Here is a 110012-nt window from a genome sequence, read left to right as displayed (position 1 = left end):
ACCGCGCTCATCCCTTCCGAGGCCAGCACGATGGTCGCGATAACGACACCGCCGAGGGCGCCGGGCAGGTTCATCGCGTTGATGCCGTGATCGACGAAGCCGGCCAGCTTCTTGGACAGCAGCACAATGGGCAACAGCGTCGCCAGCAGCAGAAAGGCATGCGCCCAGGTGGCATAATGCGCATGACTGGCCGGGCTGGGCAGGGGCGGCTCTTCGGCCTCGGTGAAAAAGCCGCGATGGCGAACGGTCTGGATCGACAGGAAAACACCGTAAAGCGCCAGCGTCACCACCGAGAAGAACAGCGCCTGCCCGGTGCTGAAACTGTCATCGGGGCTGGAGATCGTATAGGCGGGCAGCGTCAGTCCGAACACCGCCAGCGGCACCAGCACGGTCAGAAATGCCGATGCACCCGCGAAATTATAGCTTTGTTCGCCATGGCGCAGGGCGCCCAGCAGCAGCGCCAGCCCGACCAACCCGTTAAGCACGATCATCAGCACCGCGAACATCGTGTCGCGCGCCAGTGTCGGGCCTCCGTCACCGGACAGCATGACCGAACCGATAAGCGCGACCTCGATCACCACGACCGACAGGGTCAGGATCAGGGTGCCATAGGGCTCGCCCAAGCGATCGGCCAGCGCCTCGGCATGGTGCACCACGGCAGAGGCGCCCCATATCATCACCGCGAAAAGCCAGATGAAGGGCAGCAATGCCCAGACTGCCGTTGCCGGATGCAGGAATGCGCCCGGCGCGGTGTTGAAGATCGCCAGCGTGGCGATGACGGCCAGGATCGGCCGCTCATGTATCAGGTTATACAGAATGCGTTTCATGGCGGCAGGTTAGCTGCCCGCGTGTCCCGCCACAATCGCCCGTCATGCGCGAAGCGGTGATCGATCCGTGATAAGCGCATGAAAAAGGCCCGTCCGGGGACGGGCCTCATGTGCCTGCTTGCGTCTTGACGAATTCAGGCCGCGGCCTTCGCCTTTTCGACGATCGCGCCGAAGGCTTCGGGCTCGTTCACCGCCAGATCAGCCAGAACCTTGCGGTCAACCTCGACACCCGCCTTCGACAGCAGGTTGATGAAGCGCGAATAGTTCAGGTCGGCATCGACCAGGCGCACGGCGGCGTTGATGCGCTGGATCCACAGGGCGCGGAAATTGCGCTTGCGGTTCTTGCGGTCGCGGGTGGCGTATTGGTTCGCCTTGTCCACAGCCTGCGTCGCGGTGCGGAAATTGCGCGAACGGTTGCCGTAATAGCCTTTGGCCGCCTTCAGGACCTTCTTGTGGCGGGCGTGGGTAACCTTGCCGGATTTAACTCGTGCCATTTGTCAGTTCCTTCGATCAGCGTGCGTAGGGCATGTATTTCTTGACGATCTTGGCATCCGCGTCCGAAAGGACGGTGGTGCCGCGCGCATCACGGATGAATTTCGTGGTGCGCTTGATCATGCCGTGCCGCTTGCCGGCCTGAGCGGATTTCACCTTGCCCGAGGCCGTCATCGAGAACCGCTTCTTGGCGGCCGCTTTGGTCTTCATCTTCGGCATTTTCATCTCCTTCGTCAGAGTGAGCGCGCGACTCGGCAATGCCATTCAGGCCGGCCACGCGGATAGAAGCGCGCCGTATAGACGCGCCGGGCGATTTTGGCAAGAGGGAGGCGGGTTCCTCTCAGTTGGCGGGGGCTTCGCCTTCCGCCGCGGCTTCGCCTTCTTCGGCAGTGCCGCCACCCGCGGCCCCGTCCGCGGCTTCGCCCCCTGTCACGCGCGCCCATGCCGACAGGATGTCCTGCGGATGGAACGGCTTGGGCGCGGTATAGGCGCCGGCGAAGGTCAGCACGATCCCCAGCAGCAGCGTGATCACCGCACCGCGTGGCGGTTCGGTCTGCAGAAGCTGCACAATTGCGGCGATGACCGAGATCACGCAAAGCGCGATACCGGCCAGCAGCAGATAATCGGACAGGTTGGACATGGGACCCCCGCTTTCTTGATCTCCAGAGCCTTATTCCGGATCCGTGGCGTAAATCAACCGCTCGTCGCAGGGGGCGATGCGCAGGATATTGGTCGTGCCCGGCACGTTGAAGGGCACCCCGGCCATGACCACCACCTGCCGAGTCTCGTCGGCAAAGCCGTAATCGCGGGCGGCCCGCGTGGCGTTCACCACCGCCTCCTTGAAGCGGTTCAGGCGCGGGGTGATGACGCAATGGGTGCCCCATGTCAGGCACATGCGGCGGGTGACCGATTCGAGCGGGCTGAGCGCAAGGATCGGCACACGCGGACGTTCGCGGGCAACGAGGCTGACCGTCGTGCCGGACTGGCTGAAGGCACAGATCGCGGCGACCTCGGTTGTCTCGGCGATCTCGCGGGCGGCGGTCACGATGGCGTCGGCGACGCTGTGCAGCTTGGCGCTGCGGGATGCCTCGATGATATTGCGGTAATTCGGGTCCGCCTCGACCGAGCGGGCGACGCTGTCCATCGTCGTGACCGCCTCGATCGGGTAATCGCCTGCCGCGCTTTCCGCCGACAGCATGACCGCGTCGGTGCCCTCATAGATGGCGTTGGCGACATCGCTGACCTCGGCCCGCGTGGGGATCGGGCTTTCGATCATCGATTCCAGCATCTGGGTGGCGACGATCACCGGCTTGGCGGCGGCGCGGCAGCGGCGAACCAGCCGCTTCTGGATCGGCGGCACCGAATGGATCGGCAACTCGACCCCCAGGTCACCGCGTGCGACCATGATTCCGTCCGAGGCATTGAGGATCTCGTCAAAGGCCTTTATTGCGGCGGGTTTCTCGATCTTGGACATCACCGCCGCGCGGTCTTTTACCAGCGCCTTGGCCTCTTCGACATCGGCGGCGCGCTGCACGAAGGACAGGGCCAGCCAGTCCACGCCCAGTTCGCAGGCGAATTCCAGATCCTCCCGGTCCTTGTCGGACAGGGCGGCAAGGGGCAGGATCACGTCAGGCACGTTCACGCCCTTGCGGTCCGAGATCGTGCCGCCGACAGTGACCGTGCATTCGGCGAAATCCTTGTCGCAGCTATCGACCCGCAGCGCGACCTTGCCATCATTGACCAGCAGTTCGGCCCCCGGTTCAAGCGCGGCGAAAATCTCGGGATGCGGAAGTTGCACGCGTTTCGAGTCGCCCGGCGCATCGTCTAGGTCAAAGCGGAACCTGTCGCCTTCTTCCAGGTCATGCCCACCCGCGGCGAAGGGACCGACCCGCAGTTTCGGCCCCTGCAGATCGGCCAGGATCGCGATGGGCCGTCCGACCTCCGCCTCGACCTCGCGAATCGCCGCGTGACGCGCGCGGTGATCGTCGTGGCTGCCATGGCTCATGTTGAGGCGAAAAACATCCGCTCCGGCATCGAACAGCGCACGGATCATTTCCTTGCTGCTGGAGGCCGGCCCCAGTGTGGCCACGATTTTCACGTTGCGATGTCGTCTCATGCTGAATCCCTATCAGGTTTAGCGCTATCTATGGCGTAAATGCCGCTTCGCGGCAACTGGCGTCTGTATATGGACTGCCTTAAACAGTGCTTAGCATGAACGGTAACAACGGCATGACGGAACGCGCATACTGGATATCGGGCGAGGGCAGGCCCTCGCGCTGGCTGATTACCTGCGATCACGCGACCAACCGGGTGCCCGGCTGGCTGAATGGCGGGGATCTGGGCATCGCCGAGGCGGATATGGCGCGTCATATCGCCTATGACGTGGGGGCGGCGGGGCTGGCGGACAAGCTGGCCGCCAATCTGGACGCTCCGGCGATCTTTTCCGATTTCTCGCGCCTGGTGATCGATCCGAACCGGAGCGAGGACGACCCGACCCTGCTCATGCGCCTGTATGACGGCACGGTGATTCCCGCCAACAAGCTGGCCGACCGGGCCGAGCGGGAACGCCGCCTCGACCGCCTGCATCGCCCCTATCACGAAGCGCTGTCGCGGCTTGCCGGGCGGCACCCGTCCCGCTGTATATGCGCCGTCCACAGCTTTACCCCGCAACTGCGCGGGCGCCCCCCGCGCCCGTGGCAGGTGGGGATCCTTTACTCCCATCGGGACACCCGGCTTGGCCCCGCCATGGTCCAGGCCTGCCGGGACGAGGGTTGGGTGACCGGCGAGAACCAGCCTTACAACGGCCATCTCGAAGGCGATTCGATCGATCGTCACGCATTGCGCCATGGCCGCCCCAACATGCTTGTCGAGCTTCGCAACGACCTGATCGCGACAGAGGCGGGGCAGGATGAATGGGCCGCGCGCCTTGCCCGCGTGATCCCCCGGGTTCTGGCGGCGGCTGGAATGTGATGGCGATGGCCGGGGGGCTTCGCGCCCCCCGGAGCCCCCCGCGAGGTATTTGCACAAAGAAGAAGGGGAAAAGGGAATTCGGGCCCGATAAGGAGGTCCGGCCCTACCAATCCCCGCAGGCTTGCGCTAGGAACCGGGCAAATCATAGCGGGCGCGGGCCCGAACGGACGGTTGCGACATGAAATTCACCCTTTCCTGGCTTAAAGAGCATCTCGACACGACAGCCACTCTCGACCAGATTGCCGAGGCGCTGACCGATCTTGGCCTGGAGGTCGAGGAGGTCTCGGATCCCGCTGCGCGGTTGGGTGCCTTCACGCTGGCCCGCGTGATCCACGCCGAACAGCATCCCGATGCCGACCGGTTGAAGCTGTGCCGGGTGCTGACCGATGAAGGCGAGAAGCAGATCGTCTGCGGCGCCCCAAACGCGCGGGAAGGCATTACCGTCGTGCTTGCGAAACCCGGCGATTACGTTCCCGGCATCGATGTGACGCTTGGCGTCGGCAAGATTCGCGGGATCGAGAGCCACGGCATGATGGCCTCGGAGCGCGAACTGGAACTGTCGGACGAACATGACGGCATCATCGAGTTGCCCTCGGGGGAGGTCGGCCAGAAATTCGTGGACTGGCTGGCGGAGAATGCGCCGGAAAAGATCGACCCGATGATCGATATCGCGATCACCCCCAACCGCCCCGATGCGCTTGGCGTTCGCGGCATCGCCCGAGATCTGGCGGCGCGGGGGCTGGGCAGGCTGAAACCGTTGCGCGAGGCAAGCATCACGCCCGGTTTTCCCAGTCCGGTCGGGGTCACCATCGCCCCGGAGGTCGCCGCCAAGGCGCCGTTCTTCTCGGGGCGCGTGCTGCGCGGGGTCAGGAACGGCCCCAGCCCGGCTTGGCTGCAGAAGCGGCTGACAGCCATTGGTCTGCGCCCGATCAACCTGCTGGTCGATATCACCAATTTCTTCACCTATGACCTGAATCGTCCTCTGCATGTATTTGATACAAAAAAGATTTCTGGCGATCTGACGCTGCGCGCGGCGCGGGAGGGCGAGGAGATCCTTGCGCTGGACGACAAGACCTATCGGATGCCCGCAGGCGCCGTGGTCATCTGTGATGAGAACGGAGCCGAGAGCATTGCCGGGGTCATGGGCGGTGCGGCGACCGGTTCGCAGGAGGACACGACGGATGTCTTCATCGAAGCGGCTTATTTCGATCCGGTCAGCACTGCCGCGACAGGCCGCGCGCTCAAGATCAACTCGGATGCGCGTTACAGGTTCGAGCGGGGCATCGATCCGGAATTCACATTGCAGGGACTGGATCTGGCCACGCAGATGGTGATGGATCTGTGTGGCGGCGAGCCATCCGAGGTGGTGACCGCCGGTGCCATTCCCGATACCGCCCGCGCTTATCGTCTGGATCCGTCGCGCACCGCCAGCCTTGTCGGGCTCGATATCCCGGAGGCGACGCAACGCGCCACGCTCGAAGCGCTCGGTTTCCGGCTCGAGGGTGACATGGCGCATGTTCCCTCCTGGCGCCCCGATGTGCAGGGCGAGGCCGATCTGGTCGAGGAAATCGCCCGCATCGCCAGCCTCACCGGGCTGGAGGGCAAGCCGCTGCCGCGCCTGAAGCCCGGCGTGCCGAAGCCGGTGTTGACGCCTCTGCAACTGCGCGAAAGCGTGGCGCGGCGTCAGACCGCGGCACTGGGCTATAATGAATGCGTCACCTATAGTTTCATCGATCAGGCAGCGGCTGAGCTGTTCGGCGGTGGCGGTGATGCCGTGCGGGTCGAGAATCCGATCAGCAGCGAGATGACCCATCTGCGCCCGGATCTGTTGCCCGGCCTGCTGGCCGCCGCAGCCCGCAATCAGGCGCGCGGCTTCGCCGATCTGGCGCTGTTCGAGATGGGGCCGGTCTTTGCCGGCGGAGAACCCGGTGAGCAGGCGACGCAACTGACCGGCCTGCTGGTCGGCGCCACCGCTCCGCGCGATCCTTTCGGCACTCGCCGCAAAGTGGATATCTATGACGCCAAGGCTGATGCCGAGGCCGTGCTGGCCGCAATCGGCGCGCCCGCAAAGGCGCAGATCAACCGCAAGCTGGACGGCTGGTGGCATCCGGGCCGCGCGGGCAATATCGCCCTTGGCTCCAACGTGCTGGCGACATTCGGGGAAATCCATCCCCGGGTGCTGCGTGAACTGGATGTCAAGGGGACTGCCGTGGCCTTCACCATCCGCATCGCCAATATCCCCTTCCCCAAGGCGAAGGCCGCGACGCGTTCGGCGCTGGATATCTCGGAGTTGCAGGCAGTCGAACGTGACTTCGCCTTCGTCGTCGATCCGCAGGTCGAAGCCCTGTCGCTGGTGAATGCCGCGGCGGGCGCCGACAAGGCGCTGATCGAGCGCGTGACCGTGTTCGACCAGTTCACCGGGCTGGAGGGCGGCAGGAAATCCATCGCCATCACCGCCCGCCTGCAGCCGCGCGACAAGACCCTGACCGATGCCGAGATCGAGGCTGTCAGCCAGAAGATCATCGACAAGGTGCAGAAGGCGACAGGCGGCATATTGCGCGGCTAAAGCATTCCCGGCAAAGGCGGTCATTGGTTGGGCGCCCGATAAAATACAAGAACAAGACCCTGCAGTATTTTGGTATTTCAGCAAAAAACAAAAATATTGCGGGGCTGGCGGGATCCCTTGCTGTGATCCCGCGGCCGTTCATCTGAAATCCTGCCCGGCTGCCAAACCCCAGCATTGAGGGGAACGGTTATCCCCGCGCCCTGATCACCTGCAAAAGCGGCATCAGTTCCGACATGTCCGGTCCGTGCGCCTGGCCGGTCACCGCCTTGCGCAGCGGCATGAACAGCCCCTTGCCCTTGCGGCCAGTGGCCTCTTTCACACTCGCGGTCCATTCGCCCCAGGTCGAATCCGAATAGGGCGGCGGGGGCAGCAGCTTCATGGCCTCAGTGATGAAATCCGCGTCCTCGGCATCCACCAGCGGCTCGGCCCCTTCGCTGCAGATGCGCCACCAGCCCGCCAGATCCTCCAGCGTGGTGATGTTCTGCGAAGCGACGCGCCAGAAACGCTCGGCCTGATCCGCCGGCACGCCAAGCGCGGCGATGCGGTCCCTGACCGTTTCGAAGGGCAGCGACTGGTTGCGTTCGCGCGTCAACGGCCAGAGATCCTCGGCATCGAACTTGGTGGGCGAGGCGCCGAAACGCGACAGGTCGAATTCCTCGGCCAGCTCATCCAGGCTGGCCAGTCCGACCGGCTGGCCCGAACCGATCCGGGCCATCAGCGAAAGCAGCGCCTCGGGGGCGACCCCGGCCTCTCGCAGATCCTTAAGCGAGAGCGCGCCGATGCGCTTGGAAAGCTCCTCGCCCTTGGCGCCGGTCAGCAGGCTGTGATGGGCGAAGGCGGGAGGCGTGCCGCCTATTGCCCTGATGATCTGGATCTGGGTGGCCGTGTTGGTCACGTGGTCCGAGCCGCGGACGATATTCGTCACGCCCATATCGGTGTCGTCCACGCTGCTGGCGAAGGTATAAAGAACCTGCCCGTCGGCACGGATCAGCACCGGATCACTGACCGAGGCCGCGTCGATCGAGATATCGCCAAGGATGCCATCGGCCCATTCGATCCGCTCGTGATCCAGCTTGAAGCGCCAGTAGCCGTCGCGCCCCTCGGCCCGCAGCTTGTCCTTGCCGGCATCCGTCAGGTTCAGCCCGGTGCGGTCATAGACCGGCGGCTTGCCCATGTTCAGTTGCTTCTTGCGCTTCAGGTCCAGCTCGGTCGGGGTCTCGAACACCTCGTAAAGATGACCGGAGGCGCGCAGGTTATCCGCCACCTCGGCGTAACGGTCCAGTCGCAGCGACTGGCGTTCGACCCGGTCCCATTGCAGGCCTAGCCATTCCAAGTCGCGCTGGATGCCATCGACATATTCCTGTTTCGAGCGTTCCCTATCGGTGTCATCAAGGCGCAGGATGAATGTGCCGCCTGCCTTGCGGGCGATCAGGTAGTTGAACAGCGCGGTGCGCAGGTTGCCGACATGGATATGCCCGGTGGGCGAGGGGGCGAAGCGGGTGGTGGTCATGGAATATCTCCTGTTGCCCGTTGCTCTTTCACAGCCGGGCTTTTTTGTCCATATCGGGGTTGGCATGCAGGAGACGCGGATGAGTGACTGGGATGGAATGCGCGCGCCCGACGCGGCGGCGATCGAGGCACTGGCGCGGGAGGCGGTGGCGGGTTTGCCCGCACGCTTTGCCGGCCATGCGCAAGATGTGGCGATTCGGGTGGCGGAATTCGCTTCTGAAGAGATGCTGGACGAGTTGCAGATCGACGATGGCTTCGAACTGACCGGGCTTTACGACGGTATCCCGCTGACCGAGAAATCGGTTTCCGATCAACCCGGCGGGCCGGATATCGTCTGGCTGTTCCGCCGTCCGATCCTCGATGAATGGGCGGCGCGGGGGAATGTGACGCTTGGTGAACTGATCGCGCATGTCGTGACGCATGAGCTGGCGCATCATTTCGGCTGGTCCGACGAGGATATTGCCAGCATCGACAGGTGGTGGGAATGAACCAGTTGCCGATCCTGACGGTCACGCTGAATCCGGCGCTCGACCTGTCGACCGCTGCCGACGAGGTGCGCCCCGATCTCAAGCTGCGCTGCGACAAGCCGGTGGCCGATCCGGGCGGCGGCGGGATCAATGTCAGCCGGGCGATCAAGATCATGGGCGGGCAATCCACCGCGATGGTGGCATTGGGCGGCGCGACGGGGACACGTATAGCCGAGATGCTGAAAGCCGACGGGCTGTCCATCATCCGGCTGACCGCGCCGGGAGAGACGCGGCAGTCCCTTGCGGTGACCGACCGGGCTACGGGCAGTCAATACCGCTTCGTCATGCCCGGACCGGAATGGCACAAGGCGCATGTCTCGGACATGATGGCGGCGATTGCCGAGGCGGCGCGTGCAGGGGGCTGGGTGGTCGTTTCCGGCTCGAATCCGCCGGGGGTGGCGCCGGGATTCGAACAGATGCTGACCGTCGGGCTCAAGGATGGCCGCGCCAGGCTGCTGGTCGATACCTCAGGCGATGCGCTGCGGGCGCTGGCCGGGTCGTCGACGCCGGTGGATGTGCTGCGCATGGACAGCGTTGAGGCCGAGGGCCTGGCGGGCCGCCCCTTGCCGCTGCGCAGCGACAGCGCGGCTTTTGCCGCGGGGCTGGTGCGGGACGGGGCGGCGAAATCGGTGATCGTGGCGCGCGGCGCGGATGGCTCGGTTATCGCCGGAGAGGACGGGGCCTGGCATGCGGAGGCCGCGGATGTGCCGGTGGTCAGCGCCGTGGGCGCGGGCGACAGCTTTGTCGCGGGTTTCGTTCTGGCGGTCTCGCGCGGGCAGCCGGTCGAGGACGCGCTGGCGCTTGGGGCTGCGGCAGCCTCGGCGGCGGTGATGACGCCCGCGACCGATCTGTGCCATGGCCATGATGTCGAACGGCTTTATGCCGAGCGCGTGGTGACGCGCCTGTAAGACCTGTCCCGGTCCATCAGAAGTCCAGCTCTGCATAATGCGGGGCGGGATGTATTCCCGGAACCTGATCGGCCAGGACCGGACGGAAAGCCGGGCGCGACTTGATCGTCGCATACCAGTCCCGCACCATTTCGGACCGGTCCCAATCCACGTCGGAAATATAATCCAGGCAGGAAAAATGCGCCGCCGCGGTGAAATCAGCCAGTGACAGCGTATTTCCGGCCAACCAGCGGCGAGCCTCCAGCAGGCTGGCAAGGTAGTCGATATGTTCCTTGATCGCCCTGAGCCCGTCCTTGACCACGCGGCTGTCGGGATAGCCCGAGCGCATGACCTTTTTCCACACCCGCTCCTCCATGATCGGGCGCGTGACCTCGGCGTTGAACTTGTCATCGAACCAAGCGCATAGCCTGCGCACCTCGTGACGCTCCATCGGTGTCTGGGGCATCAGCGGAGGGTTCGGCACGGTTTCGTCCAGATATTCGATGATCGCCTGGCTCTCGGCCAGCATATTGCCGCGATAGCGCAGGACGGGCAGCTTGCCTGCCGGGTTGCGGCGCTTCAGGTCGGGAGGATTTTCCCAGTAGCGTTCCTCCACCAGTTCGACCTCGATCTTCTTCTCGGCCAGAACCAGCCGCACCTTGCGGCAAAAGGGTGAAAGCATCGAATGGTAAAGCCGCGTGGTCTGCGTATTGTTGTTCATTGACTGCTCTGGACCTCTTCGTTGCCGGGCGTTCGCATTGATAAGACCGCAGCCGCGCCGTTTCAACCTGAACGGGGCGCTACAGGCAGTCGGCCCGCCCATCCCGCGCAATCGTGGCCGCGCCATCGGCGATTGCCCGCGAACGGTGCGAAGCCTGATGCGGACTGCGCGATTTGGGCGCGGGCAGGACCGCGGCCAGTCTTGCAGCCTGCACAGGGGTCAGCCTGTCGGGAGTCGTGCCGTAATATTCGCGTGCCGCCGCCCCTATGCCGAAGATTCCGGGCCCGAACTCCGCGACGTTCAGGTAAACCTCGAGGATCCGCTGCTTGGACCAGAGCGCTTCGACAAGCGGTGTGAACACCGCCTCCAGCAATTTCCGCGTCCAGCTGCGGTTCTGCCACAGGAACACGTTCTTCGCGGTTTGCTGGCTGATGGTCGAGGCGCCGTGCGAACTGCCCGAGGCGACCACCTTCCGGATCTCGGTCATGTCGAAGCCCCAGTGCCGGCAGAAATTGGCATCCTCCGCCGCCACGACCGAACGGCGCATGACGGGGGCGATATCCCCGATATCCGCCCATTCGCGGGGCTTGATCGGATGGCTGCGCGACTCGGCCACGATGGTCCATGTGGTTGGCGGATTCACCAGGCCATAGATCGCCACCAGCACCGCCATCAGCAGGAAGACGCGCAGGAGAAACCAGCGCAGCCAGATGGCCAGGCGGCGCAATGGCCGCCAGCGTGCGGTCTTGGCGCCTTTCCGGGCGGGCTCTGGCGCAGGGGTTCTGAACAGCAGGCGCAGGATCATGAACCGGGCTTTGTCATGGTCCCTGCCGCGCAGTCAAGCAGATGGTTTCGGAATGACGGATGCGGCCCGGAAAAGGCCGCATCCGGAATTTTCGCGGTCGCCGGATTACTCCGCCGGAACCGCGCTTGCATCATCGACCGCCTCGATCGGACAGGGCAGATGCGGCAGCATCTCTTTCGGGCAGACCTGCAGGAAATTCGCCTTCTCGCGGTCCCAGTCCTGCAAGATGTCCTCGGCCCTGCGCGACATGGTTTCCTTGTGGTGACGCTCGATCAGGGTTTTCAGCTCGGCCTCCCAGTGATCCTGCGTGACCGGGCACATCACCAGCGTTTCCGGGTTGATATAGTCGCGCGCGACCCCTTCGGGATCATAGAGATAGGCCATGCCCCCGGTCATGCCGGCACCGAAATTCGCGCCGATCCGGCCAAGGATAACCGCGATGCCGCCGGTCATGTACTCGCAGCCATTCGAACCGCAGCCTTCGATCACCACTGTCGCACCGCTGTTGCGGACGGCGAAACGTTCCCCGGCGCGGCCGGCGGCGAACAGGTAGCCATCGGTGGCGCCGTAAAGGACCGTGTTGCCGATGATGGTATTGTCGGCGGCGGTCAGCGGCGAGATCATCGGCGGACGCACGGTGATGGTGCCGCCCGACAGCCCCTTGCCGACATAGTCATTGGCATCGCCCGAAACCTCCAGCTTCAATCCCGGAGCGGCGAATGCGCCAAGGGATTGCCCGGCGCTGCCGGTCAGCCGGACCGTGAGGTGATCGGGCTGCAGATTGTTCCGCATGCCGAATTTCTGCACGATCATGCTGGATGTCCGCGTGCCGATGGTCCGCAGCGTGTTGCGCACGGCATAGGAGAGCTGCATCTTCTCGCCATCCGAGAAGAACCGCTCGGCATCGCGGATGATCTCGGCATCCAGCGTGTCCATCACCGCGTTGCGGGGCTTGGAGCGGTCATAGACGATCTTGTCCCAGCCATCGACGGTGATCAGCAGCGGGTTGAGGTCCAGGTCGTCCAGATGCGCGGCGCCACGGCTGACCTGCGTCAGCAGATCGGCACGGCCGATCACCTCGTCAAGGCTGCGCGCCCCGATGGAGGCCAGGATCTCGCGGACTTCCTGCGCATAGAAGGTGATCAGGTTCACCACCTTGTCGGCGCTGCCGGTAAACATGGCGCGCAGTTTCTCGTCCTGCGTGCAGACACCGACGGGGCAGGTGTTGGACTGGCACTGGCGCACCATGATGCAGCCCATGGCAATCAGCGCGGCGGTGCCGATGCCGTATTCCTCGGCCCCCATCATCGCCGCCATGACGATATCGCGCCCGGTGCGCAGCCCGCCATCGGTGCGCAGCGTCACGCGTTCGCGCAGCCGGTTCATGGCAAGGACCTGATGCGCCTCGGTCAGCCCCATCTCCCATGGCAGGCCGGCGAACTTGATCGAAGTCGCGGGGCTGGCTCCGGTGCCGCCGTTATGGCCCGAGATCAGGATAACATCCGCCTTGGCCTTGGCCACGCCCGCCGCGATGGTGCCGACACCGCTGGAGGCGACCAGCTTGACGGTGATCTTGGCGCGCGGGTTGATCTGTTTCAGGTCATAGATAAGCTGCGCCAGATCCTCGATCGAATAGATGTCGTGATGCGGCGGCGGCGATATCAGCGTCACACCGGGCGTCGAATGCCGCAGCCGGGCGATCAGCTTGGTCACTTTCATACCCGGCAACTGCCCGCCCTCGCCGGGCTTGGCGCCTTGGGCGACCTTGATCTCCAGTTCTTCGCAGGCGTTCAGGTATTCGGCGGTGACACCGAAGCGGCCCGAGGCGACCTGCTTGATCTTGGCGCAGGGATTGTCGCCATTGGACAGCGGGTGGCTATGCGCCGGATCCTCGCCGCCCTCGCCGGAATCGGATTTCGCGCCGATCCGGTTCATGGCGATGTTCAGTGTCATATGCGCCTCGGGCGACAATGCGCCCAGGGACATGCCCGGCGTCACGAAGCGCTTGCGGATCGAGGTGATCGACTCGACCTCCTCGATGGGCACCGGCTTGCCGAGAGGCTTGATGTCCAGCAGGTCGCGGATATGGATCGGCGGATTGGCCCGCATCGCCGCGCTAAACTGTTTCCAGATGTCGTAGGAGGCCTTTTCGCAGGCCATCTGCAACATCTTCATCGTATTGGCTTCCCAGGCATGTTTCTCGCCCGAGCGGCGCAGCTTGTAGAATCCGCCCACCGGCAGCAATTCGACATTGTCGGCATGCCAGCCCTTGTGATGGATCTCCTCCAGCTTGGCCTGCAACCCGTGCAGCCCGATGCCGCTGATCCGGCTGTGCATGCCGGGGAAATACTCGGCCACCATGGCGCGGGACAGGCCCACGGCCTCGAAATTCAGCCCGCCGCGATATGACGACAGCACCGAGATCCCCATCTTTGCCATGATCTTGAGCAGTCCGGCATCGATGGCGTCGCGGTAACGGCGCATATTGTCGATCAGGCTGCCTTCGAGCAGGCCACGCTCGATCCGGTCATTGATCGAATCCTGCGCGAGATAGGGGTTCACCGTCGTCGCCCCGGCACTGATCAGCACCGCGAAATAATGCGGGTCGATGCATTCGGCGGAACGGACATTGATCGAGCAGAAGGTGCGCAGACCCTTGCGCGTCAGCCATGAATGCACCGCGCTGGTGGCAAGGATCATCGGCATGCCGATCCGGTCCGGCCCCTGATGCTCATCAGTCAGCACCAGATGGCCCGCGCCGGAACGCACGGCATCCTCGGCCTCGGCGCGGATCCGGGCCAGCCCCTCGCCAAGCGCGTCCTGTCCGGCACCATCGGCGAAGCTGCAGTCGATATAGGTGACGGCATCGCCGAACATCCGGGTCATCTCGGCATATTCGTTATTGGCGATGAACGGGCTTTCAAGGATCAGGATCTCGGTCTGCGACGAGCTTTCGTCCAGCACGTTCTTGAGATTGCCGAACCGGGTCTTGAGGCTCATCACCCGCGTTTCGCGCAAGGAGTCGATCGGCGGGTTCGTCACCTGGCTGAAATTCTGCCGGAAGAAATGGCTCATAGGCCGGTACTGGTTCGACAGAACGGCGGGCGGCGTGTCGTCGCCCATCGAGGCCAGCGCCTCCTTGCCGTCCTCGGCCATGGGCGAGAGCACATGTTCCAGATCTTCCATGGTGAAGCCGGCGGCGACCTGGCGGCGGCGCAGCTCGTCACCCGAATAGCGATGCATTTCAGGCAATTCGCGCATGATGTCGTTCAGGTCCACGACCTTCTCGATCCATTCGCCAAAGGGCTGGCTGGCGGCCAGCCGGTCCTTGATCTCGGTATCGTGGTAGAGCTTGCCGTCCCACATATCGACCGCGATCATCTGTCCCGGACCGAGCGCGCCCTTTTCGCGGACATTGGCCTCGTTGATCGGCACCATGCCGACCTCGGAACCCGCGATCAGCAGGTTGTCGCCGGTCACGACATAGCGCATCGGCCGCAGCCCGTTGCGGTCCAGCCCGCCGCAGACCCAACGGCCGTCGGTCATGGCCAGCGCGGCGGGACCGTCCCAGGGTTCCATCACGGCATTGCAATAGGCATACATGTCGGCCCATGGCTGCGGCATGTCGGTGGTCGCCTTCGACCAGCTTTCCGGCACCAGCATGGTCTTGGTCATCGGCGCGCTTCGGCCCGAACGGACCATGACCTCGAACACAGCGTCAAGCGCCGCCGAGTCCGACGATCCGGCGGCCACGATCGGCTTGATATCCTCGGCCATCTCGCCAAAGGCGTTCGAAGCCATGCGGATCTCGTGGCTGCGCAGCCAGTTGACATTGCCTTTCAGCGTGTTGATCTCGCCGTTATGGGCCAGCATGCGGAAGGGCTGGGCCAGCCACCATTGCGGGAAGGTGTTGGTCGAATAGCGCTGGTGATAGATCGCGAAGGAGGACTCGAAGCGCTCGTCCTTCAGATCGGGATAGAATTCGGCCACCTGCTCGGCCAGCATCATGCCCTTGTAGATGATCGACCGGCAGGAAAGCGAGCAGAAGTAAAGCTCGGGCACCTGCGCCGCCACCGCGGCCTTCTCGATCCGGCGGCGGATGATGTAAAGCTCGCGCTCGAACTGGACGTGATCGATATCCTTCTCGCAGCGGATCAGGATCTGCTCGATCTCGGGGCGGGTGGCATTGGCCTTGTCCCCCAGAACCGCGGTGTTCACGGGCACGTGCCGCCAGCCATAGATATAATGGCCCATCCGCAGAACCTCGGATTCCACGATGGTCCGGCAGGCTTCCTGGGCGGCGAAATTGGTGCGCGGCAGAAAGACCTGCCCGACGGCGATCAGCTTGTCCTTGTCAGGCTCGTGCCCGGTGCGGCGGATCTGGTCGTAAAAGAACGGGACCGGGATCTGCACATGGATGCCCGCTCCGTCGCCGGTCTTGCCATCGGCATCCACCGCGCCGCGATGCCAGACCGCCTTGAGCGCGTCGATGCCGTTCTGAACCACCTGGCGGCTGGCCTTGCCATCGATGCTGACCACCAGCCCGACCCCGCAAGAGGAATGCTCGTCCTCATGCCGGTAAAGGCTGTGCTCGGCCATCCAGTCGCGGCGGGCCTGTTCCTCTGCTTGCCAATCCTTGCTCATAGCTGGGCCCTCTCGTGATTTAGCTGCGCCACTATCTGGCCGCAGTCGAATTGCGGGGTGGTTTCGCCGAAGCCCTTCTCGCCCGGGAAACTGAACAGGACGGGGCTGTCATTCGTATCCTGCCGCTGCCCGGTCCAGTCGTTCATCTTCTCGATGCCGCCGAAAAAGCGCCCCATCGCCCGGTTGATGAATTGCTGGCCCGAGCGCTGGATCAGCACCTCGCCATTGACATCCGTGGTGGTCAGTTCGAACCGGGTCTTTTCCAGCTCGACCCCGTCTATTGTGACCTTCTCGCCGGTCAGTTCGTCATGACCGACATGATGCAGCCGCTCGCCGGTATTGGATTCGGTCCAGAAATCGAAATCGTCATACCCGGTCCGGAGCAGGGTGCCGAAACTGGCGTGGTCCCTGGCTTCTTCGACCAGCCGGTCCTGGATACCGGAATCGGGATCGCTGCTTTCGATCCAGCGTGTCTCTGCATCGATCCGCGAATGATGGGTCGGTCCGTCCTCGTTGAAGATGGTGCTGCGCTGATCCCCTTTCGGATCGGATTCGCAGCGATAGATCTGGCTGACGGTGCAGCCGCGATTCTGGACCGTCACCTCGAGCCTGCAGCCCTGCGGCGGAGTGAATGTGGTCGCATGGCCGGGCAGGGAGGGCAGCGTCATGATTGAGCCCAGCACCGCAAGGGCCAGGGGAGCCGACCTTCCCGGCACGGTCCGCAGGATCCACATTGCCGCTGACGGATGCTGGCGGCGGGCATCGCATTTGTAGTCTGCACAGGGTTCATGTCCCATTGTCACGGCCTCATTCAGCGGCGACACGGGCGTCGCCGGTCAGGAAGTTCGAGATCGATTCAGCGGCCTCGCGGCCATCACGGATGGCCCAGACCACCAGGCTGGCGCCGCGCACGATGTCACCGACGGCATAGACACCAGCGATCGAGGTGCGGTGCGTCTGGAAATCGGCCTTGATCGTGCCCCAACGGGTGACCTCCAGCCCGTCGACACCCCAAAGCCTGGGCAGGTCCTCGGGCTCGAAGCCAAGCGCCTTGATGACGAGTTCGGCGGGTTCGTCGTAATCGGCACCCTGGATCAGTTCGGGCGACTGGCGGCCACTGACATCGGGTGCGCCAAGCCGCATCTTCTGGACCCGGACGGCCCCGATCTGCGAGATGCCGTCAACGTCGCGTTCCTGCGCGGCCGCAGCCTCGCCGGTGACATGGCCGGTGAAGGCGCCGGGGGCAGAGAGCCATACGAATTCGACGCCTTCCTCCTCGGCGTTCTGAACCTCGCGCTGAGAGCCGGGCATATTGGCGCGGTCGCGGCGGTAAAGGCATTTGACCGACTGCGCGCCCTGGCGGATCGCCGTGCGCACACAGTCCATCGCGGTATCGCCGCCGCCGATGACGACCACGCGCTTGCCCCTGGCGTTCAACTCGCCATCGTCGAAATCGGGCACGTCATCGCCGAAATCGACCTTGTTCGAAGCGGTCAGGTAGTCGATGGCGCGCACCACCCCGCCTGCATCCGCGTTGTCGATGTCAAGGTCGCGTGTCTTGTAGACGCCGGTTGCAATCAGCACCGCGTCATGTTTGCCGCGGATGGCGTCAAAGCTGATATCCTCGCCGACATTGCAGTTTAGCACGAATTCGACACCGCTGTCTTCCAGCAGCTTGTTGCGGCGCATGACGATGTCTTTCTCCAGCTTGAAGCCGGGGATGCCATATGTCAGCAAACCGCCCGCGCGGTCATGGCGGTCGTAGATGGTGATCTGAAAGCCCATCCGGCGCAGCGCATCCGCCGCCGCAAGCCCGCCCGGGCCAGCGCCGATGATGCCGACGCTCTCCGCGCGTTCCTGCCGGGGCGAGAACGGCTGGATCCAGCCGTTCTCCCATGCGCTGTCGGTGATGTATTTCTCGACCGCGCCGATGGTGACGGTGCCGTGGCCGGATTGCTCGATCACGCAATTGCCTTCGCAAAGCCGGTCCTGCGGGCAGATCCGGCCGCAGATCTCGGGGAAGGTATTGGTGGACTGGCTGACCTGATACGCTTCTTTCAGGCGTCCCTCGGCGGTCAGGCGCAGCCAGTCGGGGATATTGTTGTGCAGCGGGCAATGCGTCTGGCAATAGGGCACGCCGCACTGGCTGCAGCGGCCCGCCTGTTCCGCCGCCTTTTGTGCGGCGAACTCCCGGTAGATTTCGTGAAAGTCCTCGCTGCGCTCCTCTGCGCTGCGCTTTTCCGGCATTTCGCGCGGGGTGGATACGAATTTGAGCATCTTTTGCGTGGCCATTGCTGCGCAACCTTCCGAATGTCGGGAACTTTCGCAGTCGGAATAAAGCATGGCACCGCGAATGAAAAGTCAGTCATACTGACCTAAATGCGGATTTTTTCAGGTTAAGAAAGGTTAAGGCGCAATAAAATCCAAAAAATAGGTCAGTAAAGTTTACATACCTGCGGTAAGGGCCAACAAAACAAGGCTTCCGACAATGATTCGCCACCAGCCGAACAGCGCATAGCCCTGTTTCGAAACATAACCCAGAAGCCAGCGCACCACGAATACAGCCGTGATCAGGGCGCAGACAAAGCCGATGGCGATATTGCCCAGTGCCGCCGCATCCAGAACATCGCGGTTCTTGTACAGGTCATAGACGAAGGCGCCGAGCATCGTCGGCATCGACAGGAAGAACGAGAATTCCGCCGCCGAACGCTTGTCCGCGCCCAGCAGCAGCGCCCCGACGATGGTTGCACCCGATCGCGACACGCCCGGTATCATCGCGAGGCACTGGATCAAACCGATCTTGAAGGCCATGGCCAGCGGGAAATCCTCGGCCCGGTGAAAGCTGGGATTCCTGGCCCACCGGTCGACGTAAAGGATGACGATGCCGCCAAGTATCAGCATGACGGCGATCAGCATCGGGGTTTCGAACAGCACCGTCTTGATGATGTCGTGGGCGAGTACCCCGATGACCACGGCGGGCAGGAAGGCCAGCAGCACCGCCAGAATGAAACGCCGCGATTGCGGATCATGGGGGGCGGTCGAAAAGATCTGCCACAGCCGCGAGGCATAGACACCCAGTATCGCCAGTACCGCGCCAAGCTGTATCACCACCTCGAAGGCGCGGCCGGGAGAGTTGAAGCCCAGGAAATGACCGGCCAGCAGGACATGGCCCGTGGAAGAGACCGGGATGAATTCGGTCAGGCCCTCAAGAATACCGAGGACGGCGGCGACAATCGTGTTGGATTCCATCAGAGCGTGCGCAGGTTCTTGGCCGAACGCTTGATGTCGTCATACTGGCCCGATGGCCGGAAGCGCCAGAGATAGTCCTCGATGACGGCCTCGGCAGCGGATGGCTGAATGCCCAGTTCGGCAAAGCCCATGGCATCATCGCCGGCCACATTGTCCTTTTTCAGCAACGCGAGCTGGTCGCGATTCATGATCGTATTGGTGAACAGCCCGCCGGTCAGCGTTTGGGCCATGTTCAGCAGACCCGCCCCGATACCGGCCAGCCAGAAGGGCATGTTCAGCACCAGTCGGCGGCGGTTCGTCGCCTTCAGGACCTGTCCCACGATCTCGCGGATGGTCAGCACATCGGGACCGCCCAACTCGTAGATTCCGGCCTCGGTATTGCCCTCTGCGGCCATGACGGCGGCCAGCGCCACGTCATCCACGTGAACGGGCTGAAGCCGGGTGCGTCCCCCGATGATCGGCATGACCGGGCCGAATCGCGCCAGGCTTGCAAAGCGGTTGTAAAAGACGTCGCCGGTCCCGAAGATCACCGACGGCCGCAGCACGACCGCATCCGGACGCGCTTCCAGCACCGCGGCCTCGCCCCGCGCCTTGGCGGCTATATACTTGCTGGACGAATCGGTATCCACGCCGATGCCCGAGATATGCACCATCCGGGCCACGCCCATTTCCCGCGACAGCCGCGCCACAATTCCGGCGCCGTCTTCGAGAACGGACTTGAAGGTGCTCTTGCCCTGCGGCGACAGGATATTCACGCAGTTGACGACGGCGTCGGAGTCGGACATCGCGGCCCGGACCGAAGCCTCGTCACGGATATTGCACAGCACCGGAACGACCTGGCCCACCGCTCCATATGTGCGGGTGAACAGCGCCTCGTTCGGGCGGCGCACAGCGATCCGCACCCGCCAGCCGCGCTTGGCCATCAGACGTGCCACCTGACGCCCGACAAACCCCGAGCCGCCAAAGATCGTGACCAGTTTCGCCATGGGCTTCTCGCCTCCTTCGTGCCGCGTCACAGCCTCAATACTCAAGGCGAGGTCGGGCGACAAGCCGCCCCGCCGGGATCATATGCCGCAGGCAGGTCATTTTCAGGTAAATTTTATGCATCTGAGGCTGCGTGACCGCCGCCGGCCGAAGGATCTTTTCGCGGGGGCATTTTTTTTGCGAACATCCCATTGACGACCCTGCCGACTGGTTATAGTTACCCCGCTCACACCACCTGCCCAGGTGGCGGAATTGGTAGACGCGCACGGTTCAGGTCCGTGTGCCGCAAGGCGTGGAGGTTCGAGTCCTCTCCTGGGCACCAAATAAAAAGCCGCGTTTTCAGACTGTTGTCTGGACGCGGTTTTTTTGTTGCGCTTTTTAATGAGGACGCCGCCGCAGCTATTGGCCGGCGGCGCCTATCCGGATCTCCTCTACAACTCGTCGCGCCAGCGATTGACCAGCGGATAGCGGCGGTCCAGCCAGAAGGCCTTGGTCGAGATGCGCGGGCCGGGCGCTGCCTGATAGCGTTTCCACTCGCTGATATAGAGCAGTTTCTCGACATGCCGCACGGTCTCGGCGTCGAAACCCTGTTCGACCAGGTCCTTGAGCGCCAGATCCTTCTCGACCAGCCCTTCGAGAATCGCGTCCAGAACCTCGTAGGGGGGTAACGAATCCTCGTCCTTCTGATCGGGGCGCAACTCGGCCGAGGGCGGTTTGGAGATGATCTGCGGCGGGATCACCTCGCCCTCGGGACCCTTCATCCACGGGCGGTGATTGGCGTTGCGCCAGCGGCAGGTCTCGAAGACGCGGGTCTTGTAGAGATCCTTGATCGGGTTATAGCCGCCCGCCATGTCGCCATAGATCGTCGCATAGCCCACGGCGACCTCGGATTTGTTGCCGGTGGTCAGCAGCATCTCGCCGAACTTGTTCGACAGCGCCATCAGAATCACCCCGCGCAGGCGGGACTGGATGTTTTCCTCGGTCGTGTCGGGGCTCGTGCCTTCCATCAGATGCGCCAGCGCGCCTTCGACTGCATCGCGGGCGCCGTCGATTCGGACCGTATCCAGCCGCGCGCCCAACCGGTTGGCGCAATCGGCGGCATCGTCGAGGCTCGCCTGCGAGGTATATTCCGACGGCAGCATGACGCAGCGGACATTCCCGGGGCCGATGGCATCAGCGGCGATCGTGGCGACCAGAGCCGAATCGACGCCGCCGGACAGGCCGAGAACCACCTTGGAAAAGCCTGATTTGCGCAGGTATTCGCGCAGGCCCAGCATCATCGCGTGATAATCCTGCTCCCACGCGTCGGGCTGCGGGGCCATTTCGCCGGGCTCGGCCTGCCAGCCGTCCTCGCCTCGGATGAAATCGACATGCGCAATGGCTTCCTCGAAGACCGGAAGCTGCACGACCTTCCTGCCACCCGGATTCAGCACGAAGCTTGCGCCGTCATAAAGCTGGTCGTCCTGACCGCCGACAAGGTTGACATAGACCAGCGGCAACCCGGTCTCGACCACCCGCCCGACCATATGGCCCATACGCAGGTCCAGCTTTTCGCGGTGATAGGGCGAGCCATTCGGCACGATCAGGATCTCGGCCCCGGTCTCGGCCAGCGTTTCGGCGACATCCGGATACCAGCTATCCTCGCAGATCGGAGAACCGATGCGCGCCGCGCCGACCGGGTAAGGGCCGCTGATCGGGCCGCTGTCGAACAGGCGCAGCTCGTCGAATAACTGCTTGTAGGGCAGGTGATGCTTGAGGACGCGGGCAATCAGCTTGCCGCCCCTGAAGATCCAATAGGCGTTATAAAGCCTGTCCCCGTCGCGCCATGGGCCGCCGATGCCGATGGCGGGGCCGTCCGAACAGGCCGCACCGACCTCCTGGATTGCCGCCACAGCCTGCTCGGTGAAGGCGGGTTTCAGCACCAGGTCCTGCGTCTGGTAGCCGGTGATGAACATCTCGGGCAGGGCCAGCATGTCGGCTCCGGCCTCTTTCGCCGTGGCCCATGCCTCGCGGGCCTTGGCGGCGTTGCCGGGCAGATCGCCCACGGTGGCGTTCAACTGGCCGATGGTCAGGCGGAAGCGGTCGGTCATGGTCATGCCCCTGTTATCTCGGTTCCGTGATAGGGGAAGGCGGCGGAAAGGAAAAGTCGGGCTTTGCGCGAGGCGGGCGCTTGCGGTAGACCATGGGGCAAAAGACAAGGGCAAGGGCGATGATGGCGGCAAGGAAAGCGGGCGTGTTCGCGCTGATTCTGGCGATCTCGACGGCGGTGGCCGCGGCGGATGCGCAGGTCATAACCAAGGAATATGACGATGGCGGCGTCTACGAAGGCACGTTCCGGAATGGCCGCCAGCATGGGCAGGGCACCTATACGCTGCCCAGTGGCTATAAATACGAAGGCGATTGGGTGGATGGCGAAATCATGGGGCAAGGCACGGCGACCTTCCCCAACGGCTCGGTCTATGTCGGGCATTTCGCCAAGGGCAAGCCGGACGGCAAGGGCAAGATCACCTATGCCGATGGCAGCACCTATGAGGGAGACTGGATCGCCGGAGAGATCACCGGCGGGGGAGAGGCGCGTTACGCCAATGGCAGCGTCTACAAAGGGCAGTTCGTCAAGGGATTGCATCAGGGCAAGGGCGTGCTGACCCAGCCCAACGGCTATCGCTACGAGGGCGAGTGGAACGCCAATGTCAAGGAAGGCACCGGCAAGATCACCTATCCCGACGGCGCGGTTTACCAGGGTGGAATGCTGGCCGGTCAGCCGGCGGGCAAGGGCAAGCTGACCATGCCTGACGGAATGACCTATGACGGTGTCTGGGCAGCGGGCCAGATGTCGGGCACCGGAGTGCTCACGCAGCCGTCGGGGGATCGTTACGAAGGCGAGATGCGGCAGGGCAAGCGCGAAGGGAAGGGCATTGCCACCTATGCCAATGGCGACGTGTATGACGGGCAGTTCGTGAATGATCGCCGGCATGGGCAGGGGACATTCACCGGCAAGGACGGCTATGTCTATACCGGGCAATGGGTCGAGGGCCGGATGGAGGGAAGAGGGCAGATCACCTATCCCGATGGCTCGGTCTATGCCGGCCAGATGAAGGACGATCGCCCGAACGGAACCGGCAAGATCACCTATCCGGATGGTGCGACCTATGAAGGGCAGTGGAAGGATGGCGTGATCGACGGCGATGGCAAGGCCACCTATGCCAATGGCATGGTCTACGAAGGCGGCTTCAGGAACGCCCGGAACCATGGGCAAGGCCGGATGTCCTATCCCGACGGCTATGTCTATACCGGCGCCTGGCAGGATGGGCAGCGCCATGGCGAAGGGCAGGCGACCTATCCCGACGGGACGGTCTATACCGGCGGCTTCGTCGACGGTCTGCGCGAAGGGCAGGGCAAGCTGACCACGCCGGATGGCTTTGTCTATGAAGGCGGCTGGAAGGAGGGCGAGATCGATGGCACCGGGGTCGCCACCTATGCAAATGGCGACCGTTACGAGGGGCATTTCGTGGCGGGCAAGCGTCAGGGGCAGGGTGTCATGCGTTATGCGACGGGGCAGGTTGCCTCGGGCGAATGGCAGGACAATCGCCTGATCGAGGCCGATGCAGGACCGGCAGAAGGTATCCCGCAGGATGACGAAGGCGCACAGGCGCCCGACCTGCCCGGCGAGGCCCCGGCGAATGGCGGCTGACCTGCTGCGGATCGGTTCCGCCTGACCGGCGGGCCGGCGTGGTAAGGCCGGGATTGAATATCCGGACCGGAATGCTGCCGGCGACGCCGACTTATTGCATCCGGCAGGTCATTCCCGTGACCGGGCCTCGACATCGTTCCAGTAGATGCGGGCCAGTTCGCGGGTCAACGGGCCGGGTTTGCCCTCGCCGATCTGGTGGCCGTCGATCGCCGAAACCGGAGTGACGCCGCCAAGGGTTCCGGTCAGGAAGGCCTCGTCCGCCGAATAGCATTGCGCCAGCGTGAAATCCTTTTCGGCCGCAGGTCCAAGATGCTCGCCGAACAGCCGGAACACATGTCCCCGCGTGATCCCGTTGAAACTGTAGAGCCCGCGCGAGGTCCATAGCTCTCCCTTGCGGATGATGAAGAAATTCGTCGAGTTGCAGCTTGCGACGAAGCCCATCGGGTCCAGCATCAGCGCCTCGTCCGCACCCGCCGCAATGGCCTGTGTCAACGCCCGGATGAGGTTCAGCCGCGAATGCGAGTTCAGGTGCAGGTCGAAGACATCCGGGGTCGAGCAGCGGAAAGTCGAGGTGAACAGCCGCAATCCGCTATCGGCGAATTCGGTGCGCGGGCGCTTGATCTCGGCGACGATGACCACCGTCGCGCCGCCAATGGTGAAGCGGGGATCCTGGTTGGGCGTGGATTTGCGTCCCCGGGTGATCATCAGCCGGATATGGGTATCGGTGGTAAAGCCGTTCTTGGCGCAGGTCTCCATGATCGCCCGTGTCACCTCGTCCCGGCTCATGCCGATATCGAGGCTGATCGAGCGCGCGCCCTCGAACAGCCGGTCAAGATGCGCATCCAGCGACAGCAGCTTGCCATTGACCAGCCGCAGCCCCTCCCACACGCCATCGCCCAGCACGAAACCCGCGTCGAAAACCGATACCACGGCGCGGTCGCGATGGACGAAATCGCCGTTCACATAGATCAGCGCATCGTCGTTGCGCGGATCCCCGTCATAGCTCTGTGCGCTGGTATAGGCCATTTTCGTCCCTGTCCTTCATTCATGTCGTGACCGGGCCATCTTACGAAATGCGGCGAGCCACGCCAGCGGATCGAATCCCGGCGGCGGCGAGGCCGCGTAGAGCTGCCGATCCAGTTCTGAAAAGCCCCGCGCGGGCAGGCCCAGCCAGTGCAGATGCCGCTCGGCCGCCGCGCGCAGGCTGGCCAGGTCATTACGTCTCGCCGCCTCCCGCATCCCGCGCGCATGTGGCGATGGCAGGTGCCGGCGCAGGCGCATCAGGAGCAACCGGCGCTGCATCGGGGCACGGCGCCAGAGCAGCAGGAGCAGGCCGCCAAGGAACGAAGCCAGCAACACGGCGGCGGAGATCACGCCGTTACCTGCGCCGGCCTCATCCACTGCCCCGAAATTCGATCCAAAGCCCGCGAAGCCAAAGGGGATCGGATCGAGCGGGGCAATCTCGATACGGCGATTCGCGGTGTCGAACCACGGGAAACCGGTGCCGGGCAGGATGGCGGGTTCGCCCGTATGTGGCCGCAACTGCCATTCCCAGACAACGCGGGCGAGCGGGCCCTGATCGGTCATCACCGTTTCGCGCTGTTCGGGGGCGGTAAAGCTGATCATCCATGGCTGGCGCAGGTCGGGGCGCGGAGGCAGGTAATGCGCCAGCGTGCCCTCTGCCTCGATGGTGACGCGGCGGGTCAGGACCTCGTTCTGCTTCAACTGCCCGGGGCTGGCGGACAATTCATCCGTCAGCACCAGCTTGCGCGCGGAAAGGGGACGGTATTCGCCGGGAAACGGCTTGACGTTCAGCGTGACGGCAGGGGCGGTGACCTCGGCTACAGCACGCTTTCCATCCCCGCTGACATAGGTCAGGCGATGCGTGACCGGGCCGATCCTGACCGGCCCGTCCCGGCTTGGGAAAACAGCTACCTTCCGCTCGAATATCTGCAGCAGGCGGCCGTTCACGCGCTCCTTGTGCCAATCGTCGCGGGCGATCTGGATCCAGTCGTAATCGGGAGAGTTGGGGAAGATCATCTCTTCCAGCGAGACGGTCAGGTCATATTCGCCGCGGATCGTCAATTCCACCATCTCCGAGACGACGGGATTGCCGTGATCATGCAGGATTCGCAGCTTCGTGTCGCCCTGCGCGCCAGCAAGGCCGGTCAAGGCCAGCCAGAGGATCAGCGGCAGCAGAAAACGGCTCACCATGGATCGGCCTCCTTCGGACGGATCAGGCCAAGCTGGGCGCGGCGCTCGTATTCGGCGCGGATGCGCAGGCGCAGGAACTCGCCGGGATCGTCGGAAATGGTTTCCAGCCACTCATCGGTTGCGGCGATCCCCCTGCGGTCAAGTTGCCGGTCCCATTTCGGACCCGAGGCATTGGCCAGCAATCTGGTCTCGACGGGCTCGTTCGACATCCGGCCTCCGGCCCCGGCCAACCGGCCCGGCGCGATGCTATCGCCGCGCGGGGGCGGGAACATCAAGGCCACCAGGTCCCGATTGGCGCGAGCCTGGGCATCGGCCGGATTGGCGAAAAGCATGGCGTCGAAATAGGCCACCGACAGCGGGTAATCCCCGGTCGCGGCAAGGCTGAGCCCGCGATTATAGGTCTGCGACCGTCCCGCCTCGGCAAAGGCCTTGTCGGCTGCGGCATGGCTGCCGATGCGATATAAGGCGACGCCCCGCGCCGCCGGATCTGTCAGCAGGCGCGCGGCCATGCCATCCCATCCGATGCGCAGCGCCAGCCGTCCCATCGCCTCGGGTCCGGCTGTGGCCAGCGCCGCCAATGCGGCGGCAAGAACGATCAACGGCGCCTTCATTTCCGCCTCCGCAGCATGATCAGCAGTGGCAGAAGGGCGAAAGCGGCAAGGAACGGACCGAGATCGCGATATTGCAGCGCCACCAGCACCGGATCGCGAACCGCTGCTCCGGGCCGGTCCAGCCCCGCCGCCAGCCGGGTCATCTGCTCGGCAGGCAACGCCTCGCCACCGCCGCGGACAAGCCGCTTCAGCGCATCATCGGGCGCGGGCGGTGCTTCGGGCGCTGTCGCCGAAATGCGCAGCGCCGAGATGCGCACCCCCTGACCGGCCAGCCGCGAGGCCTCCGCCTCTGCCTGCGCGTCCACGCCGCCGCCATCCGAGATCAGGATCAGGTCGGCCCGGCGCATCTTGTCGAGCAGTTTTCCCGCCATTCCGAGCGCATCGGCGGGCCGGCTGCCGGGATTGGGCAGGGTGTCGGGCTCCAGCACGGCGATTTGCGTTTCCAGCGTGGCGGTATCGGCAGTGGGCGCCGCGACGGTATAGGCTTCGCCACCATAGAGGATCATTCCGACCGGACGGCCCGCCAGCGCCTGCAACAGCCCCGCCGCCGCGACCTGTGCCTCGGCAAGGCCGGGGCCTTTTGCGACGGACGGGGACAGGTCGATGGCGATGATGACCGCATCGGTCTGGGCCAGCACCGGCGCATCGCGGCGCGGTAGCGCGGGGCCGGTCAGTCCCAGTATCAGCGCGAATATGGCAAAGGGTGCCAGCATCCGCTGCCAGGCCGGCTGCCGCCCGCCAAGGGCTTCGAGCGCGATCATGGCTTGCAGCATCTGGCGCGGCATGACCCGCTGCCAGCCTCCCGCATCGGGTGTTCGCCGCAGGATCCAAAGCACCAGCAAGAGCAGGGGCAGGAGGGATAACAGCCACCAGGGCCGCAACAGGATCAGCCCGCCCATCCCCGCCTCCTGACGGCAAGAAGGGTCAGGCATGCCAGCGCCATCGCGGCAGGCCAGATCCAGAGCGATTTCCAATAGCGCATCGGCGGGCGCGAGGACGGGTTGGGCTCCAGCCGGTCCAACGTGCCGGCCATGCGCTGCAGGTCCTCGGTGGTTCGGACGCGGAAACTTTCGCCCCCGGCAGCTGCCGCGATGTCGCGCAGGGTCGCCACGTCAACGGCGTCGCGGGCGGCGGGCTGGTTCTCCAGGTCCTCGGGGCCGAGCGCGATCGAATGGATCCGGATGCCGTGATCGGCTGCCAGCTTTGCCGCCTCGATGGCCGGGACGTTGCCCGAGGTGTCCACCCCGTCCGACAGCAGCACGATCACCCGTGTCTGCGCCTCGCTGCGGGCCAGCCGCTTGGTCGCCAGCCCCAGCCCGTCGGAAATTGCGGTGCCGCGTCCGGATATGCCGATCTGCGCCTCTTCGATGGCGCGGGCGACGGCATCCACGTCAAAGGTCAGGGGCGAGGCGAAATAGGCCCGTTCGCCAAAGATCACCAGCCCGATCCGGTCGCCGCGCCGCGCCGCCACGAAGGCAGAGGCGGTGCGCTTGACCGCCTCGAGCCGCGAGACCGGCTGATCGTCCAGCCGGAAATCCTCTTTCATCATGCTGCCCGACAGGTCCAGCGCCAGCACGATATCACGCCCCGATGCGGGGATGATGTCGCTAATGGCTTCGGCTCGTGGCCCCGCCATGGCGATCACCAGCATGATCCATGCCAGTGCAACCAACCAAGGTCCCTGCCTGATGCGCGGGTTCCCTTCGGCGCGGGCGACCCGGTCCAGATGGGCGGGCAGGATCAGCGCCGGACGCCGGATGGCCAATGGCGGGGTCAGGCGGCGGATCAGCAGCGGCAGCGGCAACAGGATCAATATCCAGGGCAGCGCGAAACTCATCCCCGCCTCCGGCTACGCAGGGCGATGCGTTCGATCTCGGCATCCGCCGGAGCGTGGGCTTCGCCATAGGCGGCGGGGCGCAGGCGCTCGGGCAGGTGGCCGAGGATGCGGGCGATGGCGAGGATACGCTCTTGCGCGGGCAGACCTCTCGTCGCCCGGATACGTGCCCGGCGCGAGGGACGGCGCGCAAGCCATGGCGACAGCAGCGCATAGAGGATCAGCGCCGCCAGCAGACCAAGCCCCGCCAGCCCCAGGGCCTCGCGCCAGCCCAGTATCGCCATGTCGGCGGGCAGGCGGGACGGGGCGAGAGCGGCGAGCATTTCCTCATGCGTCACGGCTGCACCTCTGCGGGGATCGCGCCAAGGACGCGCAACCGGTCGCTGTCGTCGGACAGATCGGGAACCGACAGCCGGGCAAGACGGCTGGCACGGCCATCGCTGACCGCCAGAACGCCGCTCGGAGCGATGCATTCGATCTCGTCCAGGATCAGCGCGACGGTGAGCTTGCGGCGGCGGGCAAGGCGCGACAATGCGGCCTCTGCCGATTGCCACCCACCCGGAGCGGTCGCCAGCAGAACCCGCCCGCCCGCGGGGGCGAGACGGGCGGCATGGGCTAGCGCCTCGGTCAGCGAAGGCGTGCCGGGATCGGTCAATGCGCGGTCATGCTGATGGGCCAGCAGCCGGGAAACGCTGGCCATATGCGCGTCGCCGGTGGCCGGGGCCAGTTCCGCCAGCCCGGCGCCCGAAACGGTCAGCCCCGCCACCGACCCTCCGCGCAGCGCCGCCTGCCATCCCGCCCGCGCGAGATGCCGGGCCGCCCGAACGGAGCGCAGCGCCGTCCCGGTGCCCCACAGCATCGGGGCGCGGAAATCGGCGATCAGCAGGGTGGTGTCGTCACGATCCTCGTGCAGGCTGCGGATATGCGGTTGGCCGGTGCGGGCCGTGGCGGCGGGGTCCAGCCGCCTTGGATCGTCACCCGCGACATAGGCGCGGATTTCGCGCAGGTCCATGCCCGATCCCTCCAGCCGCGCCGGAGCCACGCCGGGACGGCGCGTGGCGGGGCGATGGCGGCCCGGTCCCCGTATCTCGTCACGCAGCGCCAGCAACTCCTCTGCCGTCAACCGGATTCCCGGGACATCCGGCAGAGCGGCCAGAGTCACCAAGGCCGCACCTCGCGCAGGATGTCGGCGACAAGGGACCGTCCGCTGCGGCCTTCGCTGACGGCCTGCCATGCGGGAACCATGCGATGCGCAAGGGCGTCGGCCGCCAGTGCCTCGGCATCCTCGGGCAGGCCGTGATCGCGGCCATGCAGCCATGCCCGCGCCCGCACTCCGGCCGCCAGCGCTAGCGATCCGCGCGGCGAGACCGGATGCTCGATCCATTCGGCCACCGCGCCGCCCGGTCGCGTGGCCATCACCAGCCGCACGATGAAATCCTTGAGCGCCGGGGCTAGATGCACCTGCGCCACCTCGGCTTGCGCCTGCGACAGCTCTTCGGGCGTCACAGCCGTTGCCGCGACAGGGGGCGATTGCCCCTCGGCCTCGACCAGATCGAGGATGGCGCGTTCGGCCTCGGCCCCCGGCAGGTCCAGCCGCAGATGCAGAAGGAAGCGGTCAAGCTGCGCCTCGGGCAACGGAAATGTTCCCTCGTGCTCGATCGGGTTCTGCGTGGCCACGACCATGAAGGGATCGGGCAGGGGGCGGGTGGTGCCGCCGGTTGTCACCTGCCGCTCGGCCATCGCCTCCAGCAGCGCCGATTGCACCTTGGGCGGGGCGCGGTTGATCTCGTCCACCAGCACGAGGCTGTGAAAGATCGGACCGGCCATGAAATCGAAACCGCCGGTCTCGGGCCGGAAAACCTGCGTGCCGGTCAGATCCGAGGGCAGCAGGTCGGGCGTGCATTGAATGCGCGCATGACTGCCGGGCAGATGCGCGGCCAGTTGCTTGACTGCGCGGGTCTTGGCGATTCCGGGCGGTCCCTCGATCAGCACATGCCCGCCGGAAAGCAGCGCAATCAGCAACCGCTCGACAAGGAGCTCATGGCCGATCAGCGTGGCCCCGACCTCGGCCCCCAATCGCGCGACGGCGTGGGCTTCATGCGATAATTCGTTCATCGCCTCCTCCCAAGGGTGAACATGCACAGTCTGCAAGGAGTCGCGTCGCGGCGCCACCCCGTCTAAAGTCGGAGATGAAAACGGCGATTGTCGCGCAAAACCCGCCTGCCGGGCGAATTTGACTGGATCGCAGCGACAGTTTCTGGTCTGTGGGGCCAAAAGTTTTGATGCAGATATCAGGCAGAAGAAGCGATGAGTATACATCTTTATCAGAATGACCTTCCCGATGACGTGGATCTCGGGCAGGTGGTGGCCATCGACACCGAGACCATGGGGCTGGATCCGCGCCGCGACCGGCTGTGCCTGGTGCAGATGTCGTCGGGCGATGGCGATGCGCATCTGGTCCAGATCGAGCGGGGCCAGACCGAGGCACCCAACCTCGCCCGCATGCTGACAGATCCCAAGGTTCTGAAACTGTTCCATTTCGGACGTTTCGACATCGCCGCGCTGGAAAACGCCTTCGGAATTGTCACATCGCCCGTCTGGTGCACCAAGATCGCCTCCAAGCTGGTGCGGACCTTTACCGACCGGCACGGGCTGAAATACCTGCTGAACGAACTGGTTGATGTCGATATCAGCAAGCAGCAGCAGACCAGTGACTGGGGCGCCGAGGATCTTTCCGACGCGCAGCTGGAATATGCCGCCTCGGACGTTCTTTACCTGCATAAGCTGAAAGAGGCGCTGGAGGAACGTTTGCGGCGCGAGAATCGTTTGGGACTTGCGCAAGCCTGTTTCGATTTCCTTCCGGCGCGGGCCCATCTGGATTTGCTGGGCTGGGGGGATGAAAAAGACATCTTCCACCATTAGATGACCGCAATGAACGCATATCTCGATACCGCCGCCCGGGTGATCCGCACCGAGGCAGAGGCGCTTGAACTTCTTGCAGCAAGCCTTGGGCCGGAGTTCCGGCAGGCCATCGACCTGATCCTCGGGGCATCGGGGCGGGTGATCGTGTCCGGCATGGGCAAGTCCGGCCATATCGCCCGCAAGATCGCGGCGACGCTGGCCTCGACCGGGACGCCCGCGCAATTCGTCCACCCCGCCGAGGCCAGTCATGGCGATCTGGGGATGGTGACCAGGGCCGATGTGGCGCTGGTGCTTTCGAACAGCGGCGAGACGCCGGAACTCGCCGACCTGATCGCGCATACCCGCCGGTTCCGGATCCCCCTGATCGGGGTGGCCTCGCGTCCGGGCTCGACCCTGCTGCGGCAGGCCGATGTGGCATTGGTCCTGCCCGCCGCCGAGGAGGCCTGCGGCAACGGGATCGTGCCGACGACTTCGACGACGATGACGCTGGCGCTTGGCGATGCGCTGGCCATTGCCCTGATGGAGCATCGCGAATTCACTCCCGAGCATTTCCGGACCTTCCATCCGGGGGGCAAGCTGGGTGCGCGGCTGGCCAAGGTCGGGGACCTGATGCATGCCGACATGCCGCTGGTGTCCGAGGACGACCCGATGACCGAGGCCTTGCTGGTCATCAGCCAGAAGGGCTATGGCGTGACCGGCGTGACCGATTCCGGCGGGCGGCTGGTCGGGATCATCACCGATGGCGACCTGAGGCGGCATATGGACGGCTTGCTGGATCACAAGGCGGCCGAGGTGATGACCAGCAATCCGCGGGTCATCGAACCCGATGCGCTGGCCGAGGCGGCGCTGGCCGAGATGCAGTCGCGCAAGATCACCTGCCTGTTCGCGGTGGACGGGGGCAGACCGCAGGGAATCCTGCATATCCATGACTGCCTGCGCGCCGGCATGGTCTGAGCAGATGAGTCGCACCCGCATCGTTCGCTGGCTGCGTGTGCTGTTGCCGCTGCTGGCGCTGGCCGTCCTGTCGACGATGTTCCTGTTCTCGGGCGAATCCGACACCGAGCCCGAGATCCCCTATGCCGAGGTCGATGCGGAGCGGATGGCACGCGAGCCGCGCATGGTCGCCCCTGAATATTCGGGCGTGACGGATGACGGGGCCGAATTGTCGCTTCGCGCCTCCGAGGCCAGCCCGAAGCAGGACCGGGGCGGCGAGGCAAGCGAGCTGCAACTGGACATGCATCGCAAGGATGGGCTGACCGCGCAGGTGACCGCCCCCGCAGGAGGGTTGGACAATGGCGAGATCACCTTGCGGGGCGGCGTCCGCATGACCACCTCCACCGGCTGGTCCCTGCAGGCCGAGCAGATCGACGCCGCGACGGACCGGTCGCATATTTCGGCGCAGGAAGGTGTGGACGCCGTCGCGCCTTTCGGCGAGATTACCGCCGGGGCGATGGAATTGCATGCCGTGCCGGAAAAGGACGGCGCGGCGGTCTTGAATTTTACCGATGGCGTCCGTCTGATATACCGGCCCTGATTTCTGCGAAGGAACATGCCCATGCTGCGTCCCCTGATTACTGCCTTGACCTTGCTGGCGATGCCGGCGATGGCGCAGGAGGTTGGCTTCGGGGGCCTCAAGGCGGACGTCTCGGCTCCGGTCGAGGTGGCGGCCGACAGTCTCGCGGTCGAACAGGATAGCGGCCGCGCGGTATTCACCGGCAATGTCGTGATCGGGCAGGGCGAGATGCGGCTGTCGGCGGATGAGGTGACGGTCGAATATGCCGATGCCGGGCAAAGCCGGATCAAGTCGCTTCATGCCAAAGGGGAGGTGACGCTGGTCAGCGGCGAGGATGCGGCAGAGGCCGCCGAGGCGACCTATGACGTCGAATCCGGGCATGTGACGTTGATCGGCGACGTGGTCATGACACAGGGCCGGAATGTGCTGACCGGAGACCGGATGCAGGTTGACCTGGCTTCGGGCACGGCCAGGGTCGATGGACGGGTCCGCTCGATTCTCCAGCCGGGCGAGAACTGATGCAAGAGACGGAAACGCATGCGGGCGATGGCCTGACGGTCAGGAACCTGCGCAAGTCCTATCGCAACCGCCTGGTGATCCGGGATGTCTCGGTGAGGCTTAAGCGTGGCGAGGTCGTCGCCCTGCTGGGCCCCAACGGCTCGGGCAAGACCACCTGCTTTTACTGCATTGCCGGGCTGGTCTCGCCCGATGCCGGGCAGGTGATGATCGACGGGCAGGATGCGACACAGCTGCCGATGTTCCGGCGTGCGCGCATGGGGATCGGCTATCTGCCGCAGGAGATGTCGATCTTCCGCGGCCTCACGGTCGAGCAGAATATCATGGCGGTGCTGGAGGTGACGCTGGACGATCCGCGTCACCGGCGCGACCGGCTGGAGGAATTGCTGGCCGATTTCTCGATCACCCATCTGCGGGGCGCTCCGGCGCTGGCCTTGTCGGGCGGCGAACGCCGCCGGGTCGAGATCGCGCGCTGCCTGGCATCTGCGCCGAGTTTCCTTCTGCTGGACGAACCCTTCGCGGGCGTGGACCCCATCGCCGTGGGCGAGATACGTGAACTGGTGCATGATCTAAAATCGCGCGGCATCGGGGTCCTGATCACCGATCACAATGTCCGTGAGACGCTGGCGATCGTCGATCGCGCATATATCCTGCATGACGGTCATGTGCTTATGTCGGGAACAACCTCGGAAATCATCGCCGATGCGAAAGTCCGCGAGGTTTACCTGGGCGACAGCTTTCACGTCGGCTGACCGCGGCAGGAGATTGCGGGAATTTCCATTCTCTATCGCTCTTTCCGTTGACAGAGGCGATCCGCTGTCACCAAATTGAGATATGCGGGTGCGGTATAATGCCGTGCCCCGCCATACCCGTTTACCGCCGCGCGCCGGTGCCTGAACGGACCGGCGCTGGCAGAAACGGGCAACCGGAGAGGAAAGAAGATGCGCTTTACCATCAGCGGAAAACATATTGACGTCGGCGATGCCCTGAGCACGCATGTCGAGACGGAATTGGGCGACACGGTCGTCAAGTATTCGCAGCGCCCGACCGATGCGACAGTCACCTTTTCCCGCGATGCGCATCAGTTCCTGTGTGATGCGGTCGTGCATCTGTCCACCGGCCTGACGGTGCAGGCGCGCGGCGCGGCCAACGAGATCTATGCCGCGTTCGAGGCTTGCCGCGAAAGGATGGACAAGCAGTTGCGCCGCTACAAGCGGCGGTTGAAGGATCACCACAAGGATCGCACGGGACCGGTTGAATTCGGCGAGGCTGGGATGTATGTGCTTTCCGCCGACGAAGATGTTTGGGAATCGCAGGGCAGTGGCTTGGAACCCATCATCATCGCGGAGATGGAAAGCCGCGTTCCGACCCTGTCGGTGGGTGACGCGGTGATGCAGATGGAACTGGCCGGGGCGCCTCTGTTGGTGTTCCGCAATGAAAAACATGGCGGCGTCAACGTCGTCCACCGCCGGGAAGACGGCAATGTGGGCTGGATTGATCCGCGTGGCAACGGGTAATCCGTCGCGCACCGCCTTTCGGACGGAACCGTTCCCGGCCAATGGCTGGCGGGGACGGTCAGCGCAGGAAAGAAACGACTGAATGCAACTCAGTGAGATTCTCGGGCCGGGAGCTGTTCGTTCCCTCGGGCAAGTGACATCCAAGAAGAGGCTGTTTCAGGAACTGGCCGATCTGGCCCATGCCGAATACCGGCTGAACGCATCCGAGGTGCTTGACGCGCTGCAGGAACGCGAAAGCCTGGGGCCCACCGGCGTGGGGCAGGGTGTGGCCTTGCCGCATGCCAGGCTGCATGGGCTGGACAGGGTCGTGGGGCTGTTCCTGCGGCTGGACAAACCGCTGGATTTCGACGCGGTGGACCGCAAACCTGTCGATCTGGTTTTCGCCCTGCTCGCGCCGGAATCGGGTGGGGTCGATCATCTCAAGGCCCTTGCACTCGTGTCGCGCACATTGCGGGATTCAGATCTGCGGGCCAAGCTGCGCGCCAATGACAGCCCGACGGCGCTGCATGCCGTTCTCGCAGCCGCGCAGGGGATCAAGGCGGCCTGATTTTGAAACGAAGCGATTCGGCCCTATAGTAACGGCTCATCCACCTGAGGAGGGGCCGAAGATGAACAAGCACATCAGCGACCAACCCCGCAGCCACAGCCACCAGCGGTTGCGCGAATACACAAGGCAGGAGCGCGAGGCGGGCACACATCCGTCTGTCGCAGTGCTGCACAGCCGTCCGCTGACCCGCGGTGCCGAGAACCGCAAGACCGCCGAGTATCTGCGTATCGAACGCGGCCGGGAGGTATGATTCCCCCGGCCGGGTGACAGCGCGTCACCCGGCCCCTGGCCGTTCGATCAGGTCCCAGAGATTGCCATACAGGTCCTCGAATACGGCGACGGTACCGTAATCGGCGGTCTTTGGCTCGCGGACGATCCTGACCCCGTTCTCGCGCAATCTGTCCAGATCGGCCGACAGGTCGTCGGTATCCAGAAACAGGAATACGCGGCCACCGGATTGTGCCCCGATGGCCGCGCGCTGGATGTCATTCGCGGCACGGGCCAGCAGGATCGAGGCGCCTCCGCCGGAGGGCTGCACCAGCACCCATCTCTTGTCCTGCTCCGGCTGATGGATATCCTCCAGCAGCCGGAAGCCCAGCACGTCCACGTAGAACCGGATCGCCTCGTCGTAATCGCGCACCACCAGCGCGATATGGGCGAGGCGATGGCTCATGAGCGGACCAGCTTCTCGTAATCCTCGGCGATTCCGCGCGTGGTCTGGCCGACCTGGAAATGCCAGTCGCCGATCTGCCCGACCGGGGTGACCTCGGCAGCCGTGCCGGTCAGGAAGCATTCCTGGAAACCTTCCAGCTCCTCGGGCTTGATGCGGCGCTCATGCACCGCGATTCCCTTGTCCTTCAGAATCTGGATGATGGTCTGCCGGGTAAGCCCGTTCAGGAAGCGGTCGGCCAGAGGCGTATGCACCTCGCCATCCTTGACGAAGAAGATATTCGCGCCGGTCGCCTCGGCCACATACCCCTCCCAGTCCATGAACAGCGCGTCAGAACAGCCCTTGGCTTCGGCGGCATGCTTGGACATGGTGCAGATCATGTAAAGGCCGGCGGCCTTGGCGGCGGTGGGGATGGTTTCCGGGCTTGGGCGCTTCCACTTGGCGACATCCAGCTTGGCGCCCTGCCATTTCGCGTCGCCGTAATAGCTGCCCCATTCCCATGCGCAGATCGCCATACGGACCGGGTTGCGCTTGGCCGATACGCCCATATCCTCGCCCGAGCCCCTCCATGCGACCGCGCGCACATAGGCGTTTTCGAAACCGTTGGCTTTCAGCACGGCTTCCTTGGCGGCGTCGATCTCGTCGGCGGAATAGGGAATCGGCATGTCCAGCAGGCGGCCCGATTCGATCAGCCGCAGCGAATGCTCGTGCCCCTTGAAGATCTTGCCGTCATAGCAGCGCTCGCCCTCGAATACCGAACTTGCGTAATGCAGCGCATGGGTCAGGATATGCACCTTCGCGTCGCGCCAGTCTATGAGTTCGCCATCCATCCAGATTTTGCCGTCGCGATCGTCATATGCCGCCGTCATTTTTCTCTCCATCAATCCCGGACTTTTCAGATCTTGCGCAAAATAGCCCGGAATCGGCTAATTTCTTGCGTAAGATGCTTGACGGCTAGCAATCGAATCTTGGAAAGTCAACAAGGCTGCCCTATCAAGCCGGGAAATGCAGAGAAAGGGAGAGGGATGCAGCAGAAAATACGGATGCCGGGCATGATCGGTGAGGACCTGCTGTTTCTGACGGATGATCAGCTTCGCCGCGGCATCGAGGCGATGTTCTTCGCCTATCGCGCCTTCACCGCCGATCCCGACCTGATTCTGGCCGAGCTGGATTACGGCCGCGCCCATCACCGCGCCGTGCATTTCATCAACCGCGATCCGGGGCTGACGGTAACATCGCTGCTGGCGGTGCTTGGGGTAACCAAGCAATCCCTGAATCGGGTGCTGCGCACCTTGATTGAGGATGAACTTGTCGAAAGCCGGGTAGGCCGCCGTGACCGCCGCGAGAGGCAGCTTTACCTGACCGAGAAGGGCGCCATTCTCGAGCGCCGCCTGTCCGAGGCTCAGCGCGCGCGGATGCGTGCCGCCTATCGCAATGCCGGCCCGCAGGCGGTGGCGGGGTTCCGGCAGGTTCTGGAAGCGATGATGGACCCCGAGACGCGGGCGCAGTATCAGGCATTGAAAGACTTGCCCGAAGATCGGAAAGAGCCCGCCAATGAGCAGCCAAGACGCACATATTCTGATCGTCGATGACGATGAGCGCATACGCAGCCTGCTAAGCCGGTTCCTGCGCAGGAACGGTTTCCTTGTCAGCTGCGCGCGCGATGCCGCCCAGGCTCGCAGGTTGCTGGCAGGGCTGGAATTCGATCTGGTCGTCCTGGACGTGATGATGCCCGGCGAGGATGGTTTCTCACTCACCCGGTTCCTGCGTGAACGAAGCGATATGCCGGTTCTGCTGTTGACCGCGAAGGGCGAGACGGAGGATCGTATCACCGGGCTGGAAAGCGGTGCGGATGATTACCTGCCCAAGCCTTTCGAGCCGCGTGAATTGCTGTTGCGGATCGCGGCGATCCTGCGCCGGGTTCCGGTTGCCGAGATGGCGCAGCCCAAATTCCTGACATTGGGAATGCTGCGCTACGATACCGAGAAGGCAGAGCTCTGGCAGGGTGACTCTCCGCTGCGCCTGACCGGGACCGAGCAGGCCCTGCTGCGACGGCTGGCCGCGACCCCGGGCCAGCCGGTAAGCCGGACCGAGCTGATCGAGGATCTGGGACGGGGCGGCAGCGGCGAGGAATCCGAGAATTCGGAACGTGCCATCGATGTGCAGATGACCCGCCTGCGCCGCAAGATCGAGCCCGACCCGAAAGAGCCGCGCTTTCTGCAGACCGTGCGCGGCGCAGGATACATGCTGGTCACCGACTGACGCTTGCCTGCGGGCGGTGGCGGGCCTAGCTTGGCGGCATGGACGGAAATCTCACATATCAGGGAATCGGGCTGGACGCCGCAACCGCGCTGGCGCTGCTGGAATGGCAGGCCGAGATGGGGGCCGAAGAACCGATCCTGGACAATACGGTGGATCGGTTCGAACTGGCCGCGCGGCCAAAGCCGGTGATGCCGGAGATATCCCTGTCGCAGGTCAAGGCGCCAGCGGCTCTCTCTGCTACGCCCGATGATCCATCGGCGCTGGTTGCCGAGGCCGAGGCTTTGGCCGCGTCGGCGGACAGTCTTGCGGCGCTGGCCTCGGTTCAGGAGGATTTCGACGGTATCGAACTGAAGAAGGGCGCGCGCAATTTCTGTTTCAGCGACGGCAATCCCAAGGCGCGGGTGCTGATCCTGGGGGAGGCCCCGGGCGATCAGGAGGATCGCGAAGGGCGGCCCTTTGTCGGTCGCGCGGGGCAATTGCTGAACCGGATGTTCGGGGCCATCGGGCTGGCCCGCGATGCGGTCGATGCGGAAAAGGCGCTTTATATCGTCAATGTGCTGACCTGGCGCCCGCCGGGCAACCGCGACCCGAGCCCCGACGAAATCGCCGTCAGCCTCCCCTTCGTGCGGCGGCATATCGAACTTGCCTCGCCGGACCTGATCGTGCTGATGGGCAATATTCCCTGTCAGGCAGCCCTGGGGCGGCGTGGCATCCTGCGGCTGCGCGGGCAATGGACAGAGGCGTTCGGCCGTCCGGCACTGCCAATGACGCATCCGGCCTATCTGTTGCGCAACCCGGCTGCCAAGCGCGAGGCATGGGCCGATCTTTTGTCCATCGCGGCTCGGTTGGAGACGGCTTCCGCATGAAACCGGACTAGTCCGGACCGGCTCGGGCTCGGTCTGTGGTATCCGGCAACTTGTCGAATAGCGGCAATGCCGGAAACCTCTCAGCCGCCAAAGGCGGCGGTTTGCAGATCACAGCCTCGCATCTCGACCGCGCCATCCGTGCCGATCAGTGTGATCCGCAGATTGTCCACATCCAGATCGAACGGCTCGCCCGAAGGAGGAACGAAATCCGCGGTCGCGCGGATGTCCTGACCTTCGGCCTCAAGCGTCGCGGTAGAGACCCAGATATCGGGATGACCGTCCAGTTCCATCGCAGCGACATCGACCTCCTGCCGGGGTAGCAGCACGCTAAGCTGAATCCCGTCCTCGATCTCCCGCCTGGTGCAGGCGGGGGTGGCGGGAAGAGGTTCGGGCATCCGGCTCAATGCGGTTTCGATCACCGGGTCGGGGCGTTCACCCGCGGCGGGTGCCTGCAGGTCGAAATGGGCCGGCACGCAGATTTTCTCGCAAACCCCAAGGTCGATTCCAGCAGCCAGTTCGACGGGCCGGCCGGGATCGGCGGGTTTCGCCGTGAACGGCAGAACCAGCAGGTCATGATAGCCAAGCGTCAATTCGCCGCCGGAGCGGATCGCCTCCGGGGCGGGCCAGTGAAACGCGACCTCGGCAAGGTTTTCCGATTCCCGCCAGTCGAAGCTGGGCGGCAGACCGCTATCGCCGGGGTTGCGCCAATAGGTCTTCCATCCCGGTTCAAGCCGCAACTCAAGCGCAGAGACGCGATTGCCGTCCCCATCCGTCCAGCCGGGCAGGAGCCGGGCCGACACGACACCCGGAGGCAGTTGCTCGGCGGCGGCGGGAAGGACGGTCAGAGCGGTGCAGAGGGTCAGCGACATGGTTCGGATCATGGGGCGGGTTTAGCGACACTTGTATGATGAATGAAATCACTTTCACGCGGGGATCTTGCATCATCGCCCCGAAGCGCCGATCTTGGAGAGGCAAGGAGACCATATGAGCAGCAACCCCGAACAGTCCGAACCCGCAAACCTGACCGGCAAGGTTCTGATCGCCATGCCGGGAATGAATGATCCGCGTTTCCAGCGCTCGGTCGTGTTGATATGCGCGCATTCCGACGACGGGGCGATGGGGCTGGTGCTCAACCGGCCATTGCCCGAGATCGATTTCGGCGACCTGCTGGAACAACTGGAGATAGAGGCCGATAACGGTGCCCGCCGGATCGAGGTGCGCTTTGGCGGACCGGTCGAGCCCGGAAGGGGCTTCGTTCTGCACAACGTGCCCGAGCATGGCAATGATCCCGAGGGGCGGCTGCGGATTGGGCAAGGTCTGGCGATGACGACGACCCGCGACATTCTCGAGGACCTGGCGCATGGGAACGGCCCGGAATCGGCCGTTCTGGCACTGGGATACGCAGGCTGGGGGCCGGGGCAGCTTGAAGAGGAAATGCTGCAGAACGGCTGGCTGGTGGGTGACAGCGACGACGAGTTGGTCTTTGGCGCCGATAACGAGGTGAAATGGCATTTTGCGCTGCGAGCGCAAGGCATTGATCCGTCACTCTTGTCGGCTGCGGCGGGTCGCGCCTGACCGGCAATGGCCGGGCACGGCCGGATGCACGGGCGGGGTTCCCGAGCAGAGCTTAACGGGCTTCCGGGAAGAACAGGTCCGATGGTGTGAAGATCTCGAAACCGTCCGAGGTGACGCCGATCGAATGCTCGAACTGGGCCGACAGGGACTTGTCGCGGGTGACGGCGGTCCAGTCATCGGCCAGCGTCTTGGTCTCGGGACGGCCCAGATTGATCATCGGCTCGATGGTGAAGAACATGCCTTCCTCCAGCACCGGGCCCTTGCCGGCGCGTCCGAAATGCAGGACATTGGGCGGCGCGTGGAACACCCGCCCCAGCCCGTGACCGCAGAAATCCCGCACGACCGACATGCGATGCCCTTCGGCATAGGTCTGGATAGCGGCGCCGATATCGCCGAAGGTCGCACCGGGACGGACGGCCTCGATCCCCTTCATCAGTGAATCATGGGTCACCTGGATCAGCCTCTGCGCCTTGATCGACGGTTTTCCGGCCACATACATGCGGCTGGTGTCGCCATACCAGCCATCGACGATCACGGTGACGTCGATATTCAGGATATCGCCATTCTTCAGGCTTTTTTCGCTCGGAATACCGTGGCAGACGACATGGTTCACGCTGATGCAGCTTGCGTGCTGATAGCCGCGATAGCCGATCGTCGCCGAGGTGGCGCCAAGTTCCTCAACCCGGTTCCGGATGAAGTCGTCGAGGGCTCCGGTGGTCACGCCCGGTTCGACCAGCGGGCCGACCTCGTCGAGGATCCGCGAAGCCACCGCGCCTGCCTTGCGCATGCCTTCGAAATCCTGCGGGGCGTGAATGCGGATGCCTTCCCTGGTGATGCGGCTTTCTTCGTCCATCGGTTGTCCTTTCCTATGAGCGCATAGATAGTCGCACCGGCCTACTTGTTCCAGCCCCATGCACGGGCATAGAAGGGGATGGTAAAAAGAGGGGCAGGGCCATGCAATCAGACAATCCCACGGCAGCCATCCTGGTGATCGGCGATGAAATACTGTCGGGGCGCACGCGCGAGGGGAATGCGCATCATCTGGCCGGGGTGCTGGCGGCGACGGGGTTCGACCTGCGCGAGATGCGGATCGTGGCGGATGACCATGATCAGATCGTATCCGCGATCCGTGCCCTGGACAGCTCCCTGGGTGGCGCTTACGACCTGTTGTTCACCTCGGGCGGGATCGGGCCGACGCATGACGACATCACCGCCGATGCGGTGGCCGCCGCACATGGCACCACGGTCGAGATAAACCAGGAGGCGCGGGCGCTGCTGCAGGCACGCTGCGAGCGGATGGGAACCGAGCTGACGCCGAACCGGCTGCGGATGGCCCGGGTTCCGGTAGGGGCAACGCTGATCGACAACGCGGTATCGGCGGCACCGGGCTTTTCCATCGGCAGGACCCATGTGATGGCCGGTGTGCCAGAGGTGTTCCGTGGCATGGTCGACTGGCTGATCCCCCGGCTTCCCGGCGGCAGGCCCGCGCAATCGCTGACGGTGGAGGTGCGGCGCGGCGAGAGCGAGGTGGCCGAGGAATTGCAGGCTCTGGCCCGGGAATTTCCGGATCTGTCACTGGGCTCCTATCCGTTCCACGACGAAAGGGGCTGGGGCACGAATCTGGTCGTGCGCGGGCTCGATACCGGGCGCGTGGAATTCGCCATGTCCGAGCTCAGGCGGGTGCTGGGGCTGTGATGGACCCGGCGCTGGTACAGGCTTTCGAGGCAACATGGCCCGCTGCGGAATACGCGGATGCGGGCGGGTTCCGTGTCGGGCGTGGCCTGGGCGCGGGCGGGCGTGTCAGTTCGGCGCGGGCCCTGAGCGGCTGGAAGGATGGCGACATACCGGCAGCCGTCAGGAAACATCAGGAATGGGGGCAGCGCCCCCTGTTTCGCGCTCTGGATGACGATGACGAACTGGTCGCGGCGCTGGAGGCGCAAGGATTCCGGCGCGAAAACCCCACCGCGATCATGGAGATCGAAACCGCCGGGCTGACGGATCGGGACCTGCCGCCGGTGACGGCCTTTGCGGTCTGGCCGCCGATGGCCATTCAGCGCGATATCTGGACGGCAGGCAATATCGGGCCAGCCCGTCAGGCGGTGATGGAACGGGTGGAAATGCCCGTGACCTCGATCCTCGGGCGGATCGAGGACCGCGCCGCCGGAGCGGCATTTGCCGCCATCCATCAGGGCATCGCCATGGTGCATTGCGTGGAGGTCCTGCCCAGCTGGCAGCGCAAGGGATTGGCGGGCTGGATGATGCGGCAGGCGGCTTTCTGGGCGGCAGAAAACCGGGCGGAACGGATCGGGCTGGCGGTCAGCCGTGCGAACGGGGGGGCGATGGCGCTCTATCGCAGGCTCGGTTTCCGCGAAGTGGCCGGATACAGCTATTATGCCCGGCCCGGGGAATAGGGCCCGGCGGCCAGACCAGTTCAAGGACAGCCTGAACGGAGCATCACTGCACAGTGTTTCGGCGGTTCAGCGAAATGCCATGGCCTGAACGGTTCCGGAAATCAGTGTCCGGAGCTGTCCGCTGCCGTCAATTCGTCTATCACGTTCTGCCATAGCTCGGCGGATTGAGCACCGCTGACGGCATGGGTGTCGGCAACGATAAAGGTCGGCACCGCGTTGATGCCGCGCTTGCGGGCATGCATTTCGCGCCCGATCACCTCGTCGCGGTCGGCATCGCTGTCCAGCAGCCGGGCGGTCATGGCCCTGTCCATTCCCGCGGTTTCGGCGATACCCGCCAGTTCGGCCCTGTCGCCGATATCGCGTCCCTCCTGCCAATAGGCGCGCAAGAGGCCCGACATGACGCGGCTTTGCGCCCCTTCCAGCCCCGCCCAATGCATCAGGCGATGGGCGTCGGTGGTGTCGGGCTGACGCTCGGGCAAGCGCAGTTCCAGCCCCATTTGCGCGGCGCGTCCGGCGACCGCCCTGGCGGCGTCGGCGGCTCCCGGCTTGGCCCTGAGATATTCCAGCCGGTCCATGCCCCCGGCGGGCATCTGCGGGTTCAGGCGAAACGGGTGCCAGATGATCTCGAAGGGGTGATTTGGGCGGCTTTCCAGCGCGCGGTCCAGTTCCAGCTTGCCAATCAGGCACCACGGGCAGACGGGATCCGAGAAGATGTCGAGGCGGGTCATGCCGGGGCCTTGCTGTGGGCCGCGCGAAGGGCGCGGCGGTTGATCTTGCCGGTGGCCGTGCGGGGCAGGGTATCCAGCCAGATATATTCGCGGGGCTGCTTATACCGGGCAAGATTGGATTCGGCGAATCCGCGCAGGTCCCGGGCCTTGGCCGGGCCGGTCCAGAAGGCGGCGATGATGCTGCTGCCGGGGCCGACAGAAAGTTCCGCGACCGCGACATCGCCTGCGCCGGGAAAGCCGGACAGCACCTCTTCGATCTCGGGCGGGGCGACGCGGAACCCCCCGGCATTCATGATGTCATCGGCCCGGCCCAACAGGGTGATGGCGCCGTCTTCATCCTGCTGCGCCTGATCTCCGGTCAGGAACCAGTCGCCGCGAAAGCGGGAGGCGGTTTCCCCGGGCTGTCCGAGATAGCCGAGGAACAGCCCCGGATCGTCACGGCGAACGGCCAGTGCCCCCGAAGTGCCGGGCGGTAACGGTTGGCCCTCATCCCCGAGGATCGCGACATGGCGTCCGGGCTGGGAATATCCGGCAGTGCCCGCGGGCGCGGGGCGCGACGGGCTGCCCGAGATGAAGGTGGAGATTTCCGACGCGCCCATCGCCTCGTGCAGATCGGTGCCGGTGCGGGCGGACCAGTCGGCGCGAAGGCCGGGATCGAGACGCTCGCCCGCCACGAGGCCGTGGCGCAGGTTGGCGACGGGCTGCCATTCAGCGCGCAGGATGCGGCGGAATATCCCCGGCGCACCTGCAAGGATGGTGGCACCGTGACGCGCGGCCAGAAGCGGGAGCTGTTCCAGCGCTGTGCCATCGGCGGGGATCAATGCGGTCGCGCCCATGGTCCAGGGATCCATCAGGCCGGTGCCGAGGGTGAAGGTCCAGTTGAACGCGCCGGCATGCATCACCCGGTCGCTTTCGCGCAGCCCATACCAGCCCTCGAACATCATCTGCCGGGCGAGGATGGCGCGATGGGCATGCATGACCGCGCGGGGATGGCCGGAACTGCCCGAGGTATAGATGATATAGGCCAGCCGGTCGGGATCGCCCTGCATATAATCCGCCGGAGGGAGATCGGCGAAAGCAACCAGATCGGCCTCGGTCAAAAGCCGGGCGGGATGGTCGGGCAGGGCGATCCCGTGGCCCGCGACGATCATGGCGGGTTCGGTTTCGGCGGCGATCTTGGTGATCTCTCGCCGGGTCAGCATGGCCGAGGTCGGGATTGGCACGACGCCCGCCGCGATGGCGCCCAGATAGGCGACGGGAAATGCCGCCGTGTTTCCCAACCGCATCAGCAACCGGTCGCCGGGCTGCAGCCCGGCCCGGATCAATCCGGTCGCGGTGCCGCGTATGGCGGCGGTCAGGCGGGCATAGGACCAGCGCTCCGCCCGCGACGGCCCGATCACGGACAGCGCCAGCTTGTCAGGATGGGAGGCGCCGGCGCGCAGCACATGCTCGGCCAGATTCATGATGGTTCTCCGACGATATTGCAGCGCCTGAATAAAGAAACTGCATCGAATGGGGAACCGCATTCGATCGCTTTGTCTGCAGAAGCGGCAGGGTATGCCGTTTCCAATTGAAAACGGCCCGCGTGAACGGGCCGCCTTGAATTCCTGTCAGGATAGGCTCAGAGCAGCTTCAGATCGCTTGCCGAGGCACGGCCATCCCGGCCAGACTGCAACTCATACGCGATTTTCTGATTGTCCTGCAGCCCGGTCAGCCCGGCGCGCTCGACCGCCGAGATATGCACGAACACGTCCTTGCCGCCATCATCGGGGGCAATGAAGCCATAGCCTTTGGTGGCGTTGAACCATTTTACCGTTCCGGTCGCCATAACCGTATCTCCTTCGCATTATCCCGAGGCGAGATTGCCCCGGGCCGTGCAGCCCTGCTTTCAGTCATGCCGGCTGCCCATGATCGGGAGGCGGTAGAAAGTCTGTCGCTCACGCGGATGTCAGCATGAACGAATCATTAAAAAAGACAAGCCGGAAAGCGACGCTTCCAGCGACACAAACGTGAAGTTTTATTGTCATCGGCGGAATATTGGTCACGATTCTGGCCGATGCCGACGGGTTATCCCCCTGATTCAGCGCAGATCAGGGGGTGCTGCCTCGGCAGACAGCTCTGCCACGGCCTCTTCCAAAGACAATGTGCGGCTGCCCTGGCTGTCCAGCCGGCGCAACGACACGGTCCCAGCTTCTACCTCTTTCATGCCGATGGCAAGGATGGCGGGCACCTTTCCGACGGAATGTTCGCGGACCTTGTAATTGATCTTTTCGTTACGCGTATCGGCTTCGGCCCGCAGACCGGCGGCGCGCAGGGCGTCCACGACCCGGCGCACGTAATCATCGGCATCCGAGACGATCGAGGCGACCACCACCTGGCGCGGTGCCAGCCAGAGCGGCAGCTTGCCGGAATAGTTCTCGATCAGGATGCCGATGAAACGCTCGAAACTGCCAAGGATGGCACGGTGCAGCATGACCGGGCGGTGCTTGCCGCCATCCTCGCCGATATATTCCGCATCCAGCCGCACGGGCAGGTTGAAATCGACCTGGAAGGTGCCGCATTGCCATTCGCGGCCGATGGCATCCGTCAGCTTGAAATCCAGCTTGGGGCCGTAGAAGGCGCCCTCGCCGGGGTCGACCTCGAAATCGTTCCGGACCTTGAGGATCGCCGCTTCAAGCGCCGTTTCCGCCTTGTCCCAGATCTCGTCCGAGCCGACGCGGGTTTCGGGGCGGGTGGACAGCTTGATGTCGAATTTCTCGAAGCCGAGATCGGCATAGACCGAGCCGAGCAGGTCCAGGAAACTGGCGCATTCGGCCTCGATCTGGTCCTCGGTGCAGAAGATATGCGCATCGTCCTGCACGAAACCCCGCACCCGCATCAGCCCATGCATCGAGCCAGAGCTTTCATAGCGGTGACAGGATCCGAACTCGGCCAGCCGCAGGGGCAGGTCGCGATAGGATTTCAGGCCCTGGTTATAGACCTGCACATGGCAGGGGCAGTTCATCGGTTTCAGCGCGTTGGTGCGCTTTTCCTTCGCGCCCTCCTCGTCTACCTCGACGATGAACATGTTCTCGCGGTAGGCTTCCCAATGGCCGGATTTTTCCCACAGGATACGGTCAACCACCTGCGGGGTCTTGATCTCCTTGTAACCGGCGCGGGTCAGGCGGCGGCGCATATAGGCTTCCAGTTCGCGATAGATCGTCCAGCCATTCGGGTGCCAGAAGACCATGCCGGGCGCTTCCTCCTGGAAATGGAACAGTTCCATCTCGCGGCCCAGCTTGCGGTGATCGCGCTTGGCGGCCTCTTCCAGCATGGTCAGATGCGCCTTGAGATCGGCCTTGTTGCGGAAGGCCACGCCATAGATACGCTGCAACATGGGGCGAGAGGCGTCGCCCAGCCAATAGGCGCCGGCCACATGGGTCAGGCGGAAGGCGTCGGCGGGCAGTTGCCCGGTATTCTGCAGATGCGGACCACGGCAGAGATCCTGCCATTCGCCATGCCAATACATCCGGACATCCTCGCCCTCGGGAATGCGGTCGATCAGTTCCAGCTTGAAGGGCTCGTTCTGCCCCTTGTAATGGGCGATGGCGCGTTCGCGGTCCCAGATCTCGGTGCGGACGGGGTCGCGGGCGGCGATGATCTCCTTCATCTTCGCCTCGATCCGGCCAAGATCCTCGGGCGTGAAAGGCTCTTTCCGGTCGAAGTCATAGAACCAGCCGTGGTCGCGCACCGGGCCAATGGTGACTTTGACATCGGGCCAGATCTCCTGCACCGCGCGGGCCATGACATGGGCGAAATCATGGCGGATCAGCTCCAGCGCCGGGGCCTCGTCTTTCATCGTGTTGATGGTGATCGCGCCGGATTCGGCGATCGGCCATGCCAGGTCGATATGGCGGCCATCCAGATTGGCCGAGATCGCCCGCTTGGCAAGGCTGGGCGCGATGCTTTCGGCGACCTCGGCGGCGGTGATGCCTGCGGGGTAGTCACGCGAATTGCCATCGGGGAAGGAAAGGGAGATCTGGGACATGTCGTCCTCCTCGTCGGTTTGGCGCCCACGGAACGCCCGGCTGCGGGTATGTCGAGGCTGTCCCATGGACCTCTGCGCGAAAACTGTCAAGATAGGGCAAGATGATGGGGAATGACCTATGACTGATTTTCTCGATACGCCGCAGGGCCGGCGGATTGCCTATAACCTGCTGAAGGGAAAGGGTCCGGGGATCGTTTTTCTCGGCGGGTTCAAATCCGACATGTCCGGCACCAAGGCCATGCATCTGGAGCATTGGGCGCGCGGGCAGGGGCGGGGATTCCTGCGTTTCGACTATTTCGGCCATGGTGACAGCAGCGGTGCCTTCGAGGATGGCTGCATCGGCGAATGGTTCGCGGATGCGGCTGCCGTGCTGACCAGCCTGACCGAAGGACCGCAGGTCCTGGTCGGCTCCAGCATGGGAGGCTGGATCGCATTGCTGCTGGCCCGCGCGATGCCACAGCGGGTCGCGGGGCTGGTGACGATCGCGGCTGCGCCGGATTTCAGCGAACAGGGATTCTGGGCGGGGTTCGACGACGCGCAGCGCGAGACGGTGATGCGGGACGGCCGTATCGAAATTCCGAGTGAATACAGTGATGAACCCTATGTCATCACCCGGAAGCTTATCGAGGATGGCCGCGATCATCTGGTCATGAACCAGCCGCTTTCGCTCCCTTTCGCGGCCCGGTTCCTGCAGGGAACGGCGGATGAGGATGTTCCGGTAAGTTGGGCGCTGGATCTGCTGGATCATGCACGTGGCGAGGATATCCACCTGACACTCGTGAAGGGTGCCGATCATCGCTTTTCCTCCCCGGATTGCCTGAACCTGATCGAAAACGCGGTGACCGGGGTCTTGCGCTAGGCTGTGACAACAATGGCAGTGAATGCTGCGAGCCGTCCACCTGTCGAACCAGCCGCATCCCCGATACCAGCCCCGGAAGGTATTTGGACAAAGAAGAAGAGAAGTCGTTGCGGCGGGCAATAGGGCTATGGGAACCCATGCCTCGTTATCCGGTGTCCGCCTATGCCCATGTCATGAATATCTTTGCAGCACCTGTTCCAGCATTGGCCTGATGCGCGAAAGTTCGTCCAGATGCGCAGCCGAAAGCTTGGCGAGATGCTGCTCGGCCAAGGGGGTCAGGCGCAGCAGGGCGCGCCGCTGATCCGATCCGTCCTGCAACCGTTCGACAAGCCCGTTTTCCGTCAGGCGGCCAGCCAGTTCCACTGCCGTATTGTGACGGATTTTAAGCCGCTCGGCCAGATCGCCGACGGAGATCGGATCACCCAGCCCATAACCCTTGATGGCCAGTATCGCCTGATGATGCCGCGGTGTCAGGCCAGCCGCCTTCGCCCTGTCTTCGCTGAATCGAGGAAACAGCGGATCAGGTAACGGAACTCGGCGGGGGGGCATAGTCCTTCTGGCTCAGCCCGGGCTGTGACATGTGCGGATTCCACGTGGTTTGCAGGCAAGCTCTGACACCGCCGCCCGGGTTGGTCGAGAGCGGCGCTTGATATTTTTATATCGTAACACGATGCGACAGCGCGACAGAGGCAGTCCCACCCACAACTCCATGAACCCAAGGATTCGATAATGGCCGTCACCCGCCGCGATCAACCACGCCCCGGCGATTTCACCGCCGTCCGCGCATGCTGGTCATCGTCGCGACGGCGGGCGTCCTTGCCTGAATCCTGTTGCTGAACCTGATCCGGCTTTGCACGAATATCGCCTATTTCGGGCGGCTGTCCCTTGCAGAGCCGAATCTGGCAGAGGCTGAACTGGGCCTGTGGTTGTCCTGATCCCCGTTGTCGGTGCCCTCATCGTCGGGTTGATGGCGCGTTTCGGTAGCGAGAAGATCCGCGCGCACGGCATCCCCGAGGCGATCGAGGCGATTCTGCTGGGCCGGTCGCGGCTGGATGCCAAGTCGCGGTTCTCAAGCCGCTGTCTTCGGCCGTCGCCATCGGCACCGGTGGCCCGTTCGGCGTGGAGGGGCCGATCATCATGACCGGCGGCGCCATCGGCTCGCTGATCGCACAGGCGCTACCGGTCAGCGACAGCGAGCGCAAGACGCTGCTGGTCGCGGGTGCCGCCGCCGGGATGGCCCTGGTGTTCGGCACGCCCATCGCGGCCATCATGCTGGCCGTGGAACTGCTGTTGTTCGAATGGACGCCGCGTAAGGCGTGGACATTTTGCTCTATCACACGCTGCTGATGGGCATTGGCGATGACTTGACGCAGCCCCTCGGGAGTAGAGGGATCGCGCAGGATCCGGTTCGTTACCACCGAAAAATACTGGCCATGAAGGTCACACGCACCGACGACGGAATTGGCATAGACACCATCGCGCGTGCTGTCGCCCATGTCGCGGTGGTGATAATGCGAAAGGTAGCGGTCCAGAAAGCCGATATTGACGCGCATCAGGAAGTCCAGGTTGAAGCGCCAGTCACCCAATACCGGCAAACCTTCGTCATAGCCGCCGATGTCGTCGAACACCCATTTGCGATACAGAAAGCTGATCGGCGCGAAGAAATTGCCGGCCGCCATCTGCGCCAGTGATACTTCGGACACCCAGGGCATATAGGGTTCGCTGCGATGGATGATCACCTGATCGCTGTCTTGCGGTCAGCAGGAAAACCCTGATTTTTCAGTGCAGTCCGTGGGAAAGTGATGATCCCAGGTCATGTTCACGCTCAGCTCCTGCTGCCGCATAGGAGAGAATCCTGTCTAGCGCGAGTTGACCATAGAGCGCGTTGGCGTGGTGGGTGTCGCGGGGGTCCTCATGATCGTATTCCAGCCGGGTGGTTCCCCGATCGCTGATGGTCTCGGCGGGCTGATCTATGACCCCGACTCCAGCTGCCGCCAGCCCGGCCCGGACCCGCTCGCGATAGAGCGCGTCGATATATTGGCAGACTTCCAGCCGGGTGCGTGGCAGATAGCTGGCCGTCTCGAAGAACCGCGGCGCCTCAAGCACCACCGCGTCCAGGCCGATCGCGATCAGCGCGGTCATGAAGCCGATCGCATAACGACTGTCCTGATCGATCAGTCTCTCCACCAACTGATCCGACAACGGGGTTTCCGCTTCGCTCCGGCGCAGCTGCCAGGGCACATGGGTGTGCCAGGATACGTCGCGCAGGATGCGTGACGTGTTGAGCGGCAGCGACACCACGAGCAATTGCCGTTGGCTGCTGGACTTCTGCATGCCGGCGGTGAACTCGGTGTTCTGCCAGCCCGGCGCGATGGTGCGCACAATCCCGGCCTCCGCGTCATGTTCATAAAACTTCCGCGGCACGGCGCTGCCCTTGCCAAGGGGGAGGAAGGAAACATCAGGAAAGCGGCCGGGATCCATGTCCATGCCGCGTTTCAATGCTCCCAGATGGGAGTCTCCGATAATCAATATGGGTCGCGTCATGGTTTCATTTCGCCTGACCGAAGGCTGCCAGGAGTTCTTCCTCGCAGGCCAGGTCGTCTGAGGTTTCGACCTGCCGGGTCTCTTTCCCGACTGGGGCCGGGGAGGAAGGATGTCCCCGCTCGGTTTGTGCCATTTGGGAGAGTCCGGCGAAGAAGATCTTCATCACGTGGTCCACACCATTCGGGTTCACGCTACGCATGTTGGGCTCGAAGAAACTTCCGCGATAGGGTGGAGCGTTGATGATCTCGTAGGAAGGAAAATAGCTGACATTGGAGAGCGTCTTCGACAGGTCGCCTGCTACGGCGCGCAGAATGGACTTGGATTCCATCGTTGCAACAAGGACATGATTGCCCGAGTTTGTCGCGGTCAGCGGCACTGGCGAGACGGTAAGCAGAAAGCGCGGCCCGCCCTTGCGCGCGGCGCGTATCATGCGGATCGCCTGCATGAGATTGCGGCGGACGAAATTATAATCCTGATTGCGAAAAACATGTTTCTCCGTGTCGAACGTGCCGGCGGCGGTGCCGGGGCACATCGGATATTCCCAGCCACCGTCGGCGTCCCACCAGCTTTCGGTCAGGCCGAGGGTAAAGACGAACAGCCCACTGTCCATGATTGCGGTGCGGAAGGCTTCAACGCAGCGCATTCGCGAGGCAAACATTTCCTCGGGCGTGGCGAAACCACCGGGCTCGATCACCGGGCGGAACGGGTCATAGACGCGGCCTGCCTCGTCGGTCCAGAAGATCTCGGGCGGCGTGGTTTCGCCCACCGCCCATTCCGTCCACTGGCGCAGCAACGAGGTGGTGTAGATGTTCGCGGTGCGGGCACTGAAGATGCCGTAATTGAAGTCCCTGGCGCTCTCTGCGCTCAGTCCTTTAGGTGCCGGCTCGGCGTCCAGCCAGGTGAAGTTGCGGGCCACCAGCGCGCGGCTGAAATGCTGTGCGAAGCACGACCCGAAGGTAACGATCTTGGTTTTCCTGGTGATCGGGAAAGGCGCTTGCCAGAGTTCGGATATGTCGAACAGACTGCGTTTGGCCACTGCGGGGGACCAGAAGGCGCGGGCCTCGAGAGACGAATAGGGGTTGGTCATGGAAATCTCCTGGGTGCTCCTCGTGTGTTTCAGGCTACGCCCCTTCTGTCCACCTTATTCCGCACCTTGTAACTGCGGTTACCCGCGGGGCGATCTTATTATCGCTTATAGCTTTTTCCGTAGAACTTCGTAAGGCGCATTTGCGTTACCAACGTTGCTCAAGGAGGGGCATGTTTCCGTTTTGTAGATCAAGCGGGACCCGAGGCTTTCGTCACTGCAAGATTCAGAAATATATCCATCGTACGGTATAGTTTGTCCCTGTTTGCGCTCATCTTCTTGAACGCCACTGGAAAGACTGCCTCGGTCGCGGAAGATCATGCCCTTTCCAATAAGAGAACACAAAAGAGACTCCCGCCTTGCCTCAGGATCGGCAGTCTCTGAGTTTCTTGACGGCTTGTCAGAGATGACTGTAACCAAAGTTATCGAAATCAACCTTATATAGGTTAAATAGCGTCTCCTTCATTGGTTGACTCAAATCATCGATCGAAGCGATATTTTTCTTGGATTTGTTTACGTGCTTCATAGTTTTTTTGTTCTTCAGGAGTTTGGTGATCTCGGCGTGATTGTCCGAGATCTCCTCGAGTTTATAATATCTATCTATGAGAAGTTTTTCTTTTTTACCTGTTGTATCAAAAATATAATCCGTTTGTGGTCTTACGAAGTGATACCAACCAGGATAGGTGTGTGGATAATTTTTGTAATTGCTGGATAGAGCGAATTGTTTCGGCAACCACTCCATAACGAATCTCGTTAGGTCCAGTTTGTGATTCAGGTAGTTGAAAAGGGAAATTGCCCGATCGAAGGGATTCCGAATATAAGAAAACTTAAAATAGTCCTGGAAAAGATCTTCTGAAATATAGTGAAATTTGACGTATTCACTTGCCAAAAGATGTGCAAGTTTTGGTGGGCCAAGTTTCGGATTCTTGTTGCCTCTCAATAATAGGGGGGCTCGTGCTTTCCAGTCCAGGCCCAGATCATCAAGAAAGAGGGTTTCAATACTCTGGCCGCCGCACTTTGGAATGTGAACGAATATAGCTTTGTGGTAGTGAGATATCATGGTGGTCGTATGCTTCTTTTCTAGGTGAATTCATTGTAACCATGACCAATAATACTCTACTCGTGTTTCAGGGTGCTTTTGACGACCGCCACGGTAACCAGTTTCGCTGTAGTGTTCAAGAGCGGCTCTGCTGCATAAAATCCATGAGGGAATCGTCTCTGAATCCAGCGCGGTAGCAATCGTGCATGATTAGGCCGACATCGCTGGTCGGCGTTACCGCAAAACTCGCTTTCGTTCAGGATTCACGTTGCAATCCATGGATTTGGAAATGCGGCAGCGGTCGGGTGCGGGTTTGCTCGTGCGGCGCTGTTAACTGCGGTCTTCGTGGCGTGGATTTCGGAAGAAAGATAATTTTACAATAATAACAATACATTAATTTATGAGTCTGCTTGGCTCGGCGGATTTCGGCGCAATACCTCACGCAGCCGCATGATTGCTATCAACCCAGCTTGCTACGCAGCCTCGGTTCTTCGCGCGAAGGCGATTTCCGCTTCGGTCAGCGGGCCGGGGAAATGGCAGGCGGTCTGGTGACCTGCGCCTGACAAGACCGGGACCTCCGCCGCGCATCTTTCGGTGGCGCGCGGGCAGCGGGTGCGGAAGACGCAGCCCGAAGGCGGGGCGAGCGGCGAGGGCAGGTCGCCGGCCAACGGCACTACCGAGGCGGCCATGTCATGCGCGGGATCGGGCACCGGCACCGCCGATAGCAGCGCCTGCGTATAGGGATGCTGTGGCGCCGCATAGAGATCGTCCGAAGAGGCGATCTCCATCACCCGGCCCAGGTAAAGCACCATCACCCGATCGCTGATATGCTTCACCACCGACAGGTCATGGGCGATGAAGATCAGCGCGAGACCCAGTTCCCGCTGCAGCCGGATCAGCAGATTGATCACCTGCGCCTGGATCGAGACATCCAGCGCGCTGACCGGCTCGTCGCAGATGATCAGCTTCGGCTCGACGATCAGGGCGCGGGCGATGCCGATGCGCTGGCACTGGCCGCCGCTGAATTCATGCGGATAGCGGTTGATCTGGTTGGGCAGCAGCCCGACCTTTTCCATCATCGCCTTGACCCGTTCCTTCACCTCGGCGCGTTTCAGGCCCGGATGGTGGGTGGTCAGCGGCTCGGCGATGATCTGGCCCACCGTCATGCGTGGATTGAGCGAGGCCAGCGGGTCCTGGAACACCATCTGGATGTCGTTGCGGTATTTCATCATCTGCCGGGGCGAAAGCCCGATCAGGTCCTTGCCGTCGATCCATTCGGCCTGTCCCTCGGCCGGGACGAGACCGATCAGGGCGCGGGCCAGCGTCGATTTCCCGCAGCCGGATTCGCCCACCACGCCAAGGGTCTCGCCCGGTGCGAGGCTGAAATCCACGCCGCCCACCGCATGCAGCTCGCGGGGCTGGGTCCAGGGCAGGTCGCCCTCGCGCCGGATATGGAAGGTCACGCGCAGGTCGCGCACGTCGAGCAGGGGTCTGGTCATGGCTGTCCACCTTGCATCGTGGTCTGGGCTTGGGGCAGGCGTCGCTGCAGCACGTCATCCAGCGGCGCGAAACAGGCGCGGGCGCGGGCCGGAGCGAACGCGTCCAGCATGGGGCGCTGGCAGGCGCAATCCTCGCGCCGATAGGGGCAGCGGGGTTCAAAGGCGCAGCCCGCGGGCGGGCGCGTCATGTTGGGGGGAGAGCCGGGAATGGCCGACAACTCGTCGCCCTCCTGATCGATCCGCGGGATCGCGCCCAGCAGGCCCTGCGTATAGGGATGGGCGGGGGCCTCGAAAAGCGGCCCGACCGGCCCCGTTTCGCGGATGCGGCCGCCATACATGACGGCGACCCGTTCGCAAGAGCCCGCGACCACGCCCAGGTCATGGGTGATCAGGATCATCGCCATGCCGAATTCGCGCCGCAGCTCGGCCAGCAGCGTCATGATCTGCGCCTGCACCGTGACGTCCAGCGCCGTGGTGGGCTCGTCCGCGATCAGCAGGCTCGGGCGGCAGAGCAGCGCCATGGCGATCATCACCCGCTGCCGCATCCCGCCCGAGAATTCATGCGGATAAAGGCGGACCCGCCCCTTCGCATCGGGGATTTTCACCGCGTCCAGCATTCGCACGGACTCGGTCACGGCTTTGCTGCGGGACATGCCCTTGTGCAGGGTCAGCACCTCGGCCATCTGGTCCGAGACCCGCATATAGGGATTGAGCGAGGTCATCGGGTCCTGGAAGATCATCGCGATCTTCTCGGCCCGGATGCGGTTGAGGATTTTCGGCGGCGCGTTCAGGATCTCCTGCCCGTCGAAACGGACCGAGCCGGTCGCCTGCCCGTTGCGGGCCAGAAGCCCCATGATGGCGAAGGAAAGCTGCGATTTGCCGCTGCCGGATTCGCCAACCACGCCAAGCGTTTCGCCCTGGTCCACCGACAGGCTCACGTTATTGACCGCCTGCACCACGCCGTCATTGGTGCGGAAGCTGACGCTGAGATCGTTGATATCGAGCAGTGCCATGTCAGCGATCCTTCGGGTCGAGGGCGTCGCGCAGGCCATCGCCCACGAAGAAGAAGCCGAAAAGGGTGATGACGAAGAAGAACAGCGGAAAGGCCAGCTGCCAGAGCGTGCCGTAATTCATCGTGCCGGCGCCTTCCGAGATCAGCGCGCCCCATGAGGTCAGCGGTTCCTGCACGCCAAGACCGAGGAAACTGATGAAGCTTTCGGTCAGGATCATCAGCGGCACCAGCAGCGTGGCATAGACGGCGACCACGCCCAGCAGGTTGGGGACGATATGGCGGATGATGATCTTCCAGGTCGAGACGCCGGTGGCGCGGGCGGCCTCGATGAATTCGCGGTTCTTCAGCGACAAAGTCTGGCCGCGCACGATCCGCGACATTTCCAGCCAGGAGATCAGGCCGATGCCCAGAAACAGCATGGCGATCGAGCGGCCGAACATGACCAGAAGTAGGATCAGCACGAACATGTAGGGCACCGACATCAGGATATCGACGGCGCGCATCATGAACTGGTCGGTGCGGCCGCCGACATAGCCCGCCGTCGCGCCGTAAAGCGTGCCGACGATCACCGCGATGCCGGCCCCGACGATGCCGACCATCAGCGATATCTGCGTGCCCTGCACGGTGCGCGAGAACAGGTCGCGGCCCAGGTCGTCGGTGCCGAAGTAATGGCCGTTTTCCAGCGAGGGCGCGCCCATCGTCGCGACCTGTCCCATGACCGAGAAATCCAGTTCCTCGTTCGACCAGACCGCCAGCATATCGCCGAACAGCGCAAACAGTGCCACGAGGATCAGGATCACCAGCCCCGCCATCGCCGCCTTGTTGCGCAGGAAGCGCTTGCGGGCATCGGCCCATGGGCTGCGGCCCTTGACCTCTTCCTCGACCATGCGGGTAGCGAGGCGCTGCATCTTTTCTTGCTCGATCACCATGACTCAGTACCGGATTTTCGGATCGATCCACGCATAGAGGATATCGACCACGAGGTTGAACAGGATGGTCAGCGCGCCGATCAGGATCGTCACGCCCATCATGACCGCGTAATCGCGGTTCAGCGCGCTTTCGACGAAGGCCTTGCCGATGCCGCCGGTGGAGAAATAGATGTCGATCACCACCGAACCGGTGATCATCGATACGAAGACCGGACCAAGATAGCTGATCACCGGTAGCATCGCCGGTTTCAGCGCGTGGCGCAGGATGACGCGATGTTCGGGCATCCCCTTGGCGCGGGCGGTGCGGATATGGTTGCTGCCCAGCACTTCCAGCATGGACGAGCGGGTGATGCGCGCGATCGAGGCCATGTAGCTCGTCGCCAATGCGATCACTGGCATGATCCAGAAGCTGGGATCGGAAAAACTCCAGCCGCCGCCGGGCAATATCCGCCATGTGAGCGTAAAGAACAGCACGAGGATCGGCGCCATGACGAAATTCGGCAGAACCTGTGCGCCGATCGAGATGCCCACGGCCAGATAATCCAGCCAGCTATTGTGCCGGATCGCGGCGACCACGCCCAGGCCCACGCCGACCAGCACGGCGGCCAGGAAGGCCAGCGAGCCATAGGTCAGCGTCACCGGGAATCCATCGGCGAGCAATTCGTTCACGGTGCGGTCGGGATAGACGAAACTGGGGCCGAAATCGAAATGGATGACGATGCTGTAGACATAGTTGACGATCTGGCGCCAGAGCGGTTCGTCCAGCCCGTATTTGGCGTTCAGATTGGCCAGCACCCGCGCCGGAAGCTCCCGTTCCTGCGAGAACGGGCCGCCGGGGGCCAGGTGCATCAGCACGAAAGAAATGACGATCAGCAGCAGCAGCGTCGGTACCGCCACCGCCAGTCGTCGCATGATATACGCGAACATGGCGCAGCCTCCCTGCGTATTTAGGTCAGGTCATATGACCAAATCCGGGAAGGAATGAAACCCTCCCGGACAATTTTCAGGCAGGGCTTATTCCGCCACGCGATACATGTCCTTGGCGTACCAGCTCATCATCACGTTCTCGAGCGGCGCGCCGCGCAAGCTCGGCTCGATATATTGAGGCTGCGAGTAGTGATAGACGGGGGCAAGGGCCATGTCGCCGATCAGGATCTGCTCGGCCTGCTTGTAAAGCTCGGCAGGATTTTCCGAGGTCGCGGAATCGGCAAGCAGCTTGTCGAATTCCGCGTTGGACCATTTGCCCTGATTGTATCCTTCGGTGCGGAAGTAATCGAGGAAGGTGGTGGCCTCGTTGTAATCGCCGCACCATGCATAGCGGGCGACCTCGAAATCCTGGTTGTTCAGGCGGTCGATATGAACCTTCCATTCGTAATTGTTCAGCGTCACGTTCACGCCGATGGCCTTCCAGAACTGCTGCACCGCGATGGCCAGCTTCTTGTGGTCCTCCGAGGTGTTATACTGGATCGTCAGCTGCAGCGGATTGTCCGGGCCGTAACCTGCCTCGGCCAGCAGGGCCTTGGCCTTTTCCAGCCGTTCCTGCTGTGTCCAGCCGGCCATTTCGATCTCGGGGGATTCAAAGCCCTCGATGGCCCAATGGGTCCAGAAATAGGCCGGTTCCTGGCCGCCCTGCAGGATCTTGTCCACGATGATGTCGCGGTCGATCGCATAGGACAGCGCCTGACGCACCCGCAGATCCTTCAGCGCTTCCGGTCCCTTGTCCGACAGGTTGAAGATATAGGCATAGGAACAGGCCCAGGGCGGGGCCACGACCGCGTCGCCATGTTCTTCCTTCAGGCGCGGGAACTGCCCGGCGGGAAGCTGGTTCATCCAGTCGATCTCGCCCGCGAGCGTCCGGGTCAGGCCGATATTCTGGTCGTTGACGGTGACGAATTTGACCTCGTCGATGATGGTATTTTCGGCATCCCAGTATTCGTCGTTCTTGACCAGCACCGCCTCGACGCCGAGATCGTGGCTTTTCAGCACATAGGCGCCGTTGCCGACCATCTTGCCGGCCTGAGTCCAGCTGTCGCCATGCTCCTCGATCACTTTCTGCGGGGTGGGGAAGGTCGTGGAATGCGACAATGTCTTGAGGAAATACGGAGTCGGCTTGGTCAGCGTGACTTCCAGCGTCCTGTCATCGACGGCCTTCACGCCCAGCTCTTCGGGGGCCTTCTCTCCCTTGACGATCTCGGTGGCATTGACGATGTTCATCAGCTCCATGAACCATGCGTATTCCGAGGCTGTCTCGGGATTCACGGCGCGCTGCCAGGCGTAGACGAAATCGCCCGCGGTGACCGGGTCGCCGTTGGACCATTTCGCGTCGCGCAGATGGAAGGTATAGGTCAGGCCATCCTCGCTGACCTCGTGGCTTTCGGCGACGCCGGGGATCATGGCGCCGGTCTCGTCCTCGTTCATCAGCCCTTCGAAAAGCTGACGGATCATGTCCGAATCGGTCCGCGACGATGTCAGTTGCGGATCGGCGGATTTGATCGCGTCGAGGATCCAGAAGCTCAGCGACTGGTCTTCGGCCAGCTTTTCACCTTCGGCGGGCTGGGCGGCATGGGCGGGCAGAGCCATGGCGGCCACGAGCGCGGTGGTTGTGAACAGCTTTGTCATAGCGTTCCTCCTTGTTGGATGTCGGTGCCTCCGCACCGGAATAAGAGGAAACTAGACCAACGGCGATTGGCGTAAAGTTGAATTGTCGCTTTTCTGTTAACCACACTTGTGGAAAAGAGGCCGCAATGACTGAAAACAGGTATATCACGCTGGTTACCGGCGGGGCGCGGTCGGGCAAATCGGCCTTGGCCGAACGGCTGGTCGCGCGCCATGGCCTGCCCAGGATTTATATCGCCACGGCAGAGTCCCGTGATAGCGAGATGTCAGAAAGAATCGCGCAACATCAATCACGTCGCGGGGAAAGCTGGATAACGGTGGAAGAGCCGGTGGCGCTGGATCGGGCCTTGCGGGAAACCGATGGCCGGGGGGTGAGGCTGGTTGATTGCCTCACACTATGGCTGGCCAACTGCATGGATTCCGCCGATGTCGAGGGGCTCGTCCTGACCTTGCGTCAGCAAAGGATGCCTGTAGTGCTGGTAACCAATGAACTGGGGCAGGGAATCGTGCCGGGGAACGAAATGGCGCGCCGTTTCCGGGACCGTCACGGCTGGATGAATCAGGCGGTGGCCGGGATCGCGGACGAGGTCTGGATGTCGGTCAGCGGCCAGCCCCTGCGGCTGAAACCGGCGAGGGAGGAGATCGATGCGCTCTTTTGACGAGCAGGCCGCGAATGCCGCGCGTGATCGTCAGAACAACCTGACAAAGCCGCCCGGTTCCCTCGGGCGGCTGGAGGAGCTTGCGGTGTTCATGGCCGGGTGGCAAGGGCGCGAACGGCCCCGGCTGGAGCGTGCGCAGGCGGTGGTTTTCGCGGGCAATCACGGCATTGTCGCGCAGGGCGTGAACCCGTTTCCCACCGAAGTGACCGAGTTGATGGTGCGCAATTTCCGTGCCGGCGGTGCGGCGATCAACCAGCTTTGCCGGGTGGCGGGGGCCGGCCTGTCCGTCCTGCCGCTGGATCTGGACCGGCCGACCCGTGATTTCACGCAAGGCCCGGCGATGGAGCCTGCCGAGGTCGAGGATGCCATGACTCAGGGCGCAGGCGCGGTCGATGCGCATGCCGATATCCTGCTGCTGGGCGAGATGGGGATCGGCAATTCCACCGTTGCGGCGGCATTGGCGGCCTCGACCTTCGGCGGAGGCGCAGAGGACTGGGTCGGGCCGGGCACCGGCGCGGAGGGCGACATTCTGTCCCGGAAACTGCGGGCCGTGGAAGCGGGGCTTGCCCGGCATCGGCCAGCCACGGCGTGCGAGACCCTCGCGGCCTTCGGCGGGCGCGAGCAGGCCGCGATCTGCGGTGCGGTGCTGCGCGCGCGGGAGTTGGGACTGCCGGTGATCCTGGACGGGTTCATCTGCACGGCGGCGGCCTCGGTTCTCATCCGCGACGACCCGCAGGCGCTGAGCCACTGCCTGATCGGCCATGAAAGCGCCGAGCCGGGGCATCGCCGCCTTGTTGCCGCCCTTGGCAAGAGGCCGGTATTGTCCCTGGATATGCGCCTTGGAGAGGGCTCTGGCGCGGCGGTCGCGCTCATGTTGCTGCGTGCGGCGATCGAATGCCATAATGGCATGGCAACCTTCGCGGAGGCGGGAATTGGTTAGGTGGTATCAGTTCGTTCTGGCAATGGTTTTTCTGACGCGCATGCCGCTGGAACGGTTGTTGCCGGCGCGCGTGCTGCCGCTGGCGGCAAGCAGCTGGGCTTTTCCGCTGGTCGGAGCCGTGGTCGGGGCCGTGGCCTCGCTGCCGTTCCTGTTGCCCGGACCGGCCCTGCTGCACGCGGCCCTGTCGCTTGCGCTTGCGGTCTGGTTCACCGGTGCGCTGCATGAAGATGCCCTGGCCGATTTCATCGATGCGGCGGGCGGGCGCGACAGGGAGGAGCGGCTGCGGATCATGCGCGATCCGGCGATCGGAAGTTTCGGGGTGGTCGCCCTGATCCTGACCAGCCTGATACGCGTGGCGGCGATCAGCGTGCTGGGACCGTGGCACCTTGTTGCCGCCGCGGCCTGTGGCCGCACATCGACCGTGCTGACCCTGGGGGCGATGCTGCCCGCCCGCCCGGACGGGCTTGGCCGCGCGGCGGGCACGCCCGGCGCGCGCAATGTCGTAATGGCCTCGCTGATCGCGATCCTTTGCCTGTTGCCGGTCGCCGGGGATGGCGTGTTTCTTGCCCTGTTGGCGGGGCTGGCGGCCACCGGTTTCACGATCTGGCAGGCTCGGGTCTGGCTGGGTGGACATACCGGTGATGTGCTGGGCACTGCCTCGGTGCTGACCGAGACCGCGATGCTTGCCGTTTTCGCCTTGTCAGTCTGATCCTCCGTCCGGCGTGATCTATTCCACGCGCATCGGCACCCGCCACAGAACCGCGATGACCGACAGCAATGCAAAGACCGTGGTCGGTGCGCCGAACCATGCCGCAAGCAGGACCAGCACCGCCATGGCCGGCAATGCGAAAGCGCGCCGGCCAAGCCGGAAATGCCGGTCGCGGATCACGGCCAGGGTCAGCCAGAACACCGCCAGCGGCACGCCGAGCCATTTGGCGATGCTTTCCTGGGTCGAGCCATGCGATGCATGTGCGGCCAGATCGACCTCGGCGGCGACACCCGCACCCATGACGGCCAGCGCCCCGAAGACGAGGACATGTCCGTATCCCCAGCTCAGTGCCGTTCCCAGAGCCGTGTCGGGCAGGTGATTCTCCTCGGCGAAATAGATCCAGAAGGCGGCAAAGACGATCACCAGCGCGGCAATGGCGGTGATCGCGGGGGCAGCCAGCGCGTCCTCTCCGAAGAGCGCGGCGAACCCCAGTGAGATGGCCAATACGATCTCTCCCAGGGAAATGATCGTCAGCAGACCATAGCGCTCGATCATGTGGTGGCGATGAAAGGGCGTGTTGCGCGCCTTCTCGGCGATGGCCGGAACCAGCAGCTCGACGATGAAGACGAGAATGCCGACGGTAAAGAACGCCGCCGTATTGCCGCGGGTCATGAAATACATGGCGATCCAGCAAAGCTGCGCGAAGGCGATGCCGATGGCATAGCGCAACGCGGTGGTGCGGTATGCGTCATTGCGCGAGGCCTGCAGCCACAGGGCGATCATGCCAAGCCGCATGACGATCCAGCCGAGCAGTCCCCAACGGAAATCCAGTGTTTCGACGATATGCTCGACCCCGCCGGCGAATAGCAGCTGGCCGCCCATGATCACCATGACCAGAACCCGGTAGACCGGGCCGTCATTGTCGAAGGCGCTGGCGAACCAGGTGAAATTCATCCACGACCACCAGATCGCCATGAACAGGAAGGCAAAGCGCGGGAATATCTCGGCGCCGTGATTGCTGCTGATGGCGTGGTGCAACTCTGCGGTGACCGAGGCGATGGCAATGACGCTGACAAGATCGAACAGAAGTTCAAGCTGGGTCGCGGCCCGGTGCGGCTGCCCGGGATCACGGGCCTTGAGAATGGGTAAATGCATCACGGATCCTATGCTTGGGTCATGTGCCATTTCTAGCCGTGAAAAAGCGGCGGGTTCAACGGCATGTGAGCATGGGGCCGTTGTCGCGACGACTATCTTTGCCGCCGTGCCATGAATGCCAGCTTTTCGAACAGCGCAACATCCTGTTCGTTCTTGAGCAGCGCCCCGTGCAATCTGGGCAGCATCTCCGTGGCATCGCGCCTGAGATCCTCGGGAGACAAATCCTCGGCGAGGATCAGCTTGAGCCAGTCCAGAAGTTCGCTGGTCGAAGGCTTCTTCTTCAGCCCCGGCGTTTCGCGCAGTTCGAAGAACTGGTTCAGCGTCTCCTCCAGCAAGCGCGGCTTCAGCCCCGGATAATGAACATCGACGATTGCACGCAGCGTTTCCGCGTCGGGAAAGCGGATGTAATGAAAGAAGCAGCGCCGCAGGAATGCGTCGGGCAGTTCCTTTTCGTTGTTCGAGGTGATGATCACGACCGGCCGGTGGCTGGCGCGGATCGTCTCGCCGGTCTCGTAGACATGGAATTCCATCCGGTCGAGTTCCTGCAGCAGGTCGTTCGGGAACTCGATATCGGCCTTGTCGATCTCGTCGATCAGCAGGACGGTTTTCCGCCCGGCTTCGAAAGCCTGCCACAATTTGCCCTTGCGAATGTAATTGCCGACGTCATGGACCCGCTCATCCCCAAGCTGGCTGTCGCGCAGACGGCTGACCGCGTCGTATTCATACAGGCCCTGCTGGGCCTTGGTCGTCGATTTCACATGCCATTCGATGATGGGAAGGCCCATGCCCTCAGCCACCTGCCGGGCCAGCTCGGTCTTGCCGGTGCCGGGTTCGCCCTTGACCAGCAACGGGCGTTCCAGCGTGACGGCGGCATTGACGGCGATCGCCAGCTCGGGCGGTGCGACATAGCGCTCGGTCCCGGTGAACTGCATCAGCTTCTCCTTTTCAGCGAAAACCATGTCCGGCTTCCCGTTATTGGTGTGTGGACCCGTGTTTCGATTTGTTCATTCGGTCAAATACCGGATATTGAGCTAGTGACAAGCTCCGCACCATCCGGTAATGGGGCGCCCAAGGTGCCGGATTCCTGTTCCGCCCGGCGCCGCCGGAGGACCTATGAAAGCCCAGACCTTCCTTCCCCAGGATTATCACCCCGCAGAAGACGAACCATTCATGAATGACCGGCAACTCGAATATTTCCGCCGGAAATTGGAGGCTTGGAAGCAGGAATTGCTGGATCAGTCGGCCGAAACGCTTGAAGGGTTGCAATACAGTGCCCGCAGCGTGCCGGATCTGGCGGATCGCGCCAGCGAGGAAACCGATCGTGCGCTGGAGCTGCGCACCCGTGACCGCCAGCGCAAGCTGGTCAGCAAGATCGACGCCGCGCTGCGCCGGATCGAAACGGGCGAATACGGTTATTGCGAGATGACGGGCGAGCCGATCAGCCTCAAGCGGCTGGATGCGCGTCCGATTGCCACCATGACGCTCGAGGCGCAGGAACGCCATGAGCGGCGCGAACGTGTGCATCGCGACGACTGACCGGGGCGCGCGAGGCTGCCCCCTGTCATTCAACAAGGAGGGTGCAGATGGACAAGACCGTATTGAAACCCGCTCTGATCGTGCTGATCGATGGGTTCGCCGATTGGGAAACCCCGCTGATCTCCGGTATCGGCGGGGATTTTTATGGCCTGCAGACCCGCCACGCGACACCCGGTGGCGGGGAGGTGATCTCGATGGGCGGGCTGCGCGTGACCGACCTGCCGGATATCCGGTTGCAGGGCGACGAGGTGATCGTGCTTTGCGGCAGCGATGGCTGGACCGGCGAGGACGCACCGGATCTGGACGGGATGCTGCGTGACGCGCATAGCCGGGGCCAGACCGTCGCGGCAATCTGTGGGGCGACACTGGCATTGGCGCGGACGGGGCTGCTGGATGGACGGCGCCATACCTCGAACGGGCTGGATTTCCTGCGCCACTGGCTGCCCGATTACGCGGCGGCGGATGATTATCAGGATGTCGCGCATGCCGTCGCCGATGACGGGATCATCACCGCCTCCGGCACCGCCCCGGTTACATTCGCGGCCGAGGTACTGCGTGCCGCCGGCCTGGACGATGATGCGCTCAACCAGTTCCGCCGAATCACCGCGGCCGAACATTCGGCATGAGCACCGCGCTGAAGGGGCGTTCCGCCACCATCGTCGGTGCGGGTGTCGCCGGCCTGACCGCCGCCATCGCCCTGGCTCAAAGAGGTGCGCGGGTCACCGTTCTGGAGCGCGCGACCGCCATTCGCGAGGCCGGGGCAGGGCTGCAACTGTCGCCCAATGCGATACGGGTGATTGACGCCCTGGGGCTGAGCGTGGAACTGCGCCGGATCTCCCTGCGCAGCCGGGCCGTGCGGCTGCGGGAGACGGGCGGGGCACCGGTCGCCACGCTCGACCTGCTTCGCCATCGGCCCGATGATGATTTCTGCCTGATCCACCGGGCGCGCTTGATCGAGCTGCTTGCCGAAGCGGCCAGGGCCGCCGGGGCGGAGATTCGGCTGAACCGGATGGTCGAGAAGCCGCCCGGGGATACGCTGGTCATCGGCGCGGATGGGTTGCGCAGCATGATCCGCATAGCGCTGAACGGCCGGGAAGTGCCCTTTTTCACGCATCAGACGGCATGGCGCGCGGTGATCCCGGATCATACCGAGGCCACGCCCGAAGCACAGGTCTTCATGGGGCCTGGCCGTCATCTCGTCAGCTATCCGCTGGCCGGGGGATTGCGCAACCTCGTGGCCGTGCAGGAACGCCATGAATGGCAAGAGGAAGGCTGGTCACAGCCGGATGATCCCGCCAATCTCCGCGCGGCCTTTGCCGCTTTCGGCGGGCCGGTTCCGGAATGGCTCGATGCGGTCACGGAAACCCATATCTGGGGGCTGTTCCGCCATGAACTCGCCGGATGCTGGCAGGATGGCCGCATGGTCCTGATCGGGGATGCCGCCCATCCCACCTTGCCCTTCATGGCCCAGGGCGCGGCGATGGCGATCGAGGATGCATGGATCCTCGCTGCCTGCCTCGCCAGCCAGCCCGACCAGTCATCCGCACTGGCCCGCTTCGAGGCCCTCCGCCGACCAAGAGCCGCACGCATCGTGGCCGCGGCCAATGCGAATGCCCGCAATTATCACCTGACGGGCCCGCTCCGTTTTGCGGCACATACGGCGCTGCGCCTTGCCAGCCGCTTCGCGCCGGGACGATTGCTTGGCCGGTTCGACTGGCTCTATGATTACGACCCGGTCGCGGTGACGCCGTAGCGCTCTTCTTCTTTGTCCAAATACCTCGGGGTCCGGGGTGGAACCCCGGCCATCGCGGGACGCAAAAGCGCGAACCCCGGATCACGCCGCTTTTTCGACCGCGGCAACGATCCCGTCCACGACCTCGTGCAACAACGTTTCGTCCTGCGCCTCGGCCATGACCCGGATCAGCGGTTCGGTCCCGGATTTGCGGATCAGCACGCGTCCTGTGCCGCCCAAGCGGGCTTCGGCGGCGGTGATGACCGATTGCACCTCGGCGAGTGCCAGCGGGTCGCTGCCCGCCGTATAGCGCACATTCTTCAACAGTTGCGGCACCGGTTCGAATTGCGACACCAGCCGGCTGGCCGGATCGCCGCTATCGGCCATTGCCGCCAGGAATTGCAACCCCGCGATCAGCCCGTCCCCGGTGGTCGCGTAATCGGTCATCACGATATGGCCCGATTGCTCGCCCCCGAGGTTATAGCCCGCCTCGCGCATCCGTTCGACGACATAGCGGTCGCCGACCCGGGTTCGTTCAAGCCGAAGCCCATGCCTTTCAAGAAAATGCTCCAGCCCCAGGTTGGACATCACTGTGGCGACCAGCGCATCGCCCCGCAGCTTTCCCTGCGCTGCCCAACGGGATGCCAGCAGCGCCATGATCTGATCGCCGTCGGCCAGCTTGCCATTTTCGTCGATGATCTGGACCCGGTCGGCATCGCCATCCAGCGTGATGCCCAGATGTGCGCCATGCCGGATCACCGCCTCGGCGCAGGCTTCGGGGTGGGTGCTGCCGACGCCGTCATTGATGTTGAAACCGTTCGGCTCGACGCCAAGCGGGATCACGTCGGCGCCCAGTTCCCACAGGACTTCGGGGGCGGCGCGATAGGCCGCGCCATGGGCACAGTCGATCACCACCCTGAACCCGTTCAGCCGCTGGCCTCCCGGGAAAGTCGTCTTGGCGTATTCCACATACCGCCCGCGACCGTCATCGATGCGCTTGGCGCGGCCGATATTGCCCGGCTGTGCGGGGGCGATCTCGCCTGCGACGATTTTTTCGATCTCGGCCTCGGCCTCGTCGGACAGCTTGAAGCCATCCGGCCCAAAGAACTTGATGCCGTTATCCTCTGCCGGATTGTGGCTGGCCGATATCATGATCCCCAGATCGGCCCGCATCGAGCGGGTCAGATAGCCCACCGCCGGCGTCGGCACGGGCCCCAGCAGCAGCACGTTCATGCCGGTCGAGGTCAGCCCGGCAGTCAGGGCGTTCTCCAGCATGTAGCCCGAGAGCCGGGTGTCCTTGCCGATCACGACGCGATGCCTGTTGCGCTGGTCGCGGCGAAAGAAGCGCCCCGCCGCCGCGCCAAGCCGCAGCGCCATCTCGGCGGTCATGGGGTGGCTGTTGGCGCGTCCGCGCACGCCATCGGTTCCGAAAAGTTTATCGCTCATGTTCCTGCCTCATCCTTTTGCGCCACCGCTTGCCACAGTCGAATGCCCTGCGCAATTTCGGCGACGTCATGGACACGGTGCAGCTGAACCCCCTGCATCAGCGCGGCCAGGGTCAGGGCCAGCGTTCCGGGCATGCGGTCCGCCGGGCGTTCCGCGCCGCCGATCGTGCCGATGAACCGCTTGCGCGACAGGCCCAGAAGGATCGGGCAGCCCAGCCCGTGATACAGGGAAATCCGTCTCAGCAGGGCCAGGTTGTGGTCCTGCGTCTTGCCAAAGCCGATTCCCGGATCGATGAAGATCCGCGAGCGCGGAATGCCCGCCGCCTCGGCCCGTGCCACCCGCGCCTCGAGCGCGTCGTAAACGTCCAGCAACACGTCGTCATAACGCGGATCGTCCTGCATGGTTTCGGGCTTGCCCTGCGCATGCATCAGGCAGACGGGCACCGAGGCATCGGCGACGGTTTGCGGCAGTTCCGGGTCGAAATCGAATCCCGAGACGTCATTGACCATGACCGCTCCGGCCTTCAGGGCGGCCCTTGCCACCGCGGCCTTGCGGGTATCGACTGACAGCGGGATACGCCCGGCCAGCGCCCGGATGGCGGGATCGATGCGGGCGATTTCCTCGGCTTCCGGGATTTCCCTAGCGCCGGGGCGGGTCGATTCTCCGCCGATATCCAGGATATCCGCCCCCGCCTCGATCAGCGCTTCTCCCTGTCCAACCGGGTCATAGCTGCCGCCATCCGAGAAACTGTCGGGCGTCGCGTTGATGATGCCCATCAGGCGTGGGCGGTCGAATGCAAGTCCCATCAGCGGCGGGCGCGGCCCGGTCAGGCGTCGCAGGATATCCGGGGGGATCCGGTCGCAAATCTGCGGGGGATGTCCGCGCCTGAGCAACTCGGCCTGAGAGAAGCCGGTCCAACCGCCAGCCAATTGCCAGCGGCCGCCAGAGGGCAGGGGGATGGGGCGATAATAATTACGGAGGGTATCGGTCATCGCGGGCAATATCAGCTTTCCGGCCCTGCCGCGCGCGAGATTCGGGCACGGCAATCCTGCGGGGCATCGGGCAGGGGGGCATCGTCGGGCAGGGCGATTTCGATATTGCCTGCCCCGAGCCTTTCGGCGAGCCAGCCCGTCAGAACCAGAGGATCGGCATCGGTGCCGTCCATATCGACAGCCAGTCGCGTCGGCGCCCAGACCACCGGACGGCCCGAGATGATCGCGTCATCCATCTCGGTCCGGCTTTCGACCACTTCCAGCCCCAGCTTGCCCGCCAGTGCCCATGCCGCCTGATCCAGCGCAAGCAGCGCAATGCGCCGGGAATCGCCGCCTTCGGGTAGCGGCAGCCGGGGGGCGTCGGGAACGATGACGACCGCTCCGCCGGGGATCGCGGCCGGAGCGGTCCACAGCAGCACCGTCACGGGCGGTTTCGGTTTTTCGGCGGCAACCAGCCCGGCATTGCGGCTGATGGTGATCCCCAATGCGCCCGGCCCCCGGTCCAGCTTTTCGACGCAGACCTCTATCCGGGCGGCGGCGGGATGGGCGAGCACTTCGGAGGCGATCTTTTCTGCCAGTGTTTCGACCAGGTTGTAGCGTTGATCGGCCAGCGCGACCGAAACCGCCCGGGTCAGCACGTCATAGGACAAAACGCTGTCCACCTGGTCGTCGCGACCGGTGGGCTGGTCATGCAGCTCGACCGTCAGGTTGAAGCGTAGCCGTTGCGGGTTGCCCCGTTCCGACTGGAAGGCGCCGATATCGGCCGCGACCACATGGTCGCGCAGGTGGATGCGGTCAGGAGTTTCCATAACCGTCATTCACCGCAAATCCTGCGCCTGCGCAAGCTAATCCTGACCGAGTCGGGCGTGGATCAGTTGGATGCGAGCCTGCGCTGTGCGCTGTAGAAGATATGTTGCCCGATCCGTGTCGTGCGCTGGAAGCGATAGGACCATGCCGGACGCACCGAGGGCGTATGGAAATAGGTGGCGCCACTGGTCAGGACCCGAGGCGCACCGAGCAGCGATTCCTTGGCTACCGCAAGGACACGCTGATAGGCGCTCTTGTTGCGGATCGTCTTGCGTCCACCGATCGTATAGCTGAACTGCATGGGCTGGTTGACCACATCGCAGACGGTCGAGGGAAAGGCGCTGCTTTCGACCCGGTTCAGGATCACTTCCGCCACGGCGGCCTGACCCTCGCGGCTTTCGCCGCGGGCTTCGAAATACAGGGCCTCGGCCAGACATTGCAATTCGGTCGCCGTATAGCGGGGCGTCGAGTGAGTCAGATAGACCGCGTCCGGCCCGCCGTTAAGTGAAGCGGGTTCGATTCCAGCATAAAGAAGTGGCTTGGGGCGCGGCATTTCCATCGGCAGCGCGATACTTCCGTAGGGCTGCACATCAGTCGTGAACAGCGTGCGGTTTCCTTCGGATGCAGCAATCGGGGCAGCAGGCAGCGCGACAGCAACACAAACCTGCATAAGCCGTTGAAGCAGCTTTGGCATGGGTAGTCCTGGTTTTCTAATTTACCCGGCAGGCGGGGGAGGGCATGGCAACCGCGAGCAGATGGCCGCCAAAATCAGAAATTGATTAGTCATTTGGCCCTTGACAGTTCCACATCACATCGTAGTTAACGCGGAATATCCCGTGCTGTGGCGCGGAATGGGCGAGGTTTTGCCGAGCGCAATGGCGAAAACGGCGAGAATCGGCAATTTTTCGACAAAATATGGCCGAATCGGAACTATTTCGGGGTGATGCGTGCGCCGGAATCAGCTGATCGTGGCCGAATCACCCCGGTTGGGTCACTCCGAAGGCAGGCGAATCGAAGCCTGCGCTGCGGCGAGACGGGCGATTGGCACGCGGAAGGGCGAACAGGAGATATAATCGAAGCCCGCTTGGTGACAGAAAGCGATCGATTCGGGATTGCCGCCATGTTCTCCACAGACCGCGATGGTGATCTCGGGGCGCTGGCTGCGGGCGCGCTCGGCACCGATCAACAGCAATTCCCCGACCCCTTCCTGGTCCAGTATATGAAACGGATCCTCGGCATAGACGCCCTGTTGGACATAGGTGCCCATGAAGCGGCCCGCATCGTCGCGGGACAGGCCATAGGTCATCTGCGTCAGGTCGTTGGTTCCGAACGACAGAAAGGCGCAATGGGTGGCAATATCGCCCGACCGCAATGCCGCGCGGGGGGTTTCGACCATGACGCCAAGCCGGTAGGTGAAATTCATGCGCCGGTCGTTGCGCACGGCCTCGGCGACCGCTCCGATGCGGTTCTGCACCAATTCGACCTCGCGCATGGCCGATACCAGCGGGATCATGATCTCGGGAACCACCGGCTTGCCCTTGCGGCTGGATTCGACGGTCGCCTCGAAGATCGCGCGCGCCTGCATCTCGTAGATTTCGGGAACCGCGATCCCGAGGCGGACCCCCCGCATCCCCAGCATCGGGTTGAACTCGGTCAGCGCATCGACCCGCCTGGTGACATCGGACAAGGGCAGATCAAGCGATTCGGCCAGTTCGCGCAGCCCGGCGCGATCATGGGGCAGGAATTCATGCAACGGCGGGTCGAACAGGCGGATCGTCACCGGCAATCCGGCCATGATCTCGAACAGGTCGATGAAGTCCCTGCGCTGCATGGGCAGTATGCGATCCAGCGCCAGCTTGCGGTCCTCGGGGCTGTTGGCAAAGATCATCTCGCGCATGGCGGGCAGGCGATCGGTGTCGAAGAACATATGCTCGGTCCGGCACAACCCGATGCCGCGGGCGTTGAAATTGCGGGCGGTGCGGGCCTCCTCGGGCGTATCGGCATTGGCGCGCACATCCATCCGGCTGATCTCGTCGGCCCATTCCAGAAGCTGGTTGAACGCATCGTCCAGCGCTGGCTCCAGCATATCGGCGGCGCCAGCAAGCACCTGGCCCGCGGTGCCGTCGATGGTGATCTCGTCGCCTTCCCTGAGACTGCGCTTTCCGGCGAGCAGGCTTCGGCTGCGCAGGTCGATGCTGATATCCGAGGCGCCGACGATGCAGGGCAGGCCCAGCCCGCGCGCGATCACCGCCGCATGGCTGCTCATCCCGCCGCGCTCGGTCAGGACGCCGACAGATGCATGCATGCCGCGGATATCGTCGGGCAGGGTTTCGCGCCGGACCAGGATGCAGGCCTCGCCACGGGCAGCCGAAGCCTGGGCGGCGGCGGCGGAGAACACGATCTTGCCCGTTGCGGCCCCCGGGCTGGCATTGATGCCGCTGGTGATCACGTCACGCTTGCCGCGCGGATCGACCTGGTGGTGCAGCAGGTCGATCAAGGCGCGCGGCTCGACCCGCATGACCGCCTCCTCGGGCGAGATGATGCCATCCCGGGCCAGCGCCACCGCAACCCTTACCCCGGCGCGTGAACTGCGCTGCACCTTGACCGCGTCGATGATCGAGATGTCGCCATCGGTGACCATGAATTCGATCTGCATTTCCTCGCGCAGCCTTTCGCGCGCGGCGACGCCGAAACGCACCAGGTCGGCGAAGATCTCGGGCGCGACATCCTCCAGCGACGAGCCGCGCTCGTCGCGGGTCAGGAAAAGCGTTTCGGCGCCCACGCCCACCGCCTCGCCATGCCGCTGGCCGCGAAAACGGCCGGTGACGCGCGACTGGCCGGTGACCGGATCGATAAACTGGATCGTACCCGAGCCGCAGAGCCCCGGCCCCAGAGCGAGCCGCATCTGCTGGACCACCAGCCCGAGCGGCGCCTCGGCGGGCGCTCCCTTGGCCTGCCGCAAGAGGCGCGCGGTCGGCCCCTCCCATGCCCGCGCCATCGAGCGCAGAACCCCCGCCAATTGCCGCTCGGGATTCTGGGGGAAGGGTTCGTCCATCTCGTCACGATAGATTCGCAGCGCGCTGGCCAGCGCATCCTTGCCTTCCTGCGCGAACATGTCGGGATCCAGCCGGGCGATGTGGATGGCGTAGCCCTGCACGAAGGACAGGTAGATCGCATCGGCATTTTCCCGCCCGATCCTTTCGGACAGCCGGGCATGGCTTGCGTCATTGATGCCGACATTCAGGACGGTTCCGGGTCCGCCCCATTCCGGGTTCATGGCCGAGGGGCGCACGCTGACCAGCCCGTCGCCCATGGAAAACAGTTCGTTCAGCGCATGCAGGTCGATATCCTGCCCCATGGCGATGGCCTGAACCGTCGCGCTTGGCAAGGCGAAGCTGACCGGCACCGGCAGCTCCATCCTGATCAGGCGCTGCAGGCATTTCGCACGCCAGCCATGAGTCGCGCGATCGATCTTTGCCGATGGCGCGATTTGGGTCAGGAGGTTGGCGTTCCGCATATCCATGAAAGCGGAGGATAGGCTTGCGGATCGGTTTGCTGCAAGTGCGAAAAGGGGGCGCGAGGCCCCCTTTGCGTGATTTTCGTGAAAATGGCCCGGCTTATTTCTCGATCGTGACCTTGGCCATGTAATCGGGCTCCTCGACCGCGCCATTGGCGTCGGGATTGCCCTTCTTGACGCTGTTCAGAACATCCCAGCCATCGACCAGTTGTCCGACCACGGTATATTCCCCGTCAAGGAAGGTTGCCGGGGCGAGGTCGATGAAGAACTGGCTGTTGGCGCTGTTCGGATCCTGCGCACGCGCCATGCCGACCGTGCCTTGCTGAAAGGATACGTCGCTGAACTCCGCTTCGAGATCCGGCAGATCCGAGCCGCCCATGCCCGCCCTTGAAGTGTCGCCGTCCTGCTTGCCGTGTTCGACATCGCCGGTCTGCGCCATGAAGCCGTCGATGACGCGGTGGAACACGATGCCGTCATAGGCGCCGGACTCGGTCAGTTCGACCAGCCGCGCGACATGCTTGGGTGCCTTGTCCTCATAGAGATCCAGCGTGATCTTGCCCTTTGGGGTGCCGTCGGCCGAGGCGACCTCGATCACCATGTTGGGGCCGGGGCCGTCGCTGACGCCGGGCAGCCCTTCGGCCAGCGCGGCACCCGCGGCGAGTGTCAGGGCGGTGGAAAGCAGGACGGCCTTACGCATCGGCGGCCACCTTCACCGAGATCATCCGGTCGGGCTGCGCGGGCGGCTCGCCACGGGTGATCCTGTCGACATGCTCCATCCCTGAAATCACCCGGCCATAGACGGTATACTGGCCGTTCAGGAAATGGTTGTCGCTGAAATTGATGAAGAACTGGCTGTTGGCGCTGTTGGGATTGGCCGAGCGTGCCGCCCCGAGCGTGCCGCGGTCATGCGGCAGTTTCGAAAACTCCGCCGGCAGGTCGGGCAGGTCCGAGCCGCCGGTTCCGGCGCGTCCGGGATTCCAGCCGCTTTCCATGTTCGCATGGGCCACGTCGCCTGTCTGGGCCATGAAACCGTCGATGACACGGTGGAAGGCCACGTTGTCGTATTTGCCCGCCCGCGCGAGTTCCTTCATGCGCTCGGCATGTTTCGGCGCGACATCGGGAAGAAGCTCGACCACGACGGGGCCGTCCTTCAGTTCGATGATGATGGTGTTCTCGGGATCCTTGATATCGGCCATAAGGCCCTCCTTTGCCTGTCTGTCCCAAGGTCTAGGCGGATGTCGCGCCAAGGGCAACGCGGCAATCGCTGACAATCCCGTCAGACCTTGCGGCAGTTGACGCCACCGCCATCATGCGGGAGAAGCCCTGTGACGCCTCACAGCCTGCGAAAAGGGACGCGATATGGCCGATTTCAAAACCATCGACGACATGGATCTGGCCGGGAAGGCCGTTCTCATCCGTGTGGACCTGAACGTGCCGGTCGATCAGGGCCGGGTCACCGACACCACCCGCATCGACAAGATCGTGCCCACGGTGAAGGACGTGCAGGCCAAGGGCGGCATCCCGGTATTGCTGGCCCATTTCGACCGCCCCAAGGGCAAACGCGTCGACAGCATGAGCCTCAAGCAGGTCGTGCCGGCGCTGGAGGCGGCCTTGGGCCAGAAAGTGGCTTTTGCCGATGACTGCATCGGTGGGCCGGCCAAGCGCGTGGTCGCCGCGCTGGAATCCGGCGATGTCGCCTTGCTGGAAAACACCCGCTTCCACGAGGGGGAGGAGAAGAACGACCATATCTTCGCCGCCTCGCTGGCCGCATTGGGCGGGGCCTATATCAACGACGCTTTCTCGGCGGCGCATCGTGCCCATGCCTCGACCGAGGGGATCGCGCGGCTGCTGGATGCCGGGGCAGGGCGGTTGATGGAGGCCGAGCTGAAGGCGCTGGACGCGGCGCTTGGCAATCCGCAGCGCCCGGTTGCGGCGGTGGTCGGCGGGGCCAAGGTCTCGACCAAGCTGGACCTGCTGACGAACCTGATCGAAAAGGTGGATCACCTGATCATCGGCGGCGGGATGGCGAATACCTTCCTGGTCGCGAAAGGTGTCGAGGTCGGCAAGTCGCTGGCCGAGCGCGACATGACTGATACCGCCCGCGCGATCATCGAAAAGGCCGGGGCGGGCGGCTGCACCATTCACCTGCCGGTCGATATCGTCGTGGCCCACGAGTTCAGGGCGGGGGCCGAGAGCGAGATCCTGCCGGTCGATCAATGCCCGCCGGATGCGATGATCCTGGATGCCGGACCGGATACTGTGACCGCGATCCGCGAGGTTTTCGCGAATTGCCGGACCCTGATCTGGAACGGTCCGCTCGGCGCCTTCGAGATCGAGCCTTTCGACCATGCAACCAACGCGGCGGCACAGGCTGCCGCAGAGGCCACGCGTGACGGCAGGCTGATCTCGGTCGCCGGTGGTGGCGATACCGTGGCGGCGCTGAACAAGGCCGGGGTGGCGGGGGATTTCACCTTCATCTCGACTGCCGGGGGGGCCTTCCTCGAATGGATGGAGGGCAAGGACCTGCCGGGTGTCGCGGCGCTTTACGCCGCTGCCGACTGATGCGGCAGGCCCCCGGCAATGCCCCGGGGGCCTCGCTCAAACGCTTGCGGCGGAGCTGGGATCGGTTTCGCCGCCACGACGCAGGATTTTCAACCGATCTTCGCTGGTCACCACGCCGTCCCTTTTGACCGCGCACAGAATGCCGCGCAGGCGAAGCCGGGGATGGTCGTCCATGTTGATCCAGCGGAAAGCGTCCTCTCCGTAACGCACCCGCCATTTCACGCAGGCGGTGTTGAAAACGGAAGAAACCTCCAGCACCGCGCTGCCGGCCTGGATCAGGCTGCCGGCAGGCAGGTTGTCCAGGCTGGTCTCCAGATCGGCGACGATGGGATCGCCCGGATGCGGCGAGGCGTCGCCCGGTTGCCAGACCAGATCGCAGACGCGGGATGGCAGGATCGACACCTGGATCGCCGGATCGGGCCGGCCATCGGGCAGGCGCAGCCATGGATGCCTCAGCCAGCGCTCGCCGGGAATCCCCTGTGCGACGGTCATGGTCAGCCGGTCGGTGAATTCGCGCTGTCCGAAATCCGGGCGTTTGCACAGATAACGGATCGGCGCCCCGTCCCTCGGCGCGGCGCGGATATCGGACAGCGCGGCCATGAGATCGGCCAGCGGCGGGTGGCGTTCTGCTGGTTGCGGCATGATTGTTCAGATCAACTCGAATACGGTTTCCTTGGGGCGGCACAGCACCGCGCCCTTTGGGCCAAGGACGACGGGGCGTTCGATCAGCATCGGATGCCCGGCCATCGCCGCGATCAGCGCATCCTCGGGCAATTCGGGATCGTCCAGTCCAAGCTCGTGGTAAGGTGTATTCTTCTGCCGCAACAGCTGTCGCGCCCCGATGGCCATCGACGCCAGCACCTCGCGCAGTTCCTGCGGCGATGGCGGCTGTTTCAGATAGTCGCGCACGACCGGCTCGATCCCGGCTTCGCGCAGGGCGTTCAGCACGAAGCGCGAGGTCGAGCATTTCGGATTGTGCCAGATCACGTAGCTGTCGGCCATGCTGCCCTCCTTTCGGTTTCGTGGCAGGCTAGGGCATTCCTGCCCGGAAGCAAGTGTCGAAGGCGCACCGGGCAGAACCCGGCCGTACCGGAGACTGGCCGCGTCCCTGCAAAGGGGTGAACATTCCATGGCCGCGGCCATATCGCGGGCATGTGAACAGATGTTCCTTGCCACTTTGGCCGCCCGCGGAGCCATAATACCTTGCCGGGGCCGGACGGTAGTTTTCAGGAATCGACGACCATGCATTCCCCCATCCTGATCAGCACCATCACCTGCCCGCAATGCGGCCATCGTGAAACCGAGACCATGCCGGTGGATGCCTGCCAATGGTTCTATGAATGCAAATCCTGCCATGCCGTTCTGACGCCGCTGGCCGGTGATTGTTGTGTCTATTGCTCCTATGCCAGCATTCCCTGTCCGCCGATGCAGGGCGGGAAAGGCTGCTGCTGAACCCCGCCCGACCTGCTGGGCAAGAGGGCTGGTCAGCGTCCGATCTCGGGGATCGGCAGCGCGCTGGTGGATTTGATTTCCTCCATCGACAGCAAGGCGGTCACGTTGTGGATTTTCACGTCGCCGATCAGCGACTGGTAAAAGCGGTCATAGGCCCGCGCGTTCCTGACCTGCACCTTCAGGATATAGTCGATATCCCCCGCCAGCCGGTGCGCCTCGATCACCTCGGGCCGCTCGCGCAGCGCCTGCAGGAAGCGGGCCGCCCATTCCTTGTCATGTTCGCTGGTGCGGATCAGCACGAAGAAACAGGCCTCCAGCCCCAGTGCCTCCGGGTCCAGTATCGCCACCTGCCGGCGGATCACCCCGGCCTCGCGCAGCTTGCGGATGCGGTTCCAGACCGGGGTCTTGGAGGCGCCCACGCGGTCGGCGATCTGGTCCAGCGACAGGCTGGCATCCCTCTGCAGCAGGGAAAGGATTTTGCGATCCACCTCGTCAAGGCGGACGGTTGTTTGCGCTGCGCTTGCGTCATGCGACGTTTTTTCCGCCATGGTCAGTCCTCCGAACCGTTCATCCTTATTTTTCCGACCCTATCGCAAAGATCCAGAACAAAATTCTATATTGAGGGCACCAACGGAAAGGTCCGAAAGATGAGCAAAGCCTTCACCCCGACGGCAGCAAAGCCCGGCGTCATCACCGCGAACGATCTGCGCGAAGGCCATAACGTCTGGATGTGCGAGGATGGCTGGACCGCCGATCCCGCGCAGGCGACCCTGTTCGAGGACGAGGCCATCGCCGAATTGGCGCTGTTGAAAGCCATCGGCCAGTCCGATCTTGTGGTCGGCCCCTACATGGTCGAGGCCCGGCGCGGCCCGAACGGCCCCGAGCCGACCCATTTCCGCGAGGCCTTCCGCCAGACCGGCCCCTCCAATTATTTCCACGGCATTCAGGCCACCAAGCAATCCGAGGCAGCCAATGTTTGATGCACGTCCTTCCGATGCTGAATATGTCCGCCACCGCGTCTCGCAGTTCCGCGCGCAGGTTGCCCGCCGTCTGGATGGCAGCCTGACCGAAGACGAATTCCGGCCGCTGCGGCTGATGAATGGCGTCTACCTGCAATTGCACGCCTATATGCTGCGGATCGCCATTCCCTATGGGACGCTCAGCCCCGACCAGATGCGGATGCTGGCCTATCTGGCCGAGCATTACGACAAGGGCTACGGCCACTGGACGACCCGCACCAATATCCAGTTCAACTGGCCCAAGCTGGTGGAAATCCCCGATATGCTGGAGCATCTGGCCTCGGTGAACCTGCATTCCATCCAGACTTCGGGCAATACGATCCGCAATACCACGACCGACGCTTTCGCGGGCGCCGCGCAGGACGAGATCACCGATCCGCGCCCCTATGCGGAACTGATCCGGAAATGGTCTACCGACCATGCCGAATTCCAGTTCCTGCCGCGCAAGTTCAAGATCGCCATCTCCGGCGGTGCACGCGACCGTGCGCTGGTGTCGGCCCATGATATCGGGCTGCGCATCGTCGAGCGCGATGGCCTGCGGGGTTTCGAGGTCTGGGTGGGCGGCGGTCTGGGCCGCACGCCGATGCTGGGCAAGGTAATCCGCGACTTTCTGCCGGAAGAGGATCTTCTGCCTTATCTGGAAGCGATCATCGCGGCCTATAACCTGACCGGCCGCCGCGACAACAAGTACAAGGCGCGCATCAAGATCACCGTCGCCGAGCGCGGGCTGGATGTATTCAAGGCCGATGTCGAGGAGGAGTTCAGGTTCCGCCGGGCCGATTTCCGCGGTATCGATCAGGAGGCGCTGGCCGGTTTCCGCGAACGCTTCGCGCCGCCCGCGTTCCGCAACGCGCCGGTGGACGGGTTCGAGGCCGAGCGCAAGGCGAATCCCGCTTTCCGCAGCTGGACCGATACCAACCTTCACCCGCACCGGATCGACGGCTATGCCAGCGTCATCGTGACCTTCAAGGCGCCGGGGGCGACTCCGGGCGATGCCTCGGCCGAGCAGATGCGGCTGCTGGCCGATCTGGCCGAGCGTTACGGCCATGCCGATATCCGCATCAGCCACGATCAGAACGTGGTGTTGCCGCATGTCCATAAATCCGACCTGCCGGCGCTTTATCTCGCGCTGCGCGAGGCCGGGCTGGCCACGGCCAATGCCGGGCTGACCAGCGATATCATCGCTTGCCCCGGCATGGATTACTGCACGCTGGCCACCGCCCGCTCGATCCCCATCGCGCAGGAGATCGCCGAGCATTTCCGTGCCGAAGGGCTGGAGGAAGAGATCGGCAAGCTGAATATCCGCATCTCGGGCTGCATCAATGCCTGCGGCCATCACCATCTGGGCCATATCGGCATTCTCGGCCTGGACCGGGCAGGGGTCGAGAATTACCAGATCACCCTTGGCGGCGACGGCTACGATATCCCGGCCATCGGCCAGCGCGCCGGTGCGGGCTTCCCCGCCGAAGAGGTGGTTCCGGCCATCGACCGCTTGCTGCGCGCCTATCTGGAACTGCGCGAGGACGCCCTTGAGCCCTTCATCGACGCCTATCGCCGTCTTGGCCCCGCGCCCTTCAAGGCTGCGCTTTACCCGGAGACGGTAGATGCTTGACCAATCGCTCGATATCCGGGCCGAGCGGCTCAACGAGCGATACCGGCACCATGCAGCGACCGAAGTGCTGCGCCGTGCCGTCACCGATCCCGATCTGGGCAAGGTGGCGCTGGTATCGTCATTTGGGGCCGAGTCGGTCGTGTTGCTGCACATGGTTTCGGTCGTGGCGCCGGGATTGCCGGTGCTGTTCATCGATACCCAGATGCTGTTTCCCGAGACGCTGGAATATCAGCGCGAAGTTTCGGCCAGGCTGGGGCTGACCGATGTGCGGGTGATCCGGGCCGACGAGGCGCAGGTTTCGCGGCTCGATCCCGACGGCACCCTGCACCAGTTCAACCAGGATGCCTGCTGCGACCTGCGTAAGACCGTGCCGCTGGAGGACGCGCTCTCGGGCTTTGACGCCTGGATCACCGGGCGCAAGCGCTTTCAGGGCGGGCAGCGGACCGATCTGGAATTCTTCGAGCCCGAGCCGCCCCTGCGCCTGCGCGTCAACCCTCTGGCCCATTGGCGGATGGAGGATGTGCAGACCTACATGATCGAGAACAACCTGCCGCGTCACCCGCTGGTCGCGAAAGGCTATCCCTCGATCGGCTGCGCGCCTTGCACCTCGCCTGTGAAACCAGGCGAAGATCCCCGCGCAGGACGTTGGCGTGGCAGCGAAAAAACCGAATGCGGCATTCACTTCATTGGCGGGCGCATGGTCCGCGGAAAGGTTCCGGCATGAGCGAGCAGATCATCGTCCGCGACGACGGCTTCCACCCGCTGAGCGATGCGGCAGAGGTCACGCTGGCGCCCGAGACCGCCCCCGAGGAGCTGGTCGATCACCTGCATCTTGCTGTGATCGCTATCGATTTCCCGGCAACCGGCGACGGGCGCGGCTTTTCCCTGGCCCGCCGGTTGCGCGCATTGGGCTTCGAGGGCCGTCTGCGCGCCACCGGCAAGCTGATCGCCGATCAATATGCCATGGCCCGCCGCGTGGGCTTCGACGAGGTCGAGATCACCCCCGAACTTGCCGAACGCCAGCCGCAGGAACAATGGCTGGCGCGGGCCGATTGGCGCGATTGGGACCATCGTGCACAGCTTGCCGGCTGAGGGGCCTTTCGCCCGCCCGAAAGAAACACTAGAACACTCAGGAATTCACAGATGACGCTGGATATGCCCGTGACCGAGGCCGCTCAGACGACCGCCAAGAAGACCTTGCCCGACGCGCAGACCGTGACGGCGGTCAAGCATTGGAACGACCGCCTGTTCTCGTTCCGGGTGACGCGGCCTGCCTCGCTGCGTTTCCGCTCGGGCGAATTCGTGATGATCGGGCTGCTTGGCGACAACGGCAAGCCGCTTTTGCGCGCCTATTCCATCGCCTCGCCCAACTGGGACGATGAGCTGGAATTCTATTCGATCAAGGTGCCGGACGGACCGCTGACCTCGAAGCTGCAGCATATCAAGGAAGGCGACGAGATCATCCTGCGTCCCAAGCCGGTCGGCACGCTGGTGCTGGACGCGCTGCTGCCGGGCAAGCGGCTGTGGTTCCTGGCCACCGGCACCGGCATCGCGCCCTTCGCCAGCCTAATGCGCGACCCCGAGACCTATGAGCGCTACGAGCAGGTCATCATGATGCATACCTGCCGCACCGCCGACGAGTTGAACTATGGCCGCGAACTGGTCGAGAACCTGCGTCACGATCCCCTGCTGGGCGAGCTTTACGGTGAGGATTTCGCCAATCGGCTGCTGTATTATCCGACCACCACGCGCGAGGATTCTCCGCTGATGGGCAGGATCACCGATAACCTCAGCTCGGGCAAGGTGCTGGATGATCTGGGCCTGCCGCCAGTGACGCCCGAAGCCGACCGCGCGATGATCTGCGGCAGTCTGGCCTTCAACGTGGATGTCAAGGCGGTGCTGGAAGGTTTCGGCCTGCGCGAGGGCGCGAATTCCGAACCGAAGGAATTCGTCGTCGAGAAGGCCTTCGTCGGCGACGGAATCTGACGCGGTTTCCGCTTTCCTGTCGGGTCATGCTTGGAAGCTGATGGCGTTTCGGTGTTTCAACGGCATGCCGGAACGCTGTATAACCCTCGCCAGCCAAGCAAAGGAGTGATCCCTTGACCGACAGTCGTGACGTGACCGCCGAGGACCAGGCCCGCCATGCGCAGAAGATGGCCAGGATCAAGGCCGCGCGGGACCGGATGATGACCACCCGCACCGGCGAAAAGGGGCTGGTGATCGTCCATACCGGGCCGGGCAAGGGCAAGTCGAGTTCCGGCTTTGGCATGATCATGCGCTGCATCGGTCACGGGATGCCCTGCGCCGTGGTCCAGTTCATCAAGGGCAATTGGGATACGGGCGAGCGCCGGCTGCTGGAGACGCATTTCCCGGATATCTGCCAGATCCACGTGATGGGCGAGGGCTTTACCTGGGAAACGCAGGACAAGCGCCGCGATATCGCCGCGGCCGAGGCCGCCTGGCGCAAGGCGCAGGAGCTGATCCGGGAACCCCGGAACCGGATGGTGCTTTTGGACGAGATCAACATCGCCTTCCGCTACGGTTATCTGGATCCGGTGGAAGTGGTCGGGTTTCTGGCCGCAGAGAAACCCGAGATGACTCATGTGGTGCTGACCGGGCGCAATGCCCCGCCCGAACTGATCGAGGCCGCCGATCTGGTCAGCGAGATTGCCGTGCTCAAGCATCCTTTCCGTCAAGGCGTCAAGGCGCAGCCGGGGGTGGAGTTCTGATCGGAAGGGGTAATCCGGCAATCTTCTCTCATTGATGAACAAATAGTGAACATCGGCTTTTCATGCGGCGCGGTCGCGGTTATGTTGCTGGCATGGAGCCGATTGATGATTCCGATAACCTCCCCCTGTCGCAACGCGCCATCGCGGCGCGGCCTGCGCCCTATCTCGAAGGTCTGAACGCGGCTCAGCGTGCCGCTGTCGAGACGCTGGAGGGGCCGGTGCTGATGCTGGCCGGGGCGGGAACCGGCAAGACCCGGGCGCTGACCACCCGCATCGCGCATCTGCTGATGCTGGGCAAGGCACGGCCGGGACAGATCCTTGCCGTGACCTTTACCAACAAGGCAGCGCGCGAGATGAAGGACCGGATCGCCGCCCTGCTGGGCGAGACGGTCGAGGGGATGCCGTGGCTGGGCACCTTCCATTCGATCTGCGTCAAGATCCTGCGCCGCCACGCGGAACTGATCGGCAATGGCGAGCTGCATCTGAAGCCCGCCTTCACCATCCTTGACACGGATGACCAGATCCGGCTGCTGAAACAGCTGATCCAGGCCGAGAACCTGGATGAAAAACGCTGGCCCGCCCGGCAATTGGCGCATCTGATCGATGGCTGGAAGAACCGCTGCCTGCCTCCGTCGAACCTGCCGAAACGCGAGAAGGCGGCATTCGATGGCTGGGGCGGGCGGCTTTACGCTGCCTATCAGGAGCGGCTCCTGTCGCTGAACGCCGTTGATTTCGGCGATCTGCTGATGCATTGCGTGACGCTGTTCCAGGCGCATCCCGATGTCCTGAAAAGCTGGCAGGAACGGTTCCGCTATATCCTGGTGGACGAGTATCAGGATACCAATGTCGCGCAATACATGTGGCTGCGGCTGCTGGCGCAGGCGCATCGCAATATCTGCTGCGTGGGCGATGACGACCAGTCGATCTATGGCTGGCGCGGCGCCGAGGTGGGCAATATCCTGCGTTTCGAGCAGGATTTCCCCGGCGCGCAGGTAGTGCGGCTGGAGCAGAACTATCGGTCCACCCCGCAGATCCTGTCGGCGGCCTCGGGGCTGATCGCGGCCAATAGCGGGCGGCTAGGCAAGACGCTCTGGACCGAGGCCGAAGCGGGAGAGAAGGTCCGCCTGATCGGTCATTGGGACAGCGAGGCCGAGGCGCGCTGGATCGGAGAGGAGATCGAGGCGTTCCAGGGCGGGCATCGCGCCGGTCTTGGCAAGGTCAGCCTGGACGATATTGCCATACTCGTGCGCGCCAGCCACCAGATGCGCGCCTTCGAGGATCGTTTCATGACCATCGGCTTGCCCTATCGCGTGATCGGCGGGCCGCGTTTTTACGAACGGGCCGAGATCCGCGACGCGATGGCCTATTTCCGGCTGGTGGTCAGCCCTGCCGACGATCTGGCCTTCGAGCGGATCGTGAACACCCCCAAGCGGGGGCTGGGTGACAAGGCTTTGCAGACCATTCAGACGGTGGCGCGGCGGCATGGCGTGCCGCTGCTCGAAGCCGCGCGGATCGCGGTCGAAGAGGGGCAACTGACCGGCAAGGGTCTTGTCAATTTGCGCGATTTCGTCGCCGCGTTGGGGCGCTGGCATGCCGATGCGCTTGATGCAGGGGCCAGCCATATCGAGCTGGCCGAGCGGATACTGGACGAATCCGGCTATACCGCCATGTGGCAGAACGACAAGTCACCCGATGCGCCGGGGCGGCTGGATAACCTCAAGGAACTGGTCAAGGCGCTGGAGGAGTTCGACAATCTCCAGGGCTTTCTGGAACATGTCGCTCTGGTGATGGACCGGGACGAGGGTGAGGCCGGGGAAGAGGTCAGCATCATGACCCTGCATGGCGCCAAGGGGCTGGAATTTCCCGTGGTCTTCTTGCCGGGATGGGAGGACGGGCTGTTCCCGAACCAGCGCGCCATGGACGAAAACGGCACCAAGGGCCTGGAGGAAGAGCGGCGGCTGGCCTATGTCGGCATCACCCGGGCCGAGCGGCTGGCGGTGATCAGCTTTGCCGGGAACCGGCGGTTATATGGTCAGTGGCAAAGTTCGATGCCGTCGAGGTTCATTGATGAACTACCTGAAGAACATATTGAAATTCTAACGCCGCCGGGGCTGTATGGCGGCGGTTACGGGGCGGCGATGGCATTTGCGGGCGCGAATGCCGGAACCGATATGCACGACCGTGCAGCGCAGGCGGATGTCTATAATTCGCCGGGATGGAAGCGGATGCAGGCCCGGGCGGCGGAGCGCAAGGCTCCGGTGAGGCGTGCGCCCGTAACCATCGATACCGAGGCCGCCGCGCATTTCAGCGTCGGCGACAAGGTCAGCCATGCCAAGTTCGGCGAGGGGCAGATCATCGGCATTGCCGAGGACACGCTGACCGTGCAATTCGCGGCGGGTTTCAAGACGATCAAGGCCGCCTATGTGACGCCTGCGGGCAGCGATCAGGACGTGCCGTTCTGAGGCTTGCGGAACTTCCATCCTGCTTGGGATCTGCCCGCATTCCGGATCGAGCACTTCCATTGACGGCTATCCGGCGGGCAATGATCTCTGCCGGTCCTGATATTCGTGAAATCGATCCCGATCCCCGGATCGGTGATTCTTCATGATATATCGGCCGGCATCTCCATGCTGGCATCGTTTCGCGCAACCCCCTTTCACCGGTCGGACGAATCCTCGTGACGCCCGGTGCCGTCGCGGTCCCGGTCGTATCGTCTTGCCAGTGGAAAGGGCGGCAGCCAGGCCTCTCGGCGGATGGTCCAGCTTTCATAGGTCGGCATCAACTGGTCGGGGGCATCCAAAGCCCCAAGATGCAGCTCGATTTCATCTCCGCTGCGCGCGAAAACCGATGAACCGCAGCGGGGACAGAAAAACCGCCCGGTATAGCTGCTTGTTTCGCCATCGACCGTTACCGCGTCCCGGGGAAATACCGCCGCAGCGTAGAAAAGGGCTCCGTGATGCTTGCGGCAGTCGAGACAGTGACAAAGGCCGACCCGGTAGGGGCGTCCCGATGCCACGATCCGGACATTGCCGCACAGGCAGCCGCCTGTGAACCGGTCCATGCCGCGCCTCCTCCTGAGCGATCTGCGGGCATGCTTATGGCAAAAGGTGGCCTCATTGCAATTGCCCGTTGCGGGGGGCAAGGCGCCGGCTCCTCACCATGATCGCGGTGCCTTACGCCTCCCGCAGGCTGTCGAGAGGGCGGATCCGCAGCTTGGTGATCCGGTTCTCGCGGCGGCTGACGACTTCGAAACGGTAGCCGTGGAAGGAAAACACCTGACCCGGTTCGGGGATGGACTGGGCCATGTGGATCACCAGGCCGGCGACGGTATTCGCCTCGTCATCGGGCAGGTTCCAGTCAAGCTGGCGGTTCAGGTCACGGATGGTCATGCCGCCATCGACCGAGTAATCGCCCTGCGCGTTCGGGGTCAGGGTCTGGTCGGCCTCGGTGTCATGCTCGTCCGCGATCTCTCCGACGATCTCTTCCAGGATATCCTCCAGTGTGATCAGCCCGCGCAAGGAGCCGTATTCATCGACTACCAAAGCGAAATGCGCACGGCGCTTCAGGAACTCCCGCATCTGCTCGTCCAGCGCGGTGGTGTCGGGAACGAAATAGGGCTTCATCGCCACTGCCATAACGTCGAATGTCTGAAGCGCGCCGGGGTCGCCGCTTTCGCGTATCGCCTTGTTGACAGCTCGCAACAGATCCTTGGCATGCACGACACCGACCACGTTTTCACGCTCGTCCTTGTAGACGGGCAGGCGAGTATGGGGACTGGCCAGCACCGCGTCGAGGATGGCCGAAGGCGACATGTCGCAATCGATCATCTGGATGCCCGAACGGTGGCGCATGATCTCTTCGACGGTGCGGTTACCCAGATCCAGGGCGCCCAGCAGGCGGTCGCGATCCTCTTTATGCACCGCGCCCGTGGCATGGCCGATCGACAGCGCGCCGGCGATTTCCTCGTGGACCGAGAACATATGCGAGCCGGGATCGGTCTTGAGCCCGAAAAGGCCGAGGATGCCGCGCACGATCAGTCGGACAACGGCGACAATCGGCGACAGCATCAGCGTGACCCAACGAATGGGCCGGGCAACGAGGCTGGCGACGTTCTCGGGGGCCGAGATCGCGTAGGTCTTGGGCATCACCTCGGAAAAGATCAGCACCAGGACCGTCATGACCAGCGTGGCGATGGCGACGCCACTGGCTCCCAGAAGGCGGGTGAACAAGGCGGTGGCGAGGCTGGCCGACAGGATATTGACGACATTGTTGCCCAGAAGGATCGCGCCGATCAGCCTTTCACTGTCCTCGGTGACTTTCAGGGCGGTTTCGGCCCCGGCATCGCCCTTGTCGGCGCGAGAGCGCAGCTTGGCGCGGCTGGATGCCGTCAGGGCGGTCTCGGAGCCCGAGAAAAAGCCTGACAGCATCAGCAGAACAAGAATTGCCGCGCTGGTGATCCAGAAAGCGGCGTCGAACATACTCGAAGGGTCGTCCATGGTGTCCGTCAGTTGTTATCGGAAGCCGGCACGTCCGGTTTGGCCGGATGAGCCAGCGGGTGGTGGTTCAGGACCAGATCGCGCATGCGCTGATCCAGAACATGGGTATAGATCTCGGTCGTGCCGAGATCGGCATGACCCAAAAGTGTCTGGATGCTGCGCAGATCGGCGCCGCCTTCCAGAAGATGCGTCGCGAAGGCATGGCGGATGACATGCGGTGTAACACGGGACGGGTCAAGCCCGGCGGTGACCGCGATTTCCTTGAGCAGCCGGCCAAAGCTCTGCCGAGGCAGGTGACCCGCCGCGCCGGGCGCGGGAAACAGCCAGCGCGCGCCCTTGCCAGCGACCAGCCGGGCCAGCGGGCTGTCCTCTGGTGCGTTGTCGCGGATGTCGAGCCAGCCGGACAATGCGCGTCGGGCGGGGGCGGTGAGCGGCACCATGCGCTCCTTGTCGCCCTTGCCCCGGATCAGCAGCACGGCGGGATCGCCCCGGCAGGCCGCCACGGGCAGGGCGACCAGTTCGCTGACCCGCATGCCGGTGGCGTAAAGCAGTTCGATCAGGCACAGGTTCCGGGCCCGGTCGGCGGGGCCACGGCCCAAAGCGGGGGCCGCGGCAAGGATTGCTTCGACCTCGTCCCGGCTCAGGGTCTTGGGCAGACGTTGGGCGCGGCCGGGGCCGTTGATGCGGATGGCGGGATCGTCCTCGCGCCAGCCTTCCTCCAAGGCGAATCGGGTGAATTGCCGGATCGACGACAGGCGCCGCGCCCGCGTGGCGCGTGACAAGCCCTGACCGTCGCAATGCGCCAGATAATCCTCGACCCTCTCGCGCGTCAGATCGGCCAATGCCAGGCGCTTATCCGCAAGCCAATCCGACAGGTCCCGCAGATCCCGGCCATAGGCCAGCAGCGTGTTCCGGGCCGCCCCGGCCTCGGCGGCCTGCGCATCCAGAAAAGCCGAAATCGCGCGATGGTCGGACATGCTCATCCCGGTGTCCCGGTCATATGCGGCAAGAGCGTCAGCTGTGCCGCTGCCAGATCGGCCTCGCCGCCCAGCCCGAGCGCCCGCAGCATCGCGATGCCTTCGGCGGCGCGCGGCAGGTCGCCATCCATGCCGGCATCGATATCCGCCATCGCCGCCAGCAATGCCTCTCCCTTCCGGTCGGCAGGGGTCAAAGGCTTCGCGACCTGCAATTCCGGGCTGATCGCGACCGGGTTGTTCGATGGCAGACCCTGCCATTGCCGCAGCCATCCGGCGATCTCACCGGCTTTTCCCTTGCTATCGGCGGGCAGATCCGCAGCCACCATCGCGGCAAGCACGTCGGTCATGCCGGCGGCGCGGAATTCATCGAAGGCGCGGGGCAGGGCGGTCGATATATTGCCCGCCGAAATCGCCGCTTCGAGCATGCGCATGGTTCCGGCACGCTCCCATACTCCGCCCGAGGCCGCCGGTTTCTGCTCGGTATAGATTTCCCGCAGCCTCGCCGCCGGGATCGCCCCGGCGCGGGCCAGCCGCTCGGCCGCCTCCAGCCGGGCCTTCCAGCCGCTATTGGCGCGCAGATCGGATTGCGCGAAGGCAAGGGGCAGGGGCTGTGTCGGCAACGGCTGGCCGATGGCCTCGTGAATGCGGAACTCCAGCGGGGTCACGCGTTCTGACGGGATCAGTTCCTCGTCGCTGTCCACATAGGAATCATGCAGGAAATGCGTCAGAAGCCGTGCCTGCTGCTCGCCGATCAGCCCCAGGTCATCCGCGCCGTTCAGGCCGATGGAGGCGGCGGCCCAATCGCCCGAATGCGCCAGGCAGAAGATCCGGGCGGCAAAGCTGGGCGCGATTCCCGGCGTGGTGTTCATGGTCTCGCAGGCACGCGATTCGTCGCCTTCCAGCAGGGCGATGTCGAACAGCCGCCGGAACTGCTCGGGATTGCCATGCCCCGAGGCGAACAGCAGTGCCTGCGCCTGCTCCAATGCGCCCATGTCCAACAGCCGGTCGGTCCGCGCCAGGAACAATTGCCCCTGCTTCATCTCCGAATCGGCGGGCGGCAAGAGCTGCGCCGTCAACACGCGCTGCAGCAACGCGTTCATCGCCGGCAGCCGGGCCGGGCTTTGCAGGATCAGATCGGCGATGGTTCCGGTCTCGCTGCCTTGCCACAGATCCTTTGGCAGACCGGCATTACGGGCGGTGATCGTTCCTGCCATGTCGGGATTGGTGCTGTCCAGCCGCGTGACCTCGATCCTGCCCACCGCACCGCTTTCCGCGACCGGTTGCGGATTGCCATGTCCCTTGACTTGCGGGGGCGGAGGATCGCCCGGTCTCCATGCGGAACTTTCCCGGGCAGGTCCCTTTACACTGCCGGACAACCATTCGCTGGCAGAAAGCGGGGCTTCGGCACATGCAGCACCGGCAAGGAACAGTTTTGCCAGCATCAGCGCCGTCAGTCCGTTGCGGATCCGGCGGTGGTGATCAATCACTCCCGTCCCCTATCTTGATCGGTGTGCGCATTTCCTGCTGGGGCGCTTGCATGTCGCCAAGATAGGCATATCCCACCAGCGCGATCAGCGCCGCGAGTATCAGCACCACCAGAAGTTTGAGTAACCGCATTTATTTCTGCCTTTGCTCTGCCTAGCCTGTATCTGTTCGACGGTCTTTTGCCGGTTTCGCCCGAATATATATGGCAATTCGGAAAAGATCACGTCATTCAGTTTCCCCGGTGCGCATGGTTGACCGGAAAAAGGGGCGATGAAAGATGAATCGGCATATCGTCATGGTCGGTATGATGGGGGCGGGCAAGACCGCGATCGGGTCCGAGCTGGCCCGGCGGCTGCATATGCCCTTTACCGACTCGGATGCCGAGATCGAAGCTGCCGCCGCCATGAGCATCAGCGAAATCTTCGCCCGCGACGGCGAGGCCTTCTTCCGTGACCGGGAAACCCAGGTCCTGTCCCGCATCCTGGACGGACCGCCGGGCGTGATCTCGACCGGCGGCGGCGCCTGGATGCAGGCCGGGAACCGCGAATTGATCCGCGCGCATGGGCTGTCTGTCTGGCTGAACTGCGATCTGGAAACGCTCTGGCACCGGGTGAGCCAGCGCAGCACACGACCCCTGTTGAAGACCGCCGATCCCAAGGGGACCTTGGCAAGGCTGATAAGACAGCGGTATCCGGTCTATGCGCTTGCGGACGTGACGTTCGACGCCCGTGCCGATGACAGCATCCAGGTGGCGGCAGCCCGGCTGATCAAGCTGCTTCGCCGCGTGGTTCCCGAACTCCAGGAGACGAAATGACCGAAGCCACCCATGTTCACGTCCCCCTGGGCACGCGTGCCTATGACGTTCGTATCGGGCCGGGTCTGATCGCCCGGGCCGGGGCAGAGATCGCCCCGTTCCTTCGCCGCTCCCGCCTCTGCATCATCACGGATGCAACCGTCTCGGCGCTGCATCTGGACCGGCTGCGCGACGCGCTGAGCGCCGAGGGGATCTCGTCCGAGGCGCTGGTCCTGCCGGCGGGCGAGGCAACCAAGAGCTGGCCGCATCTGACCCGCTGCGTCGAGTGGCTGCTGGAGCAACGGGTCGAGCGGCGCGATATCGTCGTGGCGCTTGGCGGTGGGGTGATCGGGGATCTGGTCGGTTTCGCGGCGGCGATCCTGCGGCGCGGCGTGGGCTTCGTGCAGATCCCGACGACGCTTCTGGCGCAGGTCGACAGCAGCGTCGGCGGCAAGACCGGCATCAACAGCAGCTTCGGCAAGAACCTGATCGGCGCCTTTCACCAGCCCGCGCTGGTGCTGGCCGATGTCGGGGTGCTGGACACGCTGGCCCCGCGCGATTTCCTGGCAGGATATGGCGAGGTGGTGAAATACGGGTTGCTGGGCGATGCCGGTTTCTTCGAGTGGCTGGAACAGCACGCACCGCTCCTGCGCGACGATATGCAACTGCGCCAGCAGGCGGTGGCGCATTCGGTGCGGATGAAGGCGGAAATAGTGACCCGCGACGAGACCGAGCAGGGAGAGCGGGCGCTGCTGAATCTCGGCCATACCTTCGGACATGCGCTGGAGGCGGCGACAGGCTATTCCGACCGGCTCCTGCATGGCGAGGGCGTGGCGATCGGCTGCGCGCTCGCTTTCGATCTGTCGGCGCGGATGGGGCTGTGCAGCCAGGAGGCCCCGTCCCGCGTGACAGCGCATCTGCGAAAGATGGGCATGCCCGCGAAACTGACGGATATTCCGGGCGAACTGCCTGACGATCAGGCGCTGATCGCCCTGATGGGGCAGGACAAGAAGGTCGTCGATGGCAAGCTGCGCTTCGTGCTGGCCCGCGCGATTGGCGAGGCCTTTGTCAGTGACGATGTGCCGGGCGATATGCTGACCGCTGTGCTGCGGGATTCGCGGAGGGCCTGATCGCCAGGGCAGTTTGCAGCATGTCGGGTCCGGTAGCGAGTTGCGTCCCGCGGCACCGGGGGCTGACGGCCCCCGGACCCCCGTGGATATTTTTGTGAAGAAGAAGAGTATTCGGGTGGGTCCGATTGAGCGCAAACTGCGCTCAGAACGGGGCGGAGAAGTCGATTCTGCCGCCGCATCCCACGCATCCCGGTCAGGCGGCGCTTGCCTCGCGCAGCATCCGCTCGACCATCTCGTCTGCGATCAGCTCCGTGCTGCGGTCCTCGGCGCTGGCGCGGGCCAGCATCTCGGCCACGCGTTCCGCGATCCCGTCCAGGCGCTCGCGCCGCCACCTGTCGCCCGTGCGGTGGATCTCGCTGGCGACGCTGATGATCCCGCCGGCATTGACCACGTAATCGGGCAGATAGGTGATCCCCCGCGTCCGCAGCGCCTCTGCGATCCCGGGGCTCGTCAACTGGTTATTCGCGGCGCCGCAGACAAGCCGGGCCTGCAGTTTCGCGCTGCTGTGTTCGTCAAGCACTCCGCCCAGGGCACAGGGGGCGAAAATATCCATCCGCTGCTCGAAAACCGCGTCTGGAGCGCAGATTTCCGCGCCAAGGCGCGTTTTTGCCTCCTCCAGCGCCGCGGCATGAATATCCGTGACGATCAGTTCGGCCCCGGCCTCGTGCAGCTTTTGCGCAAGCGAAAGCCCGACATGGCCCAGCCCCTGCACCAGCACGCGCCGCCCGGTCAGGTCGTCGCTGCCGAACACATGCGCCGCGCCGATCCTCAGGCAGCGGAACACGCCCTCGGCGGTCCATGGCGAGGGATCGCCCGATGCGCCCGACAATCCCACGGCATAGCGGGTCTCGGCCGCGGCATGGGCCATGTCCTCGGGCGAAATGCCAACATCCTCGGCAGTGTAATACATGCCCTTCAGCGCATCCACCGCGCGGCCGAAAGCGCGCATCATCGCGGGTGTCTTGTCGCGGCGTGCATCGCCGATGATGACCGATTTGCCGCCACCCAGCCCCAGTCCGGCCATCGCATTCTTGTAGGTCATGCCGCGCGCCAGCCGCGTGACATCGGCGATCGCCTCGGCATCATCGGCATAGTCCCACATCCGGCAGCCGCCCGCCGCGGGTCCAAGCACGGTCGAGTGAACGCAGATCAGTGCGCGCAGCCCCGATGATGCATCCTCGGCCAGCACCAGCCGCTCGAATCCCTCGGATATGTCGAGATCGGTGAGTTTCAGTTCCATGTCCGGCTCTCCTCCTCGCTGGCGCTCCGGCCCGGACCGCCTTGAAACAAGGTCAGAAAACGGCTTTGCGCATCTATTGCAAGTATAGGATCATTCGCAAAGGACGCATGGGGTGCGGCGCAATTTGCGTCGGAATCGAGGCCGTTCGGCGCAATTTTAGCGCAGTTCCGTCGAAAACGAACGGGCGGCCCCCTGGACCGCCCGACCTGATGATTCGCCGCGTTTACCTCATGCCGTCAGAACGGAATCTCGTCGTCGTAATCGCTGCGGCCGCCGCCCGATGGGGCGCCACCGCCCGACGGCCCGCCATATCCGCCGCCGCCACCGCCGAAGCCTCCCGGATCACGGCCGCCGCCGCCGCCTTCGCCACGCCCGTCCAGCATGTGCAATTCGCTGCGATAGGGGCGCAGCACGACTTCGGTGGAATAGCGGTCCTGGCCGCTCTGATCCTGCCATTTGCGGGTTTCGAGCTGGCCTTCGATATAGACCTTGGATCCCTTGCGCAGATATTGCTCTGCCACACGGGCGAGGGGTTCAGAAAAGATCGCGACGGAATGCCACTGGGTGCGCTCCTGCGCCTCGCCGGTGTTGCGGTCCTTCCAACGTTCGGACGTCGCGATCCGCAGATTGACCACCTTGCCGCCATTCTGGAACGTGCGGACTTCGGGGTCCTGTCCCAGATTGCCGACCAGAATGACCTTGTTGACGCTGCCTGCCATGCTGGGCTCTCCGGTTTTTCGATATGCTGTCGCCGGTCTATCCCAGTGACGGCGAATACTGCAAGCAATTCACGCCTGAACCCATCGCTGCGGCATCGGCTGTTTTCCGCTTTTCACTGCCCCTGCACCATGCAAGAAAAAGCCTTGCTGGCGATGGCTGGAAATTGATGTATAGTGCGGAAAAAATAAAGCCAGGCGAACGAGGGCGAACTCCATGAGGATCATACCGGTGATGAAAGCCGCGATCGGCGCGGCGTTGCTGGCGGGGCTTGCGCTGCCAGCGTCGGCAGAGGGGTTGCGGCTGTCGGGCAGTTCCTCCAAATCGCGCGCCGATCAATTCGCGCGCCAGACCCGGCTGATGGATTCGCGGCTTGCCTCGCAATACCAGCAATCCGCCAGGCTACAGCCCGGCGGCGACAACCGCAGTATTATCGAACTGGACCTGTCCCCGAATATTCCCGCCTATAGCGGCAGGCGGACGGAATATCTGCCCCATGCCCGCGCGGCGGCGCAGCGCTATGGCATCCCCGAGGATCTGTTCCTGCGCCTCGTGCAGCAGGAATCGGGCTGGAACCCGAACGCCCGTTCCCACAAGGGAGCAACCGGATTGGCGCAACTCATGCCGGGCACGGCTTCGAGGCTCGGGGTGAATCCGCATGACCCGGTGCAGAACCTGAATGGCGGGGCGCGCTATCTGCGCATGATGTATAACCAGTTCGGCAACTGGCGGCTGGCGCTGGCGGCCTATAATGCCGGTCCCGCCGCTGTCTCCAAATATGGCGGCATTCCGCCCTATCGCGAGACCCGCAACTACGTGCGCATCATCGCGGGCGGGTGATCCGCGCCCGCCTTCTTCTTTGAAGAAATACCTTCGGGGGTGAATTGGCCGCAGGCCAAGAGGGGGCGCGAGCGCCCCCTGTTTCGTCACACCTCCTCGATCCGCAATTCCACCGGATCGCTGACCAGCACACCGGTTCGCGGCAGGGCTTCGATCGCGAAATCTATCGCCTCCGGTGTGGTCTTGTGCGTCACCACCAGGACCGGCACGCTGCTGTCGCTGGCATGGCCGTATTGCCGCATCCGGTCGATCGAGATCCCGGCATCGCCCAGTATCGCGGCCACCTTGGCCAGTGCCCCGGGCTTGTCCTGCAATTCGAGCCGAATGTAATAGGCCGCAGGAACCGCGGTGCGGGCGGGCTGCGCGGGTTCAAGATCGGCGGCGGGCTGGCCAAAGACCGGCATGCGCACGCCCCGCGCAATCTCGACGATATCCGACATCACGGCGCTTGCCGTCGGGCCTTCGCCGGCGCCCGCGCCGCGCAGCACGATCTGGCCCACGCTGTCGCCTTCGACCACCACCATATTGGTGCCCCCCGCCAGTTGCCCGATGGGACTGTCGGCGGGAACGAGGCATGGCGACATGCGCTGCTCCAGCCCGCGCGGGGTCATCTGGGCGATGCCCAGCAGCTTGATCCGGTAGCCCATATCCGCCGCGCGGCGGATATCGTCGATGCTGATGCGCTCGATCCCCTCGATCTCGACGGCGTCGAAATTCACCCTCGTGCCGAAGGCGATCGAGGACAGGATCGCCAGCTTGTGACCCGCATCGATCCCGCCGACATCCAGGTTGGGATCGGCCTCCAGGTAGCCGAGTTGCCGCGCCTCCTCGAACACTGCCTCATAGGGCAGGCCGGCATTCTCCATCCGGGTCAGGATATAGTTACAGGTGCCGTTCATCACCCCCATGACGCGGGTGATGCCGTTTCCGGCCAGCGACTCGGTCATGGTCTTGATCACCGGGATGCCGCCCGCAACCGCCGCCTCGAAGCGGATCACCCGGCCAAGGCTCTCGGCCAGTTCGGCCAGCTCCTGCCCATGCATCGCCAGAAGCGCCTTGTTCGCGGTCACGACATCCTTGCCGGAACGCAAGGCCGCCTCGATGCTGTCCCGGGCGATGCCGTTGTCGCCGCCGATCAGCTCGACATAGATATCCACGTCCCCGGCCTGTGCCACGGCCATGGGATCGCTTTCCCAACGATAGGCCGAGATATCCGCGTCGCGGTTCTTCATCCGGTCGCGGGCGCTGATGGCAGTAATTGCAATCCCGCGTCCCGACCGCTTCGCCAGCAGGTCGGCGTGCTTCTGAACGATCTTGACGACACCGATCCCGACGGTGCCAAGCCCGGCGATGCCGAGGCGGAGGGGGGACGACATGAAAGCCTCTCGGTTTGGATTGCGCGGGTTGTTAGCGCGCCCGGCGCGGCGTTGCAACGAGAGAACAAAACTTTGGGCGAAGTGTTGAGTGCTGCGCATCAGGATTGATGACGACTGGCACACTCAGATCATATCCAGCGGCGCGTCCGCTTGCCGTATTGCGCAAATTCATCGGGAAAGGTCCGTGCAAGCCGATCCTCTTCCGGACCAATGAAGCGATGCCGGATCACGATCATCAGCAATGGCACCAGCAGAGCTGCGGCAAGGGGGGCACCAAAGGTAAAGCACAGCCCGCCGACCACCAGTAAATCGCCCAGATAGATTGGGTTCCGCGACAGGGCGAAAACGCCGCCGGTTACCAGATTCGCCGGTTGACCGAACGGATCAAGCGTGGTGCGATGGCTTCGCATCGTAAGAGAGGCGATCAACATTATTGCAACACCTGCGCAGATCAGCAGCACTCCCGGCCACAACAGCCAGTCCGGCCCGTGGGGTATCGACAGTCCGGCGAGAACGGCGAGTATAGCGAAACCCAAAGCCCATAATTGCGGGTAATCGGCAGTCAGACGCCAGGTCATTCCTCTTCGTCACCCGCCAGTTCGCCCTCTATCCCGGTCGCGCGCATGATCGAGACGACCCGCCGAGAGATCCTTAGCGTGTCGGCGTGGATTTTCCTGACATCTTTGGCATTCATCTCGTCGGGATAGCGTTCGCCGCGCGTGTTGATGAAAGTCGGGTGCCAGTATCCCGGCTCGCTTCCCGGACGCCAGGAGGCATGGCACAGAAGATTGCGCTTCAGACGGATTCCGGTCAGTTCGTCGGCAAGGGTTTGGCGGTCATCGGCCTTTGCCCGCTTGGCCGAGGCGATGAAACTGTCGATCAGGGTGCCCAGGGTGTCGTCGGCGATTTCCTCCATCCGCCGCAACCATTTCTCCAGCTCCTTCTCGCTGACATCCTCGCCCAGGCCCTGGCGGGTCAGGGAAAAGATGGCGCGTTTGAGGGCTTCCTCGAGGAAACCGAAGCCGGAGACGGCATGGCCGATCGCGGCGGCCATTTCATCCGAGAGGCGGTCAGGGGCGCGGGCAGGCTCATCTGTATCGTCTTGTATCGAGGTTTCGGTGCTTTTGGAAAACAGCTATTCGCGCCACATGGTTTCGACCCAACGGGCGGGGCGCAGGTAATGGCGCAGATGTTTCACCAGGCCCTCGCGGCGATCCTTGCCGAACGTGGCCCGCAGGTGATCCAGCGGCGCGCGGGGGATGCCATGCTCGTCCCACCGCCCGGCGATGGCGTCGGGCGGGTTCAGGTTGCCGGGGAAGATGACGATCTTCGCGCCGCGCGGAATCCGCGGCTCCTTGATGTAATTCAGCGGAAAGATCGGCACGCATTGCAGCCGGAAATGCGCCATCCAGCGCAATGGCCAGAACTTGACCCCGCCCGGCGCGTTGCGCGTCACGAAGCGCTGTTCGTAGCGATAGGTATCGGCCACCCCCTGGGGATCGGCGCGGAAGATATCCTGCAAGGGGGCCAGCTTGCCCACCCGCATCCGGTAGACCGAGGTTTGCCCCATCCGTTCGAGGGGTGTATTGAGATTGCGCCCCAGGATCGTGTCATCCGGATCGCCATACTCGAAAAAGCCGTCGATATTGGCGGTGATGACCACGTCCAGATCAAGAAACAGCACCACGCCGGTCACATCGCCAAGATCGCCCCACAGCCGGGATTTCGGCCATTTTCCACGGGTGCGCTCGGGTGCCTTGTACTCGAATTCGGGCAGGGGGCGCACGGCGATATCGGGATGCAGCCCGGTGCCGTCATCGGTGAAGCAGTAAAGCCGGAAGGGCGGCGTGATGTTCCGCGAGATCATGCCGTGCAGGCGGTTCACATATTCCGGCCCGAACTTGCTGCCCCATTTGATGCAGATGATCTGCTTGACCGATCCGTTGCGCCCGTCACTCATGCTGTCCTCGCCATTTCAGCGAAAGCGTTTCACAGCACGCCGCCGAGGGCAAGCGAAGAAGACCGGCAATCCGGGATCGCATTAACAGTGGGGCGGTCCCGAATTGCCCGAGGCCGGTCCCCGGGGCCTAGACCGGCAAAGGGTCAGGCGGCTCTGCCGGCGGCCCGGTAGGCGTCGAATTCGCTGATCACCCGATGCGTTTGACCTTCCCGGCTGAAATAGCCGAACATCTGTTCCAGTGCCGCCTCGGCCTCGCTGTTGCGCTGGCGGTCGGCAATGCTTTGCGGTTTCGATTCTTGGCTCATATCTGATCTGCCATATTGGAGTTGGCTCCTCCGCACCCGGCCAGATAAGGGCGATGTCCCGCGCTTTCCAGTGCTGCGACGCGGCGTCACTTTGGCATGCAATGCTGCCATGCAGAAAACGCCGCGTGTCGCACTTGGCCGGGATCTGCGTGGCTGGCTATCCCTTGACCAAACAGCTTGAGCGGATGAAGGCAGATATCCTTGCTGGCTCGAAAGCCTGCCGGTAAAGTCCGGCCCACTTCGGATTGCCGCGGATAGCGCAGCTTGCCCGTCGCTGCCGGACGGATTATTGCGCAGATCATGCAAAGCGATCACCGACCTGTCATTATCCTCGTGCGCCCGCAAATGGGCGAGAATATCGGCGCTGCAGCCCGCGCCATGCTGAATTTCGGCCTGACCGAGATGCGGCTGGTCGCGCCGCGCGACGGATGGCCCAATCCGAAGGCGGTGGCGATGGCGTCGGGCGCGGCGGGCCGGGTGCTGGACCATGCGCGAATCTATCCGACACTGGCCGAGGCGATGGAGGGCGTGGAATTCGCCTTCGCCACCACGGCGCGGGGACGGGAACTGTCGAAACCTGTTCACACGCCGCAAGAGGCGATGGAGGCGGCGCGCAGCCGCCAGGGCCGCGTCGCGATCATCTTCGGCCCCGAGCGGGCGGGGCTGGAAAATGACGATGTCGCCCGCGCCAATGCCATCGTGACGGTGCCGGTGAATCCCGAGTTCCCCTCGCTCAACCTGGCGCAGGCGGTGCTGTTGATGGGGTACGAATGGGGCCGCGTCGAATTGCCGCCCGAGCCCGCCCCGCATGGCCGCCGCCCGGTGGGCGAGATGCTGGCCGACCGGGTCGAGATCGAACGGCTCGGCGATCATTACGAGGAAAAGCTGACCGAGGCGGGCTTTTTCTTTCCCGAATCCAAGGCCGCCAATATGCGGCTGAACCTACGCAACATGTGGTCGCGGCTGGTGCTGACCCGGGGCGATGTCCGCATCCTGCACGGGATGCTGCGGCAATTGACCCGCCGCTAGGCCCGACCTACTGTCCGCCCGACCCTGAGAGGAGCAAGCGATGGCCAAGCGCCCCGTTTTCGAGGAAGTCTCGGATGACACCGCCAGCCGCCCTGTCGCCCGGACCGGCCTGATCGATGCCGCCCCGAAGGGCGCGCGCAGGGCCATCCGGCTATGGCTGATAGTCCTTTTCGTCCTGGTGGCCGCGATGATCGCCCTTGGCGGTGCGACGCGGCTGACCGGATCGGGCCTGTCGATCACGAAATGGGCACCGGTGACGGGAACGCTTCCACCGGGATCGGAAACGGATTGGCAAGCGGAATTCGACGCTTACAAGCAGATCCCACAATTTACCGAGGTCAACCCGGACATGGATCTGGCGGGCTTCAAACGAATCTACTGGTGGGAATGGTCGCACAGGTTGCTGGGGCGGCTGGTCGGGCTGATCTGGGCCGCGGGCTTTGTCGGCTTCCTTGCGGCAAGGCGCATCCCGGTGGGCTGGACGCCCCGGCTGCTGACGCTTGGCGCGCTTGGCGGGCTGCAGGGCGCGATCGGCTGGTGGATGGTCAGCTCCGGACTGGTCGAGGGGATGACCCGTGTGGCATCCTATCGATTGGCGATCCATCTGGGGCTGGCCTTCCTGATCCTTGGGCTGATCGCGTGGTATGTCACGCTCCTGTCCCGCAGCGAGGCGGATTTGCTGCGGGCGCGCAGGGCAGGCGAGGCCAAGCTGTTCTCCATGTCGACCGGGCTGATGCATCTGGCTTTCCTGCAGATCCTGCTGGGCGCGCTGGTCGCCGGGATCGATGCCGGGCGGCAATATACCGGCTGGCCGACCATGGGGGGCGAGTGGATTCCCGCGGCAATCTGGGACCCGGCACTCGGCTGGCGGAACTTTTTCGAGAATCCGGCGCTGGTGCAGTTCATCCATCGCATGGCGGGCTATCTTCTGGCGATTTTCGCGGTGGTGGTCTGGCTGCGCGCCCGCCGGTCTCCGCATCCGGTGACGCGGGGGGCCTTTACGGCCATGATCGTCATGGTCGCCATGCAGGTGGGGCTGGGGATCATGAATGTGCTTCATGCCTCGCCCTTGCCGCTGGCGCTGACCCATCAGCTTGGCGCGGTGGCGCTGTTCACGCTGATCATACGCGCCCGCCACCACGCCCGTTACCCATATGAAACCTCGGTCAGGGGGACCAGAAAATGAGTGCCATGGACGATCTTCTCGCTTTCCAGCGGCAGACCGAGGCGCTGTCCTCTGTCGCCGAGCGGTTGGGCTGGGACCAGGAAACCGTCATGCCGCGCGGCGCGACCGAGCAGCGTTCCGAGGAAATGGCGGCGATGGAGGAAGTGCTGCATGAACGCCGCACCGATCCGCGTATCGGCGAATGGCTGGCCGCCGCAAATCCGTCGACCGAGACCGAAAGGCGGATCGCCGAACTGATCGAGCGCGATTTCACCCGTGCCAGCCGGGTGCCCGCCCGTCTGGCCACCGAGATCGCCAAAACCACCTCGCTGGCGCAGGGCATCTGGGCCGAGGCGCGCGCCAACGAGGCGCCCGAGGACTTCCTGCCGATGCTGGACAAGGTGCTGTCGCTGAAGCGCGAAGAGGCGGCGGCGCTGGCCGATGGCGGCGACCTTTACGATGCATTGCTCGACGATTACGAGCCCGATACCACGGCGGCCGAGATCGCGGCATTGTTCGACGCCATGCGTCCGCGCCTCGTCGCCCTGCGCGAGGATGTGCTGGGGGCGGAGCGTCAGCCCGGAAAGCTGGACGGGCATTTCCCGCAGGAGACCCAGCTTCGGCTGGCCCGCCTTTGCGCCTCGGGTTTCGGCTATGACTGGACCCGGGGGCGGCTTGATCTGGCCGTGCATCCGTTCAGCAGCGGGCGCTGGCAGGACAGCCGTATCACCACCCGCGTGGTCGAGACCGATCCGTTCAATTGCCTCTACTCGACCATCCACGAGGTCGGCCATTCCAGCTATGAGCAGGGGATCGACGACGATTACGCCTTCACCCCCCTTGGGCGCGGCGTGTCGATGGGCGTTCATGAAAGCCAGAGCCGTATCTACGAGAACCAGATGGGCCGCGGGCGCGCCTTTGCCGGCTGGCTGTTTCACCGCATGTCGGATGCCTTCGACGGGCTGAATATCGGTGACGCGGATGCCTTCTATGCGACGGTAAACCGGGTCACGCCGGGCTATATCCGCACCGAGGCCGACGAGGTGCAATATAACCTGCATATCATGCTGCGCTTCGATCTTGAGCGCGACCTGATCGCCGGGAGGCTTGACGCCGGGGACCTGGTGGAGGCCTGGAACGCGCGCTTCCTCAAGGATTTCGGGGTTGTGGTGGACCGGCCTTCAAATGGCCTTTTGCAGGATGTGCATTGGTCCGTGGGCCTGTTCGGCTATTTCCCGACCTATGCCCTGGGCAATGTCTATGCCGGTTGCCTGAATACCGCCATGCGCGCGGCTGTGCCCGATCTGGACGAGCACCTTGCGCAAGGCGATGCCGGGCCGGGCGTGGAATGGCTGCGCGAGAACCTGCAGCGCCATGGCGGGCTGATGCCGCCGCGCCGCCTGATCGAAGAGGCGACCGGCGCCAAGATCGGGCCGGAGCCGCTGCTGGATTACCTGGAAGAGAAATTCGGGCGGATCTACGGGTTGTAGAACCGTCTGCTCCGCTATCCCGCCGAATGCATCCGCAGCGCGGCGATCCATTCGGCCAGCAGCCGCAGCGATGCAGGTTCATCCAGCCATGGCACATGCGCCCTGTCCGAAGCCTCGGCGAAAAGCAGGTCGGGGCGGCGGCGCTGCATCTCGGCTGCGGTATCCGCCGAAAGAAGATCGGAATTCGCGCCGCGGATCAGGGCGACGGGCAGGCTGGTGGTCGCTTCCCAAAGAGGCCACAGATCGGGGCTCTCGCCCTCGAAAGCGGCAAGAAATGCCTCGCGCAGGCCCGAATCGTATTTGATGCGCAACCCCTCGGGGGTTTCCTCGTAATGTTTCTGCGCATCGGCCAGCCAGCGCCCCTCGGGCACATTGGAAAAACCGGGCATGGCGGCGGGCAGGCGTTCGGCCAGCGCGGCATGGGTTCTGGCCGACGGGTTACGCCCTACATAATCGAAGATACGTTCCAATCCCGCTTGTTCGATCCGGGGGCCGACATCGTTGAGGCACAGCCCCAGCAGCCGCTCATGCGCGACCGCCGCCAGGAAAAGCCCGATCAGCCCGCCGCGGGAGGTTCCGAGGATCGCCGCCTTACTGACACCCAGATGGTCCAGCAATGCCAGCGCATCCTTGCCTTCCTGCGGCACCGTATAGGTATCGGAGCCGGTCCAGCCGGACTGGCCGCGTCCTCGATAATCCATTCGGATCAGGCGGATATCCGGCAGATACGGGGCGACATAGTCGAAATCGGCCATGTTGCGGGTCAGTCCAGCGAGGCACAGGACCGGCAGCCCCACACCCTCGTCGCGATAGGCGAGGCGGGTGCCGTCGGGCGCGGTGAAGAATGCGGTCATCAGAGTCCCTTCAGATCGGAAACAATACGGCCCGGCCTGCAGGGCAGACGATCCACCGGCAGGCCCGAGCGATTGGCCCACACCGCTCGGAAACCGAAACGGGTGGCGCCATAGACGTCCCAGCCATTCGAAGAGACGAAGGTGATGTCGCCGGGGGTGCAGGCGAAATGATCGGTGACGATACCGTAAGCCTCGGCCGAGGGTTTGAACCGCCCGGCGGATTCGACCGACAGCAAGGCATCCAGCCGCCCGGATAACCCGGCGGAGGCGGTCGCATCGGCCAGCATCCGGGGGCTGCCATTCGAGAAGATCGCGGTTTTCGCGCCGTCAGCCCGCAGCCGGTCAAGGACCTGCGGCACTTCGGGATAGGCGGGCAACTGGCGATAAAGTTCCAGCAGGCGGGCGGACTGATCCGCCGTCGCGCCGTGGCGTTCGGTGGCCCATTCCAGTGCCTCGGCGGTGACCTGCCAGAAATCGGCATGGTCGCCGGTGATGGCCCGCATCCATGAATACTCAAGCTGCTTTCGCCGCCAATCCGCCGACAATGCGGCCCATATACCCGTCAGTGACGGATCGTCCCGCGCCGCCTGACGGGCCGCGCCGTCCACGTCGAACAATGTCCCGTAAGCGTCGAAGACCCAGATCACAGGTTTTCGCTCTGCGGCATGCCAAGGACGTGGTAGCCGCCATCGACCTTCACGATCTCGCCGGTTGTGCAGGCGCCCCAGTCCGAGATCAGCCATACCGCGGTGCCGCCGATCGCCTCCAGCGTGGCGTTGGCGCGCAGCGGCGCGTTCGCCTCGGTATGGCGGAAAGTCCTGCGCGCCCCGCCGATCGCCGCCCCGGCCAGCGTCTTCATCGGGCCGGGAGAGATGGCGTTCACGCGGATGCCGTCGGGGCCGAGGTCGTTGGCAAGGTAGCGGACGCTCGATTCCAGCGCCGCCTTGGCCACGCCCATGACATTGTAGAACGGCGTCACCCGGTTCGAGCCCGCATAGGTCATGGTCAGGATCGTCGAGCCCGGCGCCATCAGAGGCATGGCGCGGCGGGCGACCTCGATCAGCGAGTAGCAGGATATATCCAGCGAGTTCTTGAAATTCGCCCGGCTGGTATCGACGAAACGCCCGGTCAATTCCTCCTTGTTGGAATAGGCGATGGCGTGGACCAGGAAGTCCAGCCGCCCCCAACGGCTGGCAATGTCGGAAAAGGCCGCCTCCAGGCTGTCGTCATCGGTCACATCGACATCCAGCAGGAAATCCGATCCTGCCGCTTCGGCCAGGGGCGCAACCCGTTTGCCGAAAGCCTCGCCCTGATAGCTGAATGCCAGTTCTGCCCCTTCGGCCGCGACGGCGCGGGCGATGCCCCAGGCAATGGACCGCTCGTTGGCGACCCCCATCACAAGCCCGCGCTTGCCCTTAAGAAGATCGCCCATATTTTTGTCCTCGATCTTGTTTCTTGTTTTATTCCAGGTATTTGGACATCAGCAACGTGGCGTTGGTGCCGCCGAATCCAAAGCTGTTCGACAGGACCGAGTCCAGACCGGCATTGTCCACCCGGGTCGTGGCAATTTCGCTTGGCTGGATGTCGGGGTCCAGTGTCTGGACATTCGCCGATGCCGCGATGAAGTCATTTTGCAACATCAGCAGGCAGTAGATCGCCTCGTGCACACCGGTCGCCCCGAGGCTGTGGCCCGTCAGCGATTTCGTCGAACTGACCGGGGGCGTGCTGCCTTCGCCAAAGACGCGGCGCAAGGCCTTGATTTCGCCCACATCGCCGACCGGGGTCGAGGTGCCATGAGCGTTCACGTAAGAGACCTTGCGGCCTTCGGGCAGTGTTGCCACGGCAAGGCGCATCGACCGCTCGCCGCCCTCGCCCGAAGGGGCCACCATGTCATAGCCGTCCGAGGTGGCGCCATAGCCGGTGACCTCGGCATATATCTTCGCACCACGGGCCTTGGCGTGCTCCAGTTCCTCGAGCACGAGGACTCCGCCGCCGCCCGCGATCACGAAACCGTCGCGGGTCTCGTCATAGGGGCGCGAGGCGGTCTCCGGCGTGTCGTTGTATTTCGACGACATCGCCCCCATCGCGTCGAACAGGCAGGAGAGCGTCCAGTCCAGTTCCTCGCCGCCACCGGCAAAGACGATATCCTGCTTGCCCATCTGGATTTGCTCGACCCCGTTGCCGATGCAATGTGCGCTGGTCGAGCAGGCCGAGGTGATCGAATAGTTCACGCCCTTGATCTTGAACGGCGTCGCCAGGCAGGCAGAATTGGTCGAGGACATGCAGCGCGTCACCATGAACGGCCCCATGCGCTTGGGACTGCCCTTCTCGATGACGATCCGGTGGGCGTCGAAGAAATTCGAGGTCGACGGCCCGCCCGAACCCATGATCAGCCCGGTGCGGGGGTTGGAGACATCGCCTTCCTCCAGCCCGCTATCGGCGATGGCCTGCTCCATGGCGATGAAGTTATAGGCCGCGCCGGGTCCCATGAAACGCAGGTTGCGCTTGTCGATATGTTCGGTCAGGTCGATCTGCGGCATGCCGTGAACCTGGCTGCGAAAGCCGTGCTCGGCATATTCGGGTGCAAAGACGATGCCCGAACGCCCCTGCCGCAGGCTTTCGGTGACTTCCCCGGCATTGTTGCCGATGGGAGAAACGATACCGAGCCCGGTGATAACGACGCGTCGCATGGGGGCCTCCTTGAACATTGGGTTAACTGGCCGACAGGGCGACCTTCATATCCTTGACCTGATAGATCAACTCGCCATCCGCCTCGACGCGGCCATCCGCCACGCCCATGGTCAGGCGGCGTGTCTGGACGGCCTTGGTGAAGTCGACGAAATATCGCAGCATCTTGCGGTCGGGACGGACCATGCCGGTCAGCTTGACCTCGCCCACGCCAAGCGCGTAGCCGCGCCCCTGCCAGCCGCGCCAGCCAAGGTTGAAGCCGGTCAGCTGCCACAGCCCGTCAAGGCCGAGGCATCCGGGCATGATCGGGTTGCCGGGAAAATGGCAGGGAAAGAACCACAGGTCGGGCTTGATGTCGAACTCGGCCACGACATGGCCCTTGCCATGCGGACCGCCATCGCCGGAAATATTGGTGATACGATCCATCATCAGCATCGGCGGTTCCGGCAATTGCGCATTCCCGGGCCCGAACAGCTCGCCCCGTGCGCAGGCAAGCAGCTCGTCGCGGTCAAAGCTGGTTTGCGTCATTGCCATTCAGTCCTGCCTTCCCGTATTGGTCATATCGACCGGTCGCTGTTCAAGTTGACGTTCCGTCTATCATTCGCAGCGAAGCCCGTGCAAGCACAAGCTCTTGTATGGATTATTGCGCATTTTGGCAGGGTTTCGGCAGATCAGAACCACTGGCCGGGCTCCATCAGGCCGAAATCCATCAACTGCTGTGCCCGCCATTCGAACGGAATCGAATTGCGCCAGATGAAGCTGTTGATGCTGTCGCGCGATCCGGGATTGGTCTTCAGCGCCTTGGCAACGCGGAACGAACCGATCGCCGCAGTCAGGTTGTGATGCCACGGGCAGGAATAAGTGTTGTATTCCGCGATGTTGAAGCGGTGGTCAGCGGTAACCTCCAGATCCTTGGTGGCACGGAAAAGCGAGATCCTGTCGATCCGCCGCCGGTCCTTGGGCAGATGCTCCTCAAAGCGCCAGCGCAGCCCGCCGAAGAAATCGAGCTGCCGTTCGACCGGATGGCCCTCGCGGTCAGGGCGCGCCAGGGCGTAGTAACCGGTGCGATCGAACATCGTGTTTTCAAGATCGACTGCATTCGGACAGCGAGCCAGGTCGGGACCGTAGAGATCGACCGTATAGGTCAGCATCGCCGAACGGCGCTCTTCGACATGGAATGTCAGCATTTCACCGACGCTGCGGGTTTCGGAAAAGGGAAAGAACAGGAATTCGGCGTTGAAGCAGTAGTAAAGCCAGGTTCCCGCGGGCACCGCCTTGATAATCGCATTGACCGCGCCGACATGCGCGTTGCGGCGCCGTGTCTGCCATTGCAGGTTGGTGATGCGGCGCGCGTCGCCTTCCGGGACAGGGACCGGCTCGGGCGACAGGACCAGAACGTGCCGGAAGCCCAGTTTCAGGTGATGCTGCAAGGTTTCGGTCACGACGGCATCGTCTTCGATCAGCAGAATCGCGATTGGCCCTTTGGTCAGGGCCTTTGGCTTGCTATTCAGGTAATCCTGCAGGCTTGGGAATTCGGATGTCATTGCAATACTTGATTATTTCATCACGGATTTGACTTGGTCCAATGCCGAGCGCAGCAGGTCCGGATTACTGCTGGCACTTTCGATCAGGCGTTTCAGCGTGGCTTTCTGCGCGTCTGAAATCGCAGCCGATTCGATCAACGCATCGACCTGCGCGGCATCGAAACCCTCCGGGGTCAGCGCATCTTCGATGGCGGTGGCGGTGGAAGCCGCGTCGGCGGCCTCTTTCGTGGCGCTGGCCGCTTCCTCGGCCGCATTGGCGGCGGCATCGGCCGCTTCCTCGACGGCTGCGGGCGCATCCTGGCTGCTTGCGTCCGCAGCCGCATCGGCGGCCCGGTCTGCCGCGTCCAATGCGGCCTCGGCTGCGGCTTCGGCCTCTTGGGCCGCGGAATTTGCGTCGGTGGCAGCGGTGTCGCCAGAAGCCCGGACCGCCTCGGCGGCGGCATCGGCTGCAACCGCGGCGGCATCGGCAGCCGCATCTGCCGCGTCATTCGCTGCTTGCGCGGTGCCAGCGGTATCCGTTGCCTCGGGCTGTGCCTGAGCGGCCTCCTCGGCGGTTTCCGCCGCGCCCTCGGCGGTTTGCTCGGCAATATCCGCAGTATCGCCCGGAGCTGTTTCGGGGACTGTTTCGACGGGTTCGGATGAAACGTCCCCTGTCATCTCCGCCTGCTGCTGATTCCACCACCACGCTGCGCCAGCGGCGGCGAGAATCAGGATAAGAAGGAGCAATTTTCGCATGACATATCCCCCGGCTCGGCCCCGTTTGCCCTGTCTATCGCACAGGCGACGCGTCACGAAAAGCCATCAACCGCGCCCGTCTTGCGACAAAAGCGTGACAAAACCATGGTTTTGCGTTGCGCATGGCTGTGAATTCGGTTGAAACGCGGTCTCGCCGCGCTTATTTTCCGCCCACTCACGCCATGGTTATATAAGGAGTAATACCATAGCTCGCAGACCGCATAATGCACCGCCCACCCGTGATACCGGTCCCCGCGTCAATGAACGCATCCGCGTGGCCGAAATTCGCCTGATCGGCCCGGAAGGAGAGAATGTGGGCGTCGTGTCGCCCTCTGTCGGGCTGGACATGGCTCGGGAGGCAGGGCTCGATCTGGTCGAGATTTCGCCGAACGCGACCCCTCCGGTCTGCAAGGTCATGGATCTTGGCAAGTTCAAATACGAACAGCAAAAGCGCGAGGCCGAGGCGCGCAAGAAGCAGAAGGTCATCGACGTCAAGGAGGTCAAGTTCCGCCCGGGAACCGACACGCATGACTATGACGTCAAGATGCGCAATGTCATGAAATTTCTTGAATCGGGTGACAAGGTCAAGATCACGCTGCGCTTTCGCGGCCGCGAGATGGCTCACCAGGAGCTGGGGCTGGAATTGCTGAACCGCGTACGCGACGATGTCGGCGAGGCCGGAAAAATCGAGGCCATGCCCAAGCTGGAAGGCCGGCAGATGGTGATGATGATCTCGCCGCGCTGATCGCGTCTTGCGGGATTGCAACGATAGGGCCGCGCAGGCATCGCCGCGCGGCCTTTGCATGCGAGGAGCCGAAGATGTCCGATGCGCCGAAAATCAGGATCAAGAGGCTGGAGGATGCGGATATTGCGCTATCCTTGCCCTCATACGAGACCGCGGGCGCGGCGGGAGCGGATCTGCGGGCGAATTTTCCCGAGGGCGCGCGGGACGGGATAGAACTTGCTCCCGGTCAGCGGGCACTGATCCCGACCGGGCTGATCCTGGAGATCCCGGCAGGGTGGGAGGTGCAGGTCAGGCCACGCTCCGGCCTTGCGCTTAAGCATGGAGTGACCCTGGCCAATGCGCCGGGCACGATCGACAGCGACATTTATGACTGCGGATATCAAGGGTGAGGCGAAGGTCTCAATAGCTGCTAATATCTTCCGTGCTCTACTGTATCTGCCGGCTAAAACGGTGGGGCTTTACCCAAAGGTAGCGAAGGCGGGAAGCGCGAAGACCTCAATTATCGCAGCGTTTCCCGCCTTCGCGGTAACGAGAAGCGACCGAGGCAGAAGGGCTTATTTTGTTGAAAACCTCTTCCTTGATTGCGGCCTGAACTACTGATTCAATTCCCGTATTGTGGGGGGATTTGGCGATGTTGGGACCGAGGCAAGAAGCGCAAGCGGCACTGTTTTACGACTTTTCGCTGGAAGATCATGTCCCACAAGATCACCTGCTGCGATCCATTGATCGTTTCGTCGACCTGAGCAGCGCTCGCGCCTATCTGGCGGATTTCTACAGCCACACGGGCCGCCCTTCCGTCGATCCTGAACTACTGATCCGCATGTTGCTGGTCGGATATTGCTTTGGCATCCGGTCAGAGCGGCGGCTCTGCGAAGAGGTACATCTGAACCTCGCGTATCGCTGGTTTTGTCGCCTTGATCTGAGCGATCGCGTTCCCGATCACTCGACGTTTTCCAAGAACCGGCACGGGCGTTTTCGCGACAGCGAACTTCTGCGGCATTTGTTCGAAACGACTGTGGCCCGCTGCATTGAGGAGGGCCTCGCCAGCGGGCAGCGCATGGCAGTGGACGCCAGTCTGATCGAAGCCGATGCGAACAAGCAGAACTCAACACCAAAGGAAGAATGGGATGCTTCGACCATCAATCCGGCAGACTCGGGGCGCGCGGTCCGCGAGTATCTCGACACGCTCGACGATGCCGCATTTGGCGCGGCCAGCGATGTCCATCCCAAGTTCACCTCGCATTCCGATCCGGCCAGCCAGTGGACTGCGGCCCGCAAAGGGCCTGCTTTCTTCAGCTATTCCGACAATTATCTGATCGACACGGATCACGGTGTTATTTTGGACGTCGAAGGCACCCGTTCGATCCGGCAAGCCGAGGTTGGATCGACGAAGACCATGCTGACACGGGTGAAAGACAAGTTCGGTCTGGTCCCTGACTGGATGATTGCCGACACCGCCTACGGCTCCGGCCCGATGCTCGGCTGGCTCGTGGATCGCAAAATCGATCCTTACAGCCCGGTGATCGACAAGGCCGGACGTCCCGACGGCACCTGGACACGCGCAGAGTTCGATTGGGATGCAGAGAATGATCAATATATCTGCCCCGAGGGTCACGCGCTCAAGCAGTTCCGCCGGAATTATTCCGATCCGAACCGGGGCCCGACGGACAAAGGCACCGCACGCTATCGCGCCTTGAAAGAAGTCTGCCAGGCCTGCCCGTCCAAGCAAAAATGCTGCCCCAACGCTGATGCGCGCAAGATCACCCGCGAGGAGCACGAAGATGCGCGTCAGGTCGCTAGGGGTCTGGCCAAAACCGCAGAGTACCAGATTGCAATGAAGCTCAGGAAGAAGGTCGAAATGCTCTTCGCCCACCTCAAACGCATTCTCGGGCTGGGACGACTGCGATTA

General features: G+C 63.7%; 114 protein-coding genes, 1 tRNA gene and 1 pseudogene (2 of these 116 cut by a window edge). 45 read left to right on the top strand and 71 right to left on the bottom strand.

Annotation, left to right across the window (positions count from 1 at the left end):
- From C9E81_RS05535 to pyk, 5 genes are all read right to left on the bottom strand, one after another.
- Nucleotides 1-827, bottom strand: partial view of a calcium:cation antiporter gene (locus tag C9E81_RS05535; protein ID WP_122111328.1) — the 5' portion only. It extends 277 nt beyond the left edge of the window; the window shows 827 of its 1104 coding nt (coding positions 1-827); it begins with the start codon at nt 825-827; the stop codon falls past the left edge of the window.
- Nucleotides 828-961: 134 nt separating this feature from the next.
- Nucleotides 962-1321: a 50S ribosomal protein L20 gene (rplT, locus tag C9E81_RS05530; RefSeq protein WP_122111327.1), complete on the bottom strand. Its 360-nt coding sequence runs from the start codon at nt 1319-1321 to the stop codon at nt 962-964.
- Nucleotides 1322-1337: 16 nt separating this feature from the next.
- Complete coding sequence (gene rpmI, locus C9E81_RS05525) at nt 1338-1538, bottom strand: 50S ribosomal protein L35 (protein ID WP_122111326.1); 201 nt, start codon at nt 1536-1538, stop codon at nt 1338-1340.
- Nucleotides 1539-1659: 121 nt separating this feature from the next.
- Nucleotides 1660-1959 (bottom strand): hypothetical protein, encoded by a 300-nt coding sequence (locus C9E81_RS05520; RefSeq protein WP_122111325.1) that lies wholly within the window; start codon nt 1957-1959, stop codon nt 1660-1662.
- Nucleotides 1960-1989: 30 nt separating this feature from the next.
- The gene (gene pyk, locus C9E81_RS05515; RefSeq protein ID WP_122111324.1) at nt 1990-3435 is read right to left on the bottom strand and encodes a pyruvate kinase; all 1446 of its coding nucleotides are present in this window, start codon (nt 3433-3435) and stop codon (nt 1990-1992) included.
- A 113-nt stretch (nt 3436-3548) separates the two neighbouring features.
- On the opposite strand from pyk, the gene C9E81_RS05510 reads away from it, so the two are divergent.
- Together C9E81_RS05510 and pheT are read left to right on the top strand one after the other, a co-directional pair.
- Nucleotides 3549-4289 (top strand): N-formylglutamate amidohydrolase, encoded by a 741-nt coding sequence (locus C9E81_RS05510; protein WP_122111323.1) that lies wholly within the window; start codon nt 3549-3551, stop codon nt 4287-4289.
- Nucleotides 4290-4467: 178 nt separating this feature from the next.
- Nucleotides 4468-6855, top strand: coding sequence for a phenylalanine--tRNA ligase subunit beta (pheT, locus tag C9E81_RS05505; protein ID WP_122111322.1), 2388 nt, complete (start codon nt 4468-4470; stop codon nt 6853-6855).
- Nucleotides 6856-7042: 187 nt separating this feature from the next.
- Here pheT and gltX read toward each other — a convergent pair whose 3' ends face one another.
- Nucleotides 7043-8365, bottom strand: a complete 1323-nt coding sequence (gene gltX / locus C9E81_RS05500; RefSeq protein WP_122111321.1) for a glutamate--tRNA ligase — start codon at nt 8363-8365, stop codon at nt 7043-7045.
- 79 nt (nt 8366-8444) lie between these two features.
- Here gltX and C9E81_RS05495 point away from each other — a divergent pair, with 79 nt between their 5' ends.
- Entirely contained in the window at nt 8445-8852 is a 408-nt protein-coding gene (locus C9E81_RS05495; RefSeq protein WP_122111807.1) for a metallopeptidase family protein, read from the top strand.
- The gene (locus tag C9E81_RS05490; protein ID WP_122111320.1) at nt 8849-9799 is read left to right on the top strand and encodes a 1-phosphofructokinase family hexose kinase; all 951 of its coding nucleotides are present in this window, start codon (nt 8849-8851) and stop codon (nt 9797-9799) included. The genes C9E81_RS05495 and C9E81_RS05490 overlap by 4 nt, the downstream gene beginning before the upstream one ends.
- 16 nt (nt 9800-9815) lie before the next feature.
- Here the strand turns inward: C9E81_RS05490 and fzlA are convergent, their stop codons facing one another.
- The 7 genes from fzlA to C9E81_RS05455 form a co-directional block, all read right to left on the bottom strand.
- A complete protein-coding gene (fzlA, locus tag C9E81_RS05485; protein WP_122111319.1) occupies nt 9816-10499 on the bottom strand; it encodes an FtsZ-binding protein FzlA in 684 nt (227 codons plus the stop codon).
- 79 nt (nt 10500-10578) lie between these two features.
- On the bottom strand, nt 10579-11304 hold the full coding sequence (gene mtgA / locus C9E81_RS05480) for a monofunctional biosynthetic peptidoglycan transglycosylase (protein ID WP_122111318.1): 726 nt from the start codon (nt 11302-11304) through the stop codon (nt 10579-10581).
- A gap of 105 nt (nt 11305-11409) precedes the next feature.
- Entirely contained in the window at nt 11410-15948 is a 4539-nt protein-coding gene (gltB, locus tag C9E81_RS05475; protein ID WP_122111317.1) for a glutamate synthase large subunit, read from the bottom strand.
- Nucleotides 15945-16616 carry a hypothetical protein gene (locus C9E81_RS05470; RefSeq protein ID WP_147457563.1) on the bottom strand — a complete coding sequence of 224 codons (672 nt, stop codon included), beginning with the start codon at nt 16614-16616 and terminating at the stop codon, nt 15945-15947. The genes gltB and C9E81_RS05470 overlap by 4 nt, the downstream gene beginning before the upstream one ends.
- A gap of 139 nt (nt 16617-16755) precedes the next feature.
- Complete coding sequence (locus tag C9E81_RS05465; RefSeq protein WP_122111315.1) at nt 16756-18240, bottom strand: NAD(P)-dependent oxidoreductase; 1485 nt, start codon at nt 18238-18240, stop codon at nt 16756-16758.
- 153 nt (nt 18241-18393) lie between these two features.
- Nucleotides 18394-19197 carry an undecaprenyl-diphosphate phosphatase gene (locus C9E81_RS05460; protein WP_122111314.1) on the bottom strand — a complete coding sequence of 268 codons (804 nt, stop codon included), beginning with the start codon at nt 19195-19197 and terminating at the stop codon, nt 18394-18396.
- Complete coding sequence (locus tag C9E81_RS05455; RefSeq protein WP_122111313.1) at nt 19197-20183, bottom strand: complex I NDUFA9 subunit family protein; 987 nt, start codon at nt 20181-20183, stop codon at nt 19197-19199. The genes C9E81_RS05460 and C9E81_RS05455 overlap by 1 nt, the downstream gene beginning before the upstream one ends.
- Nucleotides 20184-20418: 235 nt before the next feature.
- On the opposite strand from C9E81_RS05455, the gene C9E81_RS05450 reads away from it, so the two are divergent.
- Nucleotides 20419-20503 (top strand) — tRNA-Leu (locus C9E81_RS05450).
- Nucleotides 20504-20612: 109 nt separating this feature from the next.
- On the opposite strand, the gene C9E81_RS05445 is transcribed toward C9E81_RS05450, so the two are convergent.
- Nucleotides 20613-22271 carry an NAD+ synthase gene (locus C9E81_RS05445; RefSeq protein WP_122111806.1) on the bottom strand — a complete coding sequence of 553 codons (1659 nt, stop codon included), beginning with the start codon at nt 22269-22271 and terminating at the stop codon, nt 20613-20615.
- Between the two features lie 122 nt (nt 22272-22393).
- On the opposite strand from C9E81_RS05445, the gene C9E81_RS05440 reads away from it, so the two are divergent.
- Nucleotides 22394-23872: a 2-isopropylmalate synthase gene (locus tag C9E81_RS05440; protein ID WP_243698562.1), complete on the top strand. Its 1479-nt coding sequence runs from the start codon at nt 22394-22396 to the stop codon at nt 23870-23872.
- Nucleotides 23873-23980: 108 nt separating this feature from the next.
- On the opposite strand, the gene C9E81_RS05435 is transcribed toward C9E81_RS05440, so the two are convergent.
- The 8 genes from C9E81_RS05435 to C9E81_RS05400 are packed head-to-tail and all read right to left on the bottom strand — an operon-like array spanning nt 23981 to nt 30646.
- The gene (locus tag C9E81_RS05435; protein ID WP_122111311.1) at nt 23981-24898 is read right to left on the bottom strand and encodes an aminotransferase class IV; all 918 of its coding nucleotides are present in this window, start codon (nt 24896-24898) and stop codon (nt 23981-23983) included.
- A gap of 15 nt (nt 24899-24913) precedes the next feature.
- Nucleotides 24914-26086 (bottom strand): BatD family protein, encoded by a 1173-nt coding sequence (locus tag C9E81_RS05430; protein WP_122111310.1) that lies wholly within the window; start codon nt 26084-26086, stop codon nt 24914-24916.
- On the bottom strand, nt 26080-26697 hold the full coding sequence (locus C9E81_RS05425) for a hypothetical protein (protein ID WP_122111309.1): 618 nt from the start codon (nt 26695-26697) through the stop codon (nt 26080-26082). The genes C9E81_RS05430 and C9E81_RS05425 overlap by 7 nt, the downstream gene beginning before the upstream one ends.
- A complete protein-coding gene (locus C9E81_RS05420) occupies nt 26694-27596 on the bottom strand; it encodes a vWA domain-containing protein (RefSeq protein ID WP_122111308.1) in 903 nt (300 codons plus the stop codon). Before C9E81_RS05420 ends, C9E81_RS05425 begins: the two co-directional genes overlap by 4 nt.
- Nucleotides 27584-28534 (bottom strand): VWA domain-containing protein, encoded by a 951-nt coding sequence (locus C9E81_RS05415; protein ID WP_122111307.1) that lies wholly within the window; start codon nt 28532-28534, stop codon nt 27584-27586. Before C9E81_RS05415 ends, C9E81_RS05420 begins: the two co-directional genes overlap by 13 nt.
- A complete protein-coding gene (locus tag C9E81_RS05410; RefSeq protein ID WP_122111306.1) occupies nt 28531-28869 on the bottom strand; it encodes a hypothetical protein in 339 nt (112 codons plus the stop codon). The genes C9E81_RS05415 and C9E81_RS05410 overlap by 4 nt, the downstream gene beginning before the upstream one ends.
- Nucleotides 28866-29693, bottom strand: a complete 828-nt coding sequence (locus C9E81_RS05405) for a DUF58 domain-containing protein (protein WP_243698525.1) — start codon at nt 29691-29693, stop codon at nt 28866-28868. Before C9E81_RS05405 ends, C9E81_RS05410 begins: the two co-directional genes overlap by 4 nt.
- Nucleotides 29690-30646 carry an AAA family ATPase gene (locus tag C9E81_RS05400; RefSeq protein ID WP_122111304.1) on the bottom strand — a complete coding sequence of 319 codons (957 nt, stop codon included), beginning with the start codon at nt 30644-30646 and terminating at the stop codon, nt 29690-29692. Before C9E81_RS05400 ends, C9E81_RS05405 begins: the two co-directional genes overlap by 4 nt.
- Before the next feature lie 192 nt (nt 30647-30838).
- Here C9E81_RS05400 and C9E81_RS05395 point away from each other — a divergent pair, with 192 nt between their 5' ends.
- From C9E81_RS05395 to C9E81_RS05360, 8 genes are all read left to right on the top strand, one after another.
- On the top strand, nt 30839-31453 hold the full coding sequence (locus C9E81_RS05395) for a ribonuclease D (RefSeq protein ID WP_122111303.1): 615 nt from the start codon (nt 30839-30841) through the stop codon (nt 31451-31453).
- A 9-nt stretch (nt 31454-31462) separates the two neighbouring features.
- Nucleotides 31463-32407, top strand: a complete 945-nt coding sequence (locus C9E81_RS05390) for a KpsF/GutQ family sugar-phosphate isomerase (protein WP_425010614.1) — start codon at nt 31463-31465, stop codon at nt 32405-32407.
- 4 nt (nt 32408-32411) lie between these two features.
- On the top strand, nt 32412-32987 hold the full coding sequence (locus C9E81_RS05385; protein WP_147457562.1) for a hypothetical protein: 576 nt from the start codon (nt 32412-32414) through the stop codon (nt 32985-32987).
- 21 nt (nt 32988-33008) lie between these two features.
- Nucleotides 33009-33485, top strand: a complete 477-nt coding sequence (lptA, locus tag C9E81_RS05380; RefSeq protein ID WP_208021115.1) for a lipopolysaccharide transport periplasmic protein LptA — start codon at nt 33009-33011, stop codon at nt 33483-33485.
- A complete protein-coding gene (gene lptB / locus C9E81_RS05375) occupies nt 33485-34234 on the top strand; it encodes an LPS export ABC transporter ATP-binding protein (protein WP_122111299.1) in 750 nt (249 codons plus the stop codon). The genes lptA and lptB overlap by 1 nt, the downstream gene beginning before the upstream one ends.
- 189 nt (nt 34235-34423) lie before the next feature.
- Nucleotides 34424-34999 (top strand): ribosome hibernation-promoting factor, HPF/YfiA family, encoded by a 576-nt coding sequence (hpf, locus tag C9E81_RS05370; RefSeq protein WP_122111298.1) that lies wholly within the window; start codon nt 34424-34426, stop codon nt 34997-34999.
- 82 nt (nt 35000-35081) lie between these two features.
- Nucleotides 35082-35546: a PTS sugar transporter subunit IIA gene (locus C9E81_RS05365; RefSeq protein WP_122111297.1), complete on the top strand. Its 465-nt coding sequence runs from the start codon at nt 35082-35084 to the stop codon at nt 35544-35546.
- Nucleotides 35547-35607: 61 nt separating this feature from the next.
- On the top strand, nt 35608-35796 hold the full coding sequence (locus tag C9E81_RS05360; RefSeq protein WP_122111296.1) for a hypothetical protein: 189 nt from the start codon (nt 35608-35610) through the stop codon (nt 35794-35796).
- Nucleotides 35797-35820: 24 nt separating this feature from the next.
- Here the strand turns inward: C9E81_RS05360 and C9E81_RS05355 are convergent, their stop codons facing one another.
- Both C9E81_RS05355 and C9E81_RS05350 read right to left on the bottom strand, forming a co-directional pair.
- Nucleotides 35821-36219, bottom strand: coding sequence for a VOC family protein (locus C9E81_RS05355; RefSeq protein WP_122111295.1), 399 nt, complete (start codon nt 36217-36219; stop codon nt 35821-35823).
- Nucleotides 36216-37085, bottom strand: coding sequence for a branched-chain amino acid aminotransferase (locus C9E81_RS05350; protein ID WP_122111294.1), 870 nt, complete (start codon nt 37083-37085; stop codon nt 36216-36218). Before C9E81_RS05350 ends, C9E81_RS05355 begins: the two co-directional genes overlap by 4 nt.
- A gap of 156 nt (nt 37086-37241) precedes the next feature.
- Between C9E81_RS05350 and C9E81_RS05345 the strand changes: the two genes are divergently transcribed.
- Genes C9E81_RS05345 through C9E81_RS05335 form a run of 3 tightly spaced genes read left to right on the top strand, consistent with a single transcriptional unit; the run spans nt 37242 to nt 39344 of the window.
- Nucleotides 37242-37808 (top strand): MarR family winged helix-turn-helix transcriptional regulator, encoded by a 567-nt coding sequence (locus C9E81_RS05345; protein ID WP_243698524.1) that lies wholly within the window; start codon nt 37242-37244, stop codon nt 37806-37808.
- The gene (locus tag C9E81_RS05340) at nt 37771-38478 is read left to right on the top strand and encodes a response regulator (RefSeq protein ID WP_122111293.1); all 708 of its coding nucleotides are present in this window, start codon (nt 37771-37773) and stop codon (nt 38476-38478) included. Before C9E81_RS05345 ends, C9E81_RS05340 begins: the two co-directional genes overlap by 38 nt.
- A gap of 38 nt (nt 38479-38516) precedes the next feature.
- A complete protein-coding gene (locus tag C9E81_RS05335; protein WP_122111292.1) occupies nt 38517-39344 on the top strand; it encodes a uracil-DNA glycosylase in 828 nt (275 codons plus the stop codon).
- 80 nt (nt 39345-39424) lie between these two features.
- Here C9E81_RS05335 and C9E81_RS05330 read toward each other — a convergent pair whose 3' ends face one another.
- Nucleotides 39425-40213, bottom strand: a complete 789-nt coding sequence (locus C9E81_RS05330; RefSeq protein WP_243698523.1) for a protein-disulfide reductase DsbD domain-containing protein — start codon at nt 40211-40213, stop codon at nt 39425-39427.
- 115 nt (nt 40214-40328) lie between these two features.
- Between C9E81_RS05330 and C9E81_RS05325 the strand changes: the two genes are divergently transcribed.
- Nucleotides 40329-40919: a YqgE/AlgH family protein gene (locus C9E81_RS05325; RefSeq protein WP_122111290.1), complete on the top strand. Its 591-nt coding sequence runs from the start codon at nt 40329-40331 to the stop codon at nt 40917-40919.
- 52 nt (nt 40920-40971) lie between these two features.
- On the opposite strand, the gene map is transcribed toward C9E81_RS05325, so the two are convergent.
- The gene (gene map / locus C9E81_RS05320) at nt 40972-41772 is read right to left on the bottom strand and encodes a type I methionyl aminopeptidase (protein WP_122111289.1); all 801 of its coding nucleotides are present in this window, start codon (nt 41770-41772) and stop codon (nt 40972-40974) included.
- Between the two features lie 101 nt (nt 41773-41873).
- On the opposite strand from map, the gene C9E81_RS05315 reads away from it, so the two are divergent.
- The gene (locus C9E81_RS05315; protein WP_122111288.1) at nt 41874-42614 is read left to right on the top strand and encodes a competence/damage-inducible protein A; all 741 of its coding nucleotides are present in this window, start codon (nt 41874-41876) and stop codon (nt 42612-42614) included.
- Nucleotides 42614-43330 (top strand): GNAT family N-acetyltransferase, encoded by a 717-nt coding sequence (locus C9E81_RS05310; RefSeq protein WP_122111287.1) that lies wholly within the window; start codon nt 42614-42616, stop codon nt 43328-43330. The genes C9E81_RS05315 and C9E81_RS05310 overlap by 1 nt, the downstream gene beginning before the upstream one ends.
- Before the next feature lie 101 nt (nt 43331-43431).
- Here C9E81_RS05310 and C9E81_RS05305 read toward each other — a convergent pair whose 3' ends face one another.
- The 4 genes from C9E81_RS05305 to thrS form a co-directional block, all read right to left on the bottom strand.
- Nucleotides 43432-44058, bottom strand: coding sequence for a DsbA family oxidoreductase (locus tag C9E81_RS05305; protein WP_122111286.1), 627 nt, complete (start codon nt 44056-44058; stop codon nt 43432-43434).
- Nucleotides 44055-45521: a class I adenylate-forming enzyme family protein gene (locus C9E81_RS05300; RefSeq protein ID WP_122111285.1), complete on the bottom strand. Its 1467-nt coding sequence runs from the start codon at nt 45519-45521 to the stop codon at nt 44055-44057. Before C9E81_RS05300 ends, C9E81_RS05305 begins: the two co-directional genes overlap by 4 nt.
- A 158-nt stretch (nt 45522-45679) precedes the next feature.
- The gene (locus tag C9E81_RS05295) at nt 45680-45886 is read right to left on the bottom strand and encodes a cold-shock protein (RefSeq protein ID WP_122111284.1); all 207 of its coding nucleotides are present in this window, start codon (nt 45884-45886) and stop codon (nt 45680-45682) included.
- Between the two features lie 252 nt (nt 45887-46138).
- Nucleotides 46139-48085, bottom strand: a complete 1947-nt coding sequence (thrS, locus tag C9E81_RS05290) for a threonine--tRNA ligase (RefSeq protein WP_122111283.1) — start codon at nt 48083-48085, stop codon at nt 46139-46141.
- A gap of 118 nt (nt 48086-48203) precedes the next feature.
- Here thrS and C9E81_RS05285 point away from each other — a divergent pair, with 118 nt between their 5' ends.
- Complete coding sequence (locus C9E81_RS05285; protein WP_122111282.1) at nt 48204-48944, top strand: alpha/beta hydrolase; 741 nt, start codon at nt 48204-48206, stop codon at nt 48942-48944.
- Nucleotides 48945-49115: 171 nt separating this feature from the next.
- On the opposite strand, the gene C9E81_RS05280 is transcribed toward C9E81_RS05285, so the two are convergent.
- The 10 genes from C9E81_RS05280 to C9E81_RS05230 form a co-directional block, all read right to left on the bottom strand.
- The gene (locus C9E81_RS05280; RefSeq protein ID WP_208021114.1) at nt 49116-49493 is read right to left on the bottom strand and encodes a MarR family winged helix-turn-helix transcriptional regulator; all 378 of its coding nucleotides are present in this window, start codon (nt 49491-49493) and stop codon (nt 49116-49118) included.
- A 404-nt stretch (nt 49494-49897) separates the two neighbouring features.
- Complete coding sequence (locus tag C9E81_RS23260) at nt 49898-50623, bottom strand: glycosyltransferase family protein (protein ID WP_243698522.1); 726 nt, start codon at nt 50621-50623, stop codon at nt 49898-49900.
- A gap of 100 nt (nt 50624-50723) precedes the next feature.
- Nucleotides 50724-51488, bottom strand: coding sequence for a hypothetical protein (locus tag C9E81_RS05265; protein ID WP_147457560.1), 765 nt, complete (start codon nt 51486-51488; stop codon nt 50724-50726).
- Nucleotides 51489-51492: 4 nt separating this feature from the next.
- Nucleotides 51493-52575 carry a GSCFA domain-containing protein gene (locus C9E81_RS05260; RefSeq protein WP_122111279.1) on the bottom strand — a complete coding sequence of 361 codons (1083 nt, stop codon included), beginning with the start codon at nt 52573-52575 and terminating at the stop codon, nt 51493-51495.
- Nucleotides 52576-52972: 397 nt separating this feature from the next.
- Entirely contained in the window at nt 52973-53632 is a 660-nt protein-coding gene (locus C9E81_RS05255) for a sulfotransferase family 2 domain-containing protein (protein ID WP_122111278.1), read from the bottom strand.
- A 452-nt stretch (nt 53633-54084) separates the two neighbouring features.
- The gene (locus C9E81_RS05250; protein ID WP_122111277.1) at nt 54085-55110 is read right to left on the bottom strand and encodes an oligopeptide/dipeptide ABC transporter ATP-binding protein; all 1026 of its coding nucleotides are present in this window, start codon (nt 55108-55110) and stop codon (nt 54085-54087) included.
- Nucleotides 55107-56123, bottom strand: coding sequence for an oligopeptide/dipeptide ABC transporter ATP-binding protein (locus tag C9E81_RS05245; RefSeq protein WP_122111276.1), 1017 nt, complete (start codon nt 56121-56123; stop codon nt 55107-55109). The genes C9E81_RS05250 and C9E81_RS05245 overlap by 4 nt, the downstream gene beginning before the upstream one ends.
- Nucleotide 56124: 1 nt before the next feature.
- Nucleotides 56125-57051, bottom strand: a complete 927-nt coding sequence (locus tag C9E81_RS05240; protein ID WP_425010612.1) for an ABC transporter permease subunit — start codon at nt 57049-57051, stop codon at nt 56125-56127.
- 3 nt (nt 57052-57054) lie between these two features.
- Nucleotides 57055-57978, bottom strand: a complete 924-nt coding sequence (gene oppB / locus C9E81_RS05235; RefSeq protein WP_122111275.1) for an oligopeptide ABC transporter permease OppB — start codon at nt 57976-57978, stop codon at nt 57055-57057.
- 87 nt (nt 57979-58065) lie between these two features.
- Nucleotides 58066-59670, bottom strand: coding sequence for a peptide ABC transporter substrate-binding protein (locus C9E81_RS05230; RefSeq protein ID WP_122111274.1), 1605 nt, complete (start codon nt 59668-59670; stop codon nt 58066-58068).
- A gap of 125 nt (nt 59671-59795) precedes the next feature.
- On the opposite strand from C9E81_RS05230, the gene cobU reads away from it, so the two are divergent.
- Genes cobU through C9E81_RS05215 form a run of 3 tightly spaced genes read left to right on the top strand, consistent with a single transcriptional unit; the run spans nt 59796 to nt 61975 of the window.
- Entirely contained in the window at nt 59796-60326 is a 531-nt protein-coding gene (gene cobU / locus C9E81_RS05225) for a bifunctional adenosylcobinamide kinase/adenosylcobinamide-phosphate guanylyltransferase (protein WP_122111273.1), read from the top strand.
- Nucleotides 60313-61266 (top strand): nicotinate-nucleotide--dimethylbenzimidazole phosphoribosyltransferase, encoded by a 954-nt coding sequence (cobT, locus tag C9E81_RS05220; protein ID WP_122111272.1) that lies wholly within the window; start codon nt 60313-60315, stop codon nt 61264-61266. Before cobU ends, cobT begins: the two co-directional genes overlap by 14 nt.
- Nucleotides 61259-61975 (top strand): adenosylcobinamide-GDP ribazoletransferase, encoded by a 717-nt coding sequence (locus C9E81_RS05215; protein WP_243698521.1) that lies wholly within the window; start codon nt 61259-61261, stop codon nt 61973-61975. Before cobT ends, C9E81_RS05215 begins: the two co-directional genes overlap by 8 nt.
- 18 nt (nt 61976-61993) lie before the next feature.
- Here C9E81_RS05215 and C9E81_RS05210 read toward each other — a convergent pair whose 3' ends face one another.
- Both C9E81_RS05210 and C9E81_RS05205 read right to left on the bottom strand, forming a co-directional pair.
- Entirely contained in the window at nt 61994-63130 is a 1137-nt protein-coding gene (locus C9E81_RS05210) for a low temperature requirement protein A (RefSeq protein WP_166461824.1), read from the bottom strand.
- 92 nt (nt 63131-63222) lie between these two features.
- A complete protein-coding gene (locus C9E81_RS05205) occupies nt 63223-64062 on the bottom strand; it encodes an AAA family ATPase (RefSeq protein WP_122111803.1) in 840 nt (279 codons plus the stop codon).
- A 181-nt stretch (nt 64063-64243) separates the two neighbouring features.
- On the opposite strand from C9E81_RS05205, the gene dksA reads away from it, so the two are divergent.
- The 3 genes from dksA to C9E81_RS05190 are packed head-to-tail and all read left to right on the top strand — an operon-like array spanning nt 64244 to nt 66419.
- Nucleotides 64244-64666, top strand: a complete 423-nt coding sequence (dksA, locus tag C9E81_RS05200) for an RNA polymerase-binding protein DksA (protein WP_122111269.1) — start codon at nt 64244-64246, stop codon at nt 64664-64666.
- A gap of 47 nt (nt 64667-64713) precedes the next feature.
- A complete protein-coding gene (locus tag C9E81_RS05195; RefSeq protein WP_122111268.1) occupies nt 64714-65292 on the top strand; it encodes a DJ-1/PfpI family protein in 579 nt (192 codons plus the stop codon).
- Nucleotides 65289-66419: an FAD-dependent oxidoreductase gene (locus tag C9E81_RS05190; RefSeq protein WP_122111267.1), complete on the top strand. Its 1131-nt coding sequence runs from the start codon at nt 65289-65291 to the stop codon at nt 66417-66419. The genes C9E81_RS05195 and C9E81_RS05190 overlap by 4 nt, the downstream gene beginning before the upstream one ends.
- Before the next feature lie 81 nt (nt 66420-66500).
- Here C9E81_RS05190 and glmM read toward each other — a convergent pair whose 3' ends face one another.
- The 7 genes from glmM to C9E81_RS05155 form a co-directional block, all read right to left on the bottom strand.
- Nucleotides 66501-67844 (bottom strand): phosphoglucosamine mutase, encoded by a 1344-nt coding sequence (gene glmM / locus C9E81_RS05185; RefSeq protein ID WP_122111266.1) that lies wholly within the window; start codon nt 67842-67844, stop codon nt 66501-66503.
- On the bottom strand, nt 67841-68836 hold the full coding sequence (gene folP, locus C9E81_RS05180) for a dihydropteroate synthase (protein ID WP_122111802.1): 996 nt from the start codon (nt 68834-68836) through the stop codon (nt 67841-67843). Before folP ends, glmM begins: the two co-directional genes overlap by 4 nt.
- A gap of 11 nt (nt 68837-68847) precedes the next feature.
- Nucleotides 68848-69654 carry a dihydroneopterin aldolase gene (locus C9E81_RS05175; RefSeq protein ID WP_243698520.1) on the bottom strand — a complete coding sequence of 269 codons (807 nt, stop codon included), beginning with the start codon at nt 69652-69654 and terminating at the stop codon, nt 68848-68850.
- Nucleotides 69655-69707: 53 nt separating this feature from the next.
- The gene (locus tag C9E81_RS05170) at nt 69708-70337 is read right to left on the bottom strand and encodes a cell wall hydrolase (protein WP_243698519.1); all 630 of its coding nucleotides are present in this window, start codon (nt 70335-70337) and stop codon (nt 69708-69710) included.
- Nucleotides 70338-70634: 297 nt separating this feature from the next.
- Nucleotides 70635-73160: a putative PEP-binding protein gene (locus C9E81_RS05165; RefSeq protein WP_425010625.1), complete on the bottom strand. Its 2526-nt coding sequence runs from the start codon at nt 73158-73160 to the stop codon at nt 70635-70637.
- A gap of 100 nt (nt 73161-73260) precedes the next feature.
- Nucleotides 73261-73857: a peptidylprolyl isomerase gene (locus tag C9E81_RS05160; protein WP_122111263.1), complete on the bottom strand. Its 597-nt coding sequence runs from the start codon at nt 73855-73857 to the stop codon at nt 73261-73263.
- A complete protein-coding gene (locus tag C9E81_RS05155; protein WP_122111262.1) occupies nt 73850-74356 on the bottom strand; it encodes a peptidylprolyl isomerase in 507 nt (168 codons plus the stop codon). Before C9E81_RS05155 ends, C9E81_RS05160 begins: the two co-directional genes overlap by 8 nt.
- Nucleotides 74357-74519: 163 nt before the next feature.
- Here C9E81_RS05155 and C9E81_RS05150 point away from each other — a divergent pair, with 163 nt between their 5' ends.
- A complete protein-coding gene (locus C9E81_RS05150) occupies nt 74520-75722 on the top strand; it encodes a phosphoglycerate kinase (protein ID WP_122111261.1) in 1203 nt (400 codons plus the stop codon).
- Between the two features lie 36 nt (nt 75723-75758).
- Here C9E81_RS05150 and C9E81_RS05145 read toward each other — a convergent pair whose 3' ends face one another.
- On the bottom strand, nt 75759-76364 hold the full coding sequence (locus C9E81_RS05145; RefSeq protein ID WP_122111260.1) for a hypothetical protein: 606 nt from the start codon (nt 76362-76364) through the stop codon (nt 75759-75761).
- A gap of 6 nt (nt 76365-76370) precedes the next feature.
- Complete coding sequence (gene arsC / locus C9E81_RS05140) at nt 76371-76724, bottom strand: arsenate reductase (glutaredoxin) (RefSeq protein ID WP_122111259.1); 354 nt, start codon at nt 76722-76724, stop codon at nt 76371-76373.
- Nucleotides 76725-76964: 240 nt separating this feature from the next.
- Between arsC and C9E81_RS05135 the strand changes: the two genes are divergently transcribed.
- Nucleotides 76965-77174: a GDCCVxC domain-containing (seleno)protein gene (locus C9E81_RS05135; protein ID WP_122111258.1), complete on the top strand. Its 210-nt coding sequence runs from the start codon at nt 76965-76967 to the stop codon at nt 77172-77174.
- Nucleotides 77175-77206: 32 nt separating this feature from the next.
- On the opposite strand, the gene C9E81_RS05130 is transcribed toward C9E81_RS05135, so the two are convergent.
- The gene (locus C9E81_RS05130) at nt 77207-77722 is read right to left on the bottom strand and encodes an Lrp/AsnC family transcriptional regulator (RefSeq protein WP_122111257.1); all 516 of its coding nucleotides are present in this window, start codon (nt 77720-77722) and stop codon (nt 77207-77209) included.
- A 99-nt stretch (nt 77723-77821) separates the two neighbouring features.
- Here C9E81_RS05130 and C9E81_RS05125 point away from each other — a divergent pair, with 99 nt between their 5' ends.
- The 7 genes from C9E81_RS05125 to C9E81_RS05095 all read left to right on the top strand — a co-directional run bounded on the left by C9E81_RS05125 (nt 77822) and on the right by C9E81_RS05095 (nt 84996).
- Nucleotides 77822-78154 (top strand): DUF2849 domain-containing protein, encoded by a 333-nt coding sequence (locus C9E81_RS05125; protein ID WP_122111256.1) that lies wholly within the window; start codon nt 77822-77824, stop codon nt 78152-78154.
- Entirely contained in the window at nt 78147-79805 is a 1659-nt protein-coding gene (locus C9E81_RS05120) for a nitrite/sulfite reductase (protein WP_122111255.1), read from the top strand. Before C9E81_RS05125 ends, C9E81_RS05120 begins: the two co-directional genes overlap by 8 nt.
- Nucleotides 79798-80529, top strand: a complete 732-nt coding sequence (locus C9E81_RS05115; RefSeq protein ID WP_122111254.1) for a phosphoadenylyl-sulfate reductase — start codon at nt 79798-79800, stop codon at nt 80527-80529. Before C9E81_RS05120 ends, C9E81_RS05115 begins: the two co-directional genes overlap by 8 nt.
- Nucleotides 80526-80897: a DUF934 domain-containing protein gene (locus tag C9E81_RS05110; RefSeq protein ID WP_122111253.1), complete on the top strand. Its 372-nt coding sequence runs from the start codon at nt 80526-80528 to the stop codon at nt 80895-80897. Before C9E81_RS05115 ends, C9E81_RS05110 begins: the two co-directional genes overlap by 4 nt.
- A gap of 51 nt (nt 80898-80948) precedes the next feature.
- Nucleotides 80949-81791 carry a ferredoxin--NADP reductase gene (locus C9E81_RS05105; RefSeq protein ID WP_122111252.1) on the top strand — a complete coding sequence of 281 codons (843 nt, stop codon included), beginning with the start codon at nt 80949-80951 and terminating at the stop codon, nt 81789-81791.
- Between the two features lie 113 nt (nt 81792-81904).
- Nucleotides 81905-82534 (top strand): cob(I)yrinic acid a,c-diamide adenosyltransferase, encoded by a 630-nt coding sequence (gene cobO, locus C9E81_RS05100; protein WP_122111251.1) that lies wholly within the window; start codon nt 81905-81907, stop codon nt 82532-82534.
- A 92-nt stretch (nt 82535-82626) separates the two neighbouring features.
- Nucleotides 82627-84996: an ATP-dependent helicase gene (locus C9E81_RS05095; protein WP_243698518.1), complete on the top strand. Its 2370-nt coding sequence runs from the start codon at nt 82627-82629 to the stop codon at nt 84994-84996.
- A gap of 194 nt (nt 84997-85190) precedes the next feature.
- Here the strand turns inward: C9E81_RS05095 and C9E81_RS05090 are convergent, their stop codons facing one another.
- From C9E81_RS05090 to C9E81_RS22850, 5 genes are all read right to left on the bottom strand, one after another.
- Entirely contained in the window at nt 85191-85595 is a 405-nt protein-coding gene (locus tag C9E81_RS05090; protein WP_122111249.1) for a GFA family protein, read from the bottom strand.
- Nucleotides 85596-85707: 112 nt separating this feature from the next.
- Nucleotides 85708-87030, bottom strand: coding sequence for an HlyC/CorC family transporter (locus tag C9E81_RS05085; protein WP_122111248.1), 1323 nt, complete (start codon nt 87028-87030; stop codon nt 85708-85710).
- Between the two features lie 8 nt (nt 87031-87038).
- Nucleotides 87039-88013, bottom strand: a complete 975-nt coding sequence (locus tag C9E81_RS05080; RefSeq protein WP_122111247.1) for a site-specific tyrosine recombinase XerD — start codon at nt 88011-88013, stop codon at nt 87039-87041.
- Nucleotides 88010-89494: a hypothetical protein gene (locus tag C9E81_RS05075; protein WP_122111246.1), complete on the bottom strand. Its 1485-nt coding sequence runs from the start codon at nt 89492-89494 to the stop codon at nt 88010-88012. The genes C9E81_RS05080 and C9E81_RS05075 overlap by 4 nt, the downstream gene beginning before the upstream one ends.
- The gene (locus C9E81_RS22850; protein WP_166461823.1) at nt 89487-89624 is read right to left on the bottom strand and encodes a hypothetical protein; all 138 of its coding nucleotides are present in this window, start codon (nt 89622-89624) and stop codon (nt 89487-89489) included. Before C9E81_RS22850 ends, C9E81_RS05075 begins: the two co-directional genes overlap by 8 nt.
- Nucleotides 89625-89769: 145 nt before the next feature.
- On the opposite strand from C9E81_RS22850, the gene C9E81_RS05070 reads away from it, so the two are divergent.
- A complete protein-coding gene (locus tag C9E81_RS05070; RefSeq protein ID WP_122111245.1) occupies nt 89770-90306 on the top strand; it encodes a shikimate kinase in 537 nt (178 codons plus the stop codon).
- Nucleotides 90303-91415, top strand: coding sequence for a 3-dehydroquinate synthase (gene aroB / locus C9E81_RS05065; protein WP_122111244.1), 1113 nt, complete (start codon nt 90303-90305; stop codon nt 91413-91415). Before C9E81_RS05070 ends, aroB begins: the two co-directional genes overlap by 4 nt.
- A gap of 193 nt (nt 91416-91608) precedes the next feature.
- Here aroB and C9E81_RS05060 read toward each other — a convergent pair whose 3' ends face one another.
- Together C9E81_RS05060 and ssb are read right to left on the bottom strand one after the other, a co-directional pair.
- The gene (locus C9E81_RS05060; protein ID WP_122111243.1) at nt 91609-92655 is read right to left on the bottom strand and encodes a Leu/Phe/Val dehydrogenase; all 1047 of its coding nucleotides are present in this window, start codon (nt 92653-92655) and stop codon (nt 91609-91611) included.
- A gap of 236 nt (nt 92656-92891) precedes the next feature.
- The gene (gene ssb / locus C9E81_RS05055) at nt 92892-93374 is read right to left on the bottom strand and encodes a single-stranded DNA-binding protein (protein WP_122111242.1); all 483 of its coding nucleotides are present in this window, start codon (nt 93372-93374) and stop codon (nt 92892-92894) included.
- 214 nt (nt 93375-93588) lie between these two features.
- Between ssb and C9E81_RS05050 the strand changes: the two genes are divergently transcribed.
- A complete protein-coding gene (locus C9E81_RS05050; protein WP_243698517.1) occupies nt 93589-94212 on the top strand; it encodes a lytic transglycosylase domain-containing protein in 624 nt (207 codons plus the stop codon).
- 86 nt (nt 94213-94298) lie between these two features.
- On the opposite strand, the gene C9E81_RS05045 is transcribed toward C9E81_RS05050, so the two are convergent.
- The 5 genes from C9E81_RS05045 to C9E81_RS22845 form a co-directional block, all read right to left on the bottom strand.
- Nucleotides 94299-95588 carry a homoserine dehydrogenase gene (locus tag C9E81_RS05045; RefSeq protein ID WP_122111241.1) on the bottom strand — a complete coding sequence of 430 codons (1290 nt, stop codon included), beginning with the start codon at nt 95586-95588 and terminating at the stop codon, nt 94299-94301.
- Between the two features lie 128 nt (nt 95589-95716).
- Nucleotides 95717-96166: a methyltransferase family protein gene (locus tag C9E81_RS05040; RefSeq protein WP_122111240.1), complete on the bottom strand. Its 450-nt coding sequence runs from the start codon at nt 96164-96166 to the stop codon at nt 95717-95719.
- Complete coding sequence (locus C9E81_RS05035) at nt 96163-96642, bottom strand: hypothetical protein (RefSeq protein WP_122111239.1); 480 nt, start codon at nt 96640-96642, stop codon at nt 96163-96165. Before C9E81_RS05035 ends, C9E81_RS05040 begins: the two co-directional genes overlap by 4 nt.
- A gap of 81 nt (nt 96643-96723) precedes the next feature.
- Nucleotides 96724-97548 carry a glycosyl transferase gene (locus C9E81_RS05030; RefSeq protein WP_122111238.1) on the bottom strand — a complete coding sequence of 275 codons (825 nt, stop codon included), beginning with the start codon at nt 97546-97548 and terminating at the stop codon, nt 96724-96726.
- 143 nt (nt 97549-97691) lie between these two features.
- A complete protein-coding gene (locus C9E81_RS22845; protein WP_166461822.1) occupies nt 97692-97853 on the bottom strand; it encodes a hypothetical protein in 162 nt (53 codons plus the stop codon).
- 300 nt (nt 97854-98153) lie between these two features.
- Here C9E81_RS22845 and C9E81_RS05025 point away from each other — a divergent pair, with 300 nt between their 5' ends.
- The 3 genes from C9E81_RS05025 to C9E81_RS05015 are packed head-to-tail and all read left to right on the top strand — an operon-like array spanning nt 98154 to nt 101537.
- On the top strand, nt 98154-98882 hold the full coding sequence (locus tag C9E81_RS05025; RefSeq protein WP_122111237.1) for an RNA methyltransferase: 729 nt from the start codon (nt 98154-98156) through the stop codon (nt 98880-98882).
- Nucleotides 98883-98922: 40 nt separating this feature from the next.
- The gene (gene ctaA / locus C9E81_RS05020; protein ID WP_122111236.1) at nt 98923-100068 is read left to right on the top strand and encodes a heme A synthase; all 1146 of its coding nucleotides are present in this window, start codon (nt 98923-98925) and stop codon (nt 100066-100068) included.
- The gene (locus C9E81_RS05015; protein WP_122111235.1) at nt 100065-101537 is read left to right on the top strand and encodes a carboxypeptidase M32; all 1473 of its coding nucleotides are present in this window, start codon (nt 100065-100067) and stop codon (nt 101535-101537) included. Before ctaA ends, C9E81_RS05015 begins: the two co-directional genes overlap by 4 nt.
- Nucleotides 101538-101551: 14 nt before the next feature.
- Here C9E81_RS05015 and C9E81_RS05010 read toward each other — a convergent pair whose 3' ends face one another.
- From C9E81_RS05010 to C9E81_RS04980, 7 genes are all read right to left on the bottom strand, one after another.
- On the bottom strand, nt 101552-102391 hold the full coding sequence (locus C9E81_RS05010; RefSeq protein WP_122111234.1) for an alpha/beta fold hydrolase: 840 nt from the start codon (nt 102389-102391) through the stop codon (nt 101552-101554).
- Nucleotides 102391-103038 carry a haloacid dehalogenase type II gene (locus tag C9E81_RS05005; RefSeq protein WP_243698516.1) on the bottom strand — a complete coding sequence of 216 codons (648 nt, stop codon included), beginning with the start codon at nt 103036-103038 and terminating at the stop codon, nt 102391-102393. Before C9E81_RS05005 ends, C9E81_RS05010 begins: the two co-directional genes overlap by 1 nt.
- Nucleotides 103035-103823, bottom strand: coding sequence for an enoyl-ACP reductase FabI (locus C9E81_RS05000; protein ID WP_122111232.1), 789 nt, complete (start codon nt 103821-103823; stop codon nt 103035-103037). The genes C9E81_RS05005 and C9E81_RS05000 overlap by 4 nt, the downstream gene beginning before the upstream one ends.
- A gap of 28 nt (nt 103824-103851) precedes the next feature.
- On the bottom strand, nt 103852-105081 hold the full coding sequence (gene fabB, locus C9E81_RS04995; RefSeq protein WP_122111799.1) for a beta-ketoacyl-ACP synthase I: 1230 nt from the start codon (nt 105079-105081) through the stop codon (nt 103852-103854).
- Nucleotides 105082-105103: 22 nt separating this feature from the next.
- Entirely contained in the window at nt 105104-105613 is a 510-nt protein-coding gene (fabA, locus tag C9E81_RS04990; RefSeq protein WP_122111231.1) for a bifunctional 3-hydroxydecanoyl-ACP dehydratase/trans-2-decenoyl-ACP isomerase, read from the bottom strand.
- A gap of 137 nt (nt 105614-105750) precedes the next feature.
- On the bottom strand, nt 105751-106623 hold the full coding sequence (locus tag C9E81_RS04985) for a glycosyltransferase family 2 protein (protein WP_122111230.1): 873 nt from the start codon (nt 106621-106623) through the stop codon (nt 105751-105753).
- A gap of 12 nt (nt 106624-106635) precedes the next feature.
- Nucleotides 106636-107358 carry a hypothetical protein gene (locus C9E81_RS04980; protein ID WP_208021113.1) on the bottom strand — a complete coding sequence of 241 codons (723 nt, stop codon included), beginning with the start codon at nt 107356-107358 and terminating at the stop codon, nt 106636-106638.
- Nucleotides 107359-107548: 190 nt separating this feature from the next.
- Here C9E81_RS04980 and infC point away from each other — a divergent pair, with 190 nt between their 5' ends.
- From infC to C9E81_RS04965, 3 genes and pseudogenes are all read left to right on the top strand, one after another.
- On the top strand, nt 107549-108103 hold the full coding sequence (gene infC, locus C9E81_RS04975; RefSeq protein ID WP_481859699.1) for a translation initiation factor IF-3: 555 nt from the start codon (nt 107549-107551) through the stop codon (nt 108101-108103).
- A gap of 74 nt (nt 108104-108177) precedes the next feature.
- A pseudogene (locus C9E81_RS04970) lies at nt 108178-108465 on the top strand (dUTP diphosphatase); the annotation flags it as partial.
- A 269-nt stretch (nt 108466-108734) separates the two neighbouring features.
- Nucleotides 108735-110012, top strand: partial view of a transposase gene (locus tag C9E81_RS04965; RefSeq protein WP_122111227.1) — the 5' portion only. Its footprint extends 108 nt past the window's final position; the window shows 1278 of its 1386 coding nt (coding positions 1-1278); it begins with the start codon at nt 108735-108737; its stop codon lies off the right edge, out of view.

Origin of the sequence: Paracoccus alkanivorans (assembly GCF_003697785.1) — a bacterium.
Taxonomy (GTDB): domain Bacteria; phylum Pseudomonadota; class Alphaproteobacteria; order Rhodobacterales; family Rhodobacteraceae; genus Paracoccus; species Paracoccus alkanivorans.
This window is presented reverse-complemented; position numbering and strand designations above follow the sequence as displayed.

What these genes read in the sequence shown, in the direction of transcription:
- C9E81_RS05495 (WP_122111807.1), top strand. Translation starts at nt 8,445, where the DNA reads ATGAGTGACTGGGATGGAATGCGCGCGCCCGACGCGGCGGCGATCGAG.
- C9E81_RS05080 (WP_122111247.1), bottom strand. Translation starts at nt 88,013, where the DNA reads ATGAGCATGTCCGACCATCGCGCGATTTCGGCTTTTCTGGATGCGCAG.
- C9E81_RS05395 (WP_122111303.1), top strand. Translation starts at nt 30,839, where the DNA reads ATGAGTATACATCTTTATCAGAATGACCTTCCCGATGACGTGGATCTC.
- C9E81_RS05250 (WP_122111277.1), bottom strand. Translation starts at nt 55,110, where the DNA reads ATGACCAGACCCCTGCTCGACGTGCGCGACCTGCGCGTGACCTTCCAT.
- gltB (WP_122111317.1), bottom strand. Translation starts at nt 15,948, where the DNA reads ATGAGCAAGGATTGGCAAGCAGAGGAACAGGCCCGCCGCGACTGGATG.
- fzlA (WP_122111319.1), bottom strand. Translation starts at nt 10,499, where the DNA reads ATGAACAACAATACGCAGACCACGCGGCTTTACCATTCGATGCTTTCA.
- C9E81_RS05255 (WP_122111278.1), bottom strand. Translation starts at nt 53,632, where the DNA reads ATGATATCTCACTACCACAAAGCTATATTCGTTCACATTCCAAAGTGC.
- mtgA (WP_122111318.1), bottom strand. Translation starts at nt 11,304, where the DNA reads ATGATCCTGCGCCTGCTGTTCAGAACCCCTGCGCCAGAGCCCGCCCGG.
- C9E81_RS05385 (WP_147457562.1), top strand. Translation starts at nt 32,412, where the DNA reads ATGAGTCGCACCCGCATCGTTCGCTGGCTGCGTGTGCTGTTGCCGCTG.
- C9E81_RS05050 (WP_243698517.1), top strand. Translation starts at nt 93,589, where the DNA reads ATGAGGATCATACCGGTGATGAAAGCCGCGATCGGCGCGGCGTTGCTG.
- C9E81_RS05175 (WP_243698520.1), bottom strand. Translation starts at nt 69,654, where the DNA reads ATGACGGTTATGGAAACTCCTGACCGCATCCACCTGCGCGACCATGTG.
- gltX (WP_122111321.1), bottom strand. Translation starts at nt 8,365, where the DNA reads ATGACCACCACCCGCTTCGCCCCCTCGCCCACCGGGCATATCCATGTC.
- aroB (WP_122111244.1), top strand. Translation starts at nt 90,303, where the DNA reads ATGACCGAAGCCACCCATGTTCACGTCCCCCTGGGCACGCGTGCCTAT.
- C9E81_RS05510 (WP_122111323.1), top strand. Translation starts at nt 3,549, where the DNA reads ATGACGGAACGCGCATACTGGATATCGGGCGAGGGCAGGCCCTCGCGC.
- rpmI (WP_122111326.1), bottom strand. Translation starts at nt 1,538, where the DNA reads ATGCCGAAGATGAAGACCAAAGCGGCCGCCAAGAAGCGGTTCTCGATG.
- C9E81_RS05445 (WP_122111806.1), bottom strand. Translation starts at nt 22,271, where the DNA reads ATGACCGACCGCTTCCGCCTGACCATCGGCCAGTTGAACGCCACCGTG.
- fabA (WP_122111231.1), bottom strand. Translation starts at nt 105,613, where the DNA reads ATGGCAATGACGCAAACCAGCTTTGACCGCGACGAGCTGCTTGCCTGC.
- C9E81_RS05420 (WP_122111308.1), bottom strand. Translation starts at nt 27,596, where the DNA reads ATGGGCGGGCTGATCCTGTTGCGGCCCTGGTGGCTGTTATCCCTCCTG.
- C9E81_RS05390 (WP_425010614.1), top strand. Translation starts at nt 31,463, where the DNA reads ATGAACGCATATCTCGATACCGCCGCCCGGGTGATCCGCACCGAGGCA.
- fabB (WP_122111799.1), bottom strand. Translation starts at nt 105,081, where the DNA reads ATGCGACGCGTCGTTATCACCGGGCTCGGTATCGTTTCTCCCATCGGC.
- C9E81_RS05135 (WP_122111258.1), top strand. Translation starts at nt 76,965, where the DNA reads ATGCATTCCCCCATCCTGATCAGCACCATCACCTGCCCGCAATGCGGC.
- C9E81_RS05000 (WP_122111232.1), bottom strand. Translation starts at nt 103,823, where the DNA reads ATGGGCGATCTTCTTAAGGGCAAGCGCGGGCTTGTGATGGGGGTCGCC.
- C9E81_RS05165 (WP_425010625.1), bottom strand. Translation starts at nt 73,160, where the DNA reads ATGCGGAACGCCAACCTCCTGACCCAAATCGCGCCATCGGCAAAGATC.
- pyk (WP_122111324.1), bottom strand. Translation starts at nt 3,435, where the DNA reads ATGAGACGACATCGCAACGTGAAAATCGTGGCCACACTGGGGCCGGCC.
- C9E81_RS23260 (WP_243698522.1), bottom strand. Translation starts at nt 50,623, where the DNA reads ATGGCGGCCGGCAATTTCTTCGCGCCGATCAGCTTTCTGTATCGCAAA.
- C9E81_RS05205 (WP_122111803.1), bottom strand. Translation starts at nt 64,062, where the DNA reads ATGCAGTTCACCGGGACCGAGCGCTATGTCGCACCGCCCGAGCTGGCG.
- C9E81_RS05425 (WP_122111309.1), bottom strand. Translation starts at nt 26,697, where the DNA reads ATGAAGGCGCCGTTGATCGTTCTTGCCGCCGCATTGGCGGCGCTGGCC.
- C9E81_RS05400 (WP_122111304.1), bottom strand. Translation starts at nt 30,646, where the DNA reads ATGAACGAATTATCGCATGAAGCCCACGCCGTCGCGCGATTGGGGGCC.
- thrS (WP_122111283.1), bottom strand. Translation starts at nt 48,085, where the DNA reads ATGTCCCAGATCTCCCTTTCCTTCCCCGATGGCAATTCGCGTGACTAC.
- hpf (WP_122111298.1), top strand. Translation starts at nt 34,424, where the DNA reads ATGCGCTTTACCATCAGCGGAAAACATATTGACGTCGGCGATGCCCTG.
- C9E81_RS05090 (WP_122111249.1), bottom strand. Translation starts at nt 85,595, where the DNA reads ATGGACCGGTTCACAGGCGGCTGCCTGTGCGGCAATGTCCGGATCGTG.
- C9E81_RS05465 (WP_122111315.1), bottom strand. Translation starts at nt 18,240, where the DNA reads ATGGCCACGCAAAAGATGCTCAAATTCGTATCCACCCCGCGCGAAATG.
- pheT (WP_122111322.1), top strand. Translation starts at nt 4,468, where the DNA reads ATGAAATTCACCCTTTCCTGGCTTAAAGAGCATCTCGACACGACAGCC.
- C9E81_RS05455 (WP_122111313.1), bottom strand. Translation starts at nt 20,183, where the DNA reads ATGGCGAAACTGGTCACGATCTTTGGCGGCTCGGGGTTTGTCGGGCGT.
- C9E81_RS05045 (WP_122111241.1), bottom strand. Translation starts at nt 95,588, where the DNA reads ATGTCGTCCCCCCTCCGCCTCGGCATCGCCGGGCTTGGCACCGTCGGG.
- C9E81_RS05295 (WP_122111284.1), bottom strand. Translation starts at nt 45,886, where the DNA reads ATGGCGACCGGAACGGTAAAATGGTTCAACGCCACCAAAGGCTATGGC.
- C9E81_RS05325 (WP_122111290.1), top strand. Translation starts at nt 40,329, where the DNA reads ATGAGCAGCAACCCCGAACAGTCCGAACCCGCAAACCTGACCGGCAAG.
- C9E81_RS05260 (WP_122111279.1), bottom strand. Translation starts at nt 52,575, where the DNA reads ATGACCAACCCCTATTCGTCTCTCGAGGCCCGCGCCTTCTGGTCCCCC.
- dksA (WP_122111269.1), top strand. Translation starts at nt 64,244, where the DNA reads ATGAAAGCCCAGACCTTCCTTCCCCAGGATTATCACCCCGCAGAAGAC.
- C9E81_RS05330 (WP_243698523.1), bottom strand. Translation starts at nt 40,213, where the DNA reads ATGTCGCTGACCCTCTGCACCGCTCTGACCGTCCTTCCCGCCGCCGCC.
- glmM (WP_122111266.1), bottom strand. Translation starts at nt 67,844, where the DNA reads ATGAGCGATAAACTTTTCGGAACCGATGGCGTGCGCGGACGCGCCAAC.
- C9E81_RS05095 (WP_243698518.1), top strand. Translation starts at nt 82,627, where the DNA reads ATGGAGCCGATTGATGATTCCGATAACCTCCCCCTGTCGCAACGCGCC.
- C9E81_RS05460 (WP_122111314.1), bottom strand. Translation starts at nt 19,197, where the DNA reads ATGGAATCCAACACGATTGTCGCCGCCGTCCTCGGTATTCTTGAGGGC.
- ssb (WP_122111242.1), bottom strand. Translation starts at nt 93,374, where the DNA reads ATGGCAGGCAGCGTCAACAAGGTCATTCTGGTCGGCAATCTGGGACAG.
- map (WP_122111289.1), bottom strand. Translation starts at nt 41,772, where the DNA reads ATGGACGAAGAAAGCCGCATCACCAGGGAAGGCATCCGCATTCACGCC.
- C9E81_RS05345 (WP_243698524.1), top strand. Translation starts at nt 37,242, where the DNA reads ATGCAGCAGAAAATACGGATGCCGGGCATGATCGGTGAGGACCTGCTG.
- C9E81_RS05265 (WP_147457560.1), bottom strand. Translation starts at nt 51,488, where the DNA reads ATGACGCGACCCATATTGATTATCGGAGACTCCCATCTGGGAGCATTG.
- C9E81_RS05060 (WP_122111243.1), bottom strand. Translation starts at nt 92,655, where the DNA reads ATGGAACTGAAACTCACCGATCTCGACATATCCGAGGGATTCGAGCGG.
- rplT (WP_122111327.1), bottom strand. Translation starts at nt 1,321, where the DNA reads ATGGCACGAGTTAAATCCGGCAAGGTTACCCACGCCCGCCACAAGAAG.
- C9E81_RS05130 (WP_122111257.1), bottom strand. Translation starts at nt 77,722, where the DNA reads ATGGCGGAAAAAACGTCGCATGACGCAAGCGCAGCGCAAACAACCGTC.
- C9E81_RS05355 (WP_122111295.1), bottom strand. Translation starts at nt 36,219, where the DNA reads ATGAGCCATCGCCTCGCCCATATCGCGCTGGTGGTGCGCGATTACGAC.
- ctaA (WP_122111236.1), top strand. Translation starts at nt 98,923, where the DNA reads ATGGCCAAGCGCCCCGTTTTCGAGGAAGTCTCGGATGACACCGCCAGC.
- C9E81_RS05430 (WP_122111310.1), bottom strand. Translation starts at nt 26,086, where the DNA reads ATGGTGAGCCGTTTTCTGCTGCCGCTGATCCTCTGGCTGGCCTTGACC.
- C9E81_RS05145 (WP_122111260.1), bottom strand. Translation starts at nt 76,364, where the DNA reads ATGCCGCAACCAGCAGAACGCCACCCGCCGCTGGCCGATCTCATGGCC.
- C9E81_RS05170 (WP_243698519.1), bottom strand. Translation starts at nt 70,337, where the DNA reads ATGCCAAAGCTGCTTCAACGGCTTATGCAGGTTTGTGTTGCTGTCGCG.
- C9E81_RS05435 (WP_122111311.1), bottom strand. Translation starts at nt 24,898, where the DNA reads ATGGCCTATACCAGCGCACAGAGCTATGACGGGGATCCGCGCAACGAC.
- C9E81_RS05315 (WP_122111288.1), top strand. Translation starts at nt 41,874, where the DNA reads ATGCAATCAGACAATCCCACGGCAGCCATCCTGGTGATCGGCGATGAA.
- C9E81_RS05105 (WP_122111252.1), top strand. Translation starts at nt 80,949, where the DNA reads ATGACGCTGGATATGCCCGTGACCGAGGCCGCTCAGACGACCGCCAAG.
- C9E81_RS05350 (WP_122111294.1), bottom strand. Translation starts at nt 37,085, where the DNA reads ATGACGGCGGCATATGACGATCGCGACGGCAAAATCTGGATGGATGGC.
- C9E81_RS05310 (WP_122111287.1), top strand. Translation starts at nt 42,614, where the DNA reads ATGGACCCGGCGCTGGTACAGGCTTTCGAGGCAACATGGCCCGCTGCG.
- C9E81_RS05335 (WP_122111292.1), top strand. Translation starts at nt 38,517, where the DNA reads ATGGACGGAAATCTCACATATCAGGGAATCGGGCTGGACGCCGCAACC.
- C9E81_RS05340 (WP_122111293.1), top strand. Translation starts at nt 37,771, where the DNA reads ATGAGCAGCCAAGACGCACATATTCTGATCGTCGATGACGATGAGCGC.
- C9E81_RS05125 (WP_122111256.1), top strand. Translation starts at nt 77,822, where the DNA reads ATGAGCAAAGCCTTCACCCCGACGGCAGCAAAGCCCGGCGTCATCACC.
- C9E81_RS05155 (WP_122111262.1), bottom strand. Translation starts at nt 74,356, where the DNA reads ATGGCCGATATCAAGGATCCCGAGAACACCATCATCATCGAACTGAAG.
- C9E81_RS22850 (WP_166461823.1), bottom strand. Translation starts at nt 89,624, where the DNA reads ATGCGGTTACTCAAACTTCTGGTGGTGCTGATACTCGCGGCGCTGATC.
- lptA (WP_208021115.1), top strand. Translation starts at nt 33,009, where the DNA reads ATGCTGCGTCCCCTGATTACTGCCTTGACCTTGCTGGCGATGCCGGCG.
- C9E81_RS05070 (WP_122111245.1), top strand. Translation starts at nt 89,770, where the DNA reads ATGAATCGGCATATCGTCATGGTCGGTATGATGGGGGCGGGCAAGACC.
- C9E81_RS05440 (WP_243698562.1), top strand. Translation starts at nt 22,394, where the DNA reads ATGGCGGCAAGGAAAGCGGGCGTGTTCGCGCTGATTCTGGCGATCTCG.
- C9E81_RS05040 (WP_122111240.1), bottom strand. Translation starts at nt 96,166, where the DNA reads ATGACCTGGCGTCTGACTGCCGATTACCCGCAATTATGGGCTTTGGGT.
- cobT (WP_122111272.1), top strand. Translation starts at nt 60,313, where the DNA reads ATGCGCTCTTTTGACGAGCAGGCCGCGAATGCCGCGCGTGATCGTCAG.
- C9E81_RS05025 (WP_122111237.1), top strand. Translation starts at nt 98,154, where the DNA reads ATGCAAAGCGATCACCGACCTGTCATTATCCTCGTGCGCCCGCAAATG.
- C9E81_RS05110 (WP_122111253.1), top strand. Translation starts at nt 80,526, where the DNA reads ATGAGCGAGCAGATCATCGTCCGCGACGACGGCTTCCACCCGCTGAGC.
- C9E81_RS05300 (WP_122111285.1), bottom strand. Translation starts at nt 45,521, where the DNA reads ATGAATCTGGCCGAGCATGTGCTGCGCGCCGGCGCCTCCCATCCTGAC.
- C9E81_RS05085 (WP_122111248.1), bottom strand. Translation starts at nt 87,030, where the DNA reads ATGGACGACCCTTCGAGTATGTTCGACGCCGCTTTCTGGATCACCAGC.
- C9E81_RS05280 (WP_208021114.1), bottom strand. Translation starts at nt 49,493, where the DNA reads ATGCCCCCCCGCCGAGTTCCGTTACCTGATCCGCTGTTTCCTCGATTC.
- folP (WP_122111802.1), bottom strand. Translation starts at nt 68,836, where the DNA reads ATGACCGATACCCTCCGTAATTATTATCGCCCCATCCCCCTGCCCTCT.
- C9E81_RS05015 (WP_122111235.1), top strand. Translation starts at nt 100,065, where the DNA reads ATGAGTGCCATGGACGATCTTCTCGCTTTCCAGCGGCAGACCGAGGCG.
- C9E81_RS05010 (WP_122111234.1), bottom strand. Translation starts at nt 102,391, where the DNA reads ATGACCGCATTCTTCACCGCGCCCGACGGCACCCGCCTCGCCTATCGC.
- oppB (WP_122111275.1), bottom strand. Translation starts at nt 57,978, where the DNA reads ATGTTCGCGTATATCATGCGACGACTGGCGGTGGCGGTACCGACGCTG.
- C9E81_RS04985 (WP_122111230.1), bottom strand. Translation starts at nt 106,623, where the DNA reads ATGACATCCGAATTCCCAAGCCTGCAGGATTACCTGAATAGCAAGCCA.
- C9E81_RS05115 (WP_122111254.1), top strand. Translation starts at nt 79,798, where the DNA reads ATGCTTGACCAATCGCTCGATATCCGGGCCGAGCGGCTCAACGAGCGA.
- C9E81_RS05160 (WP_122111263.1), bottom strand. Translation starts at nt 73,857, where the DNA reads ATGCGTAAGGCCGTCCTGCTTTCCACCGCCCTGACACTCGCCGCGGGT.
- C9E81_RS05520 (WP_122111325.1), bottom strand. Translation starts at nt 1,959, where the DNA reads ATGTCCAACCTGTCCGATTATCTGCTGCTGGCCGGTATCGCGCTTTGC.
- C9E81_RS05415 (WP_122111307.1), bottom strand. Translation starts at nt 28,534, where the DNA reads ATGAGTTTCGCGCTGCCCTGGATATTGATCCTGTTGCCGCTGCCGCTG.
- C9E81_RS05305 (WP_122111286.1), bottom strand. Translation starts at nt 44,058, where the DNA reads ATGACCCGCCTCGACATCTTCTCGGATCCCGTCTGCCCGTGGTGCCTG.
- cobU (WP_122111273.1), top strand. Translation starts at nt 59,796, where the DNA reads ATGACTGAAAACAGGTATATCACGCTGGTTACCGGCGGGGCGCGGTCG.
- C9E81_RS05190 (WP_122111267.1), top strand. Translation starts at nt 65,289, where the DNA reads ATGAGCACCGCGCTGAAGGGGCGTTCCGCCACCATCGTCGGTGCGGGT.
- lptB (WP_122111299.1), top strand. Translation starts at nt 33,485, where the DNA reads ATGCAAGAGACGGAAACGCATGCGGGCGATGGCCTGACGGTCAGGAAC.
- C9E81_RS05195 (WP_122111268.1), top strand. Translation starts at nt 64,714, where the DNA reads ATGGACAAGACCGTATTGAAACCCGCTCTGATCGTGCTGATCGATGGG.
- C9E81_RS05490 (WP_122111320.1), top strand. Translation starts at nt 8,849, where the DNA reads ATGAACCAGTTGCCGATCCTGACGGTCACGCTGAATCCGGCGCTCGAC.
- C9E81_RS05240 (WP_425010612.1), bottom strand. Translation starts at nt 57,051, where the DNA reads ATGGTGATCGAGCAAGAAAAGATGCAGCGCCTCGCTACCCGCATGGTC.
- C9E81_RS05030 (WP_122111238.1), bottom strand. Translation starts at nt 97,548, where the DNA reads ATGAGTGACGGGCGCAACGGATCGGTCAAGCAGATCATCTGCATCAAA.
- C9E81_RS05285 (WP_122111282.1), top strand. Translation starts at nt 48,204, where the DNA reads ATGACTGATTTTCTCGATACGCCGCAGGGCCGGCGGATTGCCTATAAC.
- C9E81_RS05470 (WP_147457563.1), bottom strand. Translation starts at nt 16,616, where the DNA reads ATGACGCTGCCCTCCCTGCCCGGCCATGCGACCACATTCACTCCGCCG.
- C9E81_RS05360 (WP_122111296.1), top strand. Translation starts at nt 35,608, where the DNA reads ATGAACAAGCACATCAGCGACCAACCCCGCAGCCACAGCCACCAGCGG.
- C9E81_RS22845 (WP_166461822.1), bottom strand. Translation starts at nt 97,853, where the DNA reads ATGAGCCAAGAATCGAAACCGCAAAGCATTGCCGACCGCCAGCGCAAC.
- C9E81_RS05245 (WP_122111276.1), bottom strand. Translation starts at nt 56,123, where the DNA reads ATGGCACTGCTCGATATCAACGATCTCAGCGTCAGCTTCCGCACCAAT.
- C9E81_RS05365 (WP_122111297.1), top strand. Translation starts at nt 35,082, where the DNA reads ATGCAACTCAGTGAGATTCTCGGGCCGGGAGCTGTTCGTTCCCTCGGG.
- C9E81_RS04980 (WP_208021113.1), bottom strand. Translation starts at nt 107,358, where the DNA reads ATGCGAAAATTGCTCCTTCTTATCCTGATTCTCGCCGCCGCTGGCGCA.
- arsC (WP_122111259.1), bottom strand. Translation starts at nt 76,724, where the DNA reads ATGGCCGACAGCTACGTGATCTGGCACAATCCGAAATGCTCGACCTCG.
- C9E81_RS05035 (WP_122111239.1), bottom strand. Translation starts at nt 96,642, where the DNA reads ATGGCCGCCGCGATCGGCCATGCCGTCTCCGGCTTCGGTTTCCTCGAG.
- C9E81_RS05230 (WP_122111274.1), bottom strand. Translation starts at nt 59,670, where the DNA reads ATGACAAAGCTGTTCACAACCACCGCGCTCGTGGCCGCCATGGCTCTG.
- C9E81_RS05120 (WP_122111255.1), top strand. Translation starts at nt 78,147, where the DNA reads ATGTTTGATGCACGTCCTTCCGATGCTGAATATGTCCGCCACCGCGTC.
- C9E81_RS05210 (WP_166461824.1), bottom strand. Translation starts at nt 63,130, where the DNA reads ATGCATTTACCCATTCTCAAGGCCCGTGATCCCGGGCAGCCGCACCGG.
- C9E81_RS05150 (WP_122111261.1), top strand. Translation starts at nt 74,520, where the DNA reads ATGGCCGATTTCAAAACCATCGACGACATGGATCTGGCCGGGAAGGCC.